Source organism: Clostridium amylolyticum, assembly GCF_900142075.1.
In the GTDB taxonomy this organism is placed as follows: Bacteria; Bacillota; Clostridia; order Clostridiales; family Clostridiaceae; genus Clostridium_AA; species Clostridium_AA amylolyticum.
This window is the reverse complement of sequence record NZ_FQZO01000005.1, coordinates 115,343-230,685: the sequence shown is the minus strand read 5'-3', so window position 1 is coordinate 230,685 and position 115,343 is coordinate 115,343. Positions and strand designations below refer to the sequence as shown.

100 protein-coding genes, 1 riboswitch and 3 other annotated features (1 of these 104 cut by a window edge) are annotated in these 115,343 nt (G+C 31.7%); of the genes, 77 read left to right on the top strand and 23 right to left on the bottom strand.

Going from position 1 to position 115,343, the window contains the following annotated elements:
* Positions 1-460: the beginning of a CapA family protein gene (locus BUA82_RS12690; protein WP_242948971.1), read on the bottom strand. It extends 698 nt beyond the left edge of the window; the window shows 460 of its 1,158 coding nt (coding positions 1-460); the start codon lies at positions 458-460; the stop codon falls past the left edge of the window.
* Between the two features lie 188 nt (positions 461-648).
* Here BUA82_RS12690 and BUA82_RS12685 point away from each other — a divergent pair, with 188 nt between their 5' ends.
* The 13 genes from BUA82_RS12685 to dapF all read left to right on the top strand — a co-directional run bounded on the left by BUA82_RS12685 (position 649) and on the right by dapF (position 15,831).
* Positions 649-1,209, top strand: coding sequence for an RNA polymerase sigma factor (locus tag BUA82_RS12685; protein ID WP_073008752.1), 561 nt, complete (start codon positions 649-651; stop codon positions 1,207-1,209).
* 3 nt (positions 1,210-1,212) lie between these two features.
* Positions 1,213-2,670, top strand: coding sequence for a DUF4652 domain-containing protein (locus tag BUA82_RS12680; RefSeq protein WP_073008749.1), 1,458 nt, complete (start codon positions 1,213-1,215; stop codon positions 2,668-2,670).
* A 243-nt stretch (positions 2,671-2,913) separates the two neighbouring features.
* Positions 2,914-3,891 (top strand): sugar-binding protein, encoded by a 978-nt coding sequence (locus tag BUA82_RS12675; protein ID WP_073008746.1) that lies wholly within the window; start codon positions 2,914-2,916, stop codon positions 3,889-3,891.
* Complete coding sequence (locus BUA82_RS12670) at positions 3,888-5,369, top strand: sensor histidine kinase (protein ID WP_073008743.1); 1,482 nt, start codon at positions 3,888-3,890, stop codon at positions 5,367-5,369. Before BUA82_RS12675 ends, BUA82_RS12670 begins: the two co-directional genes overlap by 4 nt.
* The gene (locus BUA82_RS12665) at positions 5,362-6,621 is read left to right on the top strand and encodes a response regulator (RefSeq protein ID WP_073008740.1); all 1,260 of its coding nucleotides are present in this window, start codon (positions 5,362-5,364) and stop codon (positions 6,619-6,621) included. Before BUA82_RS12670 ends, BUA82_RS12665 begins: the two co-directional genes overlap by 8 nt.
* Before the next feature lie 161 nt (positions 6,622-6,782).
* Positions 6,783-7,835: a galactose ABC transporter substrate-binding protein gene (locus BUA82_RS12660; RefSeq protein ID WP_073008737.1), complete on the top strand. Its 1,053-nt coding sequence runs from the start codon at positions 6,783-6,785 to the stop codon at positions 7,833-7,835.
* Between the two features lie 78 nt (positions 7,836-7,913).
* Positions 7,914-9,437, top strand: coding sequence for a sugar ABC transporter ATP-binding protein (locus tag BUA82_RS12655; RefSeq protein WP_073008734.1), 1,524 nt, complete (start codon positions 7,914-7,916; stop codon positions 9,435-9,437).
* Between the two features lie 2 nt (positions 9,438-9,439).
* On the top strand, positions 9,440-10,453 hold the full coding sequence (gene mglC / locus BUA82_RS12650; protein ID WP_073008731.1) for a galactose/methyl galactoside ABC transporter permease MglC: 1,014 nt from the start codon (positions 9,440-9,442) through the stop codon (positions 10,451-10,453).
* Positions 10,454-10,780: 327 nt separating this feature from the next.
* Entirely contained in the window at positions 10,781-11,734 is a 954-nt protein-coding gene (locus BUA82_RS12645) for a phosphoglycerate dehydrogenase (RefSeq protein ID WP_073008728.1), read from the top strand.
* 120 nt (positions 11,735-11,854) lie between these two features.
* The gene (locus BUA82_RS12640; protein ID WP_073008725.1) at positions 11,855-13,150 is read left to right on the top strand and encodes an MFS transporter; all 1,296 of its coding nucleotides are present in this window, start codon (positions 11,855-11,857) and stop codon (positions 13,148-13,150) included.
* 97 nt (positions 13,151-13,247) lie between these two features.
* Entirely contained in the window at positions 13,248-14,300 is a 1,053-nt protein-coding gene (locus BUA82_RS12635; protein ID WP_073008722.1) for an N-acetylmuramoyl-L-alanine amidase family protein, read from the top strand.
* A 90-nt stretch (positions 14,301-14,390) separates the two neighbouring features.
* Complete coding sequence (locus BUA82_RS12630; protein ID WP_073008719.1) at positions 14,391-14,798, top strand: hypothetical protein; 408 nt, start codon at positions 14,391-14,393, stop codon at positions 14,796-14,798.
* Between the two features lie 67 nt (positions 14,799-14,865).
* Positions 14,866-15,831 (top strand): diaminopimelate epimerase, encoded by a 966-nt coding sequence (dapF, locus tag BUA82_RS12625; RefSeq protein WP_073008716.1) that lies wholly within the window; start codon positions 14,866-14,868, stop codon positions 15,829-15,831.
* A gap of 27 nt (positions 15,832-15,858) precedes the next feature.
* On the opposite strand, the gene BUA82_RS12620 is transcribed toward dapF, so the two are convergent.
* The gene (locus tag BUA82_RS12620; protein WP_073009129.1) at positions 15,859-16,500 is read right to left on the bottom strand and encodes a TetR/AcrR family transcriptional regulator; all 642 of its coding nucleotides are present in this window, start codon (positions 16,498-16,500) and stop codon (positions 15,859-15,861) included.
* Positions 16,501-16,843: 343 nt separating this feature from the next.
* Between BUA82_RS12620 and BUA82_RS12615 the strand changes: the two genes are divergently transcribed.
* The 8 genes from BUA82_RS12615 to BUA82_RS12580 all read left to right on the top strand — a co-directional run bounded on the left by BUA82_RS12615 (position 16,844) and on the right by BUA82_RS12580 (position 28,167).
* A complete protein-coding gene (locus BUA82_RS12615; protein ID WP_073008713.1) occupies positions 16,844-18,130 on the top strand; it encodes a dicarboxylate/amino acid:cation symporter in 1,287 nt (428 codons plus the stop codon).
* 68 nt (positions 18,131-18,198) lie between these two features.
* Positions 18,199-18,371, top strand: a riboswitch (Lysine riboswitch).
* Positions 18,372-18,526: 155 nt separating this feature from the next.
* On the top strand, positions 18,527-19,822 hold the full coding sequence (gene lysA, locus BUA82_RS12610; protein ID WP_073008710.1) for a diaminopimelate decarboxylase: 1,296 nt from the start codon (positions 18,527-18,529) through the stop codon (positions 19,820-19,822).
* Positions 19,823-20,050: 228 nt separating this feature from the next.
* A complete protein-coding gene (locus BUA82_RS12605; protein WP_073008707.1) occupies positions 20,051-20,302 on the top strand; it encodes a DUF3006 domain-containing protein in 252 nt (83 codons plus the stop codon).
* The gene (gene lepB / locus BUA82_RS12600) at positions 20,295-20,819 is read left to right on the top strand and encodes a signal peptidase I (RefSeq protein WP_242948970.1); all 525 of its coding nucleotides are present in this window, start codon (positions 20,295-20,297) and stop codon (positions 20,817-20,819) included. The genes BUA82_RS12605 and lepB overlap by 8 nt, the downstream gene beginning before the upstream one ends.
* A 13-nt stretch (positions 20,820-20,832) precedes the next feature.
* Positions 20,833-22,227, top strand: a complete 1,395-nt coding sequence (gene pepV, locus BUA82_RS12595; protein WP_073008701.1) for a dipeptidase PepV — start codon at positions 20,833-20,835, stop codon at positions 22,225-22,227.
* 47 nt (positions 22,228-22,274) lie between these two features.
* Positions 22,275-24,146, top strand: coding sequence for an ATP-dependent zinc metalloprotease FtsH (gene ftsH / locus BUA82_RS12590; protein WP_073008698.1), 1,872 nt, complete (start codon positions 22,275-22,277; stop codon positions 24,144-24,146).
* Positions 24,147-24,214: 68 nt separating this feature from the next.
* Positions 24,215-26,326, top strand: a complete 2,112-nt coding sequence (locus BUA82_RS12585) for a HelD family protein (protein WP_073008694.1) — start codon at positions 24,215-24,217, stop codon at positions 26,324-26,326.
* 11 nt (positions 26,327-26,337) lie between these two features.
* Positions 26,338-28,167 carry an LTA synthase family protein gene (locus BUA82_RS12580; protein ID WP_083599929.1) on the top strand — a complete coding sequence of 610 codons (1,830 nt, stop codon included), beginning with the start codon at positions 26,338-26,340 and terminating at the stop codon, positions 28,165-28,167.
* Positions 28,168-28,245: 78 nt separating this feature from the next.
* Here the strand turns inward: BUA82_RS12580 and BUA82_RS12575 are convergent, their stop codons facing one another.
* Together BUA82_RS12575 and BUA82_RS12570 are read right to left on the bottom strand one after the other, a co-directional pair.
* Positions 28,246-29,352 carry a PRK06851 family protein gene (locus tag BUA82_RS12575; RefSeq protein ID WP_073008692.1) on the bottom strand — a complete coding sequence of 369 codons (1,107 nt, stop codon included), beginning with the start codon at positions 29,350-29,352 and terminating at the stop codon, positions 28,246-28,248.
* Positions 29,353-29,429: 77 nt separating this feature from the next.
* Positions 29,430-30,608, bottom strand: a complete 1,179-nt coding sequence (locus tag BUA82_RS12570; RefSeq protein ID WP_073008689.1) for a cation diffusion facilitator family transporter — start codon at positions 30,606-30,608, stop codon at positions 29,430-29,432.
* A gap of 137 nt (positions 30,609-30,745) precedes the next feature.
* Between BUA82_RS12570 and BUA82_RS12565 the strand changes: the two genes are divergently transcribed.
* Positions 30,746-32,041 (top strand): M18 family aminopeptidase, encoded by a 1,296-nt coding sequence (locus tag BUA82_RS12565; protein WP_073008686.1) that lies wholly within the window; start codon positions 30,746-30,748, stop codon positions 32,039-32,041.
* A 160-nt stretch (positions 32,042-32,201) separates the two neighbouring features.
* A complete protein-coding gene (locus BUA82_RS12560) occupies positions 32,202-40,826 on the top strand; it encodes a glycoside hydrolase family 94 protein (RefSeq protein ID WP_073008683.1) in 8,625 nt (2,874 codons plus the stop codon).
* 92 nt (positions 40,827-40,918) lie between these two features.
* On the opposite strand, the gene BUA82_RS12555 is transcribed toward BUA82_RS12560, so the two are convergent.
* Positions 40,919-41,119: a hypothetical protein gene (locus tag BUA82_RS12555; protein WP_073008681.1), complete on the bottom strand. Its 201-nt coding sequence runs from the start codon at positions 41,117-41,119 to the stop codon at positions 40,919-40,921.
* 175 nt (positions 41,120-41,294) lie between these two features.
* Between BUA82_RS12555 and BUA82_RS12550 the strand changes: the two genes are divergently transcribed.
* Positions 41,295-41,672 (top strand): desulfoferrodoxin, encoded by a 378-nt coding sequence (locus BUA82_RS12550; protein ID WP_073008678.1) that lies wholly within the window; start codon positions 41,295-41,297, stop codon positions 41,670-41,672.
* Between the two features lie 73 nt (positions 41,673-41,745).
* Here the strand turns inward: BUA82_RS12550 and BUA82_RS12545 are convergent, their stop codons facing one another.
* Both BUA82_RS12545 and BUA82_RS12540 read right to left on the bottom strand, forming a co-directional pair.
* Positions 41,746-42,177 carry a hypothetical protein gene (locus BUA82_RS12545; protein ID WP_143148625.1) on the bottom strand — a complete coding sequence of 144 codons (432 nt, stop codon included), beginning with the start codon at positions 42,175-42,177 and terminating at the stop codon, positions 41,746-41,748.
* Positions 42,178-42,316: 139 nt separating this feature from the next.
* Positions 42,317-43,909, bottom strand: a complete 1,593-nt coding sequence (locus tag BUA82_RS12540) for a peptide chain release factor 3 (protein WP_073008676.1) — start codon at positions 43,907-43,909, stop codon at positions 42,317-42,319.
* A gap of 341 nt (positions 43,910-44,250) precedes the next feature.
* Here BUA82_RS12540 and yidA point away from each other — a divergent pair, with 341 nt between their 5' ends.
* On the top strand, positions 44,251-45,054 hold the full coding sequence (gene yidA / locus BUA82_RS12535) for a sugar-phosphatase (RefSeq protein ID WP_073008674.1): 804 nt from the start codon (positions 44,251-44,253) through the stop codon (positions 45,052-45,054).
* 187 nt (positions 45,055-45,241) lie between these two features.
* Here yidA and trpS read toward each other — a convergent pair whose 3' ends face one another.
* Positions 45,242-46,240 carry a tryptophan--tRNA ligase gene (gene trpS, locus BUA82_RS12530; RefSeq protein ID WP_073008671.1) on the bottom strand — a complete coding sequence of 333 codons (999 nt, stop codon included), beginning with the start codon at positions 46,238-46,240 and terminating at the stop codon, positions 45,242-45,244.
* A 48-nt stretch (positions 46,241-46,288) separates the two neighbouring features.
* Positions 46,289-46,516 (bottom strand) — a binding site (T-box leader).
* 58 nt (positions 46,517-46,574) lie between these two features.
* Positions 46,575-46,727 (bottom strand): lmo0937 family membrane protein, encoded by a 153-nt coding sequence (locus tag BUA82_RS20495; protein ID WP_143148624.1) that lies wholly within the window; start codon positions 46,725-46,727, stop codon positions 46,575-46,577.
* A 165-nt stretch (positions 46,728-46,892) separates the two neighbouring features.
* Here BUA82_RS20495 and BUA82_RS12525 point away from each other — a divergent pair, with 165 nt between their 5' ends.
* A complete protein-coding gene (locus BUA82_RS12525; protein WP_073008668.1) occupies positions 46,893-47,423 on the top strand; it encodes an ECF transporter S component in 531 nt (176 codons plus the stop codon).
* A 71-nt stretch (positions 47,424-47,494) separates the two neighbouring features.
* Here BUA82_RS12525 and BUA82_RS12520 read toward each other — a convergent pair whose 3' ends face one another.
* Positions 47,495-47,659: a zinc-ribbon domain-containing protein gene (locus tag BUA82_RS12520; protein ID WP_073008665.1), complete on the bottom strand. Its 165-nt coding sequence runs from the start codon at positions 47,657-47,659 to the stop codon at positions 47,495-47,497.
* A gap of 176 nt (positions 47,660-47,835) precedes the next feature.
* Complete coding sequence (locus BUA82_RS12515; RefSeq protein WP_073008662.1) at positions 47,836-48,933, bottom strand: GerAB/ArcD/ProY family transporter; 1,098 nt, start codon at positions 48,931-48,933, stop codon at positions 47,836-47,838.
* 98 nt (positions 48,934-49,031) lie between these two features.
* On the opposite strand from BUA82_RS12515, the gene BUA82_RS12510 reads away from it, so the two are divergent.
* The 12 genes from BUA82_RS12510 (at position 49,032) to BUA82_RS12455 (ending at position 62,927) form a co-directional block, all read left to right on the top strand.
* Positions 49,032-50,435: a spore germination protein gene (locus BUA82_RS12510; protein WP_073008659.1), complete on the top strand. Its 1,404-nt coding sequence runs from the start codon at positions 49,032-49,034 to the stop codon at positions 50,433-50,435.
* A complete protein-coding gene (locus BUA82_RS12505; RefSeq protein ID WP_073008656.1) occupies positions 50,428-51,546 on the top strand; it encodes a Ger(x)C family spore germination protein in 1,119 nt (372 codons plus the stop codon). Before BUA82_RS12510 ends, BUA82_RS12505 begins: the two co-directional genes overlap by 8 nt.
* A gap of 231 nt (positions 51,547-51,777) precedes the next feature.
* The gene (locus BUA82_RS12500) at positions 51,778-52,269 is read left to right on the top strand and encodes a YajQ family cyclic di-GMP-binding protein (protein ID WP_073008653.1); all 492 of its coding nucleotides are present in this window, start codon (positions 51,778-51,780) and stop codon (positions 52,267-52,269) included.
* Between the two features lie 99 nt (positions 52,270-52,368).
* Positions 52,369-53,457: a sensor domain-containing diguanylate cyclase gene (locus BUA82_RS12495; protein WP_073008651.1), complete on the top strand. Its 1,089-nt coding sequence runs from the start codon at positions 52,369-52,371 to the stop codon at positions 53,455-53,457.
* Between the two features lie 137 nt (positions 53,458-53,594).
* Positions 53,595-54,749, top strand: a complete 1,155-nt coding sequence (locus BUA82_RS12490; protein WP_073008648.1) for an AlbA family DNA-binding domain-containing protein — start codon at positions 53,595-53,597, stop codon at positions 54,747-54,749.
* A 167-nt stretch (positions 54,750-54,916) separates the two neighbouring features.
* Positions 54,917-55,330 carry a hypothetical protein gene (locus BUA82_RS12485; RefSeq protein WP_073008645.1) on the top strand — a complete coding sequence of 138 codons (414 nt, stop codon included), beginning with the start codon at positions 54,917-54,919 and terminating at the stop codon, positions 55,328-55,330.
* Between the two features lie 142 nt (positions 55,331-55,472).
* On the top strand, positions 55,473-56,693 hold the full coding sequence (tyrS, locus tag BUA82_RS12480; protein WP_073008642.1) for a tyrosine--tRNA ligase: 1,221 nt from the start codon (positions 55,473-55,475) through the stop codon (positions 56,691-56,693).
* Positions 56,694-56,822: 129 nt separating this feature from the next.
* The gene (locus BUA82_RS12475) at positions 56,823-58,679 is read left to right on the top strand and encodes a hypothetical protein (protein ID WP_073008640.1); all 1,857 of its coding nucleotides are present in this window, start codon (positions 56,823-56,825) and stop codon (positions 58,677-58,679) included.
* An 11-nt stretch (positions 58,680-58,690) separates the two neighbouring features.
* Entirely contained in the window at positions 58,691-58,957 is a 267-nt protein-coding gene (locus tag BUA82_RS12470) for an EscU/YscU/HrcU family type III secretion system export apparatus switch protein (protein ID WP_073008638.1), read from the top strand.
* A 169-nt stretch (positions 58,958-59,126) separates the two neighbouring features.
* Positions 59,127-59,813 (top strand): metallophosphoesterase, encoded by a 687-nt coding sequence (locus tag BUA82_RS12465; protein ID WP_073008636.1) that lies wholly within the window; start codon positions 59,127-59,129, stop codon positions 59,811-59,813.
* Between the two features lie 331 nt (positions 59,814-60,144).
* Positions 60,145-60,426 carry an ArsR/SmtB family transcription factor gene (locus tag BUA82_RS12460; protein ID WP_073008634.1) on the top strand — a complete coding sequence of 94 codons (282 nt, stop codon included), beginning with the start codon at positions 60,145-60,147 and terminating at the stop codon, positions 60,424-60,426.
* 17 nt (positions 60,427-60,443) lie between these two features.
* Entirely contained in the window at positions 60,444-62,927 is a 2,484-nt protein-coding gene (locus BUA82_RS12455) for an FAD-dependent oxidoreductase (protein WP_073008632.1), read from the top strand.
* A gap of 102 nt (positions 62,928-63,029) precedes the next feature.
* On the opposite strand, the gene BUA82_RS12450 is transcribed toward BUA82_RS12455, so the two are convergent.
* Together BUA82_RS12450 and BUA82_RS12445 are read right to left on the bottom strand one after the other, a co-directional pair.
* Complete coding sequence (locus tag BUA82_RS12450; RefSeq protein ID WP_073008630.1) at positions 63,030-63,989, bottom strand: methyl-accepting chemotaxis protein; 960 nt, start codon at positions 63,987-63,989, stop codon at positions 63,030-63,032.
* Between the two features lie 23 nt (positions 63,990-64,012).
* Positions 64,013-64,690, bottom strand: coding sequence for a DUF2225 domain-containing protein (locus BUA82_RS12445; protein ID WP_073008628.1), 678 nt, complete (start codon positions 64,688-64,690; stop codon positions 64,013-64,015).
* Between the two features lie 148 nt (positions 64,691-64,838).
* Here BUA82_RS12445 and yjbM point away from each other — a divergent pair, with 148 nt between their 5' ends.
* From yjbM to BUA82_RS12425, 4 genes are all read left to right on the top strand, one after another.
* Positions 64,839-65,636, top strand: a complete 798-nt coding sequence (yjbM, locus tag BUA82_RS12440; RefSeq protein ID WP_073008626.1) for a GTP diphosphokinase — start codon at positions 64,839-64,841, stop codon at positions 65,634-65,636.
* Between the two features lie 126 nt (positions 65,637-65,762).
* Positions 65,763-66,542 carry a hypothetical protein gene (locus BUA82_RS12435; protein WP_073008624.1) on the top strand — a complete coding sequence of 260 codons (780 nt, stop codon included), beginning with the start codon at positions 65,763-65,765 and terminating at the stop codon, positions 66,540-66,542.
* 21 nt (positions 66,543-66,563) lie between these two features.
* Positions 66,564-67,688 (top strand): AAA family ATPase, encoded by a 1,125-nt coding sequence (locus tag BUA82_RS12430; protein ID WP_073008622.1) that lies wholly within the window; start codon positions 66,564-66,566, stop codon positions 67,686-67,688.
* A gap of 18 nt (positions 67,689-67,706) precedes the next feature.
* A complete protein-coding gene (locus BUA82_RS12425; RefSeq protein WP_073008620.1) occupies positions 67,707-69,077 on the top strand; it encodes a vWA domain-containing protein in 1,371 nt (456 codons plus the stop codon).
* A 193-nt stretch (positions 69,078-69,270) separates the two neighbouring features.
* Here BUA82_RS12425 and BUA82_RS12420 read toward each other — a convergent pair whose 3' ends face one another.
* Positions 69,271-69,600 carry a HesB-like protein gene (locus BUA82_RS12420; RefSeq protein ID WP_083599939.1) on the bottom strand — a complete coding sequence of 110 codons (330 nt, stop codon included), beginning with the start codon at positions 69,598-69,600 and terminating at the stop codon, positions 69,271-69,273.
* A 266-nt stretch (positions 69,601-69,866) separates the two neighbouring features.
* Between BUA82_RS12420 and BUA82_RS12415 the strand changes: the two genes are divergently transcribed.
* The 3 genes from BUA82_RS12415 to trhO all read left to right on the top strand — a co-directional run bounded on the left by BUA82_RS12415 (position 69,867) and on the right by trhO (position 72,212).
* A complete protein-coding gene (locus tag BUA82_RS12415; protein ID WP_073008617.1) occupies positions 69,867-70,292 on the top strand; it encodes a hypothetical protein in 426 nt (141 codons plus the stop codon).
* A 24-nt stretch (positions 70,293-70,316) separates the two neighbouring features.
* Positions 70,317-71,054 (top strand): polyamine aminopropyltransferase, encoded by a 738-nt coding sequence (locus BUA82_RS12410; protein ID WP_073008614.1) that lies wholly within the window; start codon positions 70,317-70,319, stop codon positions 71,052-71,054.
* A gap of 168 nt (positions 71,055-71,222) precedes the next feature.
* Entirely contained in the window at positions 71,223-72,212 is a 990-nt protein-coding gene (gene trhO, locus BUA82_RS12405; RefSeq protein WP_207650305.1) for an oxygen-dependent tRNA uridine(34) hydroxylase TrhO, read from the top strand.
* 80 nt (positions 72,213-72,292) lie between these two features.
* Here the strand turns inward: trhO and leuS are convergent, their stop codons facing one another.
* On the bottom strand, positions 72,293-74,755 hold the full coding sequence (gene leuS / locus BUA82_RS12400; protein WP_073008611.1) for a leucine--tRNA ligase: 2,463 nt from the start codon (positions 74,753-74,755) through the stop codon (positions 72,293-72,295).
* 63 nt (positions 74,756-74,818) lie between these two features.
* Positions 74,819-75,023 (bottom strand) — a binding site (T-box leader).
* 316 nt (positions 75,024-75,339) lie between these two features.
* Between leuS and BUA82_RS12395 the strand changes: the two genes are divergently transcribed.
* Together BUA82_RS12395 and BUA82_RS12390 are read left to right on the top strand one after the other, a co-directional pair.
* Positions 75,340-75,885: an NADH peroxidase gene (locus tag BUA82_RS12395; protein WP_073008608.1), complete on the top strand. Its 546-nt coding sequence runs from the start codon at positions 75,340-75,342 to the stop codon at positions 75,883-75,885.
* A 213-nt stretch (positions 75,886-76,098) separates the two neighbouring features.
* A complete protein-coding gene (locus BUA82_RS12390) occupies positions 76,099-76,392 on the top strand; it encodes a DUF3884 family protein (protein ID WP_083599927.1) in 294 nt (97 codons plus the stop codon).
* A 94-nt stretch (positions 76,393-76,486) separates the two neighbouring features.
* On the opposite strand, the gene BUA82_RS12385 is transcribed toward BUA82_RS12390, so the two are convergent.
* Entirely contained in the window at positions 76,487-77,047 is a 561-nt protein-coding gene (locus BUA82_RS12385; protein WP_073008602.1) for a class IV adenylate cyclase, read from the bottom strand.
* A 106-nt stretch (positions 77,048-77,153) separates the two neighbouring features.
* Here BUA82_RS12385 and BUA82_RS12380 point away from each other — a divergent pair, with 106 nt between their 5' ends.
* The 3 genes from BUA82_RS12380 to BUA82_RS12370 all read left to right on the top strand — a co-directional run bounded on the left by BUA82_RS12380 (position 77,154) and on the right by BUA82_RS12370 (position 79,348).
* Complete coding sequence (locus BUA82_RS12380) at positions 77,154-77,654, top strand: DUF6106 family protein (RefSeq protein ID WP_073008599.1); 501 nt, start codon at positions 77,154-77,156, stop codon at positions 77,652-77,654.
* Positions 77,655-77,673: 19 nt separating this feature from the next.
* The gene (locus BUA82_RS12375; RefSeq protein WP_073008595.1) at positions 77,674-78,714 is read left to right on the top strand and encodes a nucleoid-associated protein; all 1,041 of its coding nucleotides are present in this window, start codon (positions 77,674-77,676) and stop codon (positions 78,712-78,714) included.
* 283 nt (positions 78,715-78,997) lie between these two features.
* The gene (locus BUA82_RS12370) at positions 78,998-79,348 is read left to right on the top strand and encodes a four helix bundle protein (protein WP_073008592.1); all 351 of its coding nucleotides are present in this window, start codon (positions 78,998-79,000) and stop codon (positions 79,346-79,348) included.
* Between the two features lie 194 nt (positions 79,349-79,542).
* Here the strand turns inward: BUA82_RS12370 and fba are convergent, their stop codons facing one another.
* The 3 genes from fba to BUA82_RS12355 all read right to left on the bottom strand — a co-directional run bounded on the left by fba (position 79,543) and on the right by BUA82_RS12355 (position 81,771).
* Positions 79,543-80,478, bottom strand: coding sequence for a class II fructose-1,6-bisphosphate aldolase (gene fba / locus BUA82_RS12365; RefSeq protein WP_073008589.1), 936 nt, complete (start codon positions 80,476-80,478; stop codon positions 79,543-79,545).
* 218 nt (positions 80,479-80,696) lie between these two features.
* Complete coding sequence (locus BUA82_RS12360; protein WP_073008586.1) at positions 80,697-81,077, bottom strand: DUF4363 family protein; 381 nt, start codon at positions 81,075-81,077, stop codon at positions 80,697-80,699.
* A gap of 4 nt (positions 81,078-81,081) precedes the next feature.
* On the bottom strand, positions 81,082-81,771 hold the full coding sequence (locus BUA82_RS12355) for a DUF421 domain-containing protein (RefSeq protein WP_073008584.1): 690 nt from the start codon (positions 81,769-81,771) through the stop codon (positions 81,082-81,084).
* A gap of 122 nt (positions 81,772-81,893) precedes the next feature.
* On the opposite strand from BUA82_RS12355, the gene BUA82_RS12350 reads away from it, so the two are divergent.
* The 11 genes from BUA82_RS12350 (at position 81,894) to BUA82_RS12300 (ending at position 93,737) form a co-directional block, all read left to right on the top strand.
* Positions 81,894-83,552, top strand: a complete 1,659-nt coding sequence (locus BUA82_RS12350; RefSeq protein WP_073008581.1) for a nucleoside kinase — start codon at positions 81,894-81,896, stop codon at positions 83,550-83,552.
* 119 nt (positions 83,553-83,671) lie between these two features.
* Positions 83,672-84,355, top strand: coding sequence for an L-serine ammonia-lyase, iron-sulfur-dependent subunit beta (sdaAB, locus tag BUA82_RS12345; RefSeq protein WP_073008578.1), 684 nt, complete (start codon positions 83,672-83,674; stop codon positions 84,353-84,355).
* Positions 84,355-85,236, top strand: a complete 882-nt coding sequence (sdaAA, locus tag BUA82_RS12340) for an L-serine ammonia-lyase, iron-sulfur-dependent, subunit alpha (protein WP_073008575.1) — start codon at positions 84,355-84,357, stop codon at positions 85,234-85,236. The genes sdaAB and sdaAA overlap by 1 nt, the downstream gene beginning before the upstream one ends.
* A gap of 83 nt (positions 85,237-85,319) precedes the next feature.
* Positions 85,320-87,104, top strand: coding sequence for a DNA helicase RecQ (gene recQ / locus BUA82_RS12335; RefSeq protein ID WP_073009117.1), 1,785 nt, complete (start codon positions 85,320-85,322; stop codon positions 87,102-87,104).
* Positions 87,105-87,187: 83 nt separating this feature from the next.
* Positions 87,188-87,706, top strand: coding sequence for an isopentenyl-diphosphate Delta-isomerase (idi, locus tag BUA82_RS12330; RefSeq protein ID WP_073008572.1), 519 nt, complete (start codon positions 87,188-87,190; stop codon positions 87,704-87,706).
* Positions 87,707-87,937: 231 nt separating this feature from the next.
* The gene (locus BUA82_RS12325; RefSeq protein ID WP_073008568.1) at positions 87,938-89,860 is read left to right on the top strand and encodes a PrkA family serine protein kinase; all 1,923 of its coding nucleotides are present in this window, start codon (positions 87,938-87,940) and stop codon (positions 89,858-89,860) included.
* A gap of 4 nt (positions 89,861-89,864) precedes the next feature.
* Positions 89,865-91,049 (top strand): YeaH/YhbH family protein, encoded by a 1,185-nt coding sequence (locus BUA82_RS12320; RefSeq protein WP_073008564.1) that lies wholly within the window; start codon positions 89,865-89,867, stop codon positions 91,047-91,049.
* Entirely contained in the window at positions 91,039-92,307 is a 1,269-nt protein-coding gene (locus BUA82_RS12315) for a SpoVR family protein (protein WP_073008560.1), read from the top strand. Before BUA82_RS12320 ends, BUA82_RS12315 begins: the two co-directional genes overlap by 11 nt.
* Before the next feature lie 82 nt (positions 92,308-92,389).
* Positions 92,390-92,935, top strand: coding sequence for a rubrerythrin (rbr, locus tag BUA82_RS12310; protein ID WP_178140731.1), 546 nt, complete (start codon positions 92,390-92,392; stop codon positions 92,933-92,935).
* Between the two features lie 9 nt (positions 92,936-92,944).
* Complete coding sequence (locus tag BUA82_RS12305) at positions 92,945-93,277, top strand: hypothetical protein (protein WP_073008555.1); 333 nt, start codon at positions 92,945-92,947, stop codon at positions 93,275-93,277.
* A gap of 85 nt (positions 93,278-93,362) precedes the next feature.
* The gene (locus BUA82_RS12300; RefSeq protein WP_242948969.1) at positions 93,363-93,737 is read left to right on the top strand and encodes a hypothetical protein; all 375 of its coding nucleotides are present in this window, start codon (positions 93,363-93,365) and stop codon (positions 93,735-93,737) included.
* A 17-nt stretch (positions 93,738-93,754) separates the two neighbouring features.
* Here the strand turns inward: BUA82_RS12300 and pssA are convergent, their stop codons facing one another.
* On the bottom strand, positions 93,755-94,276 hold the full coding sequence (pssA, locus tag BUA82_RS12295; RefSeq protein WP_073008549.1) for a CDP-diacylglycerol--serine O-phosphatidyltransferase: 522 nt from the start codon (positions 94,274-94,276) through the stop codon (positions 93,755-93,757).
* A 258-nt stretch (positions 94,277-94,534) separates the two neighbouring features.
* Between pssA and BUA82_RS12290 the strand changes: the two genes are divergently transcribed.
* From BUA82_RS12290 to queG, 4 genes are all read left to right on the top strand, one after another.
* Positions 94,535-95,422 (top strand): YegS/Rv2252/BmrU family lipid kinase, encoded by an 888-nt coding sequence (locus BUA82_RS12290; protein ID WP_073008546.1) that lies wholly within the window; start codon positions 94,535-94,537, stop codon positions 95,420-95,422.
* Positions 95,423-95,618: 196 nt separating this feature from the next.
* Positions 95,619-95,853: a binding site (T-box leader), on the top strand.
* Positions 95,854-95,925: 72 nt separating this feature from the next.
* Entirely contained in the window at positions 95,926-96,834 is a 909-nt protein-coding gene (gene cysK / locus BUA82_RS12285) for a cysteine synthase A (protein ID WP_073008543.1), read from the top strand.
* A gap of 11 nt (positions 96,835-96,845) precedes the next feature.
* Positions 96,846-97,430: a serine O-acetyltransferase EpsC gene (gene epsC, locus BUA82_RS12280; protein ID WP_073008540.1), complete on the top strand. Its 585-nt coding sequence runs from the start codon at positions 96,846-96,848 to the stop codon at positions 97,428-97,430.
* Between the two features lie 23 nt (positions 97,431-97,453).
* Positions 97,454-98,443, top strand: coding sequence for a tRNA epoxyqueuosine(34) reductase QueG (queG, locus tag BUA82_RS12275; RefSeq protein ID WP_073008537.1), 990 nt, complete (start codon positions 97,454-97,456; stop codon positions 98,441-98,443).
* A 194-nt stretch (positions 98,444-98,637) separates the two neighbouring features.
* On the opposite strand, the gene nth is transcribed toward queG, so the two are convergent.
* Both nth and BUA82_RS12265 read right to left on the bottom strand, forming a co-directional pair.
* Positions 98,638-99,288 (bottom strand): endonuclease III, encoded by a 651-nt coding sequence (nth, locus tag BUA82_RS12270; RefSeq protein ID WP_073008534.1) that lies wholly within the window; start codon positions 99,286-99,288, stop codon positions 98,638-98,640.
* Positions 99,272-100,153, bottom strand: coding sequence for a DMT family transporter (locus BUA82_RS12265; protein ID WP_073008531.1), 882 nt, complete (start codon positions 100,151-100,153; stop codon positions 99,272-99,274). The genes nth and BUA82_RS12265 overlap by 17 nt, the downstream gene beginning before the upstream one ends.
* 356 nt (positions 100,154-100,509) lie before the next feature.
* Between BUA82_RS12265 and BUA82_RS12260 the strand changes: the two genes are divergently transcribed.
* The 5 genes from BUA82_RS12260 (at position 100,510) to BUA82_RS12240 (ending at position 105,499) form a co-directional block, all read left to right on the top strand.
* Positions 100,510-101,412, top strand: a complete 903-nt coding sequence (locus BUA82_RS12260) for a D-alanine--D-alanine ligase (RefSeq protein WP_073008528.1) — start codon at positions 100,510-100,512, stop codon at positions 101,410-101,412.
* A 133-nt stretch (positions 101,413-101,545) separates the two neighbouring features.
* Positions 101,546-102,235, top strand: coding sequence for a phosphatase PAP2 family protein (locus BUA82_RS12255; RefSeq protein ID WP_083599926.1), 690 nt, complete (start codon positions 101,546-101,548; stop codon positions 102,233-102,235).
* On the top strand, positions 102,181-102,879 hold the full coding sequence (locus BUA82_RS12250; RefSeq protein ID WP_073008525.1) for a response regulator transcription factor: 699 nt from the start codon (positions 102,181-102,183) through the stop codon (positions 102,877-102,879). Before BUA82_RS12255 ends, BUA82_RS12250 begins: the two co-directional genes overlap by 55 nt.
* Positions 102,869-104,416, top strand: a complete 1,548-nt coding sequence (locus BUA82_RS12245) for a sensor histidine kinase (protein ID WP_073008522.1) — start codon at positions 102,869-102,871, stop codon at positions 104,414-104,416. Before BUA82_RS12250 ends, BUA82_RS12245 begins: the two co-directional genes overlap by 11 nt.
* A gap of 66 nt (positions 104,417-104,482) precedes the next feature.
* The gene (locus BUA82_RS12240; protein WP_073008520.1) at positions 104,483-105,499 is read left to right on the top strand and encodes a glycoside hydrolase family 25 protein; all 1,017 of its coding nucleotides are present in this window, start codon (positions 104,483-104,485) and stop codon (positions 105,497-105,499) included.
* 44 nt (positions 105,500-105,543) lie between these two features.
* Here BUA82_RS12240 and BUA82_RS12235 read toward each other — a convergent pair whose 3' ends face one another.
* A complete protein-coding gene (locus BUA82_RS12235) occupies positions 105,544-106,587 on the bottom strand; it encodes a M42 family metallopeptidase (protein WP_073008517.1) in 1,044 nt (347 codons plus the stop codon).
* Positions 106,588-106,841: 254 nt separating this feature from the next.
* Between BUA82_RS12235 and BUA82_RS12230 the strand changes: the two genes are divergently transcribed.
* The 7 genes from BUA82_RS12230 to BUA82_RS12200 all read left to right on the top strand — a co-directional run bounded on the left by BUA82_RS12230 (position 106,842) and on the right by BUA82_RS12200 (position 115,311).
* On the top strand, positions 106,842-108,254 hold the full coding sequence (locus BUA82_RS12230) for a VanW family protein (protein ID WP_073008514.1): 1,413 nt from the start codon (positions 106,842-106,844) through the stop codon (positions 108,252-108,254).
* 145 nt (positions 108,255-108,399) lie between these two features.
* Positions 108,400-109,341, top strand: coding sequence for an AAA family ATPase (locus BUA82_RS12225; protein WP_073008510.1), 942 nt, complete (start codon positions 108,400-108,402; stop codon positions 109,339-109,341).
* Between the two features lies 1 nt (position 109,342).
* On the top strand, positions 109,343-110,542 hold the full coding sequence (locus BUA82_RS12220; RefSeq protein ID WP_073008507.1) for a DUF58 domain-containing protein: 1,200 nt from the start codon (positions 109,343-109,345) through the stop codon (positions 110,540-110,542).
* 8 nt (positions 110,543-110,550) lie between these two features.
* The gene (locus tag BUA82_RS12215; protein WP_073008504.1) at positions 110,551-112,737 is read left to right on the top strand and encodes a transglutaminase-like domain-containing protein; all 2,187 of its coding nucleotides are present in this window, start codon (positions 110,551-110,553) and stop codon (positions 112,735-112,737) included.
* A 68-nt stretch (positions 112,738-112,805) separates the two neighbouring features.
* Positions 112,806-113,657, top strand: a complete 852-nt coding sequence (locus BUA82_RS12210; protein ID WP_073008501.1) for a Cof-type HAD-IIB family hydrolase — start codon at positions 112,806-112,808, stop codon at positions 113,655-113,657.
* A 342-nt stretch (positions 113,658-113,999) separates the two neighbouring features.
* Positions 114,000-114,467 (top strand): tRNA (uridine(34)/cytosine(34)/5-carboxymethylaminomethyluridine(34)-2'-O)-methyltransferase TrmL, encoded by a 468-nt coding sequence (gene trmL, locus BUA82_RS12205; RefSeq protein WP_073008498.1) that lies wholly within the window; start codon positions 114,000-114,002, stop codon positions 114,465-114,467.
* Between the two features lie 10 nt (positions 114,468-114,477).
* Complete coding sequence (locus BUA82_RS12200) at positions 114,478-115,311, top strand: DegV family protein (protein WP_073008495.1); 834 nt, start codon at positions 114,478-114,480, stop codon at positions 115,309-115,311.
* The last annotated feature ends 32 nt before the right edge of the window (positions 115,312-115,343 follow it).

The window sequence follows — 115,343 nt, the reverse complement described above, 5'->3', positions numbered from 1 at the left end:
CAAGCTCAGGGTCTCCTTTAAAATTAAACTTCTTATTAGTATTAATCTTATCATGTTTAGTTAAAGGACCTTCTAAGTTTACAATACTCAGATCATCTTTTTCAAAAATAGATTTCACATTTTTAAAAAAGTAAGCATAGTCATTATTTTTAGCTCTTAACATAGCTGGAAGGGAAGTAGACTGATTAAAGTTTTTATCCGTACCTAGGGTACTATCTCCAGCAAAACTTAAAAGTATTTCTGTTTCTTTATTTTTTTCAGCTTCTTGCAAAGCCTTTTGTTCTTTTTCCTTTTTATCTTTTTCTTCTTTTGCTGCAGAGGCATCTAACTCTTTTGAAGCGGTCTTTGCCTCCTCATTAGTTTTATTTTTGGTATTATCTAAAGAACAGGAAGATGTAATAAATACCATAGATAAGACTAAAGATATCATAGAAAATTTTTTAATATTTCTTTTTAACAAATGTTACACCACCTTATTTTATGTATAATTATTGTAAATCAAATATAAAAAATTTACAAATAAGAAATATGTTATAATTTTATAATCTTTTTATATTAACTTGTAACGATACATTAATTAAATACGTATATACTAATGAAAAGGGAATACTTAAACAAAATTAACATTAGTGGCGAGGGGTGAAGGAGTTGCAGGAGGATCTAAAGCTGGTTAAGGAAGTATTAAATGGTAATATGGACAGCTTTAACATATTGGTAAATAAATATGAACTTATGATTTTAAAATACGTATATAGCCTGCTAAAGGATAAAGAAGCTGCGGAAGATATTACCCAGGAGGTCTTTATCACAGTTTATAATAAGCTTTATACCTATAATTCAAAATATAAGTTTTCCAATTGGATAATTCAAATTGCAAAAAATAAATCTATAGATTATGTGAGAAAGTATAGAAGAGTATATGAAGCCAATTTGGAAGAAGTACAGGAACTAAAAGCTCAAAGCCCTTCTCCAGAAGAACAAGCAGAATTTAATGAGGTAAGAAGACTTATTATGGTTTTTATTGATACTTTAGGAGAAACAGATAAACAGATTATATTACTGCGCTATACTCAAGAACTAACCTTTTTAGACATAGCTGAAGTTCTGGATATTAGTGAATCAGCTGTAAAAAGAAGATTTTATAAATGTAGGGATAAATTTAAAGAGTTCAGGAGTAAAAATCCAAACTTAGGGGTAAGAGAGGTGTAGTTTATGAACTGCAGTACTTTTAATAAATACTTAAAAGACTATATGGAAGATAAGGTTTTTATGGAGGTGAAAAATTCTATGGATGAGCACCTAAAAACCTGCAGTAATTGTAAAAATATATATGATAAAGAAATGGAAATTGATAAGATATTTCACAGTGTCTTAGTTGGAGATAACATCAGTTTTAAAAGTTCTCGAGTAAATATAATAAGTCAAATAGATAAAAATAGATACTCTAAGAATCCATTAGTAAAACTAAAATATTCATTAATAAGAAACAGGTTTAAACTTATGTCTACCCTAGCAGCTGCAATGTTTGTTTTTATCATAATACATGGAAATGTTTTATCTAAATTAATGGAAAAACCTATAGTTAGCGTTGCAAGTAATGAGATGAATAAAGACAAAGTTAATGAAGTAAAAAGTGAACCCAAAAGTGAAATAACCAATAAAAAACTAAGTAAAGAAGAAGTTAAGCAGGATAAAGTCATGGATTATAAGTCTTTAGTTAATGAATTAGGGACAATGAATAAAGCTTATGAAAATACTTATGTACCAGAATTTAAAATATCTTCAAGGCTTCAGAATAAAAAGTATGACTACCCCTCTTCTTGGAAGGCGTCACCTAGTAAAAAGTTCAGTGTGCTTTTAGACGGTAAGGGCGAAATGTTAGACGCTGAAGGAAGTACAGGAATAATACAAGGGGCTTTAGAGGAAGGTACAGCCACTATAGTGGTTAAAGATAATAAGCTTAATCAGTATAGGGATATTAATATAGTAAATAAAAATACTCAAAATTCCCCTTTGTATTTAGAATGGGTAGATGATGATAATTTACTAGTGGTGGTAGGTTTAGGTCATGGAACAGTAGTAAGAGGTGGAAATTTATATTTGCTTAACGTAAATACTGGTAATGCCACACTTGTATATCAAACAGCTAATGATAAAGAACAAGTGGCCACGGTTAAGAAGCTGGATAAATCCTTAGAGCTGAATTTAGCGGTTTATGAAGATGATAATTTTGAAAAGCTTCATGTAGAAAAGAAAAATATAACTTTTGATTTAATTACTTTTGAAGATATGGCTAAGAGTTCTATGCCTACAGGTATAGGAATTATAGATCTATCTAGCGCCATAAATGAAAGGGATTATAATACAGCTAAAGCTTTGTTTTTAGAAGATTACGATGCTTATTATAAAAGCACCTTGGGAGAGCTTAAAGACATAGATTCCATGAAAATAAATAAGCTTATAAAGATAGATAACTTTGCACAAGCCAAGTTAGAAGCATATAAAATAAGCGAGGTTATAACCTATTGTGCAGAAATTGAGTACAACTTACAGCCCCGTTATCAGGGACCCCTTAAGCAAGGGGTAAATTACCAAAAGATAATAATTGTAAAAACTAGCGATGAAAACAAATGGAGAATAGCCGACATATTTACTTCTCCACAATCGTAGGATAAAGACAATTTAAAATTTAGAATTTAAAATGTAGAATGGTGGATAGTTTTTCTGGAAAAGAACCAGAAAAACTTACGAGCTTAAAAGAAAAACAAAGAAACTCCTAGGGGAGTTTTTTTGTTTTGTGGAGGACTTTATAGATTATTAATTGTTTTGGAAATGGTATTTATCATGATACAATAATATAGAAGAGTATTAACATAAAATACTAAAGGATGCAAGGGTTTTAAAGGAGAAAACATGAAAGGATATAAGTATATTGTTCTAACTATATTGGCATTAGGTATTTTATTTTTCTCTATTAGTGGAAGTGGTAATACAGTACCTGAAAATACAAGCCCTCCTAAGGAGGATAAAAAGCGAATTGTATTATTGGCACATGTTTACAATAATGCTTATTGGAACATAGTAAAAAAAGGTGCTGAAGATGCAGCCAAGGAAAGGGGTTGTATACTTGAGTATGATGGACCGGAGACAAGCTCTCTTCAAGAAAGTTTAAGATTAATAGAAAAGTCCATAATAGCAAAAAAAGATGGAATAATAACCTATGTGCTGGAAGAGCAACCTACCATACCATTAATAAATAAAGCCATAGCTAAAGGTATCCCAGTAATCACCGTAGATACCGATGCCAAGGATTCTTCTAGAATAGCTTATGTGGGCACGGATAATAAGAAGGCTGGAGAAGTGGCAGCGGAGGTTTTGATAGGTAAGTTAGGCCGTAATGATGAGGTGGGTATTATTATGGGAGGAAGCAATAATACTAACCAATTAGAAAGAGTAGAGGGCTTTAAAGGCTATTTACAAAAACATAGTAATATTGAAATAGTGGATATAAGATCCTCTAATTCCTATGCTTTAGAAGCAGAACTGGCTGCAAAAAAGATACTTAAGGAGGCACCTTATGTAGATGCAATTTTTTGTACAAGCGCCCTAGACGGTATGGGAGCGGCCAGGGCAGTGGCAGATATAAAGATGCAAGGAAAAGTTCATGTGATAAGCTTTGATGACCTGCCAGAGACTTTGGATTATATCAATCAAGGGGTTATTTATGCTACGCTGGCTCAAAAACCTTATGATATGGGATATAAAGCTGTGAATTTTATGATGGATATATTAGAGGGAAAGAATGTTGAAAAGGGTGAATATATTACTAACACTGAGGTTATAACCAAAGCCATATTAGATGCCCAAAAAAAAGGAGAAAAGTTAAAGTGAATTACAGAAGCTTACGCATAAGATTGTTGGGATTCATAGCTATTGCGCTAATATCTATTATTTCTGTAAACATTTACTCGGTGTTAAGAATAAGATCCTTAGAGAATCAATATAATGACATGATAAATAAGATGTTTATAATAAACAACATAAACAAAGAAATAAATTCTTCCAAGGTATACTTAGAAAAGTACTTTTTAACAAAAACAGACAGCGATTTAAAAAATTACATCAGCCATTATGAAATCGCCTCTGATAATGTTAAAAAGCTAGATAACTATAAGTTAAGCGAGGGAGCTTATTTAGTGAAGGATTTAAAAAACACTGTAGAAAGCTACCTAGAGTCATCTCAAAATGCTATATTGGTCTTTTACATCTATGATAGAGGGGAAGAATTCTATAGAAACCTTCAGGAAACCAGAGAAATAACTACATTTATAAATGAATATTCATTAAAGATACAAGATGAATATTTAAAGTATAATGAACAGCTTTATAAGAATATTTCCGAAAATAATACTAGAAAAAATATAATACTTTTAATCTCAGTAGCATTAATGCTTCTTTGCGCATCTGCCTTTGCCATGCTTATGACTAGAGATATTACTGAGCCTTTAAATCATCTAACAGAACTTTCTAAAAAGGTAGCTGCTGGTGAGTTTCATGTACCTAAGCTAGAAAAACCTGAAATATATGAACTTCAGGTGGTGACAGAAGGGTTTAATACCATGGTAGAAGATATTAACAAACTTATTAATGAAATACAAGGTAAAGCAGCCATTGAACAAAAATTAAAAGATGAAGAACTGAAAAATCTTTTAGCACAAAATATGTTAAAGGAATCTAGGCTTAAAATGCTGCAATCTCAGATAAATCCCCACTTCTTATTTAATACTTTAAACGCCATAGTACTCACAGCGGTAGAAGAAGGAGCCTATGATACTGAGCAGATGATCAATTCCGTAGCTGTACTATTAAGGTATAGCCTTAATATGATTGATCATGTAACCACCATAGGTGAAGAATTTGAAATAATAAAAGAATATTTATTTCTGCAAAAGATTAGATTTGGTGACAGGGTAAAATTTAATATAAACCTAGATGATGATATTTTAAATATAAAGATACCAGGAATGATACTTCAGCCTTTAGTGGAAAATGCCTTGACTCATGGTATAGAAGGAAAAGAAGAGGGCGGTATAATAAATATAGAAGCCATAAGCATAAGAAAGCACTGCATAATTAAAATTGAAGATAATGGAGTGGGAATGAAGGAAGAAAAGGTTAAGGATATATTAAAGGGGAATGAAGTTTCTAAAATGGCAGGGTATAGCACTGGACTAGGAGTAGGTAATGTTATAAATAGACTGAGAATATTTTTTGGGGATGAAGATGTTATTACTATTTTAAGTAAAGAAAATCAAGGAACCAAGATTTATGTTAAAATCCCTTTAGAGGAGATGAACTTAAATGTTTAATGTGCTTATAGCAGATGACGAGGAGCTAGAAAGAAGGGCAATAAGAAATATAATATTGGATAAATTTTCAGAACAGTTTATTATATACGAAGGAAAGAATGGAAGAGAAGCTATAGAAATTGGAGATAGAATAAGACCGGATTTAGTTATAATAGATATTAAAATGCCAGGAATAAATGGCATTGAAGCTATAAAAGAAATGCACAAAAAATTGCCAGATACCTATTTTATCATAGTCACCGCCTATGACTATTTTAATTATGCCAAAGAAGCTATTGAATATAATGTAAAGCAATATATTTTAAAGCCCTTTAAAAGGGATGAATTTGCAGATAAGATTAGGGAAGCTATAAATCATCTAGAAACAGCAAAAAGAAAGAGGAGCAGGGAGTTAGAACTTAAGGAGAGGCTTTACTCCATGGAGCCAGCTATTAGAAATGAGTTGTGCAGTAGCATTATTTTCAATAGGTTAAACCTAATAGATTATAAGTTATATCAAGAAAGTATTAATATAACCTTAAATAATTCCTATGCTATGGCTATAAAAGTAATAAGTAATAGTGGATTTAATCTTTCTTTAATAAGAGAATACTTAGAAGAAAAGTGTAAGGAATATACAGAGCTTATTACATATAATTTATCTCAAGATAAAATTATAGCTTTTTGTAAAAAAACTGAGGATGCAGATAGTGAAAAAGAGTCAGAAGAACTAGCTAGGAAAATAAGAAAAATGCTTAGGGAAAAATTTAATTTAAATTCTTATGTAGGAATAGGATCCTTAGTAGATGACATACTAAATCTCACCTGCTCTTATGAAGAGGCTGAAAAGAGTCTTGAAGCCTGTAGTGATAAGGGAAAAATAGTTCATTTTAATAATTTAAATGTTAAGGATACAAAAGTACAAAAAAATTATTATGGAGAAGGTGAACAAAGTAAGAGAATACTAAATGAAGCCTTAGATTACATAAGGGAAAACTATAATAAAGATATTACATTAGAAGCTCTGGCGAATCATGTAAACGTTAGCCCCTTTTACTTTAGTAAATGCTTTAAAGAACTTACTGGTATAAACTTTATTGATTATCTAACAGATTATCGCATAAAGGTTGCAAAAGATATGCTTAGAAAGGGAAGCTTTAATGTAAAGGAAATATGCTATGAAGTAGGATATAGCGATCCTAACTATTTTAGCAGAGTCTTTAAGAAAATTGAAGGAATAAGCCCTACGGAATACAAAAATAAAGCCTATTAAAAGTATTTAAGAAAAAGTGCTATATAATTATGCTATATAGCACTTTTTTGCTGTTATAATCACAAAAAAGTGAAGAAGGATAACAATTATTTCTATGTTACAAATAATTTTTACAGATTATTATTAATATATAAACAAAATAGTAACAAGGGGGAGAAAATATGAAAAAAATATTAGCTATAATGGCAGCTGCATTAATCACTGCTTCAGCCTTAGTAGGTTGTGGAAACAAGGGTGATGCTGGTAAAACAGGAGCAGATGGTAAAAAGGCATTGAAAGTAGGAGTAGCCCTTTACAAATTTGATGACACCTTTATTTCTACAGTTAGAAAGGCTATAGAAGAAGAAGCTAAGGCTGTAGGAAGTAAGGATGGAGTAGAGATATCTTTAAACTTTACTGATGGACAAGGGCAACAAGCTGCACAAAACGATCAAATAGATACATTTATTACTCAAAAGTATGATGTACTAGCAGTTAATATGGTGGATCGTACAGCAGCATCAGTAATCATCGATAAGGCAAAACAAGCTGGTATTCCAGTAGTATTCTTTAATAGAGAGCCAGTAAAAGAAGACATGGCTAAATGGGATAAATTATTTTATGTAGGAGCTAAAGCGGAAGAATCAGGTACCATGCAAGGACAAATGGCGGCTGACTATTGGAAGAAACACCCTGAAGCAGATAAAAATAAAGATGGAAAAATACAATATGTTATGTTAGAAGGAGAGCCAGGACATCAAGATGCAATACTAAGAACTCAGTTCTCCATTAAGGCTTTAGACGAAGCAGGAATAAAAACAGAAAAGTTAGCTGGCGACACAGCTAACTGGCAAAGAGCTCAAGGTCAGGAAAAAATGGGAGCTTGGTTATCTTCTTTTGGAGACAAGATAGAAGTGGTATTTGCTAATAATGATGACATGGCATTAGGCGCTATAGAAGCATTAAAGGCTGCAGGATACTATACAGGGGATAAATTTATACCAGTAGTAGGTGTAGATGCTACAGCTCCAGCTCTTGATTCATTAAAAGAAAACAAATTGTATGGAACAGTGCTTAATGATGCAAAGAATCAAGGTAAGGCAATACTTAATACAGCATATTCATTAGCTAAAAAAGAAGACCCAAGTAAATTCGTTGAAGGAATTACTGATGGAAAATATAAATGGGTTCCATATCAACCTGTAACTAAAGAAAATGCAGAGAAAATGAAATAAGATATTTAATTTACATTGCTCAAGGGGTGATCCCCTTGAGCACAATAATATATAAAAGAGGTTGAAAGAGGTGTTCCTATGTCAGAGAAATTCATATTAGAAATGCGGGACATTTCCAAGAGCTTTCCCGGAGTAAAAGCCCTAGATGGGGTAAGTATAAATGTAAGGCCTGGTTCTGTACATGCTCTTATGGGGGAAAATGGTGCAGGAAAATCTACTCTTATGAAATGTCTATTTGGTATTTATAAACAAGATGAAGGAGAGGTTATTTTAGAAGGTAAGAAAGTAGAATTTAAGAATTCAAAGGACGCTCTGGACAATGGTATTTCTATGATTCATCAGGAACTTCATCCTGTACCTCATAGAAGTGTTATGGAAAATATATGGCTGGGAAGATATCCAGTAAAAAGTATAGCTGGCATAAAGGCTGTAGATCACAAAAAAATGTATAAGGATACCCATGAGCTTATGGAGGAATTACAGATGAGTATTAAGCCTGATACGCTTATGTCCAAGCTTTCTGTGTCTCAAACTCAAGCGGTGGAAATTGCCAAAGCTGTATCTTATAGATCTAAGGTTATTGTAATGGATGAGCCTACCTCCTCTTTAACAGAAAATGAAGTTGCTCATCTTTTTAAGATTATAAACAATTTGAGAAAACAAGGCGTAGCTATTATATATATTTCACATAAGATGGAAGAAATATTAACCATATCTGATGAAGTTACTATAATGAGGGACGGTAAGTACGTTGGAACTTGGGAATCAAAGGAATTAACTACAGATCTCATTATTAGAAAGATGGTAGGAAGGGATTTAACTAATAGATTTCCTACTAGAGAAAACGTTCCAGGAGAGGTTGTACTTAAGGTTCAAGAGCTCACCTCATCCAATCCAAAGTCCTTTAAAAATGTTAGTTTTGAGCTTAAAAAAGGTGAAATACTAGGAGTGGCTGGATTGGTGGGAGCACAGCGTACGGAGATGGTAGAGGCTTTATTTGGGCTGAGAAGTACCATTGGAGGTATAACTTATTTACATGGAAAACCAGTAAAAATTAAAACTCCTATAGATGCAAAAAATCACAAAATCGCTTTATTAACTGAAGAAAGAAGGTCAACAGGGATATTTCCAGTATTATCTATAGAGGATAATATGTTGGTTGCTTCCATTCATAATTACATTAAAAGAAAAACTATAAATAGTAAGCAGTGTGTAAAGGTGGTAAAAGAAAATATTGATGTTCTTAGAATAAAAACACCTTCTCATAAAACAGAGATAAAAAACCTTTCGGGTGGTAATCAGCAAAAGGTTATTTTCTCTAGGTGGCTGCTAACAGATCCTGATATATTAATCCTTGACGAACCCACTAGAGGTATAGATGTGGGAGCAAAATATGAAATATATTCTATTATTGCTGAGCTTGCCAAAAAAGGCAAAAGTATAATAATGATATCTTCAGAATTGCCAGAACTTCTAGGCATGTGTGACAGAATAATGGTTATGTGTGAAGGAAGAGTAACAGGAACTGTGAACTCTGAAGAAGCAAATCAAGAAATAGTAATGAATTACGCAACTCAATTTGCCAAGCAAGGGGGCTTATAGAAATGACTGCAGAAAATGAAAATAAAAGTAGTAAATTTAATATAAAAAATATAAGAGATTTTTCTAGTAAGAATGCCATTTATTTAGTACTTTTAGTATTATTTTTAAGCATAGGACTTTTAGAAAATAGTTTTTTCTCTTTTGGTAATATTAAAAATGTATTGTTAATATCTTCTGTACGTATAATTATAGCACTAGGAGTAGGAGGTGCTCTTATCACTAGAGGGACTGACCTTTCCGCTGGTCGTGTGGTAGGCCTAACAGCCTGTATTTCTGCTAGTTTATTGCAGAGGCCGGATTATGCATATAAACTTTTCCCAAACCTCCCTCAGCTTCCTATAATAGTGCCAATTCTTCTTGCCATAGTAATTGGTATGCTTATAGGACTTGTAAATGGATTGGTGGTAGCTTATTTAAAGGTTCCTCCCTTTATAGCTACCTTAGGTATGATGGTTATAGTTTATGGATTTGCATGTATTTATACCAATGCACAACCCATTGGAGGTTTAAGAAATGATTTTACCTCTTTAGCTTCTGGAGCTAAATTTTTTGTACCTAACTTGATACTTATAGCAGCATTAGTAGGGCTGTTAATATGGTTTATATTAAATAAAACCCGCTTTGGAAAGTATATATATGCCATCGGTGGAAATCCTGCAGCTGCTGAAGTATCAGGAGTTAATGTGGAAAAAACCTTAGTAAAGGTCTATGCCTTAGCGGGAGCTCTTTATGGCCTTGCAGGTGTATTGCTAGCTGCCAGAACGGGTGGAGCTACAAATAACTATGGTCAAATGTATGAATTAGATGCCATTGCAGCAGCTACCATAGGTGGTGTTTCCACCTCAGGTGGTATAGGAAAAGTATCTGGAATAATAACAGGTGTACTTATATTTGAAGTGTTAAATAATGGACTTGTAATACTAGGAGTATCTGCATATTGGCAGCAAGTAGTAAAAGGCGTAATAATCATAGGTGCCGTAGCCTTTGATATAAGAAAATACCTTAGCAAAAAATAATTTAGAATAGGAAATTTAATTTAGAATTTAGAATTTAGAATGTAGAATGAAGGATAGTTTTTCTGGAAAAGAACCAGAAAAACTTACGAATTAATCAAGAGAAGCTTCTGTTGAAGCTTCTTTCTTTTTTTCATACATTCAAAGAAACTCCTTGAGTTTCCTCCTTCATTTTCAATTTTAAATTTTAAATTCTAAATTATTTAAGTTTCCTCCTCCATTTTCAATTCTAAATTCTAAATTCTAAATTAATAAACATAATGTTCATAAGTTTATATAATATTATGATATATAATTAAATTAAATAGCATGCAAGGAGGGTATTTGAGTATGAAAGTTTTATTTACTTTTAAGGACTTTTTAGGTGAGAGGAAAAAAGAATTGGAAGACTTGGGATATGAATTATATTTTGAAAAAGAAAGTGATATAGAGTTTAAGCCTTATATGGAAGAGGTAGAAGTACTTGTTTGTTATAATCCCTTTAATAATGTTGACATAAAGAAGTTTAAAAAGCTTAAGTGGATTCAACTTTCTTCCGTGGGGTTAGATCAAATCTCTGAGGAAGTAGGAGAAGTTATTAGAGATAGAGGCATAATATTAACTAACAATAAAGGGGGATATGGAATACCTATAGGTGAGTGGATTGTTATGAGTATACTAGAGCTTGCCAAAGGTTCCCAATGTCTTTTTGAATTTAGACGTGAAAGAAAGTGGAGGCCAATTTATAATATCACAGAGATTTATGGGAAAACCATAGGTATATTAGGAACAGGAAGTATAGCTATAGAAGCTGCTAAAAGATTAAAGCCCTTTGAGGTAGAACTTTTAGGAGTAAATACTGATGGACGATTAGTAGAACCCTTTGATAAATGTTTTTCTATTAATGACATTAGTACTGTGCTAAATAAAAGTCATATGGTGGTGGTAACCCTTCCTAATACTGAAAGTACTTATCATTTATTAGATGAAGCCAGTTTAGAAAAAATGAAACCAGGCAGCTATATTATCAATGTTTCTAGAGGTAAGGTAATTGATGAAAAAGCTCTTATAAGAAAGCTTGAAGAAGGTCATATAAAAGGAGCTGCATTAGATGTATTTGAAGATGAGCCTATACCTAAGGACAGCTTGCTATGGGGTATGAAAAATGTCATAATAACACCACATAACTCCTGGGTTAGCGATAATGGGTTTGAAAGAAGAACTCAGCTTTTCTGTGATAATTTAAAAAGATATATTAACGGCAAAAAGTTAATGAATAGAGCAGATTTTAAAAAAGGATATTAATAATAAAGCATTGCTTAGCATTTTATACATTATTGCAAGCAATGCTTTATTTAAGCTGATACGTCGTGTTATAATTTCATTGGAATGTATTATTAAAAATATATGTGTATGGAGAATATTATGAAGAAAAGTTATGAGTTTTATAAATGGAGAATATGGTTAATTTTAGCAGCGGCTTTTGTAATGGCCCTTTTTCATCGTATGGCCTCAGGAGTGGTGGCAGAAGAACTTACAAAAGAACTCAGCTTATCCGCGTCTCAGCTAGGAAATATAGCATCTATAACTTATTATACCTATGCCTTTATGCAAATCCCTGCAGGAATGCTCTTAGACTCCATAGGCCCAAGAAAGGTCAGCGCATTAGGAATGCTATTTACTGCTTTGGGATCAGTGGTTTTTGGAGCGGCAACTAATGTTTACCTGGCATACTTAGGAAGGTTTCTTGTAGGACTAGGAACCTCGGTAATATTTATTTCTGTTCTTAAAGCTCAATCTAATTGGTTTACTTTAAAAGAATTTTCCAAAGCATCAGGAAGGCTATCCTTTATAGGAAACTTGGGAGGAGTATTGGCAACCTTTCCCTTGGCTGCTTTAGTACTTAAGGTGGGATGGAGAGGTTCCTTTTATATAATGTCTTTAATATGTTTTATTATTTCAGTTTTTATATGGAAGTATGTGAAGGATACTCCAGCTGATTTAGGCTTCGAAGATATCAATAAGGTAAAGACTCCTGTAAAAGTTAATATAAAAGAAGCTTTCATAATCGTAACCAAAAATAGTGTTACCTGGAGAAATTTCTTACTATTATTTGCGCTGGTTGGGTGTACTACCACTTTTACTGGTCTTTGGGGAGTAACCTATCTTACTTCTGTGTACGAATTAACAAAGGCTAGCGCAGCCTTTTATATATCTTTTGTAATTTATGGATTTGTTGTGGGTTCTCTATTTATTGGAAGAGCATCTCATATATTTAAAAATAATTTAATGATGTATCCAAGAATAGCGGCCTCCATAATTACAATAATATGGTTTTATATATTGATAATTGCACAGGGACAACCACCTCTTAATGTTTTGCCAGTGTTGTTCTTTTTAATGGGAGCATTAGCTATGTCACATATTCTTTGCTTTACAGATATCAAAGAAAATATATCAGAAAGCTATAACGGTATTGCTACCAGCATAGTTAATTCAGGTGAATTTATAGGAAGTTCCATAATAAGTATATTCATAGGAGTAATATTAGATACAAAATGGCAAGGGACTATGATAAATGGTAGCAAAGCTTATGGCATTGCAGAATATAAATTGGCATTTTTGTTATTTTTAGCTATATCCGTTATAGGGGTATTTGCATCTTTTATTAAGCCAACGGAGGTATGTACTAATGAAGAATTAGTAGAGGAAGTTTTATAATATAAACTTATTATAAATTTTTGTATTATGTACCTACCACATATATTTTAATTTGTGTTATACTTTAAACAATTAATTTTTTTGTGTAGGGGGAAACATGAAAGTAAGTAAAAAATTGAAGAAAAACATATTTTACATTCTTTGTATTATCGTTGGGGTTTCTGGTGCTCTAGCCTTTACATCTACAGTTTTTTCAGGAAGTAAGGCCAATGCTAAAAATTCAGGCAAGCTTGTAATAGTTTCACCAGATAAATTGAAAAAGTTTGATTTTAAAGATGCTATTACAGTAGAAGAAAATGAAGCTTTTGAAAAGTACAAGCTAATTCTTTCTAAGGATTCCAATGAATTAAATGGTGAAATGTATAATACTGGATACAAAGTCACATTGGATAAAGCCACATTGAAAAATATAGAATTAAATGATAAGACTTCTTATGGTTTTAACAATGATGTGGAGATAAAATCTGTGTCAGGAAATTTAGAAATTATATTTCCTACCCAGTATAAAGAAAATTTTGTTTTTCAACATCCTGTAAGCAAGAATGAAGTGTACATATTGATTGCTAAAAAAGCTAATCCTTATTCTTATAGCGTTACCGTAGACCCAGGTCATGGGGGAATTGATACAGGGGCAAATGTCGGACAGCTTTATGAAAAGGATATTACATTGAAAATAGCAGATTATATGAAAATGGGACTTATTTATGGCGGTAGTAAGATAGTAATGACTAGGGAAGATGATGAAATTAATGATAATGATAGACAAAGGTTAAGAGAAATTACAGAAATAGCTAATAAGGCTAATACGGATATTTTTGTTTCTATACATCTTAACTCTTTTGAAACATCTGAGCCAAAAGGTATTGCAACTTATTATTATACAAAAGGCCATGAAGACCAGGCTACAGAAAGAGAAAAATTAGCATCTATAATACAGAAAAACATTATTTCAAAAGATGGATGGCGTGATAATGATATTAGAAAAGAAAATTTTCAGGTGCTGCGAGATACAAAGATGCCTTCCGTGCTTATAGAAGCGGGCTACATCTCTAATGCTGAAGATAGGTCCAAGCTTCAGCAGGATAAGATACTTTATAATATTGCTGAAAGTATTAATAATGGTATTTTTGAATATCTTAATAAAAAATAGGTTTATTATATATAATATTAAGTTTTTTTTGCACTACTGTCTATTAGACGCTAGTGCTTAAAATATTTTAGTAAGAGGGGAAGTAATAAAATGAAAGATGTAGCAGAATTTTTTGGGTGGCTGACAGTGGCTTTTTATACTTTGGCATTATTTAATTTTTTAATGAAGGCTGTAAACAAAAAATACCCTCTAAAGATAAAAGAAAACAAAAAGTTTGAAGAAATTTATAAAACTGTTATGAAGTATATAATTAGATACCATAAATTAATTGGTATTATAGCAGCTATAGGTTTAACAGTGCATTCATCCATTATGTATTTTAATGTAGGTTTAAGAATAACAGGATTAATTGCTGCTTCTCTAATGGTGTTAGACGCTTTAATTGGTATTTATGGATATCTAAGTAAGAAAAAAAGAACAGATCCTTTGTTTGATGTTCATAGGGTAATAGCATTTGTCCTTCCACTTGCCATAGCAGTTCATCTTCTATTTAAATAATATATTACATGTTGAATTTAATTTTTTAAATAATGGTAAAGTATGATAAAAGAAAGGAGGGGCAAACATGGAAATTCAGTTGTTAAAATGTCACGGTTCAGGAAATGAATTTTATTTAATTGATGAAATTAGTAATGATTATAAGTTTACTGAAGAAGATAGAGTAGAAATAGCAAAGACACTTTGTGATAAGCTTACTGAGCTTGGCGCAGATGGAATTTTATTTCTTTTACCTAGCAAAGTAGCCCAAGGGAAGATGAGAATATTTAACTCCGACGGTTCTGAGGCTGAAATGTGTGGTAATGGTTTAAGATGCATAGGAAGATATGTGATGGAAGGCTTAAATACAAATAGTGTAACCATTGAAACCATGAAGGCTAAGTATGATATTTCTCATTGTGAAGATATTTATGAAGGAGTATATACAGTAGAAGTGGTTATAGATACCGTAGACTTTAATGTGTCTTCCTTGCCTCTTAGCTATAAAGAGCCTAAATTGTTATTTAAACCACTAAGGGCGCTTACAGATAAATATTTGTTTTCAGCTGTGAGTATTACTAATCCGCATATAGTGGCTTTAGTGGAAGATATTGATGATACCGAGCTTACTACCATAGGAGTTGAAGCTAATAGCAATAAGGATATTTTTCCTCAAGGGGTAAATGTAAACTTTGCAAAGATAATAGATGAAAATAGTATATTTGTTAGAACCTATGAAAGAGGAGTAGGATTAACACCTTCCTGTGGAACAGGTATGACTGCATCCTCCATAATAGCTTCTATTAATGATAATAGTAAGCTAGGCAAGAGGCTAGATATAGTAAATCAAGGCGGTATGATAAGATGTATGGTAAATAGAAATTTACAAGGACATATAAGTGTAAATTTTATGGGTAACGCCACATACATTTATAAGTGCACTATTGAATATAAATTAGCCAGCTATAAACTAATTTCAGAAAAGGAAAGCTTCTTTAAGGAAGGGGAAATTTATCAAAGATTTCTTGAAGAGGTGGAAGATAAATATAAATAATAGAACTGGACTTTAAGTCCAGTTCTATTATTTATAAATTCCATATTTAATTATTTCAATATATTCGTCTAATTCTTTAAAGATGGGTTCTGTATTGTTTATTAAATCCATCTCTTTTCCTTTATAATTTAGCATTATCTTATTTGAATAACCTTCTAATAAAATCATAGAAAATTCAATGGCTCTTTCCTTTGACACACCTAATTTCAGCCTACTTTCTTTCATGTAGCTAAAAAGATATTTATCATATATTCCTTGAGAAAAACTAAGTATTTCAATATAAATTTCATTAATTTCCTTTTGGAGCTTAACCGGTGGATTTATAAAAGTTTTAACTATAAGTTCTGATTCTTTAGGATAAAGAATAGCCAGCTTTTGTTTTATTATGGTCATGGCTTTTATTCTTTCAAAAAAATCCTGGGATGTGACCTTCTCCGCTTCTTCTAGCATTATTTTAACTAGTAATTCTGTAATTGTTTTTACTATGTATAGGTAAAGATTCTTTTTGCTTTTGAAATAATGAAATAATATTCCTTTTGAAATACCGGCTTTTGAGGTTAAAACATCAGTAGAGGTATGATCATAACCATTCTTTGCAAATTCTTCTATACAGACCTTTAGTATAAGCTCCTGCTTTTCTTCTGACAATTTTTTAAAAGCTTCTGTCAATAATAACACCTCTGGTTTCTTAAATATATTTCTTATTTGGTTGACTATGAAGTCAATATAATTATAAACCATATTTATTCCTATAACAACATAAGTAATTATATTGTTATACGAATTGTTTTTAAGATACATAAAGCAGTAAATAATTTAATGTACTACAGTGATAATTTAATAAATTTAATCCTATACATTTTAAAAAAAGATAAAATGAAAGTATGTGGTTTAAAAAAATCATTTTATGCAAAAATATATGGATGCCAACCTCTAGATATGATATAATTTTAAAATATTAATTCATTTATCTGAAAAAGGCATGGCGTAGTAATGAAAAGGGGGAATACAAATGAAAAAGAAAAAAAGGTCTATTACTATTTGGATAATAGCAGCTTTAATACTTGGTATTATATTTGGAATAATAGGTAATGTTTTAATGCCTACAGCTTTTAATGCATCAGTTATAAAGTGGGTCCTAAAACCTATGGGGGATGTATTTTTAAGAGGAATTAAGATGGTGGTTATACCTTTGGTATTATTCTCCTTAATATGTGGTACAGCTAGTATGGGCGATATTAAAAAGCTAGGGAGAATAGGGGGAAAAACTTTAGCTTTCTATTTATCTACCACTGCTTTTGCTATAACCTTAGCTCTTATTATGGCAAATATTTTTAAACCGGGTATGGGGGTAGTTCGGACAGTTTCATCCGCAAATATAAATACACAAACACCACCTTTTATTATGGATTTGTTTGTAAATATGATTCCTACCAATCCTGTGGAATCTTTAATAAAAGGTGACATGCTTCAAATTATAACCTTTGCTGTAATATTTGGAGCGGCACTTACCTTATTGGGCAAAAAGGGAGAACCGCTAATAGAGCTATTTAATGATATAAATGATGTATTTTTAAAAATAATAGAATTGGTTATGTTAACAGCACCCTTTGGAGTATTTGCTCTTATATCTCAGGTGGTTTTAACTCAAGGGATAGATATACTTCTGTCTCTTTTAAAATATTTCTTAGTGGTAGTATTAACCCTTGTTATTCATACAGTGGTAAGCTATGGTGGATTATTAAGGGTTTTAGGTAAGGTAAACCCTATTCCATTTTTTAAAAAGTTTTGGCCAACCATGCTGGTGGGATTTAGCACTTCTAGTAGTAATGCCACCATACCGGTAACCATGGATGCTTGCACAAATAAATTAGGAGCTGCAGATAAGATAACTAGTTTTACAATACCTCTAGGTGCAACTATAAATATGGATGGAACTGCTATAATGCAGGGGGTAGCTGCCATGTTTATAGCTCAAGTTTACGGGATACATATAAGCTTATATCAGCAGTTAATGATAATACTTACAGCTACTTTGGCTTCCATTGGTACTGCAGGTGTTCCAGGAGCAGGAATTGTAATGCTGTCTATGGTATTACAACAAGTAGGTCTTCCATTAGAAGGAATTGCTTTAATACTAAGTGTAGATAGACTTTTGGATATGATGAGAACAGTTACTAATATTACTGGAGATGCAGTTTGCACCATAATAGTATCTAACTCAGAAAAAGAATTGGATCATAAAGTATATAATTGTATTGGGACAAGTAAAGAGGCTGATAGCATTGAATCTGTATAAATTTAAAAATATATCTTTCTTTTTTATTTTTCATATGATAGAATGTAAAGAAAATTAGTAAAAAATCAAACCTGGGTAGAGGCGCTATCATTAAGAGTATCTATTTTTAGCCGGCAGGCAGTGAGAAATAGAAAAAGGAATGATGGCCGAAGGAGTTTTTCTGGCAAGAAAGCTTCCTGGTTGTGTATAAAATATGTATACAATTGTCACATAAGTTTTCATGTGGAGAGCTACAAGGTACACAAGCTTGCATTTAACTTTGCAGCAAAGGTGTTCCTTTGCTGCATTATTATTTATATGCAGTTATTTAAAGTTAATGGTGTACCGTGAATTCTCAATACTCTACCCGCTTATATAAGCGGGATTTTTTATATTAAAAAATATTGGAGGTACAAAATGAGATTATTTGGAACAATGAACCTAAAGGAAAATGTTTTATGTGTAGGTGGAATAAAAGTAACAAATTTAGCAAAAAAATATGGTACACCACTTTATATTATGGATGAACAACTAATTAGAGAAACTTGTAGAAGTTATAATAACTGCTTTAAAGTAGAAACAAAGAATAATAGGGTAGCTTATGCTGGAAAAGCTTTTTTAACTTTAGCCATGTGCAAAGTCATTGAAGAAGAAGGACTTTGGCTAGATGTAGTTTCAGGAGGAGAGCTTTATACTGCATATAAATCAAATTTTCCTATGGAAAGGGTTTATTTTCATGGAAATAATAAAACATTAGATGAAATTGAGTTAGGTATGAGGGTAGGAGTAGGGCGTTTTGTAATAGATAATGACTTTGAAATAAATAATTTAAATAATATAGCAGAATCCTATGGAAGAGTACAAAAAGTTCTTTTAAGAATAACTCCTGGTATAGAAGCACACACTCATGAGTATATTAAGACTGGTCATATAGATTCTAAATTTGGATTTTCTACATTAGGAGATTCTATAATCGAAGCTGTAAAAAAAGCAATTGAGCTTCCTAATATAGAACTTGTGGGATTACACTGTCATATAGGATCACAAATATTTGAAATAGCTCCTTATGAGGAAGCTTGCAATATTATGCTTGCTCTTATAAGAAGAATTTATGATGAAACAGGGTATCTTATGAGAGAATTAGATTTAGGAGGAGGTTTTGGTATATATTATAAAGATGGTGATGAGCCTAAAACTACCGAAGAATATTGTATAGCCATAATTAATAGAGTGGAAGAGGTTTGCAAAAACTTAGATATTCCAGAGCCAATTTTAACTATTGAGCCAGGAAGGTCTATTGTAGGTAATTCTGGTATAACTCTTTATACCGTTGGTTCTATTAAAGAAATACCTGAAATAAATAAATATGTATCAGTAGATGGTGGAATGACAGATAATATAAGACCAGCTTTATATAGCGCTCAGTACGAGTGTGTAGTTGCCAATAGAGTAATTCAGGACATTAGTGAAAGGGTAACTATATCAGGAAAATGTTGTGAGTCTGGAGATATATTGTTAAAGGGGGTTGCCATGCCTAAAGTATACAGTGGAGACATGTTAGCTATTTTATCCACAGGTGCTTATGGATATTCTATGAGCAGTAACTACAATAAGATTCCAAAGGCGGCAGTAGTAATGGTATGGAATGGACACGAACGATTGATATGTAAAAGAGAAAGCTATGAAGATATAATAAAAAATGAAGTAAGATGATTTGTTAATAATATATTAATAATGATGAATGTCAGCTTAGTGCTGACATTTACTATTTATGATAAAAACAAGATGTGATATAATAATCAATACCACTTAAAATAATATTGAATAATGCTTTGTGAAAAATTTATATATATTTAACAATACCTTATACAGGTATGATTTAAAACCCATTGTAATATGGTATACTAAATTATATAATTATAACAAAAAAGGAGTAAAAAAATGCAACATAAGGTACCTTTAATAGTAGACAGGATAGAGGATAATTTTATTGTGGTATGTGAAGACTATCAAGGCAATATTGTAAATATAGATAGAAGACAGATAGAAGATAAAGTAAAGGAAGGAGACGTAATTATAATAAAAGATGGTAAATATAAAATTCATGCAGAAGCCACTTTTAAACGTAGAAAGGATATGGAGGATTTAGTGAAAAGCATGTGGGTGGAAGATGAGGGCGAAGAGAGTGAGTGATAATAAAAGCTTTACTAAAAGCATCATATATGATTGGATTTTACCCATACTAGCTGCCATTGTTATAGCCTATCTTATTAATACATTTTTATTATTTAAGGTTTATATTCCTTCAGAATCTATGAAACCTACATTAAATGAAGGCGATCAACTTTTTGTTACTAAAGTATACGATAAAAATAAAATTAAACATGGAGATGTGCTTGTGTTTTATTCTCATGAGCTGCAAGATTTACTTATAAAAAGAGTAATAGGATTACCTGGTGATAAGGTAGAGGTTAAAGATGGAAATGTTTATGTAAATGGTGACAAATTAGATGAAACCTATGTTAAACATCCTAGTAAAAAGCCAGGCAGTTTTGTTGTTCCAGAAGGAAAGTTTCTCTTCATGGGAGATAATAGAGCAAACTCCAATGATAGCAGGTTTTGGAAGGATCCTTATATTGATGGTAAGGATATAAGAGGAAAAGCACAAGTAAGAGTTTATCCTTTTAATAAGATGGGGTGGATAAAATAGGAGGTTTTGTATCATGGAAATAATAAATAAAAAAATAGACGAGTTAAAAGATGGTTTAATTAAGGATACTCAAGAAGTATTAAGAATAAAAAGTGTCGAAGAAGCGGCTTTACCTGGAAAACCCTTTGGAGAAGGAGTTTCTAAAGCTCTAGAAACCGCTTTAAGCATATCCGAAAGACTAGGTTTTAAAACTAAGAATCTTGATGGTTATGTAGGATATGCTGAATATGGTGAAGGGGAGGAGTATGTAGCTGTATTAGGCCATTTAGACGTAGTGCCTGAAGGGGATGGTTGGAATTATCCTCCTTATGGCGCTGAGATTCATGAGGGTAAAATTTATGCCCGTGGTGCTATGGATGATAAAGGCCCTATTATGTCAGCTTTATATGGATTAAAGGCAGTAATGGATGCTGAGCTCCCTTTGTCAAAAAGGGTAAGAATAATATTTGGAACCAATGAAGAAACCGGCTCAGGAGAGATAGCTTATTATAATGAGAGAGAAAAAGCTCCTGTAGCAGGCTTCACTCCAGATGCTGAATTTCCTATTATATATGCTGAAAAAGGATTGACAGTTTTTGATTTTGTTAAACCTATTAAAACTAGAGGAAAAGGAAACACTGAGATAAAGACTCTAACAGGAGGTCAGAGAGCTAATATGGTTCCTGATTACTGTCAAGCTTATGTGGTTACAGATGACCCAGCTAATGTAATATCATTATTAAGTGAGTTTAAATATGACAACCCTTATAAGATACAATATGAAAGAGTAGAAGATGGAGTTATTATAAAATCTTATGGTGTTTCAGCTCATGGAAGCCTTCCAGAGCTAGGTAAAAATGCTATAATGCAGATGTTTGCCTTTTTGGCAGAGTTACCATTACAAGGTACTGATATAGGAAGCTTCATACACTTTGTAAATGAAAACATAGGAATGGAAACCGATGGTAAGTCCTTTGGAGTAGATTTAGAAGATGCAGCTTCAGGAAAGCTCTCATTTAATGTGGGAACAGTAGAACTAAAAGACAATAGTATAGTTATGAGTTTGAATTTAAGGTACCCTGTAACCTTCCAATTAGAAGACATGCTTACAAGGTTGGAAAGAAAACTGTTAAACACAGATATAGAAATAAAAAATTTAGATCATCAATCACCACTGTATTTCCCAAAAGATCATCCTCTTATTACCACTCTTCAGAAAGTGTATAAAGAGCAAACCGGTTTAGAACCAGAACTTTTGGCCATAGGTGGAGGAACTTATGCTAAGGAAATGGCAAATATAGTAGCTTTCGGGCCAATATTCCCTGGAAAGCCAGATTTAGATCATCAAGCCAATGAATATATTGAAATAGATGACATAATAAAATGTGCTAAGATATACGGAGCAGCTATATATGAGCTTGCAAAGTAATATAGTTGAAAGGAAGTGACAAAATTCTGGTTTATAACCAGTAGCTTATGAATAAAAAAACTAACAAAAACGATGAAAGTAACAATAAAAACAAAAAATGGAAGTTTGGTGTTGCTTATATAGTAGCAGTATTTGGGCTTATAATGCTTTTTAATTATGGAAGATCAGCATTATATACAAAACAGATAACTTATGATGAATTTATAACCTTATTAGATAATAAGCAGATTCAAGAGGTTAGTATTACAAGGGACAAGATAAGTATAGAACCTAAAAAAGATACTTCCTATGGTAATAAGGTTCTTTATACTGCTAATATAGGGGATAAGGATCTTGTGCAAAATTTGAAAGCTTCAGGGGTGAAATTCTCAGGTCCTCTTGCGTCCAACCCACTACTCCTTGAAATTTTAATTTCCTGGATAGGACCATTATTATTTTTACTGCTAATAGGTAGATTGATGTTTGGAAAAATAGATAAAAAAATGGGCGGAGGAGTAATGTCCTTTGGAAAGAACACAGCAAAGCTTTATGCTGAGGATCAAACAGGATTAACTTTTAAAGATGTAGCAGGTCAGGAAGAGGCTAAGGAATCCTTAAAGGAAATAGTTGATTTTCTTCATCAGCCTCAAAAATATACACAAATTGGAGCTAAGTTACCTAAGGGAGCACTATTGGTAGGGCCTCCTGGAACAGGTAAAACCCTTCTAGCTAAAGCTGTAGCAGGGGAAGCTCACGTTCCATTTTTCTCATTATCAGGTTCAGATTTTGTGGAAATGTTTGTGGGAATGGGAGCAGCAAGAGTAAGAGACTTATTTAAGCAAGCTGAAGAAAAAGCACCATGCATTATCTTTATCGATGAAATTGATGCTATAGGAAAAAGTAGAGATAATACTATGAGTAGTAATGATGAAAGAGAACAAACTCTAAATCAATTACTTTCAGAAATGGATGGTTTTGACGCTACTAAAGGTGTGGTAATACTTGGAGCAACTAATAGACCTGAGATATTAGATAAAGCGCTTTTAAGACCAGGCAGGTTTGATAGAAGAGTAATAGTGGATAGACCTGACCTTAAAGGAAGAGAAGACATTCTAAAAGTACATTCAAGAGATGTTAAGATGGGCGGAGAAGTAGATCTTACTTCTATTGCAAAGGCAACTCCAGGTGCAGTGGGAGCTGACCTTGCAAATATGGTTAATGAAGCTGCTTTAAGGGCTGTAAAGCAAGGAAGAAATGAAGTTATACAAGAAGACTTAGAAGAAGCCGTAGAGGTCATAATAGCAGGTAAGGAAAAACGTGACAGAATAATGTCAGATAAAGAAAAGAGAATTGTTTCTTTCCATGAAGTAGGGCATGCCTTAGTGGCAGCACTGTTAAAAAACACAGACCCTGTGCATAAGATTACCATAGTTCCAAGAACCATGGGTTCTTTAGGATATACACTTCAGCTTCCAGATGAAGAAAAGTATTTGGTATCTAAGGAAGAAATGATGGATCAAATAACAGTTATGTTAGGTGGAAGAGCAGCAGAAGAAGTAGAATTTAAAAGTATTTCTACAGGTGCTTCTAACGATATAGAAAGGGCAACTCAAACTGCAAGAAATATGGTTACCATGTATGGTATGACTGAGGAGTTTGATATGATGGCCTTAGAGTCTATGAGCAGCAGATATTTAGATGGAAGACCAGTTCAAAACTGTAGTGCTAAAACCGCCGCAAGAATAGATGAAGTGACTTTGGAGATAATAAAAGAATGTCATAAAAGAGCTATAAACATACTTAATGACAATAGGGCATTATTAACAAAGATATCAGAAAGACTCTTGGAAAAAGAAACCTTACTTGGGGAAGAATTTATGAGTATAGTAAGAGAAGACAAAGACGCATTAGAAGAGAATACTAATACAGTTTTACAATAGTTATGAATAATATATACATAAATTCCCGGTGTTACCGGGAATTTTATGTGCTTAAAGGAGGATATGCATTGGATTTAAAAGGGGAAAAAAGTTTGGATTTAAATATAGAAAATTTAAAGCTTGAAGAAACCGTAAAGATAATAAGAGAAGAAATAGTGAATTATATATCTAAAAGACAAAATATCAGCCAATATATTATAGATTACAGAAAAAAAGTCATAGAAGAATTTAAAGACGATGAAGATAAAATTGCTGAGTATTTTGATCATGAGAGATTTGTTAAGGAAGAAGCATTTAAAAATATTGATAGGCGCCTTAAAGAACTTACTGTTTTACAAGAATCACCGTATTTTGGACGGGTGGAGTTTATTGATAAAGAGTATGAAGATGAAGAAAAGCTATATATAGGCAGATTTGGAGTTACTCCAGAAGGCAGCTATGAACCTACAGTAGTAGACTGGAGAGCACCTGTAGCATCACTTTTTTATAAAGGTACTTTAGGGAAAGCTTCCTACGTCTCCCCTCAAGGAAATGTAGATGTAGATATCACTGGTAGAAGACAATATATCATTAAGAAAGCAAAGCTTAAAGGAATGTTTGACTCTGAAATTGATGTAAAGGACGAAATACTGCAGCTAGTTTTAAGTGCAAATTCTGACGAAAAGCTTAAAGATATAATAATGACTCTGCAAAAAGAGCAAGATGATATAATAAGGCAGCCTAGGGAAAATACTCTAGTGGTTAATGGGGTAGCTGGCAGTGGCAAAACCACTATTGCACTTCATAGGGTAGCTTATCTTCTTTATAATTATAGAGATATACTAAAGGATAAGGTTTTGATAATAGGGCCTAATAATATATTTATGGAGTATATTTCTTCAGTACTTCCAAGCCTTGGAGAATCAGGTGTAAAACAAAGCACTTTTACTAATTTTGCTTTAGATATATTAGATATAGAAGAAGTTATGACCTTTAAAGAATACTCAGAAAAGATACTAAGTGATGATAAAGCTTTTATTAAAGAAGCGGAGTACAAAAATAGTGATGAATATGTACAGCGCTTAGATGAAATGCTTAAGGAAATGGATGATAGCTACTTTAAATATAGACCAGTGCACTTTGAAGGAAATATAGTGGTAGATCTAGAAGAAATAGATGAACTATTCAACAAACATTACGCTCATATGCCTCTTTTTAGGAGAAATGAAAAAGTAAAGAGAATATTAGTCTCTAAACTCAAAGATAGAAGAGATGAAGAGGTAAGGAAACTTAAGGCTGAAATAAAAGCCTATAGAGAAAGCCTTTCACCTGATGAGTTAAAACAGCAAGAAAATAATATTGAGTTTAAAAGAAAAATGAGAATAAGAGAAATAATAAGAGAGGTTATGAATCAAAGGGATATCATAAATAAATGGATAACCCCACAGAGTATAGAAGATATATACAATGAGTTTAATCAGCATAAACCTCTTACTATAGATGATTTAGCACCAATTCTATATTTAATGTTAAAATTAACAGGAATAAAGAATAAGGATAGTATTAAACATGTGGTAATAGATGAAGCTCAAGATTTCAGCAAGTTACAATTTAAAGTAATAAAAGAAATAACTGGAGCTGTTTCATTAACTATTGTTGGAGATGCTAATCAAAGATTAACCAAAACACAAGATAGACCTGCAATGTTAGATGTGGAAAGCTTGTTCCCAGACCTTAAAGTTATGAATTTTAACTTAAATAAGAGCTATAGATCCACTTATGAGATTATGGAGCATGCCAATAAATACCTTAAAGAAGATAAAATAGTCCCTATGGTTAGAAGTGGTGCTAAAGTAGAAAGCATAATTGTAAATAATATTTTAGACTTAGGAAATATAGTAGCACAGCAATTGAATAATTTCAAAGAACAAGGACTAGAAAATATAGCTATTATAACTAAAACCATGGAAGAATTAAATGAAGTTGAGTCCACAATAAAATCTAAGAGTTATGTTGCCACATTAAAATCAGAGGATATGCTTTATAATGGTGGTATAGTTATGCTACCATCTTATTTCGCTAAAGGATTAGAATTTGATGGTGTAATTATACTTGACAATGAAGATATTAAAACCAATGATTTTATTAAATACATTATGTGTACTAGAGCATTACATGGGCTTATGGAAATTAAATATTAGGGAGAAAATTAATGAAAAAGTATTTGTCATATATAAAGAAATTTACTAAGTCGGTGGATTCCTATTGGATACTGACATTTTTACTTGTTATTTTAAAATCAAATTTATTTTTAGCTATGGTTAGAACGCCAAACTCTTCATCTATTGATATATTTAGTATGTATTTTGGAGTTCCTGTTATTTCTACACACTTATCCTTTGCTGTTATATTTATTTCCATAGCTCTTTTATTTAAAGGAAGAGCAAGGCTCTATGCAGCTACTGGTTTAAATTTGCTTCTGAGTATAATGCTGGTGCTTAACCTTTGGTATTACAGGGCATATAAGGGATTTTACTCTATTAGGCATATTATTCATCCGGAACTATTCAATCCTCTTAATAGGAGTATAGTAAATTTTCATATCATAGATATTTTATATTTTTTAGATGTTTTATTATTGATAATTTATATATACCGTCATAAGGATATATACAAAGATGTAAAAAGAAATGTAGTATGCTTTTTAGCCTTTGTAATTGTGGGCTGCGGAGTTATATATAATGATCATCAGAGAGTTGATAAGCTTAATAAGGGACGCCCAGGTCAAATGGTATTTGTAAACTCTTGGGCTCCTTTTCAAACCATGTCTAACCTTACTCCTATAGGCTTCTGGAGCTACGATACTTATAGGACATTAAAAGAATGCTCTGATTATAAATTGTCCTCTGGGGAAAAAGAAAAAATAAACAATTGGCTTAATTGGAAAATAGAAAATATTAAGGATAATAATTATTTTGGTATGTTTAAAGGAAAGAATATCATAGCTTTACAAATTGAATCTTTAGAAAACTTTGTTATTAACGCTAAAGTAAATGATGAAGAGATAACACCTAATATGAATAAGCTTCTTAAAAATAGTTTGTATTTTAATAATATTCATGAACAAAATGGCGGAGGCACCAGTTCAGATGCGGATTTTATGTTTAATACAGGAATGTTTCCAATAAGTAGTGGATCTGTGGTTTTTAGATATCCATCAAGAAATTTAGAAACTCTTCCAAAACTTTTACAGGAGAAGGGGTATAAAACTTATTCTGCTAAAGCTGAAAATGCTGGAAATTGGAACTGGGTAGAGATGCATAAGGGCACTTATAAATTTCAAGAAGTTTGGGATATAAGTAATTTTAAAGCTGATGATCTCATAGGAACATCAATTTCTGATGCTTCTGGATTTAGGCAGATAGGTGAAAAGATCAAGGATATTAAAGAGCCTTTTTATATTAATTATGCCACTTTAAGCAGTCATGGACCCTTTGAAATTCCTGAGGATAAAAAGCTTTTAAAGCTGCCTGAGACTCTAGATAAGAGTATTTTAGGAGCTTATTTTCAAAGCATTAGATATGTAGATGAACAAATAGGTAGTTTTATAGAGAAATTAAATAACCAAGGTATCTTAGACAACACTGTAGTTGTAATTTATGGTGATCATGGTGGAGTACATAAATTCTATGGTGATGAGTTGAAAGCTGTAGACTTCCCAGGGGACTGGTGGAAACATAATGATGAAAAGATACCTTATATAGTATTTAATAGTAAACTTTCAGGGAATAAAATTGATACTATAGGTGGTACTGCGGATTTATTTTCCACTACAGCATATTTAATGGGCATAGAGGAAGAAAAATTTATAAATAAGACTTATGGAAGAAATCTACTTAAGACAAATAGAAATTTCACTGTAATGAATAATGGCAGATTAATTGGCGATATTAACGAAAAGGATAAGCTTTACCTTGAGAATTCCAGGGATGTAAGTAATCTTATTATCACCAGTGATTATTTTAATAAAAATAGCCACTAAAATCAATTAATAGTTAAATATAATATAAAAAATCTGCATGACAGTAGGATATTTAAAAATGCTGCCATGCAGAACTTTTTATTTTATTTCGTTTTTATATTCTTTTTCGTATTTATGAAATTTATCCACAAGTTCATTACCTAAGGAGTCTAGCTTATTAAAGTACATATTTTGAATATAGAACTTCTCTAAATCATCGTGGAGAGCTTTATTATTTTTTAATATGCTTAAGGCTTTTTCTACCATAGAGTAAAATAAGGTTTTATTATACTCTATCTCATTAGATACTGAGTTTAGATACTTTGTATTACAAAGTTCTTCCATATATATTTCATTGCCCTTTATTTGCTTTTTATTTATTTCATTAGAAGTGACAATAGCAGTGGATAGTTCCGGTATAAATAAGTGTTCTATTCTTTCAGAAATAAATGGATCATGAAAAACTTCTACATATAGTCCTCTTTTTAAGCTCTCTTCAAGAATATATTTTAAAGTTTCAGATTTTCTAAAGCCAGGACCTCCATTTATAACATATACGTTTTCATAAGCATTTGTAAGAGATTCTATATAGGTTACTATACCTTGAGGGGTAATACCTGTGGCAAACAAATGCCTATCCTTTCCTAAAACACCTATATCTGTACCTTTTAAAACTTTACTTTTAAGATCTTCTTTAAAGGTTAATAGCTTGTTGCTATCCATAGATTGTAAATTAAATGAGCTCCAATCCTCATGAATTTCCTTGGCGGACCTTAAATATCTGTAGATCCTTTTATAATTTTCTGATAGGGTTTTAGCGATGTCCATTATTTCAACTTTATGATTTTTTATTCCATCCTCATTCCAACACTGACCTAAGTTTAATATCTCGTCCACAGCACCGGGAGTTATAGGGTCTACCATATGAGGAGAAGTTCCATCTAAAACGGCTATTTTAAGTTCTTTTATAAGGATAGCATCTAAGGACTCACTGTCAGAGGAACAATGATGATGCTCTATATTATATCCATTAGAATAAAAATATGCAGAAAGCTTTTTCATAATGGAGGATTTACCTGTACCTGGCCCTCCTTTTAAACAAACTATTCTTCTAGCTTCATCTTGAGGGAGTATATATCTAAAAAAAGAATAAAATCCCATAGAAGTGTTTGCACCTGGAAACATGTGTCTAATATAGTTATTCATATAGTACTCCTTTCGAATATTACATATTATATTATGCAAGGGGTGCCAGTCACGTGACAAGTGACTGGCACCCCTTTTTACATAAAATCAGGATCTACGGTTATTATGCAATTATATTCTGGATGAATGTCTTTTATATCTGAAATAATTTTTTCCTTAAGCTCCTCTTCATGCATGATCTTTCTAAGAGCAGCGCTATCCACCACTATATCAAAGATTAAGTTCTTATGTTCTTTTTCCCCCACAATTCTAAAATCATGCATAGATTTTATAAGAGGGTTATATTTTATAATTTTTTCTACTTCAGTTTTAGCTTCTAAGATCTCTTTAGTATCTATAGAAATAGGGTCCATATGTATCACCAGATATATATTTAGCTTTTCTGATATTTCACGTTCTGCCTTGTCTATAACATCATGTATCTTCATGATATTTATATCAGAAGGAATTTCTGCATGAATAGAAGCCATGCACTTGCCCGGACCATAATTGTGGATTATAAGATCATGCACTCCAGTAATATACTGATAACTCATAACACCTTCCTGAATAGCTTTTACTAACTTAGGATCTGGAGCCTCCCCTAAAAGAGGACTTATAGTTTCTTTTACTAAAGAGTAACCAGACCATAGTATTGCTAAAGCAACCAAAATACCTATGTATCCATCTATAGGGAAACTAGTGAATTTTGAGGCTAAGAGTGATATGGCTACAGTACTAGAAGTTACCACATCACCTAAAGCGTCTATACCAGCAGCTTTTAGAGCTGATGAATCTATGGTCTTTCCAATAAACTTATTAAAACTACTTAACCACACTTTAAAGGTTATAGATACTGCTATAAGTATGAAAGGAAGAAGTTGAAAAGTTACAGGTGCTGGATTTATAACCCTATCAAAGGAAGTTTTAATAAATTGAAAACCTACAATCATAACCATAAAAGCCACTATAAGTGCTGAAATATATTCTAGCCTTCCATGACCAAAAGGGTGCTCTGCATCTGCAGGCATACTGGATAATTTAAAACCTAATATAGTTATTAAAGAAGAAGCTGCATCAGAAAGATTATTAAAGGCGTCTGCCATCACAGCGATACTTCCCACAATAAGCCCCACGGAAAGTTTTATTGCAAACAACATAACATTTATTATTATTCCTACTATACCTGCAAGAAAGCCATAAGAATTTCTAACTTTTTCATCATTTGTATTAGAGTTATTCCTAATAAACTTTTTTACTAGCAATCGAGATAGCATAACTAACACTCCAATCAAAGGTTAAATATGATATGAAAATATATATGCTATTATATCACAAATGAAATATTAATATAGCAAATATAATATAATAAGTGTTAGAATATATATATATTTACGTTAAAGGAGGTAATTACATGGAAAGAGAATTAGCATTAGAGCTTATGGAGTTTATTTATAATTCACCTTCAGCTTTTCATGCAGTGGACACCATTAAAAAGGAATTATCAAAAGAAAATTACATAGAATTACATGAAGGAGAAAAATGGAATTTACAGTATAATAAAAATTATTATGTCACTAGAAATGACTCTGCTTTAATAGCATTTAAAACTGGAAGCAAATCACCTCAAGAGGCAGGTTTTAAGCTTATAGGAGCTCATACAGACTCACCTAGCTTTAGGATAAAACCTAATCCAGAAATGGTTTCTGAAGGCAGTTATGTAAAGCTTAATACAGAGGTATACGGCGGACCTATACTATCCACATGGATGGACAGGCCACTTGGTATAGCAGGAAGAGTTACATTAAAAGGAGAAAATATATTATTTCCTGAAAGCAGGCTTATAAACATATCTAAGCCTATAGTGATAATACCTAACCTTGCTATTCATATGAACAGAGAGGTAAATAAGGGTGTGGAACTTAATAAGCAAATAGACACTCTACCTTTAATTACACTAATTAATGAATCCTTGGAAGAAAATAATTATCTTATAAAACTTTTAGCAGAGGAATTAAAGGTTGAAGTTAAGGAGATAATAGATTTTGATTTATTTTTATATGAATATGAAAAAGGATGCTTTGTTGGATTAAATGAAGAATTTATATCTAGTTCAAGATTAGATGACCTATCCATGGTTCATGCTGGTATCAAGGCACTTTTAACCTCTAAAAGCGTAGAAGCTACCAATGTTATGGTATGCTTTGATAATGAAGAAATCGGTAGCTCTACAAAACAAGGAGCGGATTCACAGCTTTTGTCCAACATATTAGAAAGAATAGTATTAAGCTTTGGAGGCAATAGAGAAGATTACTTTAGAGCTCTTTCTAAATCTTTTATGATCTCAGCGGATTTAGCTCATGCAGTTCATCCAAATCGTGGTGAAAAGCATGATCCTAAGAATAGACCGCTTATAAATAAAGGACCTGTTATTAAGATAAGCGCTAACCATAAATATACTTCTGACAGCGATTCTTCTTCAGTATATGAGCTTATATGCAAAAAAGCAGGAGTACCGGTACAAAAGTTTGTTAATAGATCTGATATGTTAGGAGGCTCTACCATAGGACCAATATCCTCTACTCACCTAGATATTAGAAGTGTGGATATGGGATCACCTATATTTGCAATGCATTCTATTAGAGAATTAGCTGGAGTAAAGGATCATTATTATGTTCTAAAATCCTTTGAGGAGTTTTATAACATTTAAAATTTAATAAGAGATATAGAAAGCTGGTGATAGAAGCCAGCTTTTTTATTTTTTGTTGATTTTCTCTATAACTAATAATAATGGTATAACTTTCATATACTCGGGAAAAACTAAATAAGCATTTCTTTTGTCACTAAATTTGTGAAGGAGATTGGGTATAATGATAAAAAGCAGGATAAAATGCACAAAGGTACTTCTGAATAATATGGAAGATGGTTATAGAGAAATAATTAAAAATTATGAATATATAAATTCATTAGTTAGTAGTAACAATGAAATAATACATTCTTGTCAATGGCTATTAGATAATATTTACCTCATTGAAAAAGAATATAAAATGGTTAAAGCTAATCTCCCATTAAAATATTGTGCTGACCTACCACTAAACACAGAGAAGGATCTATGTGTTCCTAGGATATATACTTTAGCACAAGGGTTCATAAACACCTATGAAGGAATAGTAAAAAATGATAATGCAAGAAAATATATTACCACCTTAAAGGAAGAATATGATTTTACTATGGGAGAATTATGGGCTTTTCCCCTTATGCTGAGGGTTGTACTTTTAGAGTATATTTCGGGAATAACCCATGAAATGAGCTTTATAGTAAGAGAAAAGAAAAAAGCAAATTTATTTTGTGAAAAAATAATAAATGCCTATGTTAAAAGTGATTATAAAGAAACTTTAAATAAATATATATCAGAAAATAAAAAAGCAACTAATCCCTTTATAGAAAGAACTATTAAGGTTTTAAGGGACAATGCATTAGAAAAGGAAGAAATTATAAAGTGGCTTTCCCTTTCATTGCCAAAGGGTAATGAAAGCATTGAAAATGCTATAAAAGAGCAGTATTTAAAAGAAGGAAAACTTCAAAGGATAATGGGAAACAGTATAACATCTTTAAGAAGCATAGATGCCATAGATTGGAAGAGCTTTTTTGAGTCTATTAGCGATGTAGAAGAAATACTATCAAAAGACCCTAGCGGCATATATAAAAAAATGGATTTTGATACTAGAGATAATTATAGACACAATATTGAAGTTATTTCAAAAAATTCAGGAATATCAGAAAAAAATATAGCTATGGAAGTGTTATCCCTTGCAAATAATGCTATTTCTAGCCAGGCGGAATTTTATAAGCAGCATGTAGGATATTATATCTTAGATGCGGGAAAGAATGATTTAAAGAAAAAATTAAGGTATAAACCTAAAGGCTTAGAAGGGGTTAAAGAAAGCATTAAGAAAAAGCCCTATCTTTATTATTTTGGATTAATGGCTTTATTTATTATCTTTCTAGAAGCTATAGTTATTACTAGTTATTTTAGGGCTTTAGGATATATATCTTTTAACAAATTAATATGGGGAATTATCATTTCAATAATACCAATTTCTGAAGTGGTAATAGCTATATTAAATTGGAGCGTAACTAATATAATAACTCCCAGTGAAATACCAAAGTTGAAATTAGAAAAAGGATTAACTGAAGATATAAGCACTATAGTGGTTATACCTGCCCTTATAAATAGTGTAGAGAGATTAAGGTCTTTAATAGATGATATGGAAGTTTATTATCTGGCCAATAGAGAAGAAAATTTATATTTTGCTATATTAGGTGACTTTAAAGATGCATATAGTGAAAATGAAGCTGAAGATGAAAAAATAGTAAAAGAGGCACTAAAAGAGGTTAAGGAATTAAATAATAAGTACTGCAAAAAAGGAAATGAAATATTTTTCTTTTTTAACAGACAGCGTAAATTTAATGAAAGCATGGGATATTATCTAGGGTGGGAAAGAAAAAGAGGAAAATTAGTAGAATTTATGAAACTTATTCGAGGTAGTAAAAAAACCAGCTTTAATGTTATAAGCAGCGATATCTCCAAATTAAGAAAAGTTAAATATTTAATAACTCTAGATGCTGATACTAAGTTACCGAGAGATACTGTGAGAAGACTGGTAGGAGCTATGAGTCATCCCTTAAACATCCCTGTACTAGATAATAATAATGAAATAGTAATAAGAGGCTATGGCATAATGCAGCCGCGTATATCCGTTAGTATATCAGCTTCTGAAAAAACCAACTTTTCACGTATTTTTTCCGGAGAAACGGGTATGGATTTATATACTACAGCTGTTTCAGATGCTTATCAGGATATATTTGGAGAGGGTATATTTACCGGTAAGGGCATCATTGATATAGACACTTTCTATAATGTATTAAAAGATGAGATTCCTAAAAATAGTGTGTTAAGCCATGATTTGTTAGAAGGTTGCTATGCCAGAGCTGCTTTGGTTACAGACATAAATTTGGTAGATGGATATCCTTCACATTATAAATCCAGTTCCTTACGTCTTCACAGATGGGTAAGGGGAGATTGGCAGCTTATACCCTGGTTAAAATCAAAAAAAATAAGTAAGCTCTCAAAATGGAAGATCATAGATAATCTAAGAAGAAGTCTTTTGACACCTTCGGTGGTTTTATTAATTTTACTGCAATTTTCTTTATTGAGTGGGGGACAGCAGTGGTTAGCCCTTGCTTTTCTCTCTATAGGAATACCTATATTATTTGATGTTTCTGAAGTAGTGGTTACACCTAAAAAAGGAATTGGTTTAAATGGGACACTATCTAGTTCAAAAATGGTATGGCAACAGATATTTTTTATTTTTTCATTTATTCCTCATCAAGCTTTGTTAATGTTAGATGCTATTTTTAGAACCTTATATAGAACCTTTATAAGCAAGAAGAATATGTTGCAGTGGCAAACCGCTGCAGATGCTGAAGCTACAGCAGGAAAAACTTTAATAAGCTACATTAAGACTATGTACTTAGCATCAATTATATCCTTAGTGGTAGGATTGTTAGCTTTTAATTATTCCTTATCTTTGGGATGGCTTATGACACCTATATGCGTAATATGGTTTATTTCACCTTTAAGTGCTTACATAATAGGACTAGAGCTTCCTAAAGAAAAAGAAGATATAAGCAAAAAGGATGAAGTTTTTATAAGAGAGATAAGCAGAAGAACTTGGTGCTATTATGAAGATTTTGTAAATAAAGAAAATAATTATTTAGCTCCGGACAATTATCAAGAAGATCCAGAAAAAGGCATAGCCTATCGTACTTCACCTACCAATGTAGCTATGGGCTTAATTACCAATATAACAGCTTATGATATGGGGTTTATTGGAATTAACTCAGTGCTAGACAGGTTAAATAAAGGGATTGAAAGCATAAATAAGCTGGAAAAATATCATGGACATTTATATAACTGGTATGATACAAAATCCTTGAAACCGCTTTGGCCCAGGTATATATCTACGGTAGATAGCGGCAATCTAGTAGGCTATTATTGGGTTATTATGGAATCATTAAAGGAATATAAGAGTAACCCAATAATTAGAGAGAAATATATTAAGGGATTAGTTGAAACCTTATGCCTAGCAGAAGCAGAAGATAATAATAGGGTGTTATATAAAGAGTTAATGAAGGAGATATCAAATAAAAGCTATGATATATATGGTTACAATGAGTTGTTACACCGTATATGGAGTATGGCTGTAAACTATGAGAAAGAAAATAAAGACGGAGAGTATTATTGGAACTCCAAAGTGAAATATGATGTTTCTACAAGAATAAAAGAAATACAAATATTATTTCCTTGGCTTGAACTTTCTAGCATTGAGGTTAAGGATGCTGAAATAACTAATGCTTTAAATGAATGTATTTTTAAAGTGCCCATAAAGGAACTGCCAGCTAAGTTAAATACTATATTAGTTTCCTTAAGCGATAATGTAAATATAAGTGAGGAGTTTTTAAAGCTTTTATCAGATAGCATCAATAATTTCTTAAAGCTAATAAGAATGTTAGATTCTTTAAATAATAAGTTAGAAAAACTATCAGAAGACACTGATTTTACTATTCTTTACAATGATGAAGTTAAACTATTTTCTATAGGATATGATGTGGAAAATGATTCGTTAGGTAGTAGTTATTATGATTTAATGGCTTCAGAGGCTAGAGCTGCAAGTTTTATTGCCATAGCTAAGGGAGATGTATCCACTGAACATTGGTTTAAATTAGGAAGAGCCATGGCATCGTTATATGGAAGGAAAAGCTTAGTGTCTTGGAGCGGAACTATGTTTGAATATTTTATGCCCCTTTTAATAATGAAAGCCTACCCTAAAACTTTATTAAACCAAACCTATTACTCAGTTTTACATATTCAAAAAAAGTATTCCAAGTTAAAGAAAATTCCTTGGGGAATATCAGAATCAGCCTTTTACCACTTTGATGGGGCTTTAAATTATCAATATAAAGCTTTTGGAGTACCTGATGTAGGTTTAAAGAGGGGGTTAGGTGATGAACTAGTAGTATCAACTTATTCCGTTGCATTAGCATTAATGATTGATAGCAAAGATTCCATAAAAGCTATGAAAAATTTTGTATCCATGGGTATGCTAGGGAGATATGGATTTTATGAATCCATAGATTATACCAAAGATAGAGTACCCAAAGGGAAAAGTTATGCCATAGTAAAAAACTACATGGTACACCATCAAGGGATGATGCTAATGGCTTTTAACAATGTTTTATGCAATGATATTTTATCTGATAGATTTCATAGACTGCCAGAGGTAAAGGCTACAGAAGAATTGCTACAAGAAAAAGTACCTAAAGCGGTAATATATGATAGAAAAAGTGAAATACAAATACCTAAGTCTGACATAGAAGAGCAAAATATATTTATAAGAGAATATGTTACCCCCTATAGTGAAGTACCAGAAGTGCAAATTTTATCTAATGGGAGTTATTCTTTAATGATTACCAATAGCGGCAGCGGGTATAGTAAAATTGACAATATGGCTTTATATAGATGGAGAGAAGATGTTACTTTGGATTCTTCTGGCATGTTCTTTTTTATTAAGAATATAAATTCTAATGAATATTGGAGTGCTGCTTATGAACCTTGCAAAAATTCAGGAGATAAATATCAAGTGAATTTTTCACTAGATAAAGCCGTGTTCAAGAGAAATGATGGTAATATTGAAACTAAGACCGAGATTGTTGTTTCCCCGGATTTTAATGCGGAAATAAGAAAAATAACCCTTACTAATCATAGTAATTTTACTAGAGATTTAGAGGTTACAAGCTACATGGAGGTCGTTTTAACAGAGTATAATGCCGATTTAGTTCACCCTGCCTTTAGTAACTTATTTATTACTACTGAATTTGATGAAGAGCATAAGTGCCTTTTAGCTAGCAGAAGACCAAGGGCTAAATCCCAGCATAAACCCTACGCAGTGCATTTTATTTTGGAGGATGTAGGAAAATCTGAAAATATACAATATGAAACAGCAAGAGCAAATTTTATTGGTAGAAATAGAGATATAACAAACCCTGTGGTTATGGATAGTGAAACACCACTGGAAAATAGAGTAGGAATAGTACTAGATCCTATTTTTAGCCTTCGTAAGAGAGTAAATATAATGCCTGGGGAATATGTAACCATTAGCTTTGTTACAGCCTGCGCAGCTTCTAGAGAAGAAGCTTTAAACATAGTGAAACATTTTAAAGGATATAATTATTTGGAAAGAGTATTTGAAGAGGCTATGAATGAAGTTCAGTGGGAATTGAAGGCGTTGGGTATAAAATCTGCACAGGCTAATTTTTATCAAAGAGTAGCTAATAATATTATATTCCCATCAAATTTCAAGCACCGGGAAAAATTTATAAAAAGCATTAACAAATACCAAAAGGACCTTTGGCCTTATGGAATATCTGGAGACTTGCCAATATTACTTGTGATAGTGGAAGAGGAAAAAGATTTAGATATGGTAAGACAGGTTTTACTTATGTATAAATATTGGCAGCTAAAAGGGCTTGTGGTAGATTTAATTATTTACAATAAGCAAGATACATCCTACACCCAGCCCCTTCAAAATTCAATATCTCAATTAGTTAATGTATCAGAACAAGATAAGAAAGGTAATTATAAAGGAAGTATATATATCCATAGCAAATCTACCATGAGTGAAGAGATATTAAGCTTTTTAAAGGGGATATCCAAGGTAGTTATTGAAAGTTCTAAAGGCTCTCTAATAGAACAGTTAGATAATAGTATTGATGATAGTAAATATAGAGATATTTTAGAAATAAATAATAATTTTGATTCTAAGAAAATAGTGAGTTATATAAGGCATAAAGAATTACAAGGCAATAAGCTAATATCTGAATATAAAATAAAGTATAAAGATAAGAGTACAAAAGATAAAAGTGTAGAGAGTTTTTATAAAAATTTAAAATATAACTATGAATTAGCCGAGGAAATAGCATATTCCAATATTTCTAAACCTTCAAAGGAGAAAGCAAAGGAAGATTTAAATTACCCTGTAGATAAATTATTATATTATAACGGCTATGGAGGTTTTAATAGTAAAAGCAACAGCTATATAATAGTGTTAAATGAAGAAAAAAACACTCCAGCGCCTTGGATTAATGTTATTTCCAACAAAAACTTCGGTTTTCACATATCAGAATCTGGAAGCAGTTATAGTTGGTGTGGTAACTCAAGAGAAAATAAAATAACTCCATGGAATAATGATGCTGTCAGCGATTTATCTGGAGAGGTTATGTATATTAGAGATGAAGATACCGGTGAGTTTTGGACCTTAACTCCAAAGCCTGTAAGAGAAGACAATAACTACATTATTGAACATGGATATGGGTATAGTAGTTTTATTCATAACTCTCATGGTATTGAAGGGGAAATGACATGTTTTGTGCCTTTAGATAAAGAGCTTAAAATTATAAAGGTAAACTTAAAAAACTCCTCTTCCAATACAAGAAATATAAGTGTTTTTTATTATGCACAGTTAGTTTTAGGTGTATCGCCACAACAGACTTCTCAATATATAAGTACCCATGTATATGGAGATGGAGAGTTTGTTTATGGCATAAATCCATATAGTGAGTCCTTTGGCAGGCTTAAAGCTTTTCTGAAGATTATTGGTGGTGAAAATAGCACTTTTACAGGTAACAGAAAAGAATTTTTAGGAAGAGGGGGGCATATAAGTTATCCCTTAGCTCTAAAGTCTAAAACTTTATCCAATATCACCGGTGCAGGAATGGATCCTTGCCTAGCTGAGCACACTTTTATAACTATAAATCCAGGTGAAACAAAAGAGATTAGCATAATACTTGGTGATATGGAAAATTTACAACAAATAAGCACTTTAATAAATAGTTATAATAATAAAGAAATTGTTTATGAAGAACTCACCAAGGTTAAGAATTACTGGAGTAATCTATTAGGAACCATTAAAGTTAAAACTCCAGATAAAAGTATGGATTTACTTTTAAATGGATGGCTGATATATCAAAACTTAAGTTGTAGATATTGGGCTAGGAGTGCTTTTTATCAAAGTGGAGGAGCCTATGGTTTTAGAGATCAGCTTCAAGATACCTTGGCTTTAGGAATGTTGGATGCTAACTTTACAAAAAATCAGATACTAAAGAGTGCATCTAGACAATTTATAGAAGGAGATGTCCAGCATTGGTGGCACCCTGTAGTTAATAGCGGTATTAGAACCAGATTTAGCGATGACCTATTATGGCTTCCTTATGTTACTGCGGAATATATAAACTCCACAGGAGACTATTCTATACTCTTTGAAGAAGCGCCTTATCTTAGAGATAATCCTTTGCAGGAAGGGGAAGACGAAAGATATAATATAGTACCAGAATCTAAGGAAAAGGGAAGCATATATGAACATTGCATAAAAGCTATAAAGAAAGCATTGAAATTTGGAGAGCATAATATACCTCTCATGGGCAGCGGAGATTGGAACGATGGTATGAGCACTGTGGGGAATAAGGGGAAAGGTGAAAGTATATGGCTAGGATGGTTTTTATATGACATTCTCAATAAGTTTCAGCCAATTTGTTCCTTTGTAAAGGATAATGAGATGGTAGTAGAGTTTAAAGATAGTATGAATTTCATAAGAGAAAACATAGAAAAGCATGGATGGGACGGAGGATGGTACAGAAGGGCATATTTTGATAACGGTACACCTCTAGGTTCTATGGAAAATAGTGAGTGCAAAATTGATTCTTTAGCTCAAAGCTGGGCAGCTATATCCGGAGCAGGTAAAATAAGCAGGGTTAAACAAGCTATGGAGGCTGTAGAAAAGTACCTAGTAAAAGAAGATAAAGAAATAATATTGCTACTAGCCCCTCCCTTTAACAATTCTCAGTTAGAACCAGGATACATTAAGGGATATGTGCCTGGAGTAAGAGAAAATGGAGGGCAGTATACCCATGCAGCGGTGTGGTGCATCATGGCCTTTACCCTGCTAGGGGAAAATAATAAGGCCTGGAAATATTTTAACATGATCAATCCTATAAATCACTCTTCCACTTCCTTAGAAGCTAAGACCTACAAGGTAGAGCCTTATGTAATGGCTGCGGATGTATATTTAAAGGAACCCTTTAGCGGCAGAGGAGGTTGGAGCTGGTACACAGGGGCAGCAGGATGGATGTATAAAGTTGGAGTTCAAAATATATTGGGATTTAAAATTATTCAGGGAAAGGGATTTGTAATAGAACCTTGCATACCTGATAATTGGAATGGATATGAAATAGAGTATACCAGGGATAATGTTAAATATTATATTAAAGTAATAAGGGATAACAAGGAGCTATTAACAATGGATGGAGAAGTATTGAAGGAGAAGCTTATACCATTTAAACCTAAAGGTGAACATTATGTAGAAGTAAGGTTTCAATAATACAGTTAATAAAAGGTGTATAAATCAAATTATTTAATAAAAAAATAAGTATGCTTCAGGCATACTTATTTTTCATCATAATATTTAGAATCTTAATCTTTATAAAGATTCTTATCGGTGTAATCAAACTCTTGGTTAGCAATGTTATTAGATACTATATTATCTCTTACAGGATCAGGTAACTCTGTATAATCTTCACCAGTAGGTGAATAGGATTTTATGGTTTTTGGAGTTGCTTCTGCTTGTTCTCTTTCATCAGGTAAATAAGGTTTTTTATTAGAAATTTTTTTCATTAAAAATCGCCTCCTTATTTCTTAGTATGTTTCAATAATAAGAAATAATTATTGTAGTGGTGTGGAAAATTAATTAATAATGTGTAAATAATTGATAATTCGGTGAATATTATAAGTTTTTTTACTATTTTGGTATATAATTATTATGTAGACAATAAAATTAAGGAGGTTCATTATGACTAAGGTATTACAAGTGTATAAGTGTATGGTATGCGGGAATATTGTAGAGGTGCTTTATAGTGGTGGTGGCACCCTTGTTTGCTGTAACCAACCAATGAAACTAATGGAAGAAAACACAGTAGATGCAGCTTTAGAAAAACATGTTCCAGTGGTAGAAAGAATTGATGATCAGGTACACGTTAAAGTTGGAAGTGTGACCCATCCTATGACTGAAGAACATTATATTCAATGGATTGAAGTAATAACAGAAGATAAGGTATATAGAAAAGATTTAAAACCAGGAGATGTTCCAGAAGCTATCTTCCACATAGATGGAGATATTATTTCTGTAAGAGAATACTGTAACCTTCACGGACTATGGAAAAATAAATAATAATTTTAAATTTTCAATTAAGAAAGTCTGAGCGTTAGCGGTTTTTCATCGCTAATGCTCAGACTTTTTTTAGTTATATGCAGAAAAAAGAATCTATACTTCTAAGATCTAAGCCAAAGTAAACCCAACGGCCTCTTCTCCAACGGAATCCAGCAATGGAGCGCCTTCCAGCTTTTACAAGATAAGCCCAGTAAGCCCGGCCATTAGTCTGCCATATATAAGTAAACTTAAATAGGCAAAAGTTGATCTGTCCAGGATCTATGGCTTTAGGTGAAATTCCACCTCCACCAGACTTGGCCATGCTTTTTTGAGGAACAGTGGAAGGAGGTGGCCCAGGTGGATAAAGCTGTCTGGAGTCTCTAAAGCCGTATTCATAAGGAGAATAAAAAGGATTATTATAATTAGCATCAGGCATTTCTACTTCAAATTCTCCGTATTCATCTATTTCTTCGTAATCCATTCTATCTTCATCTGTAGGAAAGTTATTAAAGTCCCAATAATACATATATAAACCCTTCTAGTTTATTGTTTACAATTTATAATATGGAACAACAGATAAAAAGGTGAATGTTTCATTTCCATTAAAAATGGAGCATTATCTTAAAGACAATACTCCGTTAATATATAAGCTGATTTTAATATTTTTAATTAGTTTTTCCGATATCAGAAAGAATTAATTCTTTATTATGATCCAGGGCCCAATTGATTCCCCAATCGTTTTGGAATATTAATAAGTTTCTTTCTTTAAGATCCTTAACCTTCTTAGTGTCGGAAGTAAGATTTAATGAATCTATATCTATATTTTCATTTTCTATCCATCTTACATAACGATAAGGCATTCTATCCATTTTTATGTCAGCACCATATTCATGTTTTAACCTATATTCTAACACTTCAAATTGTAATACTCCTACCACTCCGACTATAAGTTCTTCCATACCAATAAACAATTCTTTAAATACTTGAATGGCACCTTCTTGAGCAATTTGAGTTATTCCTTTTACAAATTGCTTCCTTTTCATGGTATCCATAGGTCTTACCCTGGCAAAATGCTCTGGTGCAAAGGTAGGAATGCCATCAAATTCAAATTTGTTGGAAGGGGAACATAGGGTATCACCTATCCTAAATATACCCGGATCAAAAACCCCTATGATATCTCCTGCATATGCCTCTTCAACTATTTCTCTGTCTTGAGCTAGGAATTGTTGAGGCTGTGAAAGTTTAACCTTTCCTTTACCTTGAGTATGATATACTTCCATCCCCTTTGTAAATTTACCCGATACTATTCTCATAAATGCTATTCTATCTCGGTGAGCAGGATTCATATTAGCTTGAATTTTAAATATAAAAGCAGAAAAATCATCGTTTATAGGATTTATTTCTCCTATGCTGGAATCTCTTGAAAGAGGCTCAGAGGTGCTATCAAGGAAGCCTTGTAAAAAAGCTTCTACACCAAAGTTAGTTAACGCACTTCCAAAGAAAACAGGAGTAAGCTCTCCCTTTCTTACTTTCTCTATATCAAAGTCATCTCCTGCTATATCTAATAACTCTATATCTTCCATTAGTTTATTATGTAAGGAATCTCCAAGAAGATCATTAAACACAGGATCGGAAATGTCACCATGCACAGAGGATACTGCTGTCTGACCATGATTTCCACCATTAAATACCTGAATAGTATGATCTTTCCTTTCATAGACTCCTTTAAAATCGGCACCTGATCCTATAGGCCAGTTAATAGGGTAAGACTTAATGCCTAACTCATTTTCTATATCTTCTAATAGTTCAAAGGGGTCACGAGTTTCTCTATCCATTTTATTAATAAAAGTGAATATAGGAATACCTCTTAATGAGCAAACATGAAATAACTTTTTAGTTTGCTCTTCCACTCCTCTAGCTCCATCTATAACCATTACAGCGCTATCCGCAGCCATAAGTGTCCTATAGGTATCTTCACTAAAGTCTTGGTGACCTGGAGTATCTAGTATATTAATGCAGTAATTATTATAATTAAACTGCATAACAGAAGAAGTAACAGATATACCTCTCTGTTTTTCTATTTCCATCCAGTCAGAAACAGCATGTTTAGATGCTTTTCTAGCTTTAACAGAACCTGCTAATCTTATAGCACCTCCATATAGTAAAAGTTTTTCAGTTAAGGTGGTTTTACCAGCGTCAGGGTGGGAAATAATTGCAAATGTTCGTCTTCTTTCTATTTCATCTCTTAAATGTGCCACGATTTGCCTCCTAATTTTTATGCGGTTGTCCGCTATCTATTCCATCTATACTAAGTAAAAAATGTTCTTTCTTTATTATAAGCGATTATTTACAAACATAGTCATTATAACAATTTAAGGTGCTATTTTCAACTAAATTGATATACTTCCTATAATTAATAATTTGAATATAAAGGCTTTCTTTATGTAATAATATTAATTGGGAATGGAAGTAATAGTGGGATGAAAACGATGTTGATACATAATATCTAAGTAAAATGAAATAGTTTTTTAAAATTAATAATGTAATAAATGCTATAATTTAATGTGAAATATTATAAATATTTAAACGGAGGAAAAACATGTATAAGCTTATTGCTATAGATATGGATGGAACACTTTTAAAAGAGGATAAAACCATATCTCGAGAAACTTTTGAAGCCATTGAAAAAGCCACAGATAAAGGTATTAAAGTAATTTTAGCTACCGGAAGACCTTTAGAAGGAATTAAGCCATACTTAAAGAAATTAAACCTAATGAAGGATAATGATTATGCCTTAGTGTTTAATGGAGCTTTAGTACAAAATACTTCCACAGATGAGATAATAGTAAGAAATACATTAAAAGGCAGCGATTATAAATATCTTTATGAAATAAGTAAAATTTTAAATGTTAATATACATGCATTTTCTAAAGAGGGATGTATTACTCCTAAATTAAGTAAATACACCGAAGTAGAAGGGAATATTAATAAGATTCCTATAACCATTAAGGCTGTGGAAGATGTAGATAATGATGAGTATATAATGAAAGTAATGATGATAGATGAGCCAGAAATATTAGACAAAGCCATAAATGCCTTACCAAAAGAGTTATATGAAAAGTACACCGTGGTGAGGAGCACCCCATACTTCCTAGAGTTCTTAAATAAGAGCAGCAATAAAGGAGAAGGGGTTAAAGCCTTGGCTAATGCCTTAAACATAAAACAAGAAGAAGTTATGTGCATAGGAGATGCAGGTAATGACTTACATATGCTAGAATATGCAGGGCTAGGAGTAGCTATGGGCAATGCCTATGAAGAAGCTAAAGAAGTAGCTGACTTTGTAACCAAAACAAATGAAGAGGATGGGGTAGCATATGCTATAACGAAGTTTGCACTTAAATAATTTAAAATTTAGAATTTAAAATGTAGAATGAAGGATGTTTTTCTGATGAAAAGAATCAGAAAAACTAAGAATTGTATAAAAAATGCCCAAAGGACTTGTCCTTTGGGCGTTTTTATAAACATAAATTAGAAGAAACTCCGTCGGGAGTTTCCACCTTCATTCTAAATTTTAAATTCTCAATTCCAAGTTATCTCTGAATCAGTCCTATTTTCTTTTGCATCTTTCTCAAAGTCTTCATGGACACGTAGTTGGCTTTTTCTGCGCCAGCTTTGTAGATGCTTTCTAGATAGTCTTTATTGGTTAGAAGCTCTGTTACTTTCTTTTGAACTGGTTCAAGTTCTGAAACAATGGCTTCTGCTACATCTCTTTTGAAGTCTGCATAGCCCTTACCTTTATAGAATTCCACTATTTCTTCAGGAGATAAGGATTTTATGGCGCTTAAAATATTAATAAGGTTTTTAACACCAGGTTGATCATCGGTATAGTTTACTTCACCAATGCTGTCTGTAACCGCTCTGCTAACTTTCTTTCTTATTACTTCAGGTGGATCCATAATGAGTATATAGCCATTAGGATTTTCTTCTGATTTTGACATCTTCTTTGAAGGGTCTTGAAGATCCATGATCTTTGCAGCAGAAGTGGAGATATATCCGTCAGGTATAGTAAAGGTTGGGCTATAAAGATTATTAAATCTTTCACCGATATCCCTAGCTAATTCTAAATGTTGCTTTTGATCTTTTCCTACAGGAACTAAGTCTGTATTATAAAGTAAAATATCTGCTGCCATCAATACAGGATAGTTAAATAATCCTGCACTTATTGAATCTCCCATATTTTTTGATTTGTCTTTATATTGTGTCATTCTGCTAAGCTCTCCCATATAGGTAGAACAGGTTAAAAGCCATGAAGCTTCACAATGAGCAGGTACATGAGATTGAATGAACATAGTGTTTTTCTTAGGCTCAATACCCGCAGCTATATATATTGAAAGTATCTCTAAAGTCCTTCGTCTTAAGTCTTTGGGCTCTTGCCTTACAGTTATTGCATGAAGATCTGCTACACAAAAGTAACAATCATACTCATCCTGGAGCTTAACCCAGTTTTTTATAGCACCTAGATAATTACCCAGGGTTAATTCGCCAGAAGGTTTAATTCCACTAAAAATAACTTTTTTTCTTTCTTCCATTTTATCAACTCCTATATTATTAATAATAAAAGCCCTATGGACAAAAATCCATAGGGCGTAGTTTACGCGGTACCACCTATATTCGAGAAAAATCTCCTCTTTAAAGATACAAACATATCAATCCCTTTTAACGTAAGGTGCACGTCATAAGCTACTGTTATTTCACTTATGCTCTCAGAGACCCATTCAGCTAAAGCATTGTTACTGTAATTTCACCATATACAGCTCTCTTTAAACTTGTGTTAAAGCTTACTTGCTTCTCATCAACGATGTAAATATTTACTTATATATATGATATTCCTTAATGTATTTTATGTCAAGGATATGATTTTAGTTAGCTTTTTCTTCTTCCAAAAATAAAATCTATTAGGAAAACCAAAGCGGCTATAACCAGGAGAACATTTATAAAGGCTCCTCCTATTTTAAAAATTAATCCTATTAACCAAAACACAATAACTATTCCGCCCAACCATCTTAAAAATCCCATAATTATACCTCCATATAATTTATTTGTTACCTTAGTATTTCCTTAATATAGATAATCAATTCATAAAAAATTGTCTTTGAGTTTTTAGGTAAAAATAATATAATTATAATGAAAGCAAAATTGTAAGTTAATTATATTAATATAAAACTGGGGGCTTATAAAACAATGAAAAAGACTAAAAGTTTAGTTCAAGTTTCACTTATGGCGGCAATTGTATTTTTAGCAGCTTATATTATTCATGTGCCTACTGCTGGAGGAGTTATTCATTTGGGAGATTGCATGGTTTTTGTAGCAGCAGCTCTTTTAGGGAAAAGAAAAGGAGCAGCAGCTTCTGCGATAGGCATGGCTCTTTTTGATTTAATGAGTGGGTATGCCATTTGGGCACCTTTTTCTTTTGTAATAAAAGGGGTAATGGCATATGTAGCAGCAACTATTATAGAGAAGAATACATCAAATAGTGTAAAAACTCAAATCCTGGCATTTCTTCTGTCTAGTGTATGGATGGTAACAGCTTATTATTTTTCTCAAGTACTAATAGGAACCTTATTAACAGGTGAGTTTGTTAGTTCATACGCGGCCTTTGTTTATGCACTAAAAGATGTGCCTACAAATATATTTCAAGTTGTCTCTGGTGTAGTTATATCTATTCCACTTATAAAGGCTATTGAAAAAAAATTTGTGTTAAATAATAAATAATAAGTAAGAAGTAATAGGTAAAAATAAGAGGTAATAAGTAATAAAACCTGCGGGAAACCGCAGGTTGTTAATTATCTTCTTTCTCTTTGATTCTTTTGAACTTTTCTAGCTTTTCTGCACTCAGGGCATCTAACTGGATCGTTTTCAAAGCCTTTTTCCTTGTAGAATTCTTGTTCTCCTACAGTAAAAATAAATTCTTTTCCGCAGTCTTTACAGGTTATTTTCTTGTCTTCCATGGTTTTAAATACCTCCTTAAATATAGGGATAATTTTACTGATCAGTGTGGGCTTCCTATACCATAAGGAAGTACCGTGATTATAAAATTACCAACCGTTTGAAACTAATAAATTTACATATATATTATATCATATAGACCTATTTTATCAACCTATAAATTAGGATTAAATGGCAATTATACTTTGTTTTTAGAGCTACTTTTGCCACCTTTTTTTCCTCTTATACGCAGTAAAGTAAAGGTTATAAATGGTAAAATGATAAAACCTACTAGGGAAATATTAGCATAGTAATTTAGTAGTTTGAAAAGGGTAACATTATTTTTAGATAATAAAAATGATGCTATAAAAATGAAAAGAGATAAGATGTAAATCATAAATTTTCTATTATTGAAATAATTTTTATAAATTAATATAAAAGCATAAAGACAAAGTATGTATTTTATAAACCAGCTAGCTACAATTTGCAAAATAATGAATAGTTCGCTAAATTCTAGGTAACCACCATAATAAAAAAGCTGTGTCTGCACAGACCTAGGATAAAATATATTAGAGGTTCTTTCAGGACCAAAGGTAGCTAAAAGGCTGGTAATGGAGGCAATGGACATTAAGATTACTACAATTAAAGCTATAGCGACATATCTATTAACTTTTTGTTTTTCTCTTATTACAGTTAGATAAGGCAGGATTATGAATAACGAACCGAATAAACCTAGTAATTCAAGAGAACATTTCATTAATCCTGGTACTATACCTTGAGATAATATAGGTTTCAAATAATTATAGTGATTATACTTTATTCCTAATATTAAGATTATGACTCCTGTAATGTACACCATTACCACAGTAACTATTGTAGTTAAGATAATAGCTACTTCTCCTTTTTTTATAGGGTATATGGCAGGTACAATAAAAAATAATAATATGTACCATACAGGCGTTTCAATAAACACATTGGTATGTAAAGCACTAGCCTCTACAGTGGCGCACTCTACAGCAGTTATAAGTAACATTATAGAGTATAACAAAAGCATTATTTTGCCTATAATTTTGCCATAAGCTTTAGTATGTATTTCTTTTATATCATAGCAGTTAGTATTTTTTATGCCATTCATAACATATAAAGCAAAGAAAAAAAATATAAATGATGCAGCTAACATTCCTATCCAGCTATCCCTTCCCCCTAAGGTTACATAAACAGATGGATATGTTTCTAAAGATACTAGAGCAACACCCAATATCACGAAAAATAAATGTTTACTAGATAAAGTGTTCATTATATCATCCTCTTTCTACACAAATGTCCATTACTATTATTCTCAAAAATATGAATATTAAACCCTTATTAAGTTGATAATAAATTAGGGTGATTATAATGAATAAATTAGTAGATAATCTAAAAGAAACTTTTAAAGATAATTTTGATGTTAAATATAGGGATATAAAAACTGTTATAGGAGATGTTACCTTAGTATTTATAGATACTCTCTGCAGTACCATATTTATCAGCGATTACATAATAAAGCCTTTAGAAATCATGAATGAGGATATTAACAGCTTATTAGATGTTAAAGGCAAAGTGCTTAACATAAATATGGTAGATTGGGTGAAGGATACTAAGGATGCATACCTTCATTTATTGTCAGGGGACATATTAATAATTTCTGCAAAGGAGTCTAAGGTTTTATATTGCGAAGTTAAAGGATATGTAAGAAGAGGTGTGGGAATCCCACTTACAGAAGAGGTTATTAAAGGACCTAGGGAAGGATTCACTGAAGCTTTTGTAGATAATATAACTCTTATAAGAAGAAGAGTAAAAAACTCTAACTTAAAAGTAGAACCAATATATGCCGGGAGTAGTAGCAATACAGTAGTTTGTATAATGTATATTAAAGGAATTGCACCTGAAAAGTTAGTAGATAAAGTAAGGAAGGCAGTAAAGGATATAAATTCAAGTTTTGTGTTAGATACCAATTATATAGAAGAAAAACTTAAAAATAAATCTTCAGCTTTTGATACTACGGGTTATACGGAAAAAGCTGACACCGCCGTAGCTAGGATAATGGAAGGAAGGGTTGCTATAGTAGTGGATGGTACACCCTTTGTTGCCACAGTTCCACATTTTTTTGTGGAGAATTTTCAAACTGCAGATGATTATTATATAAACAAATACTTCAGCACTTTTACTAGGATAATTAGATGGATATCATTTTTTATAGCCATATTGTTACCCGGGTTTTATCTTGCGATATCTACCTACCATTTTTCTCTTATACCTTCATTGCTAATTTTTAGAATGGCGGTATCTAGAGCAGGAGTACCATTTCCAACCATAATAGAAGTTTTGCTTTTGATGTTCTTTTTTCAGCTTATTAAAGAGGCGGGATTAAGACTTCCTCAACCTATTGGTACAGCCATGAGTATAGTATCAGCACTTATACTGGGAGATGCTGCAGTAGGAGCGGGTCTTGCTTCAAGAACCACACTTATAGTAGTAGCTATAAGCACAGTATCTTATTTTCTTATACCAAAGCTGTATACGGCAGCTTCACTTTGGTCTTTAATTATATTAATATTTTCCTCCTTTTTAGGCCTGCCGGGTTTTTATATAGGACTAATGATGTTATTATCTCATTTATCTGCACTAGACAGCTGCGGTTATAATTATATATTCCCATTAGGAACTATAAAGAAATTTAGATTTAAAGATATATTTATTAGAGGAAATTTAGATGACATTTCTAAGGGGATATTTGTGGAGGATCATAACAATGAATAAGAAATTTAGATTTTCAATAATGGTATTAATAAGTATGACTATACTGTTTTCTGGCTGCTATAATTATAAAGATATAAACAGGGTAATATTTGTAACCAGCATGCTTATAGATTTAGATGAAAATAATAATATAGTCCTTTATACTGATACAATTAAACCTTATAGAAATACCAATGAAAGTTCAGAAAAGGGAATGAGAATAATTTTTAAAGGAGAAGGTAAATCCTTGTTTGAAGCAGAAAGAAATCTAAACCTTTCGTCTAGCTATATACTTAACTATACTCAAAATAAAGCTATAATTTTTTCTCAAAAAGCTGCAGAAGCTGGATTAGAAAATTATATGGACTTTTTAAATAGAGATCAAGAGCTAGTAGTAAGATCCTATTTATTCGTATACTATGGAGAGATAGACAGACTTATGAAGTTAGCCTCCAATGATGAAGAATATTTAGGTGCATTTCTAAATGAAGTTGTAAATAAAATGCAAACCTCACCTCGTACCATAAATCTTAATTTAAATGACTATTTGGTTACAAGCAAGCTAGGAGATGGGATTACTATAATGTCTGCTGTGGAAGTAAAAAAAGGAGTGCTTAGAGACAACTTAGAATTGGTGGGAGGAGCTGTTATAAATAAAGAAAAGCTTGTAGATAGGATGCAGATATCTCAAGGTTTAAGTTATAACTTTTTAATGAATAAAGTAAATAGAGGAACCTTAGAAGTAACCAACCCAGATGATAAAAAGAAGATTGTCACCTTAGAAATACTTAATGGAAAAACTAAAACAGACATTAAAGTGGAAAAAGATAAAGTAGAGCTTATAAAGACTGTGAAAATTCGTGCTAGTATAGGGGATGTTCAAGGTAAAATGGTGCTTTCAGAAGAAAATATTAAAAAGCTTCAAGAAAATGCAGAAAACAATATAAAAAAATATGGGACTATGCTCTTTGAGGAGTTTAAAGGTAAGGATTTAGATATATTTAATATTAAGAGAGAAATTGAAATGAAGTATCCTAATATAAATATAGATAGTCCTTTAAAAAAAGCAGAGTTGAAAATATATCCAGAAGTGGTTATTGAAGGCTCTAGTACAATACTTAATGCAAAATAGTGTTGTTATCTATTGATAAAGTAAGAGAAATATCTTAAACTGTAGATAGTTTAGGCATCGTAAAAAATAACTAGTTAAAGGTGCAAAGTATATTTTGCGTAAGACAAGGACACAAGTTCCATTAATAGTGAGGCTATTAGTGGGATCTGTGGACGCAGTATTACGCGAAATAGACGAGTAGACTGACTAGTTGTTTTTTTGGAGATGCCGTATATTAAGGAGGGAATAAAAATGGCAGCTACGTATTCCTTTGATGTAGTATCTCAGGTGGATATTCAGGAAGTAGATAATGCGGTTAATCAGGCTAAGAAAGAAATAAGCCAGAGATATGATTTTAAAAATAGTAAATCAGAAATAGAATTAGGAAAAGATGAGATTAAAATTATCTCTGATGATGAGTATAAGCTTGAAACAGTAATAGAAATTTTAAAGGCTAAGCTTATAAAGAGAGGAATTTCCCCAAAGGCACTAGAGTTTGGAAAAGTTGAAAAGGCAACACTTGGTACCGCAAGGGTTAACGCTAAGATTGTCAATGGAATTGCAAAGGATAAAGCAAAAGAAATAGTGAGTGAAATTAAAAATAGCAAGATAAAAGTTCAAGCTCAGATAATGGAAGATCAACTAAGGGTGACAGGAAAAGCTAAGGATGATCTTCAAGCAGTGATGAGTATGCTGAAAGAAAAGGATTTTAATATAGCGCTGCAATTTACAAATTATAGATAATCATAGTATAATAATAGTAAGAAAGTTACAGTATAACTTTAATTGTAATAATTAAGGTTATACTGTTTTATTACTACTAGTTATTGGGAGAGTAGAGTTATGGAAGACTATAAGAGTCTGTATATTAAACTTTCAGAAGAATTTCAAACCTATCAAAATTTTGCTGAAAATCAAATGCAGGTTTTAAATGATAAGAATATGAAGCTGGAAAAAAACCTGGATGCTTTTTTTAATATAGTGGAGATTAGCAAATATATAAACTCTTACTTAAGGGATGAAAATATAATAACCATGATTAATGACATGATTATTGGTATATTAGGTGCAACATATTCATCTATTTATTTAAAAGAAGAAAACAAGCTTATAGCCAAGGCCACTAATGGTATAAGCGATAATTTTAATATACTTGAAGAATCCTTTTTAAGTGAAATTCAAAATGAAAATCCTTTTGTTATCAATTCTACTACACCTATATTTGGTGATGTAAAAACTAGGAGTAGCATTCATTCAGTGATTGGAGTGCCTATAAAGCTAAGAGAAAAATTCATGGGTTATATAATAGTTGAGCATTCGTTGTTCAACTTTTTCAGCAGTGATCACATAAAATTTATATCATCTATTGCCAATCAAATAGGTATAGCTATAGAAAATAGTCTTTTATATAAAAAAATAAGAGAGAGTGCAAAAAGAGATCCTTTCCTTAACATATACCATAGAAAATATCTTACAAACCTCATGAGAAAGAAAATTCAAGATGACAAGCAGCATAATTTTGCAATAGTAATGTTAGATTTTGATAATTTTAAAAAGATAAATGACACTTTTGGACATCTTTTTGGCGATGAAGTTTTGATGCAAACTGTGAGTTTATTAGAAAAAAACCTAGAAGAAGAAGATATGCTTGCTAGATATGGAGGAGAAGAATTAATAATCTATATAGATAATGTACCTTCTATAGAAGAAGTATATAATAAAATTAATAATATTAGAAAGAAAATATCAAACAATTATATAGCTCTAGGTAATGTTTGTAGAAAAGTTACAGCTAGCTTTGGAATTAGTTTTTATCCGTATAATGGGAGTGACATTGAAGAACTTTTATACAATGCAGATGAAATGCTTTATGTTGCAAAAAATTCAGGAAAAGATAAAGTGGTTTGTTGTGGGCCACCGTTAAAAGCTTAAATCTTGGTATGAGGTTTAAGCTTTATTTGTATTAAATCTAACAATAAATTATTCTATAATTATACTCTGACATAAATAATATATAATAATTAAAAAAATCATAATATATATTAATATAAAATTAAGAGGGTAAAAATATGGATAGGAAAAAGATTATAGGTTTGTTAAAAAGGGAAGAAGGAACAAAATTAGATTTTAAGCAAAAATTAGAACTGAATTTAGAAAGTGGTAAAAAGGAACTGGCTAAGGATATATGTGCTATCGCTAACTCTAGAGGGGGAAGAGGTTATATAGTAGTTGGAGTTGAAGATAAAACTAAAGCTATTATAGGAATAGATAAGAAAGATTATTTCACAGAAGAACAAATTCAGCAAATAGTAAGTAGTAGATGTGACCCCCCCATTCCTGTTTCTGTGGAATATATAGAAGTTGAGAATAAAAATATAGCACTTATAACTATATACGATAGTCTCCAAAGACCGTATCAGCTTAAAGAACAGGGGTCTTTTCTTATAAGAAGGGGTTCTACTACTGATACCATGAGGAAGCAAGAAATAATAGCTTCTTTTCAAGAAAATTTAAGTTTAAATGCAGAGACATGTCCCATATTAAATAGCAGTACAAATTTCTTAAACTTTGAATTGGTGGATAGATATTTTAAATCCAAAGGTATAGAAGTTAATGAAGATAATAGGGTATTTCTTATGGAAAGCGCTTCTATAATATATGCTGATAAGGAATATAATAATTATAAATGTACTTTAGGAGGATTACTGGTATTTTGCGATATGAATAGTGTATATCTTCCACATAATATGATAAGAATATGTAATAAAGTAAATAAACTTCAAAGCAAGGAAATTATAATTCAAGGAAATATTATAGATATGGCGATTAAATGTACTAAGGTATTAAATAAAATTCTTCCTTTGAATTACCCTGTAGGGGCTCTATCAGAGGGGGTTAAGAATTCAGTGCTATATAGAGATTATACAGACTTTGAAAGTGTAATAGAAATCACTATTGATTATAATAGCATTACAGTATCTAGCCCTGGAGAGCTTATACCTCACAGTAAAGATGATAAAAAAGTAAATTACCCTAAGAGAAATGCTTGGATATATGAAAAAATACTTACTTTAGATGGGAATGATGTTTTTACTGGTGCAGGAAAAGGATTTAGAAAAATGAAAGAATCATTTAAAAATTCTCAAAAGGTTATCTTTATAAATTCAAAAGTAGAAAATAGATTTAAAGTAATTTTTCCAGGAGTTAATTACCTAAAGCGTTGATTTAAATAATATATGGCAGGTTAATGGTGAATTAATGTGAAATATTAAGCTATTTAAGAAATATGGAAAAAGTAATAAGTTTTTAAGCAGTTGCAAAAATATTCTGACTATTATATAATTAAGTTAATCATATTATTTCACCTAAAAAAATAAAAGGGGTGGTCCTAATGATTCAGGTATTTTGTAATAAGAGAGGTTCAGGAAAAACAAAAAAATTAATTGAGCTTGCCAATTCTCAGTCTGATTTAATTAACGGAAATATTGTTTATATTGATGATGATAGCAGGCCCATGTACTCACTAAAAAGAGAAATAAGATTCATTACCACTGAGGACTTTCAGTTGAAAGACTTTGAAAGTTTTTATGGCTATTTGTGCGGCATCCTTTCGGGAGACTATGATATTGAACAAATCTACATTGATGGTTTGTCAAATATTATTGCAGGTGATCTTCCTGATGCGGCACATTTATTTTTTAAATTAGATAATTTAAGTGAACAGTTTAATGTGGATTTCTTTATTAACATTAATGAAGAAAATTATGATGAGATGCCGGAATTCATTAAAAAGTACGTTGCTTAATTAACTTTGAAAACAATTTCAATTAAAATAAAAGAAGCTCCTTATGTTAGGGGCTTTTTATTATTAACTTATTTTGCAGTTTTTACTTATTTATTATAAAATAGATTTGTTAATTAACTTACATACTAAAGGAGGAAGACCTATGATAAGCGTTTTTGATGATTTAATGGAAAGAGGTTACATAAAACAGCTTACACATCCAGATGAGATAAAAGAAAAGTTAGAAAAAGAAAAAGTTACTTTTTATATAGGTTTTGACCCTACTGCAGACAGCCTTCATGTAGGTCATTTTATTGCATTAATGTTTATGGCTCACATGCAAAAGGCAGGTCACAGACCTATAGCGTTACTTGGTGGAGGTACCGCCATGATAGGAGACCCGTCAGGTAAAACCGATATGAGAAAAATGCTTACTAAAGAAGAAATATCTCATAATATTGAGAGTATAAAAAAACAGATGGAAAGATTTATAGATTTTAGTGAAGGGAAAGCGCTACTAGTAAACAATGGAGACTGGCTTTTAGACTTAAACTATGTAGATTTTTTAAGAGAAGTGGGAGTACACTTTTCAGTAAATAGAATGCTAACTGCTGAGTGTTTTAAACAAAGATTAGAAAATGGATTATCCTTTCTAGAATTTAATTATATGCTTATGCAAGGTTATGATTTTTATGTGTTAAATCAAAAATATGGCTGCACTATGGAACTTGGTGGAGATGATCAATGGTCTAATATGATTGCTGGTATGGAGCTTATAAGAAGAAAAGCACAAAAATCAGCTTATGCTATGACTTGCTCCCTGCTAACTAACAGTGAAGGGAAGAAAATGGGTAAGACAGAAAATGGAGCCCTTTGGCTAGATGCTAATAAGACTTCACCTTACGAGTTCTTCCAGTATTGGAGAAACATTGATGATAGTGATGTGGAAAAGTGCTTATCCCTTTTGACATTCCTTCCTATGGTAGAAGTAAAAAGATTATCAGCTCTTGAGGGAGCAGAGATAAATCAAGCTAAAAAAGCCTTAGCTTACGAAGTTACTAAATTAGTCCATGGGGAAGAAGAAGCTATAAAGGCGCAGACTGCGTCAGAAGCGCTTTTTGGAGCAGGAAAAGATTTAAGCAATGTGCCTACTGTGACTGTTTCTAAGGATAAAGTTGGAGGTGCTTTATTAGATATTTTAGTGGAAACTAACATAATACCCTCCAAAGGAGAAGGTAAAAGATTAATTCAACAAGGTGGGTTATCTTTAAATGATGAAAAGGTAACAGAATTTAATAGACAGCTATTACAAGAGGATTTAAAAGATGGTAGCGTTATGGTGAAAAGAGGAAAGAAAAACTATAATAGAATTGTAGTTAAGTAAATTATAAAAGCATTAACTTATCAAGAAGTTCTTATAACTTCTAATATGTTAATGCTTTTTTATTAAAGTTACAGTTTTTAAGTAATTATTACGATAATTAATTATTATTGGATTTAAAGAGGTGACATTATGCCAGCTTTATGGAATGTAAATAGTTTAAATAATTTATCAAACAAGAAGAGTACCAGCAAGCTGTCTTTTGATGTAGGAGAGAAGTTTAGTGGAAGAATAACTTCTACGGAAAAAGATGGCACTGTAACTATTAAGCTTATAGATGGCTGGCAGTTTAATGCTGAAATAGATGGGGGAGCAGATAACCTTCCAGAAGGGATTGTTAAATTTCAAGTACAGGGATTTGCTGAAGGAAAGCTTATTTTAAAGTTTATAGGAACTGAAACGGAGAGCCCTACTAGTTTCAATGCCTTAGATAATTATTTAAAGTCATTAGGTCTTTCCAAAGAAGATTCAGATTTTGTTCTATTACTTTTACAGCATGATATTTCACTTACCAAAGAAAATATAAGTTTAATGAAAGGAATATTGGAACTTAAAAGTAAAGCTTCACAAGATGAAGAATATATTAATAACTTTATAGAAAAATACGTCAGTGCAAGGTTGAAGGGGAATAATGCTGAGGAAATAGGAGAATTCAAGGCTTTATTAAAAGATGCCTTTTATAATTTGGGGAAATTAACCAAACAGGATATAATGACTTTTATAGAAAATAACATTGTTTTAAATAAAGATAATATTAATAGTTTTAATAATGTTTTTAAAGAATGGGGTTTTGTTTATAAAAATTTCAAGCTATTAGAAAAAAATCTTTCAGAGGATATACGCATAGTTAATGATAATAATGACAAACCTTTAGAAGTTACAGAGCACTCTTTTAATAAGGAGAATTATGCTATTAATAAGAGTGAGGATTTTAAAGAAGCAATAAATAAAGATGCTACAAAAAGTAAAAGCGGTGCAATAAATTCTTATGAATCCACCCCTAAAAATAGTATATTAACAAAGATAAAAAGTCTTTTGTCTGAGGAAAAGGCTTTGGTAATAGAACATAAGGACCTTAAGCAAGAAGTTTTAAAAAACAGTGCGGATACTAAAGAAAACAATGGGAATATTAATGAAAATAAAAATGAAGACACACTTACTAAGGAGACTATGGAAGGCAATACTCCTATTAAGGGAAATACAGCGTTAAAAAGTAATACTTCTTTAAACCTTGAGGAATTGAAGAAATTGGTGCAAAGTATAGATAATAAATCTACTTTAACCAATGTGAAAGTAGATGAATTGAAAAAAACTATCACTGAACTTATTTATAATAAACTTGGAGTTACTTATGAATTTAATGATGAAGAGGTAAAAGAACTGCTTCAACTCTTAAATAACAAAAATCCCATGACTAATAAAGAAAATCTTAAGAATACTAATGAAATGGTAAAGCTTCAATTAGAAGAAAAATCTTCTGATTTAAAGAATATAATTTCTTCTATAATAAAGTTAAACACCTCTAAAAATGCCAATGTTTCAGATAAGATCTTCAGTTTTTTAAAAGATAATATTAATGATTTTAAATTATTAAATACTATGTCCAATGAATATTATTATTTAGATTTACCTATAAAATTATATGAAAAGGAGTATCCTTTAAAGTTTATTATTAAAGATAATAGGGAAAAGGGTAAAAAGATAGACTCAAAGAACGTGAAGATGGTAATAAACATAGCTACTAGCAATTTAGGAATAGTAGATGGATATATTAAGGTTTTAGGTAATAATATGAATATTGAACTAAAAGTCCAAGATAAATGGGTGAAGATATTAGAAAAAGAAAAAGAAAAACTCCTTAATTCTTTAATTGGTTTAGGGTATAATACAGATATAATAGTAACAAAAAAGCTAGAAGAGGCTAGTATATCTAATTGCAGGGAGTTTTTTAACGATAGTATGTTAACCATGGTAGATGTTCTAGTGTAAGGAGGGATAAAATGAGCCACAGAAGAAAAGCAGCAGCCTTAAAATATGAAAATAATTTTGAAGCTCCGGTGGTAACTGCTGCAGGTGCTGGATTTATAGCGGATAAAATAATTGACCTAGCAAAAGAAGCTTCAGTACCAGTGGTTTCTAATAAAGAACTTACAGAACTTCTATTAAACGTTAATATAGGTGATTACATTCCATCAGAATTGTATGAAGCTGCAGCCTACATTATAGCTTATGTTGCGGATATAGATAAGGCATCTGAAAGAAAATAACAAATCAAAGATGCGACGGATATTTTGTGTCAGGCAAGGAGACAGGTTCCACAGATAGTCTACCCTATCTAAGGGTTCTGCCGACGAAGCATGACGCAAAATAAACTAGCATATTGACTATTTATTTTTTTGAAGATGCCTAAACTAATAGATGAAAGGTGAGTAATGTATGGCACTTTATGCAATTTCAGATCTGCATTTGGCTTTAAATAGTAATAAACCTATGGATATATTTGGTGAACAGTGGTTTTTGCATCATGAAAAAATTAAAAATAATTGGATAAATAAAATAAATGAAGAAGACACTGTATTAATAGGTGGAGATATATCCTGGTCAATGAAAATAGAAGAAGGTATGGAAGATTTAAAATGGATTCATGAACTTCCAGGAAGAAAGATAATCATAAAGGGAAATCACGATTATTGGTGGGGTAGTATCACTAAACTCAATGCCCTTTATGAAGACATGCACTTTATACAAAATAACTACTTTACTTATGAGGATTATGCCATATGTGGAACAAGGGGATGGATATGCCCTGGAGGAGATAAGTTCCAAGAAGAAGATAAAAAAATTTATGAAAGAGAACAGATAAGATTAAAACTTTCTTTAGATGCGGCAGCTTCTAAAGGCTACAGTAATATAATCTGCATGATACATTATCCTCCTACCAATGAAAAGTTTGAAGATTCAGCTTTTACAGATATATTTAAAGCTTATGGGGTTAAGAAGGTGATTTACGGCCATCTTCATGGACCAGCTCTAGCTAGGGTACTAAATGGTTATAGAGATGGCATAGAGTATATTATGACCTCTTGTGATTTTATTGATTTTAATCCAGTTAAAATCAAGTGATTCTTAGCTTCAGATGGAGTTTGCTTAGGAGGAATACAGACGTAGACTGAAGCTTAGAAGAACTTATCCAGGAGCTTAGCGCCCTTTATACCATCAATTAAAGAAGTGGGGGTATTAGGGGCGGTTAGCTATCGGATAAATATATGATTTTCATATGCAAAAGGCATTTAAGCTTCCAACAATGTAAAGAAGCTTAAATGCTTTTAATTATTTATATAGTTATTTTATTGACAATATTATCTATATATCATAATATATAAATATAACGATAATATGATAATAATTAATCTATAGAAAATACTAATATATAAATGGTTAGGAGTGGAGTGACTTGAATTTTAACTATAAAGAACTAGAAGATGCTGCTGAGATTTTAAAAGTTTTAGCACATCCTGTAAGACTATGCATCGTTAAAGGACTATTAGAAAACGGACCTCAAAATGTTACAAACATGCAAAGTTGTCTTAATGTGCCACAATCCACTGTGTCACAACATTTACAAAAGCTTAGAACTGCAGGAATAATCCAAGGAGAGAGAAATGGATTAGAAATAAAGTATGAGGTATGTTCAAAAGTAGCAGCCAGGACTGTAAAGGCATTATTAGAAGAATAAAATTGGAGGTATAAAAAATGAGTAAAAAGGTTTTAATTGTAGGAGGAGTTGCAGGCGGAGCATCAGCAGCAGCAAGACTTAGAAGATTAGACGAAAATATAGAGATAATAATGTTTGAAAGAGATGAGCACATATCTTTTGCTAATTGCGGATTGCCATATTATATTGGTGAAACCATTAAAGAAAGAGAAAAGCTTTTAGTTCAAACTCCTGAAGCTATGAAAGCTAGATTTAATATGGATGTTAGGGTAAACAGTGAAGTAGTGTCAGTGGATACTGAAAATAAAAAAGTTTCTGTTAGGCAAAAAGATGGAAAGGTTTATGAAGAAAGCTACGATAACTTGATACTTTCCCCAGGAGCTAAGCCTTTAAAGCCTAATATACCAGGAATAAATAGTAACAAGATATATACCTTAAGAAATGTAGCTGATACAGATAAAATAAAATCTGAAGTAGACTCCAAAGAAGTTAAAACAGCTGTAGTTATAGGGGGAGGATATATAGGGATAGAAATGGCTGAAAACTTAAGGCACAGAGGATTACAGGTGACCTTAGTGGAAGCAGCTCCACATATATTAGCACCTTTTGACTCAGACATGGTTACCATTGCAGAAAAGGTTATGGAAGAACATGGCGTTTCATTAATACTAAATGATGGGGTAAAATCCTTTGAAGAAAGAGAAAAAGGTATAGAGGTTTCTTTAAATAGTGGTAAAAAGGTTTCTGGAGATATAGCTATACTAGCTATAGGGGTAGCACCAGATACTGCTTGGTTAAAAGATAGCGGTATAGAGTTAGGAGAAAGAGGACATATCGTTGTAGATGAGCATATGCAAACCTCCGCAGAAGGGGTATATGCTGCAGGGGATGCAGTGCAGATAGTAGATTATATCACTGGTTCTAAAACAGCTATCCCACTAGCAGGACCTGCAAATAGGCAAGGAAGAATTGCTGCAGATAACGTGGCAGGAATACACTCAATTTATAAGGGAACTTTAGGCACTTCCATAATAAAGGTCTTTGATTTAACAGCAGCCTCTACTGGAAACAATGAAAGATTGCTTCAAAGAGCAGGAGTTCCTTATAAGGTTATTTTTGTGCATCCTATGAATCATGCATCTTATTATCCTGGAGCAACGGAGCTTCATATAAAACTAATATTCAATAAAGAAGGTAAAATATTAGGAGCTCAAGCTATGGGGTATGAAGGGGTGGACAAAGTAATAGATGTAATTGCTACAGTAATAAAGTTTAAAGGAACTGTAGAAGACTTAACAGAATTGGAACTTGCTTATGCACCTCCATATTTATCTGCAAAATCCCCTGCAAACATGGCAGGCTTTGTAGCACAAAATGTTTTAAAAGGTGCTGTAGATACAGTAAAACCAGAATATGTGCAAAGTATTAACAATGAAAATGAAGTGCTTTTAGATGTAAGAGATGATATTGAAGTGGAACAAGGCTCAATTCCTGGTCATATAAATATTCCAGTTAATGAGCTTAGAGGAAGGATTAATGAGTTACAACAGTATAAAGATAAAGATATAGTTGTTTATTGTGCTGTGGGACTAAGAGGATATATAGCTTCAAGAATATTAAAGCAACATGGTTACAAAATTAAAAATGTAACTGGAGGATATAAATCCTATTCTTTAAGTAACTTTAAGCCCTCTGAATTAATAGAGGAAAGTCATAGAGAAAATAATTATGGGGGGGTTGAAATGCTAGGAAATATAAATAATGATCATGTTAATATAAAAGAAGTTGATGCTTGTGGTCTTTGCTGTCCTGGTCCTTTAATGACCGTTAAAGCTGAGATGGATATGGCAAAACAAGGAGATATATTAAAGGTTAAGGCTTCTGATCCTGGCTTTTATGAAGATATAAAGGCATGGACTAAAAATACTAACAACCAGCTTCTAGAATTAAATAAAGAGAGTGGTATTATTTATGCTTCCATTAAAAAAGGCATGGATAACAATAAAATTCAAAGCAACTTAGAAAAAAATGATAATGTTGTTTATGATAATAGAGATGGAAAAACCATAATAGTGTTTAGTGGAGATTTAGATAAAGCTATAGCTTCTTTTATAATAGCTAATGGAGCAGCTTCCATGGGTAAGCCTGTGACTATGTTCTTTACCTTCTGGGGATTAAATATACTTAGAAAACCAGAAAGGGTTAGCATTAAAAAGAACTTTATAGAAAAGGCCTTTGCTATGATGATGCCTAGGGGTTCTAAAAAGCTTGGACTATCAAGAATGAATATGGGTGGATTTGGAGCTAAGATGATCAGAGGAGTGATGAAAAATAAAAACATTCAATCCTTGGAAGATCTTATAAAGGCAGCTATAGATAATGGCGTTAATATAGTGGCTTGCACCATGTCTATGGATGTTATGGGAATTACTCAAGGAGAGCTTATTGAAGGGGTTAACTTAGGCGGTGTTGGATATTATCTTGGTGAAGCTGAAGGAGCCAATGTAAACTTATTTATATAAGCTAATGCAAAATATTTTATGTAAGTTTATTCAATATAATAATTTTTATGTTTAATGATAAAGAACAGTACCACAGGGTACTGTTCTTTTGCATCTAATTAATTAGATATTATTTAATTCAGTAATTTTATCTATTAAATCTGAAACATTATCGGCTTGTACAGAAATTTTTTCTGTGGTTTCTTGAGATAATACGCTGTTTTGTTCTGAGGCTACCGCTAGTTCTTCTATGCAGCTTATTACATTAGTTTTCTTTTCAGAAGCAGTGGTAAGATTCATTATGCAGCTTTCAATTTCAGTAGAAGCATCGCTAATAGAATTTTTTATTTCGTTAAAGGCTTCTTTTGAGTCACCTATGCTTTTTTGTTGTGATCCTAGAGCTACAGTACCCTGTGCCACTGCAGAGGAAGCACTTAAAATATCTCTTTTAATTTCTTCCAGTATATTGGTTATACTTTGTACAGCTTGTTTAGAATTCTCTGCTAACTTTCTTACTTCTCCAGCTACGACAGAAAAGCCTTTACCTGCCTCACCAGCTCTTGCAGCTTCGATGGCAGCATTTAAAGCTAGTAGATTTGTTTGGCTAGCAATTTGACTTATGGAATCTGTAATAAGGTTTACTGATTCAAGTTTTCCTACTAAAGCATTTACTGTGGTGCTGGAAATCTGTATAGCTTGTTTTAAGTCTTGCAAGGATATATCTAAGGATTCCATGGTTTTTATCCCTGCTCCAGCAGTTTTGTCTGTATCAAGTATAGCAGCATGAACATTGGTTATGTTAAAAGCAAGGTCTTCCATGGTAGAATTAAAATCATTTAATAGATTTCCAGTATTAGAAAGCTCTCTACTATAAGATATATCGTAATCTGTAATCTTACTACATGAGCTCTTGATGTCCTCATTGCAGTTCTTAAGATCAGAAGCTTGCTCTAAAATGTTTTGAAGTTTATTTTTGTAATCACTGTTATATGTATCTTCTATAGGTTCTCTAACTTCTAAAGTGTCATTAATTACTTCCTTTATATTGTTTTGTACAGTTTTGTTTTTTTTGAATAGTCCCATTCTCATATCTTCTCCTTAAATAATCATTTTTTTATTAAATCTTTTTGAGTTCTAGCCAGTTCTTTTATTTTCTGTGGGGCAAGTGAACTTGTTATAACTTCACCAAACCATTTTAAAGCTTCCATGTTATTATCTGTTTTGCGATAAAGCTCTCCTATTAAATACATAACAGTATACCTATCCATACCATAAAAGTTAGAGTCTTCTACTTCATAGGCTTTTAAAAAAGCCTTTAAAGCTTCCTTAAGATAATTTTTTTCTTCTTCAACTTTTCCAAGTAACCTATTCATCCATGCAATTTTTAGGAGTATCATGGCTTTAGTACTACTTTTAGACTCTATAACCATAGCAGTTAAAAGTCCAAGTTTATATCTTTCAATAGCTATGTTTTCATTATAAATTTTACCATAATCTCTTTCTTTCCATCTAGTGGTTATTTGTTTTAAGACAATTTCTTTTTGATAGGACTTTATATTAGGAAAGTCTATTTTTAATGCTGCATAGCCACAAGAGTTACAAATCCAAACATCATAAAAATAAGGGTTAATACTTTTGTAATAAATTTGAAAGTCGGAATCCTTTTTTAATATCCTTTGTGCAGATATTTTTACAGAGGGTGTTTTAAACTTAGCCTGGCAAACTGGACATTCAACTGTTTTTTCATATAAATATTCTTCATAAGCTTCATCTTTAGGTAACATTACATACACCTCGTTGCAATAAATAGTTAAATACCCTTATATTATCGTGTAGAATAAAGAAAATATTATACCTTAAATGAAAATCAAATAGCATAATTACTTTAATTTGATATAATGTATATAGGAAAAAGTATAAGAGGGTGGTAGTATGGCAGTTATCAGGGATTGGAAAGCATTTTTAACCCCTTATGAGCAAGCTGTTGAAGAGCTTAAGGTTAAATTGAGAAGCATTAGAAAAGAATATAGAAGAAAAAATGAATATTCTCCTATAGAGTTTATTACAGGAAGAGTAAAAGAAGTTTCCAGCATACTAGAAAAAGCCAATAAGTTTGGAATTCCCATTGATAGATTACAATATGAGATGGAGGATATTGCTGGAATTAGAGTTATGTGCCAATTTGTGGATGATATTGAAAAAGTCGTAGAAATATTACGTAAGAGAACAGATATGCAGATTATGTATGAGAAAGATTATATAGCTAACGTGAAAGAAAGCGGGTATAGAAGTTATCACATGATAATAAAATATCCTGTAAATATGGCAGAGGATACTAAAGAGATATTAGCTGAGTTTCAAATACGAACTTTGGCTATGAATTTTTGGGCTACTATAGAACATTCATTAAACTATAAATATAAGCAGCAAATTCCTGAAAATATAAAGGATAAGCTAAAAAATGCAGCGGATGCAGCTTTTAACTTAGATAAGGAAATGTTAGAGATAAAAGATGAAATTAAGGATGCCCAAAAGCTTTTTGAAGTAAAATCTGATGTAATATCCAATATAATGAGCAGTATTTTAACACTTATGTCCATAGGTAAAATTGCGGAAGCTAACAGATATCAGATAGCATTGAATAAGCTTATTGAAGATGGAGAAGTTTGGGAGTTTAATAACTTGTTTTATTCTATTGAAAGGGATATAGAAAAGTTTAAGGAAGCATAATGGTACTGATTTATAGTACCATTTATTTTTTTACAAATATACTGAACAATTTATTTGTTTTATTATATAATAAATATTGTTTATTACATAACTTAATGAAATACGTATTTAGAAAGGAAATTTAATATGAGTGAAGAAACAGCAATAAAATTAGTTAATGAAAATCCTATATATATTAGACATCTAGAAAATCCACAGGTAGAAATTCAAAAGATTGCAGTAAAGAAAAATGGAAGTACTATACAATATATTAAAAATCCTTCGGAAGAGGTAAAGATTTTAGCCATAAAGTCTTCTCCTTTAGCTATTCAACACATAGATAATCCTTCTATAGATATGGAAATATTGTCAGTTAAAGGTAATTGGAATGCCTTAAAGTATATCAAAAACCCTGCTTCAGAGGTTATAGAGGCAGCTTTAAAGAGTAAAGGCTGGGCTATTCAATTTGTAAAAGAACCTAGGAAGCAGCATCAGATAATGGCCATAGAAACTGATTATGACGCTATAAAATATATTAAAAATCCAGAGGAAGAAGTTCAAGTTATGGCAGTAAAAAAATATTGGGGAGCCATAAAGTTTATTGAAAAACCTTGTTTTTTAGCTAAACGAGAAGCTATAAAACAAAATCCTGAGGCTATTATGTATTTAAATGAATATGATGAAAATGACCTTAAAGTCTTTATAAAGGACAATATAAATATATTAAAATACGTTTATGAAACTGTGGATATTGATTTAGTGGTACAGGTTTTAAAAGAAAAAGTAGCAGAAGAAAATATTGATTTTGCATATATAAGAAATTATTTGGAGCTGGAAATATTAGAAATGGATAAATTGAATTTCATTAGAGAATTTGGAAGTAAGGAAGCTAAGAAGGCTCTAGTAGATTATAAACTTTCAATTTAGCTTTAGAAAGGAAGAGACAAGGTGAACTTTACAGAAACATTACAAACAGTTGAACTTATTATAAAATCAGGGGAAGTGCCTCTTATAATCGGAGAAAGTGGCATTGGAAAAACTTCTTTAGTTAAGAATTTTAGTGATAAGTATGGATATTATCTTATTACTATAGATGCAAACTTATTAAAAGAAGGAGAAATTGGAGGGCTGCCCACCATTGATGAAATACCTTGGGAAAATAACGGCATAACTAAAAATATTAAAAGAACCGTATATGCTGCTCATACTAAGCTTATTGAAATTAATGAAGTGCTAAGGAGCAATAAAGCGGATAAAGTGCTTTTATTCATAGATGAAATAAATAGATGTGAACATACAGTGCAGCAGGAGCTTATGAATTTGATTTTAAATAGAGAGATAAATGGATACGTGCTTCCACATAACGTAAGGGTAGCAGCAGCTATGAATCCTTCTAGCAGGTATGATAATTTTGAAAATAGCGAATATCAGGTGGTAGATATGGATCCAGCTCAGGAAGATAGATTCGTTTGGATTTATATGGATTCAGATATAAAGGAATGGATAAAATGGGCTATGAGTAAAGAAGGAGATATACATCCTCATGTTATTGAATTCATATCAGCCTTTCCAGAATATCTTCATACTCCTGATTCCAGGGACAGTGTGAAAGCAACTCCTAGAAGCTGGGAAAGGGTTTCTAAGGCATATAAGATATTTAAGACAAATGAAACTCCAATACCAATAAACATATTGTATAATGCGGTGAAGGGAAATGTGGGCTCCCATATAGCACAGGATTTTATTTCCTTTATTGAAAGCTATAAAAACCCACTTATAGATGCAAAGGAAATATTAGAATTAGGCATGATAGCAGAAAATATAAAAGAAAGAGTTTCTAAGGAAAGTCACTCCAGGCTTTTCATTCTAAGTAAGAATATGCTTAATGCCATTGAAGATAGAAATTTACGACAAGAGGACATCTCTTTGTTTAGTAAGCTTTTAAGATATTATCCCTTAGATCTTAGAATAGGTATAATGAAAGGTATAAAAAATGATTATCCTATAGATTTCTATAATAAGTTTTTGGATAATGAAGAATTCATAGAGGTGTTTTTTGAAAGCTATGAATAATCTAAGGAGGAATTTATTTTGATTTTTGAAGAGCTAAGGACAAAGCTATATGGTGAAGCTCTTAACCTTGAAAGTTCACAAGATATTACGGATAAGTTCAAAAGAGAAATGCTTATGCTTGTAGAAAAATGTGCTTTAGAATTAATGGAAAAAGAAGAAAGTTTTTTTGGATTGTTTCTTATACAGATGAAAAGGGAAGTGAATTTGGATATTGCTGCCCCTTTAGCTACCATACCATTAAATGAAGGATATTTATTATATATTAATCCATTAACCTTCTTACCTAGTACAAAGGAAGAAATGAAAGCACTTTTAAAGCATGAGGTATATCACATTATGTATAGTCATCCTCAAAGGATAAGAGCATTAAAAAATAAGTACAGCTTATTAGCTATAAATACAGCTATGGACATATCTGTAAATCAATATATAAAAAACTTGCCTTCCTGGAGTAAGAAGATGGAAAACGTTAGTCTTGAATATAATGTACACTTGGAAGAAAATATGCCTTTGGAGAAGTATGTACAAATAATACAAAAAGCTATAGATGAGCTAACCCTTAAAAAGGATAAAAAATCTTCTGAAGAAGCTGTAGATATGGAAAGGGTTCATGAAGTATGGCTTAATAATGAGAATATTACTTTAGACAGTATTAATGCATTACAAAAGAAAGCTTCTTCTAATGCTTATAAAGGCATAGTACCACAAGGCATGGAGGAGCCCCTAAAGATTCTTCAAGAAAAAAGCGAAATAACTTGGCAGGATTATTTAAAAAATACAGCTGCTACCATGAAGTGTGGATATAGAAAGACCATTACAAGAAGGGATAGGAGACAACCTAATAGGCTGGATATTAGAGGTATTTTACCTAAAAGAATCCCTAAGATATTAGTAGCTTTAGATATAAGCGCTAGTATGACTGACAAAGAGCTGCATAACATACTTATAGAGGTATTTAGCATTACTAAGAATTATGAAGCTGAAATAACAGTAATAGAGTGCGATGAAGTTATAAGAAGAATCTATGGTATAAAAAACATTAAAGATATTAAAACCCCTTTAGAAACAAAGGGAGCAACAGCCTTTTCTCCAGTGTTTCAGTATATAAAGGAAAAGAATTTAAAGGATTATTTTTTAATTTACTTTACTGATGGAAAAGGAGAAGAGAAACTAAAGGTTAAACCAATAAATTTTAAAACCCTTTGGGTGATAACCAATAGAACAGAAGATTTATCTTTAATAGAATATCCAGGAAAGATTTTAAATATGAACAAAGAAAGCAGTAAAGATGATAAAGATTATGGTATAAAGGTGGCTAAAGAGCTTTTAAAAGATTGGGATATAGATACGGAAGCTAATAGTATCCAGAGCCTAAGAGTGGATGTATAATTGATAGTTAAGAGCTAAGAACTAAGAGCTAAGAGGTAAGAGTGAAGGGGGGGTTTTTCTGAAGGAACATCAGAAAAACCTTTGAATTTTAATAAAAAAAGAAATCCCCATGGGGATTTCTTATAAATTCTTAGGAAACTCCGTGGAGTTTCTTCCTTCATTTTAAATTCTAAATTTTAAATTCTAAATTAAATTAGTGGCATCCGCCGCCGCAGGAAGAACATCCGCCGCCAGCATCTACTACTGATTTTAAGCTTAAGCCTCTTCCATCATTTTCTTCAGTGGATAGAATAACAAAACCTTGATATTCATCTACTAACTCTTTATCCACCATGAAATTAATGTCTTGAACTTTTTCTACTACGTCATTTTCTGATTGTTCATCCAGAACAATATTAAACATTGGGCCACTTCAGCCAATACCTGCTAGATTTACCCTTATGTTATAATTTTCTACTTTATTATCATCTAAGAATTGCTTAAATTCTGTATAAGCTGCATCACTCATAGTAATTGCTTTCATAATATCCCTCATTTCTTTATAGAATTTAATATCCATTATAGATATCTCTTATAATAATAATACGAAGTATTATTATTATCAATACCTATTTTGAAGAAAAGCGTTATTAATTGATATAAATTATTATATATCATTATATTTTTAATATCAACATTAGTATTTGACGAATATTTAAATTTTATTAATATATATATTCTTTATTTGGTTTGAAAATAGTGGTGACGATGTTAAAATTAAATTATATAAAAGTGGATAGGGGAATTTGTATGAAAATTAATTTTACAAGAAATCAATTTGAAGCTCTTATGGATTTAATGCGATTAAACTTACAGCTTATTAATGAATCTGAATCTAAAGAATACAAAGAATACTCTTCACTAATACAGTACATATTAAGTTATGAGGATTTGCATAATGCGCTTTCAGATAATGATTACCAAGAAGAAACCGCTTTATCCTACGATAAAGAACCAGGATCACTGAGCTTAAAAGAAGAGTATGATGAGAATGCTTTTTGGAGAGAACTGTGTAAAAGACTTGCCGCTTCCAAGCTTTTTGAAGAGGGCTTTGAGATAAATTGTGACAATTATGAAGAATATGAAAGTAAAAAACGAAGCTTGGAGTTAATATATTTTAAAAAGTTTAAAGCTATGGAATACAATATTGATTTAGAAGGAAAAGCAACAAAATAACACATCGAAGAAAGAGGCTATAATATGATTCCATTTGATACAGAGTATATACATGAAGAAATAGAAAAATACACCAGTAAACTTAAAGGCAAAAATTTAATTTATAACAACATAAATATTCATATGAAATCTTTAAAAGGAAAAATCAATGGGTACATATTTCAATATGAGGACAATTTCTCTATAATTCCTGCATTGTATGTTAATGGTAAAGAAACTATGAAGCTTTCACCAGAAGAGATCATAGGATGTTATACAGCCCATAAATATGCTAGAGGGAAAGTAGGTATAGTAGGGTTAGGCCTTGGTTACTTCACCTTAAAAGTTTTAGAAAATAAAAATGTTACTGAAGTTATAGTTTATGAGTCTAACAAAGAGGTTATAGACTTTTATTTTAATTCTTTTGGAGATAATGAAAAATTAAAAATAGTTGAGGAAGATGCTTTTAAAGTAAGAGGAGAAGAGTTTGATTTTTTCTTTGTAGATATTTACTATAATAAGCTTAGCTTATCTGTGGTAGAGCATTATGTTCATTTTAACAATGCTCACAGCATACAGGAATATACCTTCTGGGGGATGGAAAGATTCCTATTGTCCTGTAAAATAGAAGATATACTTAATATATATATTCCAGAACTATGGATGTCCATGTCAAGGGAACTATTTTCTAAATATAATGATTCCCCTTACAAAGACTTATTCAACCCACTACCAGAAAATGAGGTGGAAATGGTTTTGAAGGAATTTCAAAAAATACTTTAATACAGGTTAACATTTAAAGCTCAATAAAATATTGAGCTTTTTATTTTTAGATTTAAAGTTTATAGGGAATAATACTCAATTGATAAATATTATTATTTACAAATAACTATAAATTAATTATTATATATAAGTAGATGATATTTAGATAAATTGAAAGGAATGATAGTAATGAGTAAGAAACCCTATAGGGTTCTGCTGTATTACATGTTTGTTACCATAGAAAACCCAGAGGAATTTGCCAAAGAGCATTTAAAGTTTTGTAAGGATTTAGACCTTAGAGGAAGAATATTAGTAGCTAAGGAAGGTATTAACGGTACTTTATCTGGTACTGTGGAGCAAACAGAAAAATACATGGCCCTTATGCATGCAGACGAAAGATTTAAGGATATGGTATTTAAGATAGATGAAGCAGAAGACCATGCTTTTAAAAAGATGTACGTAAGAAAAAGGAAAAGCATTATCACTCTAGAAAATGAGGATGAAGTAAATCCTAATGACATTGTAGGAGAGTATTTAAAACCTAGAGAATTCTATGAAATGCTTCAGAGGGATGATGTTATTGTAGTAGATGGTAGAAATGATTATGAGTATGAAATAGGACATTTTAGAGGGGCTGTAAAGCCAGATGTTAAAAACTTCAAGCAATTTCCAGAGTGGATAGAAGAGAACTTATCAAAGCATAAAGATAAGAAAATTCTTACCTATTGTACTGGTGGTATAAGATGTGAGAAGCTTACAGGGGTTTTACTTAACAAAGGCTTTAAAGATGTGTACCACTTAGAAGGCGGCATCGTAACCTATAGCAAGGACCCAGAGGTGCAAGGTAAGTTATTTGATGGAAAGTGTTATGTCTTTGATGAGAGAATTTCTGTTAAAATAAATCAAACAGAAGAAGATAAAGTGATTTCAAAATGTTCTCATTGTGGAAAACCCTGTGATAGATATATAAACTGCACCAATGATGACTGCCATGATCAGCACCTATGCTGTGAGGAATGTGAAGAAAAGTATGAAGGCTTCTGCTCACAAAATTGCAAGGATTATATAATTTTGCATCCAGAAAGGGACGCTAGGGTTAGAATAAAAGCAAAACTTGAAATGTATGAAAAGTATAAACAAAACCCTAGAAAAGCAGACTATTTTAGAAAATTAGGATAAAGTAATTTAAAGATATAAACATAAAAATCCCAGAGGCTATTAAAGCATCTGGGATTTTATTTAATAATATTAAGAAAATATTACTTAGCTACTATATTTACAAGCCTTCCTTTAATAACTATAACTTTAACCACATTTTTACCTTCAAGGGCTTCTTTTATGGAGCTTTCCTTAAGGGCAATGGCTTTAATGGAATCTTCATTTAAGTCTGTAGGTATATTAGTTTTAGCTTTAATTTTTCCATTTATTTGGATGGCTATTTCTACTTCATCTTTTATTAGAGCTTTTTCATCAAACTCTGGCCATTTTTGATTAAATACTGAATAGCCATTATCCTCAGAAGTATAAGGATTAAATCTATTGAAATATTCCTCTGAGAAGTGAGGAGCAAATGGAGCTAATAGTCTAAGGAAATCATTTATGGTTTCTTTTAAGAAATCATTATTAATTTCATTTTCTTGTATATACTTAGAAAGTGCATTGGAGAACTCCATCATCCTTGCTATAGCAGTATTAAATTGAAGTATTTCAGTGTCAGCAGTTACTTGTTTAATACTGTTATGTCTCCAGAAGTTTAGCTCTTTTTCTGCTTTATCCATGGAAGTTTTAAGGTTTTTATTTTCTTCCAGGATAGCATAAGAATTTTGAAGTATTCTTTCAATTCTATCTACAAATCTTGCTACAGATTTAATACCGTCATCGGACCAAGCTCCACCTTCTACATAAGAAAATCCAAACATAAGATACATTCTAAACACATCTGCACCGTATTCATTAATGTATTCATCAGGAGATATGGTATTTCCTTTGGATTTACTCATTTTAAATCCATCAGGTCCTAGGATAAGTCCTTGATGAGTTAAAGAAGTAAAAGGTTCATCAAAGTTCAAGTAACCCATGTCTCTTAAAGCTTTTGTAAGGAATCTTGCGTAAAGCAAATGCATACAAGCATGCTCAGGGCCACCCACATATTTATCCACTGGAAGCATCTTATTTATTTTTTCAGGCTTAAAGGCTTCTTCAGTATTTTTGCTATCTGCATATCTTAAATAGTACCAAGAGGAACATACGAAGGTATCTAAGGTATCAGCTTCTCTCTTAGCCTTACCGCCGCAGTGAGGGCAAGTAGTGTTAATAAACTCCTCTGATTTAGTAAGAGGGGATTTACCGTCTGGAGCAAATTCTACATCGTAGGGTAATGTTACAGGTAGATTTTCATAAGGCACTGGTACTGTACCACATTTATCACAATATACTATAGGTATTGGAGCTCCCCAGTATCTCTGCCTGGATACCAGCCAATCTCTAAGTCTGTAGTTAACCTTTTGAGATCCCATATTTTGTTTTGCTAATTTTTCTATTACTTTAATTTTTCCTTCTTCTGAAGTGATTCCGTCAAATTCATCAGAATTTACCATGGTTCCATATTCAGTAAAAGGAAGTTCTTCTCCACCTTTACCTTCAATAACTCTAATTATAGGAAGGTTGTATTTTTTAGCAAAGGAGAAATCTCTTTCATCGTGAGCAGGTACTGCCATCACCGCTCCTGTACCATAAGTAGCAAGAACGTAATCACCTATCCATATAGGAATTTCTCTTCCGTTAATAGGGTTTATGGCATAGGAGCCTGTAAATACCCCTGTTTTTTCTCTGGTTAAAGACTGCCTTTCAATGTCACTTTGTTTTTTTGAAGCAGCTCTATATTGTTCCACTTCTTCTCTTTGGGAATCATTAGTAAGCTCATCCACTAATGGATTTTCTGGAGCAAGCACCACATAAGTTACTCCAAATAGTGTATCTGCTCTAGTAGTAAATACATCAAAGGAAATATTGCTGTCTTTTACTTTAAAGGTCACTTCTGCCCCTGTAGATTTCCCTATCCAATGCTTTTGCATGGATTTTGTTTTTTCTGGCCAATCTATTTTATCTAGGTCATTAAGAAGTTCCTCTGCATAGTCAGTGATTTTTAGGAACCATTGAGTTAAATCCTTTTTAGTTACTTCTGTGTCGCATCTCTCACAAGCACCATCCACAACCTGTTCATTAGCTAAAACGGTATTACAAGATGGGCACCAGTTTACAGGAGCTTTTTTCCTATAAGCAAGGCCTTTTTCATATAACTTTAAAAATACCCATTGTGTCCATTTATAATATTCAGGATCACAGGTTACTATTTCACTTTCCCAGTTAAACATAGCACCCATAGCTTTAAGTTGAGTTTCCATGGTTTTAATATTTTGTTTTGTAGAATCCCAAGGGTGTATTCCTGTCTTAATAGCATAGTTTTCTGCAGGAAGGCCAAAGGCATCAAAACCCATAGGCTGAAATACATTATATCCTTGCATTCTTTTAAACCTTGCCCAAGAGTCAACAGGACCATAGTTAAACCAATGTCCAGCATGTAACTTGCTGCCTGAAGGATAAGAGAACATCTCTAGTACATAAAGCTTTTTATCCATTTTATCGGCATTGAATTTATATAACTCAGTGTCTTCCCATTTCTTTTGCCATTTTCTATCTATGGCGGTGGAATAGTTAGTCATTTTTAATCCTCCTTAATTGCTTTTAATTACTTTTATAAAATAAAAAACTCCTTCGTCTATAAATATAGAGACGAAAGGAGTATATTCCGCGGTACCACTCTAGTTAGATGCATAGGCATCTCACCTCAAAATTATAACGTAATTGACGTATCTGATTTTCTTCAGATAAGCTCCATGGCGAGTTCATATTATTATAGTATTGCTTTTCACCAACCAGCAACTCTCTTAAACTATAAGGAATATTACTACTCCATTTCACAGCATAGTATTAAAATATTGAATAAATTATAACCTATGAATATATTTACGTCAACCGGCATTCAACTAAATAACAGTAAGAAATAGCTATTAAATATATATTTTCTCCTAAATTTTTGTTTATATACAAGTATTTCCTTAAGAACCCATTATAAGAATTATGATAATATTATAACAAATAGTTTATAAAAAATAGAAGAGCTATAATTTTACTACTAATTAATAAAAGATTGTTAAAAATAAGTATTGCAATATAATAATTACTATTATATAATTTAAATGTAAGTGTTAATGACATAATGTATTTGTAGGAGGTAATTTTTATTATGAAAAAATTCGTTTGTACAATTTGTGGATATGTTCACACAGGAGATTCAGCACCAGAGGCTTGCCCTATATGTAAGGCACCAGCATCAAAATTCGTTGAGCAGTCAGAAGATATGGCTTGGGCAGATGAGCACAGAATCGGTGTAGCAGAAGGTGTAGACCCAGAAGTTATAGAAGGTTTAAGAGCTAACTTTATGGGAGAATGTACTGAAGTAGGAATGTATCTTGCTATGAGTAGACAAGCAGATAGAGAAGGATATCCAGAAATCGCTGAAGCTTACAAGAGAATAGCTTTTGAAGAAGCTGAGCACGCATCAAAATTTGCAGAACTTTTAGGTGAAGTAGTAGCTGCAGATACTAAGAAGAACCTTCAAATGAGAGTAGAAGCTGAACATGGAGCTTGCCAAGGTAAAAAAGATTTAGCTACTCTTGCTAAAAAATTAAACTTAGATGCAATCCATGACACAGTACATGAAATGTGTAAAGACGAAGCAAGACATGGTCAAGCATTCAAAGGATTACTTAACAGATACTTTGGAAAATAATTAAAGATAAATTTTAAAAGAGCGAAACTTAGTGTTTGGCTCTTTTTGCATATTAATGGGAAAATAACCATATTCAAGTTGATAAAGATATGATATTTGAATATAATTACATTAAGGAGGTGAGATAAAAAACAGAAAATAACATCTAGGGTAAAAGGGAATATTCACCGATAAAAATTTATGGTCTTTATTGGTAAATAATAGGAGGATTATATGATGAAAGCAGCAAACAAGTATTTAGATAAGGTTGGAAAATTAGTATATAGGATGTGCTATATAGTTAGGTTCAAAAATAGGGACATACAATTTGAAGATTATTCTTCTTTAAAGAATTTGGGTACATGGTTAATTCATAATGAAAATCCCTGGAAGGTAATTATAGATAATGATTCAGAGTATGTAGATAAAGAAAAATTCAAAAAAGAATTTTTAAATATAACTAGTCTTTGTGAAAGTGATGTAGAAATTGAAAAGGATTCAACTCCATTTTCTTTTGGTGCGTTTTAGCTTAATTGATTAAAAGTAAAAAGGGCTTTTGTACAATTTATGTAAATTACATTAGTACAAAAGCCCTTTTAAAATTTACTTAGAACAAAATACTTTAAATTCCTTTAATATTACTGTGGTTAACTCCTCGTTCTTCTAATATTTCATATATGGTTTTAGAGGTGGTATCGGCTAAGGTGTATCCTAAAAGTTCAAGGACTTCATCTAACTCACTTTCAGAAGTGGTTTCAATTTCCACATAAGGAAAAGGACAAAAGGACTTGTCATTTACATCAATTTCTATGAGAGTATTTTTATATTTATAGCTTTCTCTGTATTTGCCTATGCTTTGAACCAGTTTTAAGCCTAAGGCTTCAAAGATTTTCTTTGCTACTTCAGCATTATCTACCTTTACCTCATTTTCCTCCATAAGCTTAAACTTTTCTTGACTAATCATTTTTTTAACCGTCATATAATATTCTTTTTTATTTCTAAGCATGTCATTTACTACCCTAACTCGAGCATAGCCTTTTCGTTTCAATAACGGCATGCCTTCAAAATCATATATATTATTTATTTGCTCTTCCTTCTTAACTAAAGGAATTTTATTTTCTATCATGATTCTTCTTACTTTTTCCATATCAATATCTAATATTTTAGTTTCTAGTTCTTTCAAAGTTATCCCACCTTTGTAACAATGTATTAATATTTTTGTCTCTATAAAGTTATTTTATGATATAATATTTTAATATACAATAGCAATAGCAGTGGGAGGATTTATTATGGACAATTTTAAAGAACAACTGGTAACAACTACTAATAAAACAGCTTATAATGCGTCAAAGATTTTTATGGGTATTTTTGGAGTATTAGCATTTTTCTTTTTTGTAACTGCTAATCTTCTTTTTGGGTTATTTTTCGCTGTAGGCTGCGGATTATTATTTTATTTTAAAAGATTTTTATATTTAGAGTATGAATATAGCATCACTAACGGCGAAGTAGACGTAGATAAAATAATGGAAATGAAAAGTAGAAAGAGAATAATTACTTTTAATATGAAGAATGCTGAACTTGTAGCACCAGTGGATAGTGATGTATATAAGGATTTTGGAAATAAGCCATCTGAAATTATAAAGGCGGTACCAGCAGGTAATACTGATAGAGTATATGCAGCAATAATAACCGGTGGAGCTAAAAGAGTGCAATTATTATTTGTACCTAATGAAGATATTATAAATCTATGCTTTTTATATAATCCAAAAGCAGTTAAAAAGAACCTCTAAAACTTAGGATGGTGAATCCATGGAATATATAAACGACATAAATATCTTGGAGGCTGTAATACACATTTTAGATAATAATGGGGATGAGCCGGTATTAAATCATTACAAACTGGAACTTAACGAAGATATATATAAATTTATCCTTAAGCATCTTCAAAAATCTCTAAATGATGAGGAACTTAAATATGCAGTGTTTAATGAAAAGAGAACTATAGTAAAAGAAGTATCTCAAGAATTTTTAAATGGAGAAAATACTGATTTTATAGAAGCATCTCAGGAACTTGCTAGACAGATGTTTTCTCTAATGAAGTCTAATGTGAACATACCTTCCTGCGACTTGATGGTGGTTTACTTTTCTACGGAATATGGACCTATGATAGGTATACTTAAAATGGACTATGTAAAAAACTTCACTCACCAAATAGATTTTGTAGATAATAAAATAGATATTAATATTGTACCTCATACCGCTGGACTTCCAGGGGGAGGGCAGAAACTTCAAAAATGTGCTTTTATTAAGCCTATGAGAGAAGAACAAGAGTTTAATCTTATGGTTATAGATAAGCAAAATAAATCTAAAGAAAATGATGAGTATGGCTCTAACTTTTTTATAGAAAATTATTTAGGCTGCACTATAATAGCTAATGAAAGAGATATGACCAAAAACTTACTTAAAGCAGCAGAATCCTGGACAAGAAACAATCTACAGGAGGATGCAGAGAAAGCTGAGCAGGTAAGAACACAATTAAAGCAAAAGCTTAAGCAGGAAGAAACCATAAATATAAACGAACTTTCCGAGGATATATTTAAGAACGAGCCACAAGCTATGCAAAGCTTCAACGAATTTGTAGCTGCCCAAGGCTTAGAGAAAGAAATAACCTTAGATAAACAGTATTTAGAGAAAAAGCTCAAACGCATTAGATTAAAAATCGATAAAGACATAGATATTTACATAAATGAAGAAGCCTATAGTGATATAAATCGTTTCGAAATAGTTAGAAACGGCGATGGAAGCATTAATATGACAGTTAAACATGTGATGAATTATGTTGAAAAATAAGCCTGTGGAGATGGGCTTATTTTTAATTTAGAATTTAGAATTTAAAATGAAGGAGGAAACTCGAGGAGTTTCTTAGAATATAGTACAATGAAATTCCTGATGGAATTTCATTGATGTTAATTTAGAGAAACTCTGTGAGTTTCTCTAAATTCTAAATAGTTACATAAAGTATATATATATTAATTATTAGCGGTGGAGAAAACATGAAGATTGTTTTCTCTTTCTGTTTTAAATTTCATTAATAGTGATAATACTCATAATATCTTAGTTTTAGGAGGATTTTATGAGTGAGAATATTATTGTGGATAAATCTTTTGGTTTCGCTATAGAAATAGTATCTTTATATAATCATTTAATTAAAGATAAAAAAGAATATGTACTATCTAAGCAATTATTGAGATCAGGCACAAGCATAGGAGCTAACGTTAGGGAAGGTATTAATGGAGTAAGCAGAGCAGATTTCAAAAATAAACTAGCTATAGCCCTAAAAGAAGCAAAAGAATCAGAATATTGGATTGAACTAATGATAGCAACAGATATATTAAAAGAAGATGAAGCAAAACCCATAAAAAATGACTGCATAGAACTCTGCAGAATATTAAGTAAAATCATCAAAACATGTAATGGTAATTGAGAAATTAAAATTTAGAATTGAGAATGGAGGAAAGTTTTTCTGACGCTTTTTCAGAAAAACTTTGGAGCTTAAGACAAGCCCCCTAAGGGGAAAATCTCCAAGAAACTCTCCGAGTTTCCACCTTCATTCTACATTCTCAATTCTAAATTCTCAATTAAAAAAATCGCTGATCTTCACCAGCGATTTTTGTTATACTACTTATTCATTGCTCCAGTAGAACCAACGATATTATCTAATTTGTATTCTACAACTTTTTGAACTGCATCTCTGCCAGCGCCTAAGTATTTTCTTGGGTCAAACTCTGCTGGGTTTTCTCCAAATACTTTTCTTATAGCTGCTGTCATAGCAAGTCTTAGGTCTGTGTCCATGTTTATTTTACATACTGCCATGGAGGAAGCTTTTCTTAGCATATCTTCTGGGATACCCTTAGCATCTTTTATTGCTCCACCGAATTTGTTGCAAGTTGCAACTGCTTCTGGGTCAACAGCAGAAGCTCCGTGAAGTACTATTGGGAATCCTGGTAATTGTTTTTGAATTTCCTCAAGTATGTTAAACTTTAATTCAGGTTTGAAATCTGGAGGGAATTTAAATGCTCCATGAGAAGTTCCTATAGCTATAGCTAGGGAGTCACAACCAGTTCTTTTAACAAAGTCTACTGCTTGAGCTGGATCAGTGTAGACATGCTCTGCAGCTTCTACATCATCTTCTACTCCAGCAAGAACTCCAAGTTCTGCTTCTACAACTACTCCGCGAGCATGAGCATATTCAACTACTTCTTTAGTTTTAGCTACGTTCTCTTCGTAATCATAATGAGAACCATCGAACATTACAGAAGTAAATCCTGCGTCGATAACCATTTTAACTGCTTCAAAATCTGGACCGTGGTCAAGGTGTAATGCAACATCTACACCAGCTTCTGCTACAGCTGCATCAACCATAGCTTTTAACATAGCTGGACCTGCATATTTAATTGCACCTGTGGAGCATTGAAGTATAACAGGTGAGTTTTTAGCCTTTGCAGCTCTTAAAACCCCTTGAAGAATCTCCATATTGTTGATATTGAAAGCTCCTATAGCATAACCGCCTTCGTAAGCTTTCTTGAACATTTCTTTTGTAGTAACTAATGCCATAATTTGGACCACCTTTCATAAATATATTAAGGACAAAAAAGTATATCCTCGTAAATCAGTATAGCGGGAACGAAATTAACCCATATGGGACTAATTCTCCCATATCTTATTATATATTAATTCTACATTATTTTCTATAGTAAATGTAGAAGCTGTGGAATAATTTAATATATTAGATACATTTTTCTTATAATAATATTTTACTACAAATATACTAATTAAAATATATTTTGTATGGATAATTCTTGAATTTTCATTATATTATCTACTTGATGTTTTATAGAATGTACGCTGGCTAGAGATTCGGACTTATCTAACTGCTTTACATATTGAGTTAATTTATATACTTCGTTAGAAACTAGATCCATATCTGCATGATTAATATAAACAGAAATTCCAGGAGCATCTTTTTTTATTTTTTCTAGAAGTTTGTATGCTTCATCATAACTATCCTCCCATTCGTCATTTTTAAGTTTTTCTTCTAGATGCTCGCAAGATGTTACTACAGAACCACAAAATTTATAAAGCTGTTTATTGGAATAAACCATAAAAGTAAGCAGAGCAAAAAATAAAGCTGTAGAAATAACTACGTTTTTCATTACTTCATTCCTTCCTTCTTATTGTGTCCTTTTGTTGACAGAAAAATTTGTTATGGGAATCCATTAGGGCAATAAAAACATCTTCTGTATTTTGTATGTTAAATTTATTTATATTTTTAATTAACCAATTTATATCTTTATTTATGCTTTTAAGATTTTCTTTATTGATTTTTCCATCCACAATTAATACTGTAGGAAGTATATCTTGAGGCACTGATATATTTAAATCATTTCTAGTTACAGGGGAAAGATTTGCTTTTGGGATAACTGAAATTTGACCATTGTTTTCTAATATTACATAAGCTATATCATCAATATTAAAATAGCCATTTACGCGTAATTCCTCCATTAAATCATCTATATTTATGCGCTGTTCTCTTAAGGCTTTTGTATCTATTTTTCCATTCCTTAAAAGAATAGAAGGCTTTCCATCTATAATGGATCTTATTTTTTCACTCCTTAACTGTATTTCAGATACAAATATTTGGATTATAAGCATGGTGATAATGGGAATAATACCTAATAAAAGAGGGAGACGAGTATCCTGCATTGGTAGTGAAGCTAGGTCTGAAATCATTATAGTTATTACCAGTTCATAAGGTTGAAGTTCCCCTAGCTGCCTTTTCCCCATAAGGCGCATAACTATTACTACCAGGCTATAAAGTATAGCGGTTCTTACAATTACAACAAACAATGTTGTATCACCTCCTTTAGGTATAGATTTTGTAAAATTCAATATTTTATGACATTATTATTGGTTTTAAAGTATAATATTAATACTGATGTTTAATTTCATTATTTGAATGGAGTGATATTATGGCAGATTTAAAATTAACATTAAGTAATGGGAAACAGATTGAAGTGGAAAAAGGCACATTAATGCAGGAGATAGTTAAAGAAAATTATGAAGAATCTTCTCTTCCAGCAGTATTAGGCAGGATAAATGGAAAATATTATGAACTTTCATCTGAACTTAGTGAAGAAGGCATATTTGAAGCTGTATCATTAAATACCTCTATGGGAAGTAATGCTTATTCAAGAACTCTTCAATTTATACTTATAAAGGCTGTATTAGATATTTTCCCTGACTCTAAAATAACTATTGAGCATACCATAAGTAAAGGACTATATGGAGAAATACATATGGAAAAAGCTCTAGATGAAGAAGATATAAAAAAAATAAAAAAACATATGCAAGATATTATTAATAAAGATATGGTTATAAACAAGATAACTATAGATCGAAAGGATGCCATTGAAATATTTAGAGGCTATGCCATGATGGATAAAGTTAAGCTTTTAAATCATGTAGTTTCTGATACTGTAAAGTTATATGAGCTAGAAGGCAGATATGATTATTTCTATGGACCCATGGCATATTCTACTGGGGTAATTAAATATTTTGATTTAATGTATTATGAACCTGGATTTATTTTAAGGTATCCACCAGAAGAAACACCCACTGAAATTCCAGACTTTGTAGAATATAGAAAGCTTTCGAAAATATTTAAAGAAACTGAACAGTGGCTTAATATATTGGATGTTGCAGATGTAGGCTCCTTAAATGAAAAGATAGAAAGCGGAGAAATAGTAGATATTATTAGGGTTTCTGAAGCGCTGCATGAAAAAAAGATAGCTTATATAGCAGATATGATAGCAGAAAGAAAAGAAGTTAAGGTAGTGCTTATAGCAGGTCCATCTTCTTCAGGTAAAACAACCTTTGCTAATAGGCTTGCTATTCAGCTAAGGGTAAATGGACTTATACCAAAATCCATATCCTTAGATGATTATTTTGTAAACAGAGACTCTACTCCTTTAGATGAAGAAGGGAAACCTGATTTTGAATCTATTGATGCTTTAGACTTAGAACTTTTCAATAAGCATCTTAACCTATTGATGGATAGAAAAGAAGTAGAAATACCTACTTATAACTTTTATACAGGACAGAGAGAATGGAAGGGGAATAGATTAAAGCTTCCTCAAAATGGAGTTTTAGTAATTGAAGGTATTCATGGGTTAAACGATAAACTCACTTCTTCTGTTCTGGATGTTAATAAGTTTAAGATATATATAAGTGCTTTAACTCAGCTTAATGTAGACAATCACAATAGAATTGCAACCACAGATGTAAGAAAGATAAGAAGGATAGTAAGAGATACCCTCTCAAGAGGATATAAAGCGGAAGTCACATTAACATTATGGCCATCTATAAGAAGGGGAGAAGAAAGAAATATATTTATTTATCAAGAACAGGCGGATGTGATGTTTAACTCCACTTTAGTATATGAGCTTTGTGTATTAAAAAAGCATGCTATTATAGAGTTAGAAAAAATTAATTCAGATAGCCCCGTATATTATGAGGCTTTAAGGCTTAAGAGTTTTTTAGGATTTTTTAAAGATTTGGAAAGTGAAATGGTACCAGAAAATTCTATTTTGAGAGAATTTATTGGAGGAAGCTGGTTTTACAAATACTAATTAGCTATTTTTTTAACTAGGCATAAGGATTAATTTAATATAAAATGATTATAGAAATTCAAAGATATATGTCTAATCTTAAGACAAAATAGATTTTTATATAGAAATGGGGAATACAGATGAAAAAATATGGGGTGTTTGATGTACTTGGCCCTATTATGATAGGACCCTCTAGCTCACATACCGCTGGGGCAGCAAGACTAGGGAAAATAGCTGGAACCATGGCAGGATGCAGAATTGTTAAAGTGGACTTTTTGCTTCATGGATCTTTTGGAAAAACCTATAGAGGACATGGAACAGACAGGGCTTTAGTAGCTGGAATACTAGGAATGGAGCCTAGCGATGAAAGGCTGAGGGATGCTTTGCAAATAGCAAAAGACCAAGGTATTGAAATAAACTTTATAGAAAAGGACTTAGGAGAAGTGCATCCTAATACCGTAAAGTTTATTATTACCTGCGCTAATAATAGGGTTATATCTGTTGTGGGCTCTTCTATAGGCGGAGGAAACATACAAATAAATGAAGTAGATGGGGATAAGGTAGAGTTTACAGGTGCTTATCCTACACTTATTATTAGTCATAAGGATGTTCCGGGTCAGGTATCTAAAGTTACAGCCTATCTTTATGAAAACAATATTAATATCGCTTTTATGAAAGTTTTTAGAAATCACAGAGGTCAAATTGCCAACATGGTATTTGAAACTGACAATAAAATACCCAGTGAGGTATTAGAAAATATTAAAAGGATTCCTGATATAGAAAGATTAACCTATATAAGCCCTGTTAAGGAAGGTGAAGCCTAATGTTTGCAGCTAGTGGAGAAGAATTAATAAAAGTTTGTAAAGAAAATAATATAAATCTTGCAGAATATGCTATAAGGGTTGAAATGGAAAATTCAGATATGTCCAGAGAAGAAATCCTTGAAAAGATGAAGAAAAGTCTTTTAGTGATGAAGCATTCTGCTGAAGAAGGTATGAATAATGAGGTGTATTCTGTAAGCGGGCTTATAGGAGGAGATGCTTATAAGCTTCGTAAATATCTAGAAACAGGGAAAAACTTGACAGGGGATATTATGGTAAAAGCTATGGCAAGAGCTATTTCCTGCTCAGAGGTGAATGCTTCTATGGGTAAGATAGTAGCAGCTCCTACTGCAGGCTCCTGTGGAATATTGCCAGCAGTTATAATCACTGCTGCGGAAAAGCTTAATAAGGGTGAAGAAGAAATGATAAATGCCTTATGCACAGCTTCTGCAGTAGGTATGATCATAGCAAGAAATGCTACCTTAGCTGGGGCAGAAGGAGGGTGCCAAGCAGAATGTGGCTCTGCAGCGGCCATGGCTTCTGCTGCAGTAGTTGAGATGATGGGAGGAACTCCAGAGATGGCTTTAAATGCAGGAGCTATAGTTATTAAGAATATTTTAGGATTAGTATGCGATCCTGTAGCAGGGCTAGTAGAAGTTCCTTGTGCAAAAAGAAATTTTGCTGGTGCTGTAAGTGCTTTAACCACTGCGGATTTAGTCATGGCTGGAGTTATGAGCAAAATACCTTTTGATGATACTGTTTCGGCTATGTACAAAATTGGAAGATCTATGCCCGCGGAGTTAAGAGAGACAGCATTAGGGGGATGTGCTACCACTAATAGAGGAATAATACTTAGCAAAAAGATATTAGGTGAAAATAACTAAAAATATTTTAGTTAGTATTTTTGATTATTATCTTTTAAAAGGATAATAATTTATATATATGATATTAGGAGCTATTAACAATGATGGATAAAGCTTTTAAGGTACTAAAAAAGTATTACGGCTTTCATAGCTTTAAGGAAGGGCAATATAAAATTGTAGAAAACATACTTCAAGGGAAGGATACCTTTGTAATAATGCCCACAGGAGGAGGTAAATCCTTATGTTATCAAATTCCTGCGGTGTTATTTCATGGTATAACCCTGGTTATATCTCCTCTAATTTCTTTAATGAAGGATCAAGTAGATGCGTTAAAGGCTATGGGCATATCCGCAGCTTATATTAACAGCACACAAACCTTAGAAGAAATTAATTCTATATTAGATGATGCAGATATTGGTGTTTACAAGTTAATTTATATAGCTCCAGAAAGACTGGAATTTGAAGCTTTTTGTCGTGCCCTTAGAAGAATACATATATCCCAAGTGGCGGTGGATGAGGCTCATTGTGTTTCTCAATGGGGACATGATTTTAGACCTAGTTATAGAAATATATCTCCTTTTATAAATAGTTTAAAGGTAAGACCGGTAGTTACTGCTTTTACAGCTACGGCTACACAAGCGGTAAAGGAAGATACAGTGAAGCTATTAGGTCTTAATGGTGCTTACTTCTACCCCATAAGCTTACATAGAGAAAATCTTATGCTAAATGTCATTGAAACAGAAGGTAAAGAACATAAAGTTAATTTTATTGTGGATTATTTAAAAGATAATATTAATAACTGTGGAATAATTTATGTCTCTACTAGAAAAGAAGTTGATGAGCTCTATGAATATTTATCTGCAAATCAATTTAGCGTAGGAAAATATCATGGGGGCATGGAGGATAGGGATAAAAATAGATTTCAAGAAGATTTTATTTATGACAATTTTAATGTTATGATTGCAACTAATGCTTTTGGCATGGGAATAGATAAATCTAATATAAGGTTTATAATACATTACAGCCTTCCTAAAAATATTGAAAGCTACTATCAAGAGATAGGAAGAGGGGGCAGAGATGGTGACTTTTGTCAGTGCTATCTTTTATTTCACCCATCTGATATAGCTTTGCAAGAATTTTTGATTAAAGGCAGCACTTCAGAAAACAGATTGCAAATAGAAATGTCTAAACTCCAAGCGATGCAGGAATATGCTCTCTATAGTGGATGCTATACAAATTATATTTTAAAATATTTTGGAGAACCCATTATTAAAGATTATTGCAGTACTTGCAGTAATTGTATAAATAATAAAGAATTAAGAGATATAACACTAGAAGCTCAAATGATTTTATCCTGCATCTATAGAACTAAGGGAAAATACGGAATCAGCGTGCTTATAGATATATTAAAAGGATATACAGGACCTAAAATAAAAGAGTTTAATTTAAATAAGCTATCCACTTATGGAATTATGAAAGAATATAATATAAAATTTATCAAGGATATAATTAACACTCTAATTTCCCAAGGGTATTTAGACAGAAAAACCGGAACCTATTCTATGGTAAGTCTTAACACTAAATCTTTTAACATACTTAAAGGCAAAGAAAAGTTGTTAACAAGAATTGTGGCAGAAGAAAGTATAATGGTAAATGATGTGATATTATTTGATATATTAAGAAGAGTACGGAGAGAAATTGCAGCTAAGGAAAAGGTACCTCCTTATATAATATTTTCAGACAGCGTCTTAATGGAAATGTGTAAAGAGCTGCCTGAAAATCATGATGATTTTTTAAACATAAAAGGTGTTGGAGAAAAGAAGAGCATAAAGTATGGGCAGGACTTCTTAAATGCTATAAAGCTTTATAAGACTTCTAAGATATCCTAGAAATAAACTTTTAGCTTTTAAATTAACTTTAAAATGAGATAATATGATATAAACAAAATGTAAAAATAAAAGGTGGTGAAATAATGTCAGAAAAAGAAATGATACTTCTTGTAGATGAAAATGATAATGAAGTAGGATATGGAGAAAAACATGAAGTACATAAAAAAGGTATATTTCATAGAGCCTTTTCTATATTTATCTTCAACTCTCAAAATCAATTACTTATGCAAAAAAGGGAGAGCAACAAATACCATTCCCCAGGATTATGGACCAATACCTGCTGTTCCCATCAAAGACAAAATGAATTGCTTTCAGAAGCCATACACAGAAGGCTTAAAGAAGAAATGGGCTTTGACTGTGAGCTGAAAGAAGTATTTACCTTTTCCTATAGGGTAGAATTTAAATCTGGACTCATAGAAAATGAATTTGACCATGTTTTTGTAGGCTATTATGACGGAGAAATTACCCCAGAGCCTTCTGAAGTAGAAGACTACAAATGGATGAGCCTGGAGGAAATAAAAAAAGATATGGAAAAGAATCCAGACAAGTACACTTACTGGTTTAAAATATGCTTTCCCAAAGTGGAAGAGGGGACAATTTAATTTAAAATTTAGAATTTAGAATGTAGAATGAAGGATGTTTTTCTGAGAAAGCATCAGAAAAACTTCAAATATAGTTTTTAAAAAAAGAAGCTTCAGCTGAAGCTTCTTTTTTATATATTGAAAGAAACTCTGTGAGTTTCCTCCTTCATTTTAAATTTTAAATTCTAAATTGTCAATTAAGTAATACCTCTCTATATAGGTGGAATATATTTAATCATAGGGGGTGAGGTTGTGGATTTTAGGGAACTTATTAGAAGTGATCGTGAAAAATATAATTTAAAAAAGTTTCAGGGGAATTTTTTAGATTATCTTGAAATTGTTAAAGATAATCCGGATATAGCTAAATTATCACACAAGAGAATATATGATTTAGTGATGGAAAAAGGCTTGGAAGTTTTAGGGCCAGAGGAAAATCCTCGCATTAAAAAAATTTATGGCAGTGAGGTTATTAAAAGATATAACTTTTTTAAGGATAACTTTTATGGTATTGATAAAACCCTTATGAAGGTTATTAATTATCTTCATTCTGCATCAATGAAGGGAGAAGAAGCCAGGCAGATTTTATATTTAGTGGGACCTGTAGGTGCGGGAAAGTCTTCTATTGTAGATGCATTAAAGCAGAGCCTTGAAGCTTCAGAGCATATATATGTGCTAAAAGGCTGCCCTATGCATGAAGAGCCCCTTCATCTTATACCTAAGCATCTTAGAAAGGATTTTGAAAAAATCCTTGGAGTGCAGATAGAAGGAGATCTATGTCCAGTTTGTAGGTTTAGGTTATTAAATGAATATAAGGGACAATATGAAAACTTTCCTATAGAAACCAAAAACTTTTCAGTAAGATCTAGGAAGGGCATAGGAGTAGTGCCTCCGGTAGACCCAAATAATCAGGATACTTCAATACTTACAGGAAGCGTTGATATTTCAAAGATGGACATATATCCAGAGGATGATCCCAGAGTATTTTCATTAAATGGGGCTTTTAATGTAGGAAATAGGGGACTAGTAGAATTTATAGAAATATTTAAAAATGATGTGGAGTATCTTCATACCATTATTACTGCCACCCAAGAAAAGTCTATACCTTCTCCAGGAAAAGGTTCCATGATTTATTTTGATGGACTTATAATAGCCCATTCTAATGAAGCAGAATGGAATAAATTTAAGGCAGATCATACTAATGAAGCTATTTTAGACAGAATAGTAAAGGTGGAGGTTCCATATTGCTTAGAGCTTAATGAAGAAAAAAAGATATATGAAAAGATACTTAAGAGGAGTAACTTTAGCGCTCATTTAGCACCTCATACCATTGAGATAGCATCAATGTTCTCCATACTAACTAGAATCATACCTTCATCAAAGATAGACTTAATGACAAAGCTAAAAATTTATAATGGAGAAGATATAGTGGAAAAAGGCACCACCAAGAGGATTGATATTACAGAACTTAGAGAAGAAGCAGGAGCTTTTGAAGGGATGAAAGGCATTTCTACCAGATTTATAATAAAGGCCATAGATAACGCCCTTTCTAATTCAGAGCATAACTGCATAAATCCTTTAAGCATAATGGAAAGCATAATAAAAGCTATTAAAGAGATGGATACATCTGATGAAGAGAGAAAGCGATATATGGGGCTTATTCAAGACAACATAAGGAAGGAATATAATATGATAATAGAAAAAGAAATTACAAAAGCTTTTATTCATTCCTTTAGAGAACAGGCAGAAAGTCTGTTCAACAATTATATGGATAATGCAGAAGCATATGTGAATAAAACTAAACTTAAAGATCCATCCACAGGAGAAGAATTGGTTCCAGAGGAGGATTTTATGAGATCCATAGAAGAGTATATCGGCATAACAGAAGGTGCTTGCAAAGGCTTTAGAACCGATGTTACCTCTTATATGTTTTATATTATAAGAAATGGTGGAAAAATTGATTATACCTCCTATGAACCTCTTAAGGAAGCTATAGAGAAGAAACTCACCGCTTCCGTTAGAGAGCTATCTAGGATAATAACAAAATCAAGAGTAAGGGATCAAGAGCAAGCTGAAAAATATAACGCTATGGTGGAGGAACTAAAAGATAATGGCTATTGTGATAATTGTTGTGATGTAATTTTAAAATATGCAGCTAACAATCTTTGGAAGGATTAGTATTATGGCAATCTTTAGAGATACTAGTAAGGAACCTTTTGAACATGATAGAAGCATTGAAGACAGAAGAAGGCATAAAGAGTTAGTGGAAAAAACTATAAAAGATAATCTTGGAGATTTACTTTCTGATGAAAATATTGTAGGGGAAAGTAAAAATAAAAAGTACAAAATTCCTATAAGAGGTTTAAAAGAATATTCATTTATTTATGGCAAAAACAATAAAAATGTAGCCATGGGGGATGGAAAAGAGAAACGAGCAGATAAAATATTCAATGAAGAAGAAAAGGGTAAGCCAGCTAGCAGAGCGGGTAATGATGAAGGTGAAGATATTTATGAAACTGAGGTAACTCTAGAAGAACTTTTAGAATATTTAATTGATGATTTTGAATTACCTAATTTAGATAAAAAGAAATTTTCTAAGGTGATTTCACAAAGTAGTAAAAAGAAGAGAGGATATCAGAGGTTTGGAGTAAAACCTAGATTGGCTAAAAAGAAAACTGTTATGGCTAAAATTGCAAGAAAGCAAAGCAAAAAAAGAGCCTTAAACGAAGCAGGGATGTCTAAGGATATTCAGAGGATGCCTTTTAATGAAGAGGATATAAGATATTATAGGCTTAAACAAAAGCCAAAGAAGGAAAGCAATGCTGTAATGATATTTATTATGGATGTATCTGGTTCCATGGATAATACAAAGAAATACTTAGCACGTTCTTTCTTTTTTGTACTTTCAAGATTTATTAAAAAGAAATATGAAAATACGCACATGGTATTTATTTCTCATACTACCATAGCAAAAGAAGTAAATGAATATGAGTTTTTTCATAAAGCTGAGTCTGGGGGAACCTATATTTCTAGCGGAATAAAAGCTGCTTTAAAAATAATAGAAGATAGATATTCAAAAGAATTATGGAATATATATACCTTCTATGCTAGTGATGGAGACAATTGGAGTGAAGATAACGAAAAAGCATTGGAAAGCATCAAAAGTATTTGTGCCTGCAGTAATCTAGTAGGATACGCCGAACTTTTACCTTCTACATTTTCTACTACCATGTATTTTAGGGTTATGAAGGAGATAAAAAATGATAATTTTGTTTCAGTTTGCATAAAAGATAAAAAAGAACTTTGGAAGGCATTGAAAATAATACTTAGGAAGGAACTAAGGAGGGAAAAAACTGTTGAATTATAGTATTAAAGATTTAGAAAAGTGGAGTGAAAAAATAGAAGAATTGGTTAAAAAAGCTGGACTAAGTTTTTACCCTCAAGAGTTTGAAATAGTAAGCTATAAAGAGATGTTAGGCTATGAGGCTTATTTAGGAATGCCCTCTAGATACCCTCATTGGAGCTTTGGAAAAGCCTTTGAAAAAAACAGAACATTATATAAGTTCAATCTAACAGGAATCCCTTATGAAATGGTAATTAACTCCAACCCATGTATTGCATACTTAATGAAAGACAATAACCTTCTTTTACAGATTATGACCATAGCTCACGTTTATGGGCATAATGATTTTTTTAAGAATAATAGGATGTTTAAAGAAGATACAAAAGCTCCATATGCTTTGGAGATGTTTAAATTACATTCTCAAAGCATAAGAAAATATATAAACGACCCTGAAATAGGAAGTACAAAGGTTGAAAAGGTGTTAAATGCTGCCCATTCTATAAGATTTAATACCATTAGATCAAAGGAAGAGAAAATTGTTAATGATAAGAGCTATAATAACGAAAATAATGAAGATTTACTAGGGTTTATTATAAAAAATGCAGAAATGGAAGAATGGAAAAGGCATGTTCTTGAAATTGTAAAAAAGGAAACTCAGTATTTCATACCTCAAATAGAAACAAAAATTTTAAATGAAGGCTGGGCTAGTTTTTGGCATTACAATATACTTAAAGAATTAGGATTAAGTCAAAATCTTTATTTAGAATTTATAGCTAGACATAATCAGGTAATAGCACCCATAAAAAATGGATTAAATCCCTATTATTTAGGTTTTACATTATTTCAATATTTAGATAAAAAGTATGGAAGAAAAAAAGTTTTTGAAATAAGAGAGTGTGATAGGGATTATTCTTTTTTACTTAGACATTTAAATGAAGAGCTATGTTCAGAAATGAATTTATTTCAATTTACTAAAAAAGGACTTGACTTATATATTGAAGAGGTTTCCGACGAAAGAGGATGGCAAAGTATTAGAGATACACTATGTAACTATTGTGGTATGGGTGCAATACCTATAATTAGGGTTTCCTATTGGAATGAAAAGGATAATTCATTAACTTTACAACATGTTTACGATGGAAGAGAGTTAAATATTAACTATGCAGAAGCTACTTTAAAACATATACATGAGCTTTGGGGGCATAAAGTTTATTTATATACTAAAAAAGATAATAAAGAAGTTGTACTAGCATATGATGATGAAAAGAAGATATACCAATGAGAGTAAAGAAGCTTTAGTGTAACATCACAATTTAATTTGAATATTATAAAAAGAGATAATTTATTGGAGGATATCTATGGATATAAAAAGTCTGAAAGGAACTCAGACAGAAAAAAATTTATACAAGACCTTTGCTGGAGAGTCTAGAGCTAGAAATAGATATAATTTATATTCTGAAAAAGCTAGAATGGAAGGATATGAGTGGGTAGGGGATGTATTTGACGAAACAGCGGGAAATGAATATGCCCACGCTAGGGAAGTGTATAGGAGATTTTTAGGACTAGTGGGGAGCACAGCAGAAAATCTTATGGATGCTATTCAAGGGGAAACTGAGGAATATTCAAAGATATATAAACAGTTTGAGGCAGATGCTAGAAAAGAAGGCTTCAAGGAAATAGCGGATTTTTACAAAGAACTGTCAGAAGTGGAAGAGTTTCATGAAAGAAGATATAAGGACCTATATGATAAGGTGGTAAATAAAACCATGTTTACTTCAAAGGAACCTATTAAATGGCAGTGCTTAAATTGCGGCTATATTCATGAAGGTACTGAGGCTCCACTTGTATGTCCTTTATGTAAGTTCCCAAGAGCATTTTTTAAACCTTTATGCGAAGATTATGAAAAGTAGGTGGATAAGATGTTTATACGTCTACCAGAAGATTTTGTAGTCCCTATAGTGTATAAAGATAATTTCAAGTTTAATGATACAAATATTGTTAAAGAAAGCATAAGGTCTCTAGAATATATTAGTAATAATGATACTAATAACAAAGATGTTAAGAAGAATAACATTACTAGAAATAATTATTGGCAGGAAATTGATGATGAATATGTTTATAATTCCTTAAAGAAAAATAAAAATATAAAAGATATAATTAAATCAACTAGTAATAGATTAGCTAATAAGTCCTGCTTTAATATTTTTCAGCACATAGATGAAGATTATATTAATGGTTATGTAAAGGAATAAAATCCATTACAATTATTCCCCTGGCAGTTTTGCTTGCATATATTAATCCTTGGTATGAAATGTGATATAGGTTAATATATTTATTATGATTAACTTATTGTCAGGTGATGGTATGGGTTATAGACACATAATGGAAAAACATTCTTCAGATATAAATAATTTAGCAGAATTACTTTTTAAATTCACTAATTCCTACAGACTTCTTATTGGTGGAGCTGCAGACCTAAACACCATAGCTCTGGCTAGAAAAAAGGAAGTAAGGAATGCTATTAAACGAGCAGATGAACTGGGTATAATTATTGATGAGCTTATTGAAGTTATAGATTATTGTGATTACACTTATTTCGATTACTGTAAAATTAAATCTGATTATATTACATGTAAGAATAAGCTTGATATAATAAAAACAGAAATAGATGAAGAATTGAGTTTTTTTAATGAAAAAGAAAAGAAGCCTTAAATTGGGCTTCTTTTTAGCTAGACTTTTTTAAATTTAAATGTGCTAATCATTAAATATGATAAGATTATTAAAAATATTACAGGAAGAGTTCTTGTAACACCTCTATTTAAAGTTATAAGCGCAAATAAAGCCATAAAGCTTCCAGCAGCAGTTATAGGTATCCCAGTAAATACACCATCAAAATCTGTAGCATTATATCTAGCCAGTCTGTATGCTCCACAAATAGGAAATGCTAATAATATCAGGTAACCTATATATCCTTTTGGACCAAGAGTCTGAAACTCATAAAGACTATAAATTAAAAGTGATGGAGCAACTCCAAAAGAAACTAAATCTGATAATGAATCTAGTTCTTTGCCTAGATCACTGGAAACATTAAGGAATCTAGCTACTCTGCCATCATATCTATCCACTAAGGCGGCAATTAAAATAAATATTGCAGATAACTGGTATTTATCATTAAATATACTTAGTATTGATAGTACACCGCAGGATAGATTGACAAAAGTAAACATATTAGGAATAGTACTTTTCTTCATGAAAATTAATCACTCCCAAAATTTAATAAAAATATAATTAAAGTATAAACTATATTATACATTAAAAAAGTTAAATTTTAAACTAATTATGTTAATTATTAAGATAGTGTTAAGATTAGATGTCTTTATTATACCTTTATAACGTAATAACTTAAATTAATCATAATAGATTAATAAAGTTTACCTTAAGGTATTGTCGTTGATAATGAGGGGGATAAGTGTTATAATCTTTTTAGTTGTTTGGGTAGGAGGGTTAAAATGAAAAAGGTTAAATTTATATACAATCCTTTTTCCGGTGAAAATATAATTATTAATGAGATTGATAAAGTAATTAAGATTCACCAAATGGAAGGGTATACTATAGTTCCTTTTAGAATTGATATGAACATAAATATTCATGAGGCCTTTAATGATATTGACCAGGATTATAGTTACATACTTGTAGCTGGTGGAGATGGAACTATTGATTCTGTTGTAAACATAATGAAGGAAAAAAATATAGATATTCCTATTGGGGTTATTCCAGTAGGAACAGCCAATGATTTTGCAAAGCTTTTAGATATGCCTTTAGATGTAGGTGAATGTTGCAAGAAGATATTGAATTCTGTGCCTGTACCTGTGGATATTGGTAAAATTAATAACAAATATTTTGTAAATGTTGCAAGTACTGGGCTTTTTACAGATGTATCTCAAAAAACAGATGATAATCTTAAAAACACCATAGGAAAGCTTGCATATTACCTTAAAGGAATAGAACAACTTCCTAACTTTAGAAGACTTAAAGTGAATATAAAATCAGAAGAGATAGATTATGATGGATATATGTATCTAATGTTAGTTTTCAATGGTATGACAGCTGGAAATTTTAAATTAGCCCCAAAATCTGAAATTACTGATGGATTTTTAGATGTTATTATATTTAAAGCTGTGCCTATTAAAGAGCTTTTGCCATTATTCATTAGAGTAATTAAGGGAGAGCACTTAGACGACCCAGGAGTTATACATTTCAAGACAAGAGAACTTAAGATTCACAGTAATGAGGATATAGTAACAGATATTGATGGAGAAAAAGGACCGGATTTTCCTCTTTTAATAAATTGTGTTCATAATGGAATTAGAGTATTGGGTATTAATGAAAATAGCTAGTTAAAATAACTTAAAAAAATATTTTCAAATAAATACATGCTAATTACAGTTATTTAATAGATTGATTTTGCATTTTAAGAGCCTTAGGCTCTTTTTTATTAATTAAATATATACTAAAATAGTATTATTTAGTTGTTGACTTTTTTAAAGTATTGAATATAATAAATATTAAGAAATCATATTATATTACTCGGATATAAATACTATGAAAAAGTAAAGTAACTTAATGGAAAGCCACAGAGAGGAAACGGAGCTGAGAAGTTTCTGCTGAAAGTTAATGTGAAGTGCACTTTGGAGTAGGAGTCTGAAATTAGTAAGACTTCCCGGGATCACCCGTTATAGTGATAAGGCATTTATTGATGCCTAAAGAGTGGGATATCTAATATTCAATTGGAGTGGAAACGCGGAGTATACATAGCTTCGTCTCTTATTAACTAGAGGCGGAGTTTTTATTTTTTAATAAAGCAAATAATAAAGTTAATTAAATTATTGGAGGGATAAAAATGATATTTAATAATGTAATAGAAATGGTAGGTAATACACCGATATTAAAAATAAACAATTTAGTGGATGAAAACAGTGCTGAAGTGTATATAAAGCTTGAAAAATATAATCCTGCAGGCAGCGTTAAGGATAGGGCTGCTTTAGGAATGATTGAAAAAGCGGAAGAACTTGGTTTGCTCAAAGTAGGAGATACTATAGTGGAGCCTACTAGTGGAAATACTGGTATAGCCTTAGCTATGATAGGAAAACTTAAGGGATATAATGTGGTTATAGTTATGCCTGATACTATGAGTAAAGAAAGAAGAGACATGATAAAGGCTTATGGTGCAGAGCTTGTACTTACTGAAGGGGTAAAAGGCATGAAAGGAGCCATAGCTAAAGCCCAGGAATTAGTAGAGGAAAAAGGATATTTTATGCCTCAACAGTTTATGAATATAGCTAATCCAGCAAAGCATTATAAAACTACTGCCAAGGAAATAATAAAGGATATACCTGACTTAGATGCTTTTGTAGCTGGAGTGGGCACTGGTGGAACCATTACAGGAGTAGGAAGCAATCTTAAAGAAATAAATAAAGATATAAAGATCATAGCTGTAGAACCTGAGAAGTCACCAGTAATTTCTGGAGGAAATCCAGGACCTCATAAAATACAAGGTATAGGCGCAGGCTTTATACCTGAAAATTATAAAAAAGAAGTAGTGGACGAAATCCTTCAAGTTAGCGATGAAAATTCCTTTATGGCTACTAGATTAATGGCTTCTAAAGAGGGAATACTTATAGGTATATCTTCAGGAGCAGCATTATTTGCAGCTTTAGAAGTTGCTAAGAAGCTGGGAAAAGGCAAGAAAGTATTAGCCATAGCACCAGACGGAGGAGAAAAGTATATGTCCATGGATCTTTTTCAATAAGGGTGGTTTAAATGTTGAAAAATTTAAAATATGATATTAATAACATTTTAGCTAAAGATCCAGCTGCGAGAAGTAGTTTAGAAGTACTACTTTTGTATCCTTCTATTCATGTAATGATAGCTTATAGAATAGCTCACAAGTTATATAGTATGAAGTTATTTTTTACAGCAAGATTTATATCACAAATAGCCAGATTTTTTACTGGCATTGAAATACATCCTGGAGCCACCATTGGTAAAGGACTCTTTATAGATCATGGTATGGGTGTAGTTATTGGTGAAACTGCTGAAGTGGGAGATAATGTAACTATATACCATGGAGTTACCCTAGGTGGAACAGGAAAGCACAAAGGGAAGAGACATCCTTCTATTGGTAATGATGTTATAATAGGAGCAGGAGCTAAAATACTTGGACCTATATTTGTTGGGGATAATGCTAAAGTGGGTGCCAACTCTGTAGTATTGAAGGATGTACCTTCCAATGCCACTGCAGTAGGCTCACCTGCTAAGAACATCGTTAAACCCCCAGCTTCCATAATTCATATACAGGATTATAGAGGGAAAATGAAGACTATTTACAATGAGATGGTAATTTAAAGGTTACACAAAGGAGCAAGTTTATGGATAAAAAACAACTAATTTTAGATTTTTGTAAAAATCTAAAACTTGATAAAGTTGGATTTGTTCAGTGTAGAAAGTTTGAAGAATTAAGAAATTTCTTCGAAGAAAGAAAAGCATTAGGAACTGAAAATGAATTTGAAGAAAAAGATATTGAGAAAAGAATAGATCCTAATATATATCTTGAAGGGGGAAAGACTATAATTTCTATAGCTTTCCCTTATCTTCATAAGATAGAAACCAGAGAGAATTATGCATTTTCTGTATACACAAGAGGACAAGACTATCATAGAGTGGTAAAGAAATATTTAGGGCAAATCTGTGAATATATTAAAGCTTTAGGAGGAGAAGCTGTAGCTTTAACAGACAGCAATGCCCTTCCTGAACGGTATATAGCATATTTAAGCGGTATAGGCTTTATAGGTAAAAATAATATGCTTATAACTAAGGAGTATGGCTCTTACGTGTTTTTAGGAGAGATAATAACCGATTTAGAGCTTACACCAGATTTTCCAGAAAGAAACCATGAAATGCTTTTAAAACATGAAGAGTGTGGTGAAGAATGCACATTATGCTTTGATGAATGTCCAACAAAATCCATTAATCCAGTAAAAAAGAATGCCAATATATGCATGTCCTATATAACACAAAAAAAAGATTTAGAAGATAAATGGCTGCCACTGTTAAATGGAAGACTTTTTGGCTGTGATTCCTGTCAAAAAAAATGCAGATACAATCAGCTTATAAGGCTTTCTCCTCTAGAAGAATTTAAGCCCCATAAGTATATGGAAGAACACAATACCGATGAGATCATAAATATGGGAAAAAAGACCTTCAAAGAAAAATACCTCATCACCTCCTGTGGCTGGAGAGGAAAAGCGGTACTTCAACGAAACGCCATGATAAGAAAGGTATATTTTGAAAAAGGAAGTTTAGAGGGCTTTAAATCAAACTCGGAGCAGTTAAACAAGCTTAAAGAGAAGCTTGTTTAAATTTAAAATTTAGAATTGAGAATGAAGGAGGATGTTTTCCTGAGAGTGCATCAGAAAAACTTCAAATATAGTTTTTAAAAAGAGAAGCTTCAGCTGAAGCTTCTCTTCATTTACATAAATTCTAAGAAACTCTGTGAGTTTCCACATTCATCCGTTCTAAATTCTAAATTCTAAATTCTAAATTCTCAATTAAATTATGCCTTCTCAATTCTTAATTTTAAATTATTTTTATAATAATCACAGTTTTCTCTTATTACGCATCTGCCGCAGTCGGGTTTTCTGGCGTAGCAGCATCTTCTGCCGTGGAAGATTATGAGATGATGGGCTAGTGACCATTCTTTTTTGGGGAGTTCTTTCATGAGCTGATTTTCAGTTTCTTGAACATTTGGAGCGTTGGCTAGACCTATTCTGTTGGAAACCCTAAACACATGGGTATCCACAGCTATAGCTGGCACTCCAAAGGCATTGGATAGCACTACATTAGCGGTTTTTCTTCCTGCACCAGCTAAAGAGGTGATTTCTTCCATGGTTCTTGGAACCTCACCATGAAAGTTCTCTTTAAGCTGCCTGCACATAGTAAGTACATTTTTAGCTTTACTTTTATAAAGACCTATAGTTTTTATTCTTTGCTGCAACTCTTCCTCAGTAAGCGTCAAAAAATCATCCACTGTGGGGTAATCTTTAAACAAGGTTTCAGTAACTTCATTAACCTTTTTATCTGTAGTCTGGGCAGATAATATGGTAGCCACTAAAAGCTGAAAAGGCGTCTCATGATTAAGCTCGCATTTAGCATCTGGATATTCTTCTTTTAAACTTTCCAATACAATCTTAGTTCTTTTTTTCATAACAGAGTCCTTTCCTAATTTTAAATTTATTATATATAAATATTCCTATGGATGCGCTTGTTATTAAAGTATAACCTATAATGCTCCACTTATCTGGAATTTCGCTGAATATAAAGAATCCAAATAGTGCTGCAAATAGAATTTGAGTGTAGTCGTATATGGATATTTCACTGGCTGGTGCATACTTATAAGCAGCAGTAAGAGAAAATTGAGCTATGGAAGCAAAGGTTCCCGCTGCCATAAGATATAAAAATTGTATAAGGGTTATAGGTTTATATACCAATATCACAAAGGGCAGTATTGTTATTATGGACACAAAGGAAAAATAAAAAACTATAGTATAGTATTTTTCACGGCCTCCCAAGTATCTAACAAAGGTATAAGCACCTCCTGCAAAGAGAGCAGAAGCTAGACCTATTAAAGATGGAAATGTATCTGAAGAAAATCCTGGTTTTATTATGAAAATGCTTCCTAAGAAAGCTAAAATAAGTGCTATCACTTGAGAAGGTTTTATTTTCTCCTTTAAAAAAATAAGAGAAAAAATAATAACAAAAAAAGGACTTAATTTGTTAAGCATCACAGAGTCAGATAGCACTAAATGATCAATGGCATAAAAATTCGCTACTATACCTATGGTTCCTAGAATAGAGCGACCTAATAGATATTTTTGATTTTCCCTTTTACCAAAAAAACTTTCTTTGTTTATAACTATAAGCACAAAAGCGAGTATTAAGGAAACAATATTTCTAAAAAAGGTTTTTTCTATGGAAGGAATATCTCCAGATAGCTTTACAAATATGCCCATGCCTGCAAAGCCAAAGGCGGAGATTATTATATACACTATTCCTTTTGTCTTATTACTCATTCAACCAGTCCTTTACTAATTTAAAATTGAGAATTCAGGAAGAAACTCACAGAGTTTCAATGATATTATGTAGAAAATCCCTTCAGAAAGTTTATTTTTTTATACACTTTAAAGTTTTTCTGATGCTTTTTCAGAAAAACTATCCTTCATTCTACATTCTCAATTCTAAATTCTAAATTAAATTGAGAATTTCCAATTCTCAATTTATTATATGTAATCTGAGTAAAAAGGTCAACTTTATAAGATGTATATTGGGGAGATAGAGTCTTTTTGTTTTTATTATATGGTGGTATAATAATCAAAGGTCTAAGTAGTGAATATAATAATTAGATGAGACAAGTTGCGGAGGGATGTATATGAAAATAGGTGTGATAATGGGTGGAATATCCTCTGAAAGAGAGATTTCATTGCAAAGTGGAGAGTCTATGGTAAAATATTTACAAGACACCAAATATGATGTTGTACCTATAATTATTGATAATAAAGAAGATATTTTTGAAAAAATAAAGGGAATAGATTTTGCACTTTTAGCGCTTCATGGAAAGTTTGGTGAAGATGGAACTGTGCAAGCAGTGCTTCAGACTTTAGGAGTACCTTACTCTGGCTGTGATGCTTTAAGCAGTGCACTTTGTATGGATAAAGATCTTACTAAAAAGGTATTACAGGCTTCAGGGGTTAGAATTGCAAAATGGTTTAATGTTAGAAGTATAAATGACATAAGTTATGGTAAAATTAAAGAGATGGGATATCCAGTGGTTATTAAACCAAACAATGGAGGATCTAGTGTTGCTACTTTTATTATTCACCAGGAAGAAGAGGTGGAAAAAGCAGTTCTAGAAGGATTGAAATGGGATAACGAAGTTATGATAGAAGAATATATTAAAGGTGATGAGATTACTTGTCCAATACTTGATGGAGAATTGTACCCAATACTAGCAATAAAGCCAAAAGCTTCTTTTTTCGATTATACTGCTAAGTACGCTGATGGTGGAGCAGATGAGTTTATCGTAGAGTTAGAAGAAAACTTAGAAAAAGAAGTTGAAAAAATGGCTTTGGAGTGCTGGAAGGCTCTTAAATGTAGTGTGTATGCTAGAGTAGATATGATAGTTAGAGATGGGATACCCTATATTTTAGAAATAAATACTCTACCAGGTATGACTAAAAATAGTCTTTTCCCTAAAAGTGCCGCAGGAAAAGGGGTAAGCTTTAGCAGGCTTCTAGAGCTAATTATAGAAAAGTCATTAAATGTAAGAGCTTAATTGTTTTATAATTAATTCCCTTGTAACTTTTACAGGGGATTTTGTTTTTAAATAATTTATAAATATTTAAGGGTTTTATTAAGAAAAAGTTAAGATTTGTATATTATTATTATATTGAGAAGGAGGGGTTTATATGGAGGACATTAAAGTAATTAATGAAATTAAAAACAATAAAAAAGAAATTATGTTCCTTATTATATATTTATTGTCAGGATCGCTTTATATGCTGTTTAATAAGCCAGGGGATAGGCTGTATAGCTTAATGACAGAACTGGATAATATGATTCCATTTACAAGAGAATTTATAATATTTTACTGTTCGTGGTATCTATTTTTACCTATTGTGATAATAGGATTATACCTTAAGGAGAGAGAAGGGTACTTTAAACTTCTTATGGGTTTTTCTTTAGGGATGATGTGCTGTTATTTAATTTATGCCTTATTTCAGACCACTGTACCAAGACCAGAGATCGTAGGTAATGACATTTATAGCAATCTTACAAGAAGAATTTATGCCAACGATAATCCCTTTAATTGCTTTCCGAGTATACATGTGTTTACCACAGCTTACTCCTGTTTTGTTATAAAGGAAGGATATTTTAGAGATAAGTTATTGTTTAGGCATTCTCTCAATATATTAGGTATATTAATTATACTTTCTACATTATTTGTAAAACAGCATGTGGTTTTGGATGGTGTAGGTGGTGTTGTTCTTGCTTTTTTAATGTATAGATTAATGTACAAACCGGAAGGAGAGAAACTGCTTCAATGGATAAAGAAAAAATACTCATCGTTGATGATGAAAAAGAAATTAGAGATTTAATAGATATTTATTTAAGAAATGAAGGATATGACACCCTAAAGGCTTCCGATGGTATGGAAGCCCTGAATATTTTGAATAACAATGATGTGCAGCTTATTATACTTGACGTAATGATGCCTAAATTAGATGGAATACAAGCTTGCATGAAAATTAGAGAAGAAAAAAACACCCCAATAATAATGCTTTCTGCTAAGTCAGAAGACATGGATAAAATCATGGGTTTAACCACTGGGGCTGATGATTATATAACTAAACCCTTTAACCCATTAGAGCTTATTGCTAGAGTAAAGTCACAATTAAGAAGATATATAAAATTGAACAATAATGCTTCATACAAAACTAAAGACTTTATTGAAATTGATGATTTAACAATAAACACTGAAACTCATGAGGTTATAGTAGAGGGTAAATTAGTAAGGCTTACTCCAAGGGAGTTTGAAATACTAGAACTCTTAGCAAGGAATAGAGGCAAGGTTTTTAGTATAGAAAATATATATGAAAGCGTATGGAAAGAAAGCTTTATACAATCAGATAATACAGTAATGGTTCATATAAGAAAAATAAGAGAAAAAACAGAAGCGGACCCAAGAAAACCTCGATATATTAAAACCGTATGGGGAGTGGGATACAAAATTGAAAAATAGCAAGAAAGGCAGATTAAAGAGGCGGTTTAGCAAGATATTAAACAGCAGGCTTTTTAAACCATTTAAAAAGTTATGGGATATATTTTTAAATAGGATGAAAAAAAGTATAAGGTTTGAGCTGGTGGTGGTTTTTGGAGTATGCTTTATCATAGCCTTAATTGCTTTTGGAATAGGCAATAGCTTATTTTCTGGTAAAGTAACAGAATCCCATATGGAGTATGACCAATCCGTAAACAATATAAATTACAGAGCCGGGGACTTAGTGAGGAGTATTAATTCCAGTAAGCTTAGTTCAAGTGAAACAGATAAGCTTAAAGCTATAATAAAGAATAATTTTTCCAATCGTAGCGATGATAAGGTAATTATTACTGATTTAGATGGTAATGTAATAGTTAAAAGTGATAATGCTTCTGAAACTAAAATTGATATTTACACAATGTTAAAAAACTCCATTGAAAGTAATAATATTAGGAAAAATAATTTTGAAGGTAAGAGAGTAGATGGTGTTTATCCTATTGATTTAAAGGATACTAAAGCCTATGTTATAACTAGTGCGGTACCTACAGCGCAGCTTATAGAACATACCTATATTAGACAAAATTCTTTGTTGGCTCTTTTAGTTGCCGTTGCTAGCTTTATAATTTCTTTTATAATAATTACTAATAATCAAATGAAGTATATTCAAGAAATCTCAAAGGGTTTAAAGGAAATATCTACAGGTGACCTAAGTTATAGGATACCAAAAAAAAGTGAAGATGAACTAGGTACCTTGGCAGGAAATATTAATTTTATGGCTCAGGAAATCCAAATTAAAATAGAAAATGAAAGAAAAGCGGAAAAAACTAAAAATGAGCTTATAACTAATGTTTCTCATGATTTAAGAACCCCGCTTACATCGGTAATGGGATACTTAGGCCTTGTTAAGGACGGTAAATATAGTGATGAAAAAGAAATGAAAGAGTATTTAAGTATTGCATTTAACAAAGCAGAAAGATTAAAAATACTTATAGATGATTTATTTGAATACACTAAGCTTACTAATGCAAACGTTAATATAGAACTAAAAAAAGTTAATTTAAATGAGTTTTTAGAACAGTTAATTGAAGAGCTTAGACCTTATTATGAAGAAAGTGAATTGACTTTAAAAGTTTTTTTACCTGAGGAAAAGGTATATGTTAATGTAGATACTAATAAGATGCTTAGAGTTTTTGAAAACTTATTTACCAATGCCATTAAATATAGCCGTAAACCAAGTGATGTGAAAATTAATTTGGAAAGATTTACAGAAACTGCTGTTTTCAGTATAAGCAATATAGGGGAAAGTTTATCAAAAGAAAAACTATCAATGATATTTGAAAGATTTTATAGGGCAGATGAAGCTAGAAATAGTTCTGTTTCTGGTAGCGGCTTAGGACTTGCTATAACTAAAAATATAGTTGAACTTCATGGAGGTAAGGTATGGGCTAACTGTGAGGAAGAGTTAATAACCTTTTATGTTCAGTTTCCATTGCTTAAAGAAAACTCCTATGAAAATTAAATTTTTGTAACTAAATTTAATAAACTTAATATGTTAATAGTGTAAGCATATATTTTTGGAGGAAAAATGCAAAGTCCTAATGCAGGAAGTTTATTTGGAATAGACATAAATGAATTTAGTCAAAATGTTAATTTTCAAGTGCTAGCTAGAACTGTTGACTTTTTGTATTTAAGATCATCGGGTTCTGGTAGTGGCAGATTTAGAGTAGACAGAAAATTTTTGGAGTTTGCAAAGGCAAGCAGAGATTTTGGAATACCTGTAGGAGCATACCATTATGCACTTCCTACTACTAGCCTCCCAGCAGCAGATGCTCAAGCAGATGATTTTGCCAATATATTACAACAAGGTTTTGGAACCGGGGATTACGGAGATCTTTTTCCAGTTATAGATGTAGAAGCCCCTTTGGACAAATCCTTAACTACAGAACAACTAGTTAATTGGGTGGATAGGTTTAGAAGAAGATTTGAAAGTAAAACTAGAAGAAGATTAATGATATATACTGGCGCTTTTTTTATTGATTTATATAATAACTTCTATATACCAGGAAGAGGATTTCCTTTAAGTAATATGCCCTTGTGGATAGCTATGTATACTTCTATTCCAGGAAATCCACCTATTCCTAAAGACCAAGGCGGATGGACTAGATGGCGGATATGGCAGTATAGTGAAAGTGGAAATGTAAATGGAGTAGATTCACCCACTGACTTAAACTTTGGACCTAACAATATTGATTTATTAAGGCCACCAAGGGATGTAGCTGGATTAAGAGTTTATGAGGATGCAAGAAATATTTATGTTTCATGGAATCCTAACCCAGATGTTGATTTAGGAGGGTATAATATTTTCCTAAATAGCAATTACGTAGCTACTTTAAATAAAGGAAGAAACTCTTACGTCATTCCTAAGTCAAAATATGGTGTAACTGCTACTTCTCCTGTGAACATTGGAGTAGAGGCTTTTGATACAGATGGAGATTTTTCTAAAGAAAGAACCATAGTGACTTTAAATAGAGGACAAAGAAATGTTCAATTTACTAACAGCGAATTTTATATAGATGAAAATGGAAACTTTCATTTTCTATAATAAAACCTAAAGGGATTCTTATTTAAGAATCCCTTTAGGTTTTATTAGGTTAAGGAATATTCTAATATTAGTTTGGCAGTGGCATTTAAAGCATCTGTATGAGTTCTTTCATAGGCATGAGAAGCAAATACTCCTGGACCTATCAAAGCTGTTTTAAAATCCCAGCCGGCAGATACAACTGCAGAAGCATCAGAACCATAATATGGGTATATATCTATTTTATACTCGATATTTTTATTTTTACATACATTAATTAGTTTCTTTCTAAGTTCTAAATCATAAGGACCTGATGAATCCTTAGCGCAGATGCACACTGCGTATTCTGAAGAGTTTTGTCCAGGACCTGGAGCACCCATATCTACAGCTATAAATTCTTTAGTGTTAATTGGTTGAGCTGCAGTGGCACCATGACCTACTTCTTCATAATTGCTCATAAAGAAATTAGTGGTGTAAGGAAGCTGAATTTTATTATTAATAATATATTCAATTACATATAATAATGTTGCAGCACTGGCTTTATCATCTAAATGCCTGCTTTTAACAAAACCTTTTTCGGTAAAGGTGGTTCTAGTGTCAAAGCTTACAAAATCACCAACATTGATACCAAGCTTTTCAACTTCTTCAGCTTTGAAAACTTTTTCATCAAGAATTATTTCCATGTTTTCAGGAACCTTTTTTAATTCTCTAGCTTCATTGCCGCTTATATGCACAGAAGGTTTTATATTTTGTATGGTACCAGTATAAATATTACCCTCTAAAGTTTCTATAAGACAGTTTTCACCATCTACAGAAGACATCATAAAACCACCTATAGGAGTAACTGCTAAAGCACCGTTGGATTTTATTTCCTTTACCATTGCTCCTAAAGTATCAATATGGGCCGAGAAGGTTCTTTGGTAATTATCATTCTTACCTTTTATAGTAGCTATTACCGCTCCTTTATTGGTAACGGTATAATCCACTCCTAAAGATCTAAATTGATTTATAAGATAATCTACAGCTTTTAAAGTATTCCCAGTGGGACTTGAAATTTCTAATAAATCTTTAAGATATTTTAATATTTTATTAGTATCAATTTTATCTATCATATAATTCACCTCAATTTAATTATACATGTTGTTTTAAAAATATATAATACAATTTTAAATTAATATTATAATATAATGAATATTGTAGCTATTAATTTATCATTATATAATAAACATTGTAACTATTATACTAAATTATCGTATTTAATAACGAGAGTAGAAAGATTAAGATGAAATTGTAAACTTTTTTTAAATTTTTATTTTAAATATATTATTGCATATAGTATAATAATTAGTGAAAGAAGGAGGATACTATGGGTGAGAAAGTGAAAAATAAAAAAAATAAGACTCCATTTATTATAGCTTCAATTGCGGCTATAGTTATTATTGGAGGAGCTTCAGCATATACTGCACATACTTATTCTAAGGTAAATCAGTGGAATAATAATATTTATCCTGGTATTAAAATTGGAAATACCGATGTTTCTGGTAAAACCAAAGAAGAAGCATTGAATATATTAAATGAAAAATATAAGGATAAAATAAGCAATAGTAAAATTACAGTAAAGGTTAATGACAAGGATTATAATCTTGAACTTAACAAGTTAGACGTTAAATATAATATGGATGAAGTGGTTAATGAAGCATATAACTATGGTAAAGACCTGAAAATGTTTAATAAATATTCATTAATTAAAAATCCTACTGAAAAGAATATATCTACTAAGTTTACCTATAATAAAGAAATTATAACTAGTTTTTCAAATAGTATAGCAAAAGAGTTAGATAAGAATCCTACAGATGCTAAAATTAAAATTAATAATGGAAGTATAAATATTACTCCAGATATAAAAGGCTATAAAGTAGATACAGCAGACCTGGAAAAGCAAATTAACGATAAGTTAGCTGAGGGAATACAGGAAAATATTGTTGTACAAGCTAAAGCTCAGGTAGTAGAACCAAAGGTTACCAAAGAAGCTTTAAGTAAGATTAATGGTAAGATATCTTCTTATAGCACTAATTTCTCCTCTTCCGGTGCTCCAAGAGCTCATAATGTAGGTCTTGCAGCTAGCGCTATTAATGGTAAACTTTTAATGCCTGGTGAAGTATTTAGTTATAATGACACTGTAGGTGAAAGATCTAAGGCAAGAGGATATCAAGATGCAGCCGTATATGTAGGGGATAAGGTTGAACAAGGAATTGGCGGAGGAATATGTCAAGTTTCTAGTACCCTTTATGTGGCAGCCATGATGGCCAATTTAAGATCTGTAGATAGAACAAATCATTCTATGCCAGTTAGCTATTTAAAGGTTGGAATGGATGCTACAGTAGTGTGGGGAGCAATAGACTACAAATTTAAAAATAATTATGATTTCCCAATATATATAGAATCCTCTACCAGCAATAGAAATCTCGTATTTAATATATATGGTAGTAAAGAAGGTATGGGAGGAAAAAGCTATCAATTAGTTTCTGATATAGTAAAGGTAAATGAACCAAAGGTTAAAACCATTGAAGATCCAAACTTGGAAGAAGGAAAAACTGAATGGGAAAAGAAACCAGTAACCGGTTATGTTGCAAAATCTTATTTAGTTACTTATCAAGATGATAAAGAAATTAAAAGAGAAGCCGTTACTACAGATACTTATAGGACCGTAGATGGAGTTCTGAAAAAAGGAACAAAAAAAGCAACCCCTCCTAGCGGAGAGGCGGCTAAAACACCTTAATAAAAAAATTAAGCCTTTGCTTATAATAAAGCAAAGGCTTAAACTTTATAATTTTGTAAAAGTAATAAAAAACATTCAATTATAGTATTGATTTACAAATGTATGGTAGAATAATAATTAGCAATATTATGGTAGAGGTGAAAATATGAACAAAGAAAACCTAATAATAGAGAAAGTTATAGACAGTGTGAGTAATGTCATAATTGGAAAGAAAGATGCTATTACTGATATTATGAAAGGAATTATTGCTGGTGGACATATACTTATTGAAGATGTTCCTGGTGTAGGTAAGACTACTCTTATTAAAGCTCTTTCAAAATCCCTTAGCCTATCCTATAGCAGAATTCAATTTACTCCTGATTTATTGCCCTCTGATATTACTGGTATATCTATATATAATCAAAAGGATATGGAGTTCCAATTTAAAAAAGGACCTATATTTTCCAATGTGGTATTAGCAGATGAAATAAACAGAACTTCACCTAAAACTCAATCAGCATTATTGGAGGTTATGGAAGAAAGGCAGGTATCAGAAGGAAATCATACCTATAAATTAGAAAAGCCATTTATAGTTTTGGCCACTCAAAACCCTGTAGATTATGAAGGAACCTTCATACTCCCGGAGGCTCAGTTGGATAGATTTGTGATGAAGGTTAAAATAGGATATCCTTCTAAGGAATCAGAAATAGATATTTTAGATATATATAGAGAAGAAGATCCTATGGATAAAATTGAGCCAGTAGCTTCTGGAGAGGACATAATTTATCTTCAAAAAAAGGTTAAAGAAGTTAAGGCAACTAGAGCTATAAATGAGTATATAGTGGATATCGCAAATATAACTAGAGATAGTCAGTATATTACTTTAGGGGTTAGTCCCAGAGCTGCTCTTTCACTTCTTAGGATATCTCAAGCCAGCGCCTTAATTAAAGGACGAAATTACGTAATACCTGAGGATGTTAAAGAAAATATGTCTTTAGTTTTAGGTCATAGAATCATACTGTCTTCTCTAGGTAAGGCTAATGGATATACTGAAGAAGATATTTTACAAGATTTAATTAAGCGGGTAAGTGTCCCAAAGGTAGGATAATATGATACGAATAAATTATAAATTTATTATACTTATGGTTATGGCATATATATTTGCATATATACAAGGTGGAAATCTTCCATATACATTGTTTTACACCTTTGCAGTAACCCTAGTTGCTTCTTTTATTTTATCTATTATATATTTAATAAATATTAAAATCAGTGTTAGCTTACCAGAAAGAGAGTATTACTGTGGCATTAATGAGACCTTAATAATTAGTATTAAAAATAGAAGCATTTTTTTTATACCTTACATAATTATTAAAAACAATGCTTTACAAAGCTTGTTTCCTCATTACAGTGGAGAAATATTTTCTTTAAGATATGGTGAAGAAGTGGATTTGAAGTATAACATGAATTTTAGTATTAGAGGAGTATACAATTTAGGAAGTTTTATTGTATGGGTTAGAGATATATTTGGAGTAGTGGATTTAAAAAGAAAAGAAGACAAAAATAAAATTATTAAAGTTTACCCAAGAATTTATTCCATTGAAGAAAAAATATTTAAAGGCAATGACATTTTCAAAAATACTTTTAGAAGCAAAAGTAGTATAGAGGACACTTATTCTGCCAGGGATATGAGAAGATATCAAGAAGGAGATAGTCTTAAGAGGATTAACTGGAAGGTTAGTGCAAAACAGCAAGAACTATATATAAAAAATTATGAAACAGTATCAGGAGAAGAATTTGCACTATTTTTAGATATGAATGAAGCTAATTATACATTAGATTCAAAAGGAATAAAGGAAGAAATGATGATAGATTTTGCGTTATCCCTTATATCTACCATGACAGATAGAGCTGTTGAAATGAAACTTTTCTTGAATAATAAACTAGGTACAAGCTTTAATATAGAAGAAAAAGAAGATTTTCAAAAGATAAGGGAGTTCTTTTTGGCAGAAAAAAGTAACGGCAAGAATAATATCATAGATTTCATGCAAAAAAATATTAATAAGCTACACACTAAAAGCGGAGTAGGTATAATAACCGCCAGAGTATCTGAAGCTTTAGTAAATTATATAATAGAAAGTAAGGAAAAAGGCTATGGAATGGTTCTATTTATAGCAGAAGAAAATGAAGTGTCAGATGAATATAAAGATATTTTAAAAAGATTAGATATACACTGTTATAATATTAAATCACTACTTAAAGGGGAGCAAGAGGAAGATATAGCCTTTGAAGAAGTGGTGACAAGATAGGTGAGAGTATGAAATGGTTAAATAAAAACAAAATAAATATTATGCTTATTTATCTAAATATATTATTCTCTATTGGAGTTATGAAAAAGGCTTATAGAATGGAAAATTATAGTTATTTAACTATAATTTTATTAATATCCATAGGGGTTTTAGTCTATTGGATTTGTCACAGCATATTATATCGCAGTGAGCAAAAGGTTGTTTTTTTCCTTATTATTGTTGCGATTTTACTAGGAGCATTGATATTATTTCGAGAAAGTCTTTCAACCTTTATCTATAACGGAATTGTAAAAAATATAGAATATATAAATACAAGTTTATATAAAGGAAAAAATACTAGCTTTTATCAATTTAAAAGTATTTTTATCATAACTATACCCTTTATTACCATAGTGGTTTTATGGCTATGCCAAAGAGGATTTCTTGATTCATTAATAATATTAAACTTTTCTATTTTAATGTTTTTGTGGATGTTAGACTATGTTAATGAAGTAAAGGGAAGTTTATTTAAATTTTCTGTGTTAAGTATAATTACCTACTCCATAAACAACCACAATGTATTTATGAATAGAATGAACACCCTAAGAATTAAGCAAAATATCAAACCCATAAGCGTTATAATACCTATTTCCATACTTGCGGTAATCCTATCTTCATTAATAAGTTATATGCCACAGAGCATAGAGGGAAAATATACTAAAACTATAATAGATAAATTTAATAATAGTTTTTCTCCATCAGCTTCAGGAGAGGGTTCATTAAAGGTGAAAAGTAATTTGTACAGCTTATCTCAGTCGGGGTATTCGAATACAGAGAGAAAACTAGGTGGCTCTTTAACTCTTAATAATGCTTTAGTTCTTAAAGTAGATAGCAGTAAACCATATTATTTGAAGGGATCAGTTAAGGAAATATATAACGGAAGCTCCTGGAAAACAAATAAAAAAGATTTTTCTCAAAAGAAAGAATTTGAATATGCAAAAGCTCAAGTGGTTACTGAGGGTATGATACCTCAAAATTCCATTATTGTATATCCAGAGAATAAAAATAATTCTACTATATTTGTACCCAGCTATCCACTTAATATAGATATTGACAAAGGGGAAGTATATATAAATGAGGAAAGTAGCACCGCAGCATTTTCAGGAGTTATGAATAGTAATTACGTTATAAGTTTTTTAGAAGAAGATTATTTTTACAATAAGGTAATATATAATAAAAAGAATATAATGAGTGTAAGAGAAAATGCTGAAAGTAAAAAAGAATATTTACAATTACCTGAAAGTATAAGTTTAAGAACCATAGAATTGGTGGAAAAAATAGTAGCTGGAAGTAAGAATAATTATGAAAAGGCTGAGAAAATAAGGAAGTACATAAGCGATAACTATTCTTATACCCTCCAGGTTTCTGAAGTGCCATCAGGTAAAGATTTTGTAGATTATTATTTATTTGAAGAGAAGAAGGGATACTGCGTATACTCTGCTTCTGCATTTACTATAATGCTTAGGATTGCGGGTATTCCAGCTAGGTATGTGGAAGGATTTAAAATGCCTCCAGAAAAAAGCAGCCAGGGACTATACAAAGTTACCAACGAAGATGCCCATGCATGGACAGAAGCTTATCTTGATGATGGATATAATTCTTACTGGGTTACCATGGATACCTCTACAACCCCTACGGAGCAAAGACTTAGAAATCAAGGAGATAATGCTGGAAATGATCAGCAAGAAGAAAACTTGCCTTTGCCTCAGCAAAACAAACCAGAAGAAAAGCCTGAAGATACAACTGTAGAACAGCCTAAGTCTAGCATTCCCATTAATAAAGTACCTAAAAGTCTCTATTTTGTTTTAGGTATAGTTAGCATAATAATATTAAAAGCTATATTAAATAAAGCTAAGTATACAAAGATAGTAAATAATAATAGTATAATACCACTTTATAAGTATTCATTAAGAAGAATGGAGAGCTTAGGATATAACAAATCACTATCACAAACAGACAAAGAATTTGTGAAGAATATTCACCATGAAGAGTCTAAAAAGCAAATGATAAAGCTAGTGGATCTTGTATATGAAGAATACTATGGTGGAATAGAAACTAATATTAATAAAAAGGCTATATTAGAGAAAATAGAAAAATCTATAAAAAAGGAAAGTAAAAATAGGGTAATCTATTTTGCCAAGAGATATTTTCTATAGATAAAAATTGTTATACTAGAATGAAAATATGTAATTTGATCATTGCATTGCACAAAGGAGATTAAAAGATGAAATATAAACTTATTTGTACAGATATGGATGGCACATTATTAAATACATCCCATGAAGTTAGTGAGAGGAATAAAATAGCTATTAATAAAGCTCATGAACTAGGAGTTAAAATAGCTATTGCTACTGGTAGAATGTATAATTCCGCAGCTTATTATGCAGATATAATTGGAGTTAAAGCTCCAGTTATATCTGCTAATGGAGCTTTTGTAAGAGGAAAAAATAAAGAGGATGTTATATATAAAAAGGTACTGGGAATGGATAATTGTATGAAAATATTAGCCATTTTAAACAAGTATGATATTATACCTCACTACCATACACCAGAAGCAGTTTTTTCAGGAGATTTAGTTTATTCAGCTAAAATATATAATGATAGGAATGATTCCGTACCGGATGAATTGAAAATAGATGTTAATATTATCAAGGATATGAATGAATGGGAGAAAGTATTTAGAGATCATGATGCAGATATATTAAAGTGTATTGGTGTAGATGAGGATGTAGAAAAAATATTAAAAGCAAAAGAAGAGCTAAGACAAATAGAAGATATAGAAGTGGTTAGCTCATATATAACAAATATTGAAATAAACGGTAAGGATGTTACAAAAGGAAGAGCAGTAGAGGTTTTAGCCTCATTATATAATATTGATAGAGATGAGATAATTTGTATAGGGGATAATGAAAATGATCTTTCTATGATAGAGTATGCTGGTCTAGGGGTAGCTATGGGTAATGCTGAAGAATATGTTAAGGAAAAGGCTGATTATGTAACTGCCACTAATGCAGAAGATGGAGTAGCAAAGGTAATTGAGAAATTTATAATTGAAGAATATTTAGAAAATAGATAATAATTAAGAGATAATAAGTAAGAGGTAATAAGTAATAGGTGATAGGTATAATTAGTTATAAAAACTCCATGAGTTTTATCCGATAGCTTAGCGCCAATTAATACCTCCACTTCTTTAAGTGGTGGGATAAGCGGAGCTAAGCTCCTGGATAAGTTCTTCTAAGCTTCAGCTGGAGTAAGTATTCCTTTTAAGCAAACGACCTCTGAAGCTAAGAATCACTTGATCCTTCACTCTTACCTCTTACCTCTTAGTTCTTACTTCTCCCATAATTTTGGCTTTTGACTTCACTATATAATTATTGTAGTATATTTAAGTAATAATTTATTAGTTGGAGGTATTTAAGTGAATTTAAATATAGTATTATTTCAGCCAGAAATTCCTCAGAACACAGGAAATATTGCACGTACTTGTGTATTAACAAACTCTAAGCTTCATTTAATAAAGCCTTTAGGTTTTAGCTTAGATGAGAAGCATTTAAAAAGAGCAGGCTTAGATTATTGGCCCTATTTAGATCTGGAAATTCATGAAAGCTATGAGGATTTGAGGAGCAAATATCCTCAAGGGGTCTTTTATTTATCTACCACCCATGGTAATAAATATTATGATGAAGTTAAGTTTAATTCCGGAGATTTTATTATTTTTGGGAGAGAATCATCTGGCCTTCCTCAATATATTAAAGATGAGAATTACGAAACATGTATCAGGGTACCCATGTTAGAAACCAGCACTCGTTCACTTAATTTATCAAATACAGTGGCAGTAGTAGCTTATGAAGCTTTAAGACAAAATGGGTTCCCAAATATGAAGTAGGGGGATTTTAATGTCAAAAATAAAAATTATAACGGACAGCACCTGCGATTTACCTAAAGATATTTTAGATAAGTACGACATAGATGTTGTGCCTTTAATTATAAATTTAGGAGATGAAAGCTATCTAGATGGAGTAGATATTCATATAAACACCCTATTACGCAAAATGGAAAGGGATAATTGCAAAGCATTTACATCTCAAGTTACACCAGCTAGATTCCATGAAGTGTATGAAAGATATATAAAGGAAGGATATAGCATACTTTCTATTCATCTTTCCTCGGAAATGAGTGGCACCTATCATTCTGCTTGTCTTGCAAGAGATTCCTTTGAAAATTCAGATATAACTGTAATTGATTCAAGAAATGTTACCAGTGGATTAGGTATACTGGTATTGAAGGCTGCAAGGCTAATGAAGGAGGGTATGGAAGTTAAAGATATACACAATAAGTTAATGGAATATATACCAAGAGTTAGTAGTTTGTTAGGATTTGAGAGCTTAGATAATCTAGTTAAAGGTGGAAGGCTATCTAAAACCGCGGGAATTATAGGTTCCATTCTTGGCATAAAGATTGTGTTAGAAATTAAAAATGGAAAGATTTTAGTTAAGGATAAATTTAGAGGCAGTAAAAAAGCTATGAAATACATAATTGAAAACTTTGAAAAAAGTGGTCATGTCTCTGGAGAACCAGTTATGCTGCTTCATATAGAAAATAAAGATATATACCATCCTTTAAAACAATATTTAGAGGATAATGATATAGACTATATTAATAATGAAGTAGGCTGCACTGTAGGAATACATTCAGGCCCTAAAGCCTGTGGAATTTTTTATTTTTCATAAATACAAACAGCGAAGTTAATTAACTTCGCTGT

Coding starts and splice junctions, on each gene's coding strand:
- BUA82_RS12680 (WP_073008749.1), top strand. CDS start 1,213: ATGAACTGCAGTACTTTTAATAAATACTTAAAAGACTATATGGAAGAT.
- BUA82_RS12675 (WP_073008746.1), top strand. CDS start 2,914: ATGAAAGGATATAAGTATATTGTTCTAACTATATTGGCATTAGGTATT.
- BUA82_RS12665 (WP_073008740.1), top strand. CDS start 5,362: ATGTTTAATGTGCTTATAGCAGATGACGAGGAGCTAGAAAGAAGGGCA.
- BUA82_RS12660 (WP_073008737.1), top strand. CDS start 6,783: ATGAAAAAAATATTAGCTATAATGGCAGCTGCATTAATCACTGCTTCA.
- BUA82_RS12655 (WP_073008734.1), top strand. CDS start 7,914: ATGTCAGAGAAATTCATATTAGAAATGCGGGACATTTCCAAGAGCTTT.
- mglC (WP_073008731.1), top strand. CDS start 9,440: ATGACTGCAGAAAATGAAAATAAAAGTAGTAAATTTAATATAAAAAAT.
- BUA82_RS12645 (WP_073008728.1), top strand. CDS start 10,781: ATGAAAGTTTTATTTACTTTTAAGGACTTTTTAGGTGAGAGGAAAAAA.
- BUA82_RS12640 (WP_073008725.1), top strand. CDS start 11,855: ATGAAGAAAAGTTATGAGTTTTATAAATGGAGAATATGGTTAATTTTA.
- BUA82_RS12635 (WP_073008722.1), top strand. CDS start 13,248: ATGAAAGTAAGTAAAAAATTGAAGAAAAACATATTTTACATTCTTTGT.
- BUA82_RS12630 (WP_073008719.1), top strand. CDS start 14,391: ATGAAAGATGTAGCAGAATTTTTTGGGTGGCTGACAGTGGCTTTTTAT.
- dapF (WP_073008716.1), top strand. CDS start 14,866: ATGGAAATTCAGTTGTTAAAATGTCACGGTTCAGGAAATGAATTTTAT.
- BUA82_RS12615 (WP_073008713.1), top strand. CDS start 16,844: ATGAAAAAGAAAAAAAGGTCTATTACTATTTGGATAATAGCAGCTTTA.
- lysA (WP_073008710.1), top strand. CDS start 18,527: ATGAGATTATTTGGAACAATGAACCTAAAGGAAAATGTTTTATGTGTA.
- BUA82_RS12605 (WP_073008707.1), top strand. CDS start 20,051: ATGCAACATAAGGTACCTTTAATAGTAGACAGGATAGAGGATAATTTT.
- pepV (WP_073008701.1), top strand. CDS start 20,833: ATGGAAATAATAAATAAAAAAATAGACGAGTTAAAAGATGGTTTAATT.
- ftsH (WP_073008698.1), top strand. CDS start 22,275: ATGAATAAAAAAACTAACAAAAACGATGAAAGTAACAATAAAAACAAA.
- BUA82_RS12580 (WP_083599929.1), top strand. CDS start 26,338: ATGAAAAAGTATTTGTCATATATAAAGAAATTTACTAAGTCGGTGGAT.
- BUA82_RS12575 (WP_073008692.1), bottom strand. CDS start 29,352: ATGAATAACTATATTAGACACATGTTTCCAGGTGCAAACACTTCTATG.
- BUA82_RS12570 (WP_073008689.1), bottom strand. CDS start 30,608: ATGCTATCTCGATTGCTAGTAAAAAAGTTTATTAGGAATAACTCTAAT.
- BUA82_RS12565 (WP_073008686.1), top strand. CDS start 30,746: ATGGAAAGAGAATTAGCATTAGAGCTTATGGAGTTTATTTATAATTCA.
- BUA82_RS12560 (WP_073008683.1), top strand. CDS start 32,202: ATGATAAAAAGCAGGATAAAATGCACAAAGGTACTTCTGAATAATATG.
- BUA82_RS12555 (WP_073008681.1), bottom strand. CDS start 41,119: ATGAAAAAAATTTCTAATAAAAAACCTTATTTACCTGATGAAAGAGAA.
- BUA82_RS12550 (WP_073008678.1), top strand. CDS start 41,295: ATGACTAAGGTATTACAAGTGTATAAGTGTATGGTATGCGGGAATATT.
- BUA82_RS12545 (WP_143148625.1), bottom strand. CDS start 42,177: ATGTATTATTGGGACTTTAATAACTTTCCTACAGATGAAGATAGAATG.
- yidA (WP_073008674.1), top strand. CDS start 44,251: ATGTATAAGCTTATTGCTATAGATATGGATGGAACACTTTTAAAAGAG.
- trpS (WP_073008671.1), bottom strand. CDS start 46,240: ATGGAAGAAAGAAAAAAAGTTATTTTTAGTGGAATTAAACCTTCTGGC.
- BUA82_RS20495 (WP_143148624.1), bottom strand. CDS start 46,727: ATGGGATTTTTAAGATGGTTGGGCGGAATAGTTATTGTGTTTTGGTTA.
- BUA82_RS12525 (WP_073008668.1), top strand. CDS start 46,893: ATGAAAAAGACTAAAAGTTTAGTTCAAGTTTCACTTATGGCGGCAATT.
- BUA82_RS12520 (WP_073008665.1), bottom strand. CDS start 47,659: ATGGAAGACAAGAAAATAACCTGTAAAGACTGCGGAAAAGAATTTATT.
- BUA82_RS12515 (WP_073008662.1), bottom strand. CDS start 48,933: ATGAACACTTTATCTAGTAAACATTTATTTTTCGTGATATTGGGTGTT.
- BUA82_RS12510 (WP_073008659.1), top strand. CDS start 49,032: ATGAATAAATTAGTAGATAATCTAAAAGAAACTTTTAAAGATAATTTT.
- BUA82_RS12505 (WP_073008656.1), top strand. CDS start 50,428: ATGAATAAGAAATTTAGATTTTCAATAATGGTATTAATAAGTATGACT.
- BUA82_RS12500 (WP_073008653.1), top strand. CDS start 51,778: ATGGCAGCTACGTATTCCTTTGATGTAGTATCTCAGGTGGATATTCAG.
- BUA82_RS12495 (WP_073008651.1), top strand. CDS start 52,369: ATGGAAGACTATAAGAGTCTGTATATTAAACTTTCAGAAGAATTTCAA.
- BUA82_RS12490 (WP_073008648.1), top strand. CDS start 53,595: ATGGATAGGAAAAAGATTATAGGTTTGTTAAAAAGGGAAGAAGGAACA.
- BUA82_RS12485 (WP_073008645.1), top strand. CDS start 54,917: ATGATTCAGGTATTTTGTAATAAGAGAGGTTCAGGAAAAACAAAAAAA.
- tyrS (WP_073008642.1), top strand. CDS start 55,473: ATGATAAGCGTTTTTGATGATTTAATGGAAAGAGGTTACATAAAACAG.
- BUA82_RS12475 (WP_073008640.1), top strand. CDS start 56,823: ATGCCAGCTTTATGGAATGTAAATAGTTTAAATAATTTATCAAACAAG.
- BUA82_RS12470 (WP_073008638.1), top strand. CDS start 58,691: ATGAGCCACAGAAGAAAAGCAGCAGCCTTAAAATATGAAAATAATTTT.
- BUA82_RS12465 (WP_073008636.1), top strand. CDS start 59,127: ATGGCACTTTATGCAATTTCAGATCTGCATTTGGCTTTAAATAGTAAT.
- BUA82_RS12455 (WP_073008632.1), top strand. CDS start 60,444: ATGAGTAAAAAGGTTTTAATTGTAGGAGGAGTTGCAGGCGGAGCATCA.
- BUA82_RS12450 (WP_073008630.1), bottom strand. CDS start 63,989: ATGGGACTATTCAAAAAAAACAAAACTGTACAAAACAATATAAAGGAA.
- BUA82_RS12445 (WP_073008628.1), bottom strand. CDS start 64,690: ATGTTACCTAAAGATGAAGCTTATGAAGAATATTTATATGAAAAAACA.
- yjbM (WP_073008626.1), top strand. CDS start 64,839: ATGGCAGTTATCAGGGATTGGAAAGCATTTTTAACCCCTTATGAGCAA.
- BUA82_RS12435 (WP_073008624.1), top strand. CDS start 65,763: ATGAGTGAAGAAACAGCAATAAAATTAGTTAATGAAAATCCTATATAT.
- BUA82_RS12415 (WP_073008617.1), top strand. CDS start 69,867: ATGAAAATTAATTTTACAAGAAATCAATTTGAAGCTCTTATGGATTTA.
- BUA82_RS12410 (WP_073008614.1), top strand. CDS start 70,317: ATGATTCCATTTGATACAGAGTATATACATGAAGAAATAGAAAAATAC.
- trhO (WP_207650305.1), top strand. CDS start 71,223: ATGAGTAAGAAACCCTATAGGGTTCTGCTGTATTACATGTTTGTTACC.
- leuS (WP_073008611.1), bottom strand. CDS start 74,755: ATGACTAACTATTCCACCGCCATAGATAGAAAATGGCAAAAGAAATGG.
- BUA82_RS12395 (WP_073008608.1), top strand. CDS start 75,340: ATGAAAAAATTCGTTTGTACAATTTGTGGATATGTTCACACAGGAGAT.
- BUA82_RS12390 (WP_083599927.1), top strand. CDS start 76,099: ATGATGAAAGCAGCAAACAAGTATTTAGATAAGGTTGGAAAATTAGTA.
- BUA82_RS12380 (WP_073008599.1), top strand. CDS start 77,154: ATGGACAATTTTAAAGAACAACTGGTAACAACTACTAATAAAACAGCT.
- BUA82_RS12375 (WP_073008595.1), top strand. CDS start 77,674: ATGGAATATATAAACGACATAAATATCTTGGAGGCTGTAATACACATT.
- BUA82_RS12370 (WP_073008592.1), top strand. CDS start 78,998: ATGAGTGAGAATATTATTGTGGATAAATCTTTTGGTTTCGCTATAGAA.
- fba (WP_073008589.1), bottom strand. CDS start 80,478: ATGGCATTAGTTACTACAAAAGAAATGTTCAAGAAAGCTTACGAAGGC.
- BUA82_RS12360 (WP_073008586.1), bottom strand. CDS start 81,077: ATGAAAAACGTAGTTATTTCTACAGCTTTATTTTTTGCTCTGCTTACT.
- BUA82_RS12350 (WP_073008581.1), top strand. CDS start 81,894: ATGGCAGATTTAAAATTAACATTAAGTAATGGGAAACAGATTGAAGTG.
- sdaAB (WP_073008578.1), top strand. CDS start 83,672: ATGAAAAAATATGGGGTGTTTGATGTACTTGGCCCTATTATGATAGGA.
- sdaAA (WP_073008575.1), top strand. CDS start 84,355: ATGTTTGCAGCTAGTGGAGAAGAATTAATAAAAGTTTGTAAAGAAAAT.
- recQ (WP_073009117.1), top strand. CDS start 85,320: ATGGATAAAGCTTTTAAGGTACTAAAAAAGTATTACGGCTTTCATAGC.
- idi (WP_073008572.1), top strand. CDS start 87,188: ATGTCAGAAAAAGAAATGATACTTCTTGTAGATGAAAATGATAATGAA.
- BUA82_RS12320 (WP_073008564.1), top strand. CDS start 89,865: ATGGCAATCTTTAGAGATACTAGTAAGGAACCTTTTGAACATGATAGA.
- BUA82_RS12305 (WP_073008555.1), top strand. CDS start 92,945: ATGTTTATACGTCTACCAGAAGATTTTGTAGTCCCTATAGTGTATAAA.
- BUA82_RS12300 (WP_242948969.1), top strand. CDS start 93,363: ATGATTAACTTATTGTCAGGTGATGGTATGGGTTATAGACACATAATG.
- pssA (WP_073008549.1), bottom strand. CDS start 94,276: ATGAAGAAAAGTACTATTCCTAATATGTTTACTTTTGTCAATCTATCC.
- BUA82_RS12290 (WP_073008546.1), top strand. CDS start 94,535: ATGAAAAAGGTTAAATTTATATACAATCCTTTTTCCGGTGAAAATATA.
- cysK (WP_073008543.1), top strand. CDS start 95,926: ATGATATTTAATAATGTAATAGAAATGGTAGGTAATACACCGATATTA.
- epsC (WP_073008540.1), top strand. CDS start 96,846: ATGTTGAAAAATTTAAAATATGATATTAATAACATTTTAGCTAAAGAT.
- queG (WP_073008537.1), top strand. CDS start 97,454: ATGGATAAAAAACAACTAATTTTAGATTTTTGTAAAAATCTAAAACTT.
- nth (WP_073008534.1), bottom strand. CDS start 99,288: ATGAAAAAAAGAACTAAGATTGTATTGGAAAGTTTAAAAGAAGAATAT.
- BUA82_RS12265 (WP_073008531.1), bottom strand. CDS start 100,153: ATGAGTAATAAGACAAAAGGAATAGTGTATATAATAATCTCCGCCTTT.
- BUA82_RS12260 (WP_073008528.1), top strand. CDS start 100,510: ATGAAAATAGGTGTGATAATGGGTGGAATATCCTCTGAAAGAGAGATT.
- BUA82_RS12255 (WP_083599926.1), top strand. CDS start 101,546: ATGGAGGACATTAAAGTAATTAATGAAATTAAAAACAATAAAAAAGAA.
- BUA82_RS12250 (WP_073008525.1), top strand. CDS start 102,181: ATGGATAAAGAAAAAATACTCATCGTTGATGATGAAAAAGAAATTAGA.
- BUA82_RS12240 (WP_073008520.1), top strand. CDS start 104,483: ATGCAAAGTCCTAATGCAGGAAGTTTATTTGGAATAGACATAAATGAA.
- BUA82_RS12235 (WP_073008517.1), bottom strand. CDS start 106,587: ATGATAGATAAAATTGATACTAATAAAATATTAAAATATCTTAAAGAT.
- BUA82_RS12230 (WP_073008514.1), top strand. CDS start 106,842: ATGGGTGAGAAAGTGAAAAATAAAAAAAATAAGACTCCATTTATTATA.
- BUA82_RS12225 (WP_073008510.1), top strand. CDS start 108,400: ATGAACAAAGAAAACCTAATAATAGAGAAAGTTATAGACAGTGTGAGT.
- BUA82_RS12220 (WP_073008507.1), top strand. CDS start 109,343: ATGATACGAATAAATTATAAATTTATTATACTTATGGTTATGGCATAT.
- BUA82_RS12215 (WP_073008504.1), top strand. CDS start 110,551: ATGAAATGGTTAAATAAAAACAAAATAAATATTATGCTTATTTATCTA.
- BUA82_RS12210 (WP_073008501.1), top strand. CDS start 112,806: ATGAAATATAAACTTATTTGTACAGATATGGATGGCACATTATTAAAT.
- BUA82_RS12200 (WP_073008495.1), top strand. CDS start 114,478: ATGTCAAAAATAAAAATTATAACGGACAGCACCTGCGATTTACCTAAA.